75 protein-coding genes, 3 tRNA genes and 3 pseudogenes are annotated in these 86,236 nt (G+C 66.3%); 35 read left to right on the top strand and 46 right to left on the bottom strand.

The features are described from left to right. Nucleotides 1-147 precede the first annotated feature (147 nt). Nucleotides 148-600: an anthrone oxygenase family protein gene (locus AC4ELS_RS08765; protein WP_498885579.1), complete on the bottom strand. Its 453-nt coding sequence runs from the start codon at nucleotides 598-600 to the stop codon at nucleotides 148-150. A 75-nt stretch (nucleotides 601-675) separates the two neighbouring features. On the opposite strand from AC4ELS_RS08765, the gene AC4ELS_RS08760 reads away from it, so the two are divergent. Then, entirely contained in the window at nucleotides 676-1,110 is a 435-nt protein-coding gene (locus AC4ELS_RS08760) for a winged helix-turn-helix transcriptional regulator (protein ID WP_082963505.1), read from the top strand. On the opposite strand, the gene AC4ELS_RS08755 is transcribed toward AC4ELS_RS08760, so the two are convergent. From AC4ELS_RS08755 to AC4ELS_RS08740, 4 genes are read right to left on the bottom strand one after another with little or no spacing between them, the layout of a single operon-like run. Beyond that, entirely contained in the window at nucleotides 1,011-1,907 is an 897-nt protein-coding gene (locus AC4ELS_RS08755) for an ROK family protein (protein ID WP_498885582.1), read from the bottom strand. The two genes, AC4ELS_RS08760 and AC4ELS_RS08755, sit on opposite strands and share 100 nt — an antisense overlap. Nucleotides 1,908-1,916: 9 nt before the next feature. Further along, nucleotides 1,917-2,534, bottom strand: coding sequence for a DUF7158 domain-containing protein (locus AC4ELS_RS08750; protein ID WP_498885584.1), 618 nt, complete (start codon nucleotides 2,532-2,534; stop codon nucleotides 1,917-1,919). Continuing rightward, nucleotides 2,531-6,700: a glycoside hydrolase family 38 N-terminal domain-containing protein gene (locus tag AC4ELS_RS08745; protein ID WP_499046803.1), complete on the bottom strand. Its 4,170-nt coding sequence runs from the start codon at nucleotides 6,698-6,700 to the stop codon at nucleotides 2,531-2,533. Before AC4ELS_RS08745 ends, AC4ELS_RS08750 begins: the two co-directional genes overlap by 4 nt. Before the next feature lie 18 nt (nucleotides 6,701-6,718). Continuing rightward, on the bottom strand, nucleotides 6,719-7,471 hold the full coding sequence (locus AC4ELS_RS08740) for an endonuclease/exonuclease/phosphatase family protein (protein ID WP_064886334.1): 753 nt from the start codon (nucleotides 7,469-7,471) through the stop codon (nucleotides 6,719-6,721). 65 nt (nucleotides 7,472-7,536) lie between these two features. Here AC4ELS_RS08740 and AC4ELS_RS08735 point away from each other — a divergent pair, with 65 nt between their 5' ends. After that, a complete protein-coding gene (locus tag AC4ELS_RS08735) occupies nucleotides 7,537-8,085 on the top strand; it encodes a nucleotidyltransferase family protein (RefSeq protein WP_064886335.1) in 549 nt (182 codons plus the stop codon). On the opposite strand, the gene AC4ELS_RS08730 is transcribed toward AC4ELS_RS08735, so the two are convergent. Next, on the bottom strand, nucleotides 8,078-9,052 hold the full coding sequence (locus AC4ELS_RS08730) for a helix-turn-helix transcriptional regulator (RefSeq protein ID WP_448448201.1): 975 nt from the start codon (nucleotides 9,050-9,052) through the stop codon (nucleotides 8,078-8,080). The genes AC4ELS_RS08735 and AC4ELS_RS08730 overlap by 8 nt on opposite strands. A gap of 61 nt (nucleotides 9,053-9,113) precedes the next feature. Here AC4ELS_RS08730 and AC4ELS_RS08725 point away from each other — a divergent pair, with 61 nt between their 5' ends. Both AC4ELS_RS08725 and AC4ELS_RS08720 read left to right on the top strand, forming a co-directional pair. Further along, entirely contained in the window at nucleotides 9,114-9,635 is a 522-nt protein-coding gene (locus tag AC4ELS_RS08725; RefSeq protein ID WP_064886337.1) for a DinB family protein, read from the top strand. A gap of 3 nt (nucleotides 9,636-9,638) precedes the next feature. Further along, nucleotides 9,639-10,241 (top strand): DinB family protein, encoded by a 603-nt coding sequence (locus AC4ELS_RS08720; protein ID WP_055110070.1) that lies wholly within the window; start codon nucleotides 9,639-9,641, stop codon nucleotides 10,239-10,241. A 45-nt stretch (nucleotides 10,242-10,286) separates the two neighbouring features. On the opposite strand, the gene AC4ELS_RS08715 is transcribed toward AC4ELS_RS08720, so the two are convergent. Next, nucleotides 10,287-10,913, bottom strand: coding sequence for a TetR/AcrR family transcriptional regulator (locus AC4ELS_RS08715; RefSeq protein ID WP_499046797.1), 627 nt, complete (start codon nucleotides 10,911-10,913; stop codon nucleotides 10,287-10,289). A 77-nt stretch (nucleotides 10,914-10,990) separates the two neighbouring features. On the opposite strand from AC4ELS_RS08715, the gene AC4ELS_RS08710 reads away from it, so the two are divergent. The 7 genes from AC4ELS_RS08710 to AC4ELS_RS08680 all read left to right on the top strand — a co-directional run bounded on the left by AC4ELS_RS08710 (nucleotide 10,991) and on the right by AC4ELS_RS08680 (nucleotide 18,476). After that, complete coding sequence (locus tag AC4ELS_RS08710; protein ID WP_463805148.1) at nucleotides 10,991-11,986, top strand: oxygenase MpaB family protein; 996 nt, start codon at nucleotides 10,991-10,993, stop codon at nucleotides 11,984-11,986. Nucleotides 11,987-12,038: 52 nt separating this feature from the next. Then, entirely contained in the window at nucleotides 12,039-13,412 is a 1,374-nt protein-coding gene (locus AC4ELS_RS08705) for an ABC1 kinase family protein (protein WP_448448199.1), read from the top strand. Between the two features lie 9 nt (nucleotides 13,413-13,421). Further along, complete coding sequence (locus AC4ELS_RS08700) at nucleotides 13,422-14,339, top strand: alpha/beta fold hydrolase (RefSeq protein ID WP_064886399.1); 918 nt, start codon at nucleotides 13,422-13,424, stop codon at nucleotides 14,337-14,339. A 158-nt stretch (nucleotides 14,340-14,497) separates the two neighbouring features. Then, nucleotides 14,498-15,376, top strand: coding sequence for a cyclopropane mycolic acid synthase family methyltransferase (locus tag AC4ELS_RS08695; protein WP_135359472.1), 879 nt, complete (start codon nucleotides 14,498-14,500; stop codon nucleotides 15,374-15,376). Between the two features lie 184 nt (nucleotides 15,377-15,560). Further along, on the top strand, nucleotides 15,561-16,421 hold the full coding sequence (locus tag AC4ELS_RS08690) for a cyclopropane mycolic acid synthase family methyltransferase (RefSeq protein ID WP_064886342.1): 861 nt from the start codon (nucleotides 15,561-15,563) through the stop codon (nucleotides 16,419-16,421). Between the two features lie 105 nt (nucleotides 16,422-16,526). Then, nucleotides 16,527-17,222, top strand: coding sequence for a YciI family protein (locus AC4ELS_RS08685; RefSeq protein ID WP_448448198.1), 696 nt, complete (start codon nucleotides 16,527-16,529; stop codon nucleotides 17,220-17,222). A 6-nt stretch (nucleotides 17,223-17,228) separates the two neighbouring features. Continuing rightward, nucleotides 17,229-18,476, top strand: coding sequence for an RNA polymerase sigma factor (locus AC4ELS_RS08680; RefSeq protein WP_499046794.1), 1,248 nt, complete (start codon nucleotides 17,229-17,231; stop codon nucleotides 18,474-18,476). A gap of 83 nt (nucleotides 18,477-18,559) precedes the next feature. Here AC4ELS_RS08680 and rplA read toward each other — a convergent pair whose 3' ends face one another. The 13 genes from rplA to AC4ELS_RS08615 all read right to left on the bottom strand — a co-directional run bounded on the left by rplA (nucleotide 18,560) and on the right by AC4ELS_RS08615 (nucleotide 25,138). Next, on the bottom strand, nucleotides 18,560-19,267 hold the full coding sequence (gene rplA, locus AC4ELS_RS08675) for a 50S ribosomal protein L1 (protein WP_064886344.1): 708 nt from the start codon (nucleotides 19,265-19,267) through the stop codon (nucleotides 18,560-18,562). A gap of 81 nt (nucleotides 19,268-19,348) precedes the next feature. After that, nucleotides 19,349-19,777, bottom strand: a complete 429-nt coding sequence (rplK, locus tag AC4ELS_RS08670) for a 50S ribosomal protein L11 (protein WP_003881829.1) — start codon at nucleotides 19,775-19,777, stop codon at nucleotides 19,349-19,351. A gap of 70 nt (nucleotides 19,778-19,847) precedes the next feature. Next, nucleotides 19,848-20,678 carry a transcription termination/antitermination protein NusG gene (nusG, locus tag AC4ELS_RS08665; protein WP_463790930.1) on the bottom strand — a complete coding sequence of 277 codons (831 nt, stop codon included), beginning with the start codon at nucleotides 20,676-20,678 and terminating at the stop codon, nucleotides 19,848-19,850. A 27-nt stretch (nucleotides 20,679-20,705) separates the two neighbouring features. After that, the gene (gene secE / locus AC4ELS_RS08660; RefSeq protein ID WP_064886346.1) at nucleotides 20,706-21,173 is read right to left on the bottom strand and encodes a preprotein translocase subunit SecE; all 468 of its coding nucleotides are present in this window, start codon (nucleotides 21,171-21,173) and stop codon (nucleotides 20,706-20,708) included. Between the two features lie 70 nt (nucleotides 21,174-21,243). Continuing rightward, a tRNA-Trp gene (locus AC4ELS_RS08655) sits at nucleotides 21,244-21,316 on the bottom strand. 172 nt (nucleotides 21,317-21,488) lie between these two features. After that, complete coding sequence (hadC, locus tag AC4ELS_RS08650; RefSeq protein ID WP_064886347.1) at nucleotides 21,489-21,998, bottom strand: (3R)-hydroxyacyl-ACP dehydratase subunit HadC; 510 nt, start codon at nucleotides 21,996-21,998, stop codon at nucleotides 21,489-21,491. A 13-nt stretch (nucleotides 21,999-22,011) separates the two neighbouring features. Next, complete coding sequence (hadB, locus tag AC4ELS_RS08645; RefSeq protein ID WP_055110091.1) at nucleotides 22,012-22,440, bottom strand: (3R)-hydroxyacyl-ACP dehydratase subunit HadB; 429 nt, start codon at nucleotides 22,438-22,440, stop codon at nucleotides 22,012-22,014. Further along, on the bottom strand, nucleotides 22,440-22,904 hold the full coding sequence (gene hadA / locus AC4ELS_RS08640; protein ID WP_064886348.1) for a (3R)-hydroxyacyl-ACP dehydratase subunit HadA: 465 nt from the start codon (nucleotides 22,902-22,904) through the stop codon (nucleotides 22,440-22,442). The genes hadB and hadA overlap by 1 nt, the downstream gene beginning before the upstream one ends. A gap of 9 nt (nucleotides 22,905-22,913) precedes the next feature. Further along, nucleotides 22,914-23,081 (bottom strand): 50S ribosomal protein L33, encoded by a 168-nt coding sequence (gene rpmG, locus AC4ELS_RS08635; RefSeq protein WP_003881823.1) that lies wholly within the window; start codon nucleotides 23,079-23,081, stop codon nucleotides 22,914-22,916. 46 nt (nucleotides 23,082-23,127) lie between these two features. Further along, nucleotides 23,128-23,201 (bottom strand) — tRNA-Met (locus AC4ELS_RS08630). Nucleotides 23,202-23,270: 69 nt separating this feature from the next. After that, nucleotides 23,271-23,343 (bottom strand) — tRNA-Thr (locus AC4ELS_RS08625). A 110-nt stretch (nucleotides 23,344-23,453) separates the two neighbouring features. After that, entirely contained in the window at nucleotides 23,454-24,689 is a 1,236-nt protein-coding gene (locus tag AC4ELS_RS08620) for a globin domain-containing protein (protein ID WP_448448195.1), read from the bottom strand. Further along, nucleotides 24,686-25,138, bottom strand: a complete 453-nt coding sequence (locus AC4ELS_RS08615; RefSeq protein ID WP_064886350.1) for an RrF2 family transcriptional regulator — start codon at nucleotides 25,136-25,138, stop codon at nucleotides 24,686-24,688. The genes AC4ELS_RS08620 and AC4ELS_RS08615 overlap by 4 nt, the downstream gene beginning before the upstream one ends. Before the next feature lie 134 nt (nucleotides 25,139-25,272). On the opposite strand from AC4ELS_RS08615, the gene AC4ELS_RS08610 reads away from it, so the two are divergent. The 4 genes from AC4ELS_RS08610 (at nucleotide 25,273) to AC4ELS_RS08595 (ending at nucleotide 28,883) form a co-directional block, all read left to right on the top strand. Continuing rightward, entirely contained in the window at nucleotides 25,273-25,998 is a 726-nt protein-coding gene (locus tag AC4ELS_RS08610; protein WP_499046791.1) for an MBL fold metallo-hydrolase, read from the top strand. A gap of 240 nt (nucleotides 25,999-26,238) precedes the next feature. Further along, complete coding sequence (locus AC4ELS_RS08605) at nucleotides 26,239-27,228, top strand: T6SS phospholipase effector Tle1-like catalytic domain-containing protein (RefSeq protein ID WP_498885607.1); 990 nt, start codon at nucleotides 26,239-26,241, stop codon at nucleotides 27,226-27,228. A gap of 72 nt (nucleotides 27,229-27,300) precedes the next feature. Next, nucleotides 27,301-28,149: a DUF8453 domain-containing protein gene (locus tag AC4ELS_RS08600; protein ID WP_064959265.1), complete on the top strand. Its 849-nt coding sequence runs from the start codon at nucleotides 27,301-27,303 to the stop codon at nucleotides 28,147-28,149. Between the two features lie 23 nt (nucleotides 28,150-28,172). Further along, nucleotides 28,173-28,883, top strand: coding sequence for a crotonase/enoyl-CoA hydratase family protein (locus tag AC4ELS_RS08595; protein ID WP_448448193.1), 711 nt, complete (start codon nucleotides 28,173-28,175; stop codon nucleotides 28,881-28,883). A 74-nt stretch (nucleotides 28,884-28,957) separates the two neighbouring features. On the opposite strand, the pseudogene AC4ELS_RS08590 reads toward AC4ELS_RS08595, so the two are convergent. Beyond that, nucleotides 28,958-29,797, bottom strand: a pseudogene (locus tag AC4ELS_RS08590) (hypothetical protein). A 163-nt stretch (nucleotides 29,798-29,960) separates the two neighbouring features. Between AC4ELS_RS08590 and AC4ELS_RS08585 the strand changes: the two are divergent. Genes AC4ELS_RS08585 through recD form a run of 5 tightly spaced genes read left to right on the top strand, consistent with a single transcriptional unit; the run spans nucleotide 29,961 to nucleotide 39,788 of the window. Beyond that, the gene (locus AC4ELS_RS08585; RefSeq protein ID WP_082941832.1) at nucleotides 29,961-30,419 is read left to right on the top strand and encodes a MarR family winged helix-turn-helix transcriptional regulator; all 459 of its coding nucleotides are present in this window, start codon (nucleotides 29,961-29,963) and stop codon (nucleotides 30,417-30,419) included. Then, nucleotides 30,416-31,666: an MFS transporter gene (locus AC4ELS_RS08580; protein WP_463790933.1), complete on the top strand. Its 1,251-nt coding sequence runs from the start codon at nucleotides 30,416-30,418 to the stop codon at nucleotides 31,664-31,666. Before AC4ELS_RS08585 ends, AC4ELS_RS08580 begins: the two co-directional genes overlap by 4 nt. Before the next feature lie 24 nt (nucleotides 31,667-31,690). Continuing rightward, complete coding sequence (gene recC / locus AC4ELS_RS08575; protein WP_499046787.1) at nucleotides 31,691-34,876, top strand: exodeoxyribonuclease V subunit gamma; 3,186 nt, start codon at nucleotides 31,691-31,693, stop codon at nucleotides 34,874-34,876. Next, nucleotides 34,873-38,127: an exodeoxyribonuclease V subunit beta gene (gene recB, locus AC4ELS_RS08570; protein ID WP_499046785.1), complete on the top strand. Its 3,255-nt coding sequence runs from the start codon at nucleotides 34,873-34,875 to the stop codon at nucleotides 38,125-38,127. The genes recC and recB overlap by 4 nt, the downstream gene beginning before the upstream one ends. Further along, complete coding sequence (gene recD, locus AC4ELS_RS08565; RefSeq protein WP_499046783.1) at nucleotides 38,127-39,788, top strand: exodeoxyribonuclease V subunit alpha; 1,662 nt, start codon at nucleotides 38,127-38,129, stop codon at nucleotides 39,786-39,788. Before recB ends, recD begins: the two co-directional genes overlap by 1 nt. A gap of 306 nt (nucleotides 39,789-40,094) precedes the next feature. On the opposite strand, the gene AC4ELS_RS08560 is transcribed toward recD, so the two are convergent. The 3 genes from AC4ELS_RS08560 to tnpB all read right to left on the bottom strand — a co-directional run bounded on the left by AC4ELS_RS08560 (nucleotide 40,095) and on the right by tnpB (nucleotide 43,920). Next, nucleotides 40,095-40,514 (bottom strand): hypothetical protein, encoded by a 420-nt coding sequence (locus AC4ELS_RS08560; protein WP_499046781.1) that lies wholly within the window; start codon nucleotides 40,512-40,514, stop codon nucleotides 40,095-40,097. 74 nt (nucleotides 40,515-40,588) lie between these two features. After that, complete coding sequence (locus tag AC4ELS_RS08555) at nucleotides 40,589-42,328, bottom strand: alpha/beta fold hydrolase (RefSeq protein WP_499046779.1); 1,740 nt, start codon at nucleotides 42,326-42,328, stop codon at nucleotides 40,589-40,591. Nucleotides 42,329-42,459: 131 nt separating this feature from the next. Next, the gene (tnpB, locus tag AC4ELS_RS08550) at nucleotides 42,460-43,920 is read right to left on the bottom strand and encodes an IS607 family element RNA-guided endonuclease TnpB (protein WP_499046777.1); all 1,461 of its coding nucleotides are present in this window, start codon (nucleotides 43,918-43,920) and stop codon (nucleotides 42,460-42,462) included. Between the two features lie 305 nt (nucleotides 43,921-44,225). On the opposite strand from tnpB, the gene AC4ELS_RS08545 reads away from it, so the two are divergent. After that, nucleotides 44,226-44,882 carry a TetR/AcrR family transcriptional regulator gene (locus AC4ELS_RS08545; RefSeq protein WP_499046775.1) on the top strand — a complete coding sequence of 219 codons (657 nt, stop codon included), beginning with the start codon at nucleotides 44,226-44,228 and terminating at the stop codon, nucleotides 44,880-44,882. A gap of 3 nt (nucleotides 44,883-44,885) precedes the next feature. On the opposite strand, the gene AC4ELS_RS08540 is transcribed toward AC4ELS_RS08545, so the two are convergent. The 4 genes from AC4ELS_RS08540 to AC4ELS_RS08525 all read right to left on the bottom strand — a co-directional run bounded on the left by AC4ELS_RS08540 (nucleotide 44,886) and on the right by AC4ELS_RS08525 (nucleotide 48,708). After that, nucleotides 44,886-46,250, bottom strand: coding sequence for a 9-bladed beta-propeller domain-containing protein (locus tag AC4ELS_RS08540; RefSeq protein WP_499046773.1), 1,365 nt, complete (start codon nucleotides 46,248-46,250; stop codon nucleotides 44,886-44,888). A gap of 2 nt (nucleotides 46,251-46,252) precedes the next feature. After that, on the bottom strand, nucleotides 46,253-46,747 hold the full coding sequence (locus tag AC4ELS_RS08535; protein ID WP_499046771.1) for a hypothetical protein: 495 nt from the start codon (nucleotides 46,745-46,747) through the stop codon (nucleotides 46,253-46,255). Between the two features lie 45 nt (nucleotides 46,748-46,792). After that, the gene (locus AC4ELS_RS08530; RefSeq protein ID WP_064886363.1) at nucleotides 46,793-48,049 is read right to left on the bottom strand and encodes a L,D-transpeptidase; all 1,257 of its coding nucleotides are present in this window, start codon (nucleotides 48,047-48,049) and stop codon (nucleotides 46,793-46,795) included. 125 nt (nucleotides 48,050-48,174) lie between these two features. Next, nucleotides 48,175-48,708 carry an LOG family protein gene (locus AC4ELS_RS08525; protein WP_498885629.1) on the bottom strand — a complete coding sequence of 178 codons (534 nt, stop codon included), beginning with the start codon at nucleotides 48,706-48,708 and terminating at the stop codon, nucleotides 48,175-48,177. Between the two features lie 84 nt (nucleotides 48,709-48,792). On the opposite strand from AC4ELS_RS08525, the gene AC4ELS_RS08520 reads away from it, so the two are divergent. The 4 genes and pseudogenes from AC4ELS_RS08520 to AC4ELS_RS08505 form a co-directional block, all read left to right on the top strand. Continuing rightward, on the top strand, nucleotides 48,793-49,746 hold the full coding sequence (locus AC4ELS_RS08520) for a nitrilase-related carbon-nitrogen hydrolase (RefSeq protein ID WP_498885631.1): 954 nt from the start codon (nucleotides 48,793-48,795) through the stop codon (nucleotides 49,744-49,746). Beyond that, nucleotides 49,739-50,245 carry a DUF302 domain-containing protein gene (locus AC4ELS_RS08515; protein WP_498885633.1) on the top strand — a complete coding sequence of 169 codons (507 nt, stop codon included), beginning with the start codon at nucleotides 49,739-49,741 and terminating at the stop codon, nucleotides 50,243-50,245. The genes AC4ELS_RS08520 and AC4ELS_RS08515 overlap by 8 nt, the downstream gene beginning before the upstream one ends. Before the next feature lie 95 nt (nucleotides 50,246-50,340). Then, nucleotides 50,341-51,975 (top strand): peptide chain release factor 3, encoded by a 1,635-nt coding sequence (locus tag AC4ELS_RS08510; RefSeq protein ID WP_491837774.1) that lies wholly within the window; start codon nucleotides 50,341-50,343, stop codon nucleotides 51,973-51,975. A gap of 56 nt (nucleotides 51,976-52,031) precedes the next feature. Beyond that, a pseudogene (locus AC4ELS_RS08505) lies at nucleotides 52,032-52,670 on the top strand (DUF2293 domain-containing protein); the annotation flags it as partial. A gap of 19 nt (nucleotides 52,671-52,689) precedes the next feature. Here the strand turns inward: AC4ELS_RS08505 and cax are convergent. From cax to AC4ELS_RS08465, 8 genes are all read right to left on the bottom strand, one after another. Next, a complete protein-coding gene (cax, locus tag AC4ELS_RS08500) occupies nucleotides 52,690-53,790 on the bottom strand; it encodes a calcium/proton exchanger (RefSeq protein WP_498885635.1) in 1,101 nt (366 codons plus the stop codon). 37 nt (nucleotides 53,791-53,827) lie between these two features. Then, nucleotides 53,828-56,146: an esterase-like activity of phytase family protein gene (locus AC4ELS_RS08495; RefSeq protein ID WP_499046769.1), complete on the bottom strand. Its 2,319-nt coding sequence runs from the start codon at nucleotides 56,144-56,146 to the stop codon at nucleotides 53,828-53,830. 96 nt (nucleotides 56,147-56,242) lie between these two features. Next, nucleotides 56,243-56,641 carry a hypothetical protein gene (locus AC4ELS_RS08490; RefSeq protein WP_498885639.1) on the bottom strand — a complete coding sequence of 133 codons (399 nt, stop codon included), beginning with the start codon at nucleotides 56,639-56,641 and terminating at the stop codon, nucleotides 56,243-56,245. Between the two features lie 30 nt (nucleotides 56,642-56,671). Continuing rightward, complete coding sequence (locus tag AC4ELS_RS08485) at nucleotides 56,672-57,022, bottom strand: hypothetical protein (protein ID WP_499046767.1); 351 nt, start codon at nucleotides 57,020-57,022, stop codon at nucleotides 56,672-56,674. Nucleotides 57,023-57,027: 5 nt separating this feature from the next. Beyond that, a complete protein-coding gene (locus AC4ELS_RS08480; protein WP_499046765.1) occupies nucleotides 57,028-59,436 on the bottom strand; it encodes an AAA family ATPase in 2,409 nt (802 codons plus the stop codon). Between the two features lie 58 nt (nucleotides 59,437-59,494). Continuing rightward, nucleotides 59,495-59,881 (bottom strand): type II toxin-antitoxin system death-on-curing family toxin, encoded by a 387-nt coding sequence (locus AC4ELS_RS08475; protein ID WP_499046763.1) that lies wholly within the window; start codon nucleotides 59,879-59,881, stop codon nucleotides 59,495-59,497. Then, nucleotides 59,878-60,075, bottom strand: coding sequence for an antitoxin Phd (locus tag AC4ELS_RS08470; protein WP_163664361.1), 198 nt, complete (start codon nucleotides 60,073-60,075; stop codon nucleotides 59,878-59,880). Before AC4ELS_RS08470 ends, AC4ELS_RS08475 begins: the two co-directional genes overlap by 4 nt. Before the next feature lie 82 nt (nucleotides 60,076-60,157). Then, entirely contained in the window at nucleotides 60,158-60,751 is a 594-nt protein-coding gene (locus AC4ELS_RS08465; RefSeq protein WP_498885650.1) for a DUF2510 domain-containing protein, read from the bottom strand. A gap of 253 nt (nucleotides 60,752-61,004) precedes the next feature. Between AC4ELS_RS08465 and AC4ELS_RS08460 the strand changes: the two genes are divergently transcribed. After that, the gene (locus tag AC4ELS_RS08460) at nucleotides 61,005-62,009 is read left to right on the top strand and encodes a metallophosphoesterase (protein ID WP_499046761.1); all 1,005 of its coding nucleotides are present in this window, start codon (nucleotides 61,005-61,007) and stop codon (nucleotides 62,007-62,009) included. Here AC4ELS_RS08460 and AC4ELS_RS08455 read toward each other — a convergent pair. Next, nucleotides 61,988-62,953: a mechanosensitive ion channel family protein gene (locus AC4ELS_RS08455; protein ID WP_499046758.1), complete on the bottom strand. Its 966-nt coding sequence runs from the start codon at nucleotides 62,951-62,953 to the stop codon at nucleotides 61,988-61,990. The two genes, AC4ELS_RS08460 and AC4ELS_RS08455, sit on opposite strands and share 22 nt — an antisense overlap. A gap of 99 nt (nucleotides 62,954-63,052) precedes the next feature. Then, nucleotides 63,053-63,712, bottom strand: coding sequence for an NUDIX hydrolase (locus AC4ELS_RS08450; protein ID WP_499046756.1), 660 nt, complete (start codon nucleotides 63,710-63,712; stop codon nucleotides 63,053-63,055). A gap of 68 nt (nucleotides 63,713-63,780) precedes the next feature. Here AC4ELS_RS08450 and AC4ELS_RS08445 point away from each other — a divergent pair, with 68 nt between their 5' ends. Continuing rightward, the gene (locus tag AC4ELS_RS08445) at nucleotides 63,781-65,190 is read left to right on the top strand and encodes an ADP-ribosylglycohydrolase family protein (protein WP_499046754.1); all 1,410 of its coding nucleotides are present in this window, start codon (nucleotides 63,781-63,783) and stop codon (nucleotides 65,188-65,190) included. A gap of 1,485 nt (nucleotides 65,191-66,675) precedes the next feature. Here AC4ELS_RS08445 and AC4ELS_RS08440 read toward each other — a convergent pair. Next, complete coding sequence (locus AC4ELS_RS08440) at nucleotides 66,676-67,530, bottom strand: hypothetical protein (protein WP_499046752.1); 855 nt, start codon at nucleotides 67,528-67,530, stop codon at nucleotides 66,676-66,678. 146 nt (nucleotides 67,531-67,676) lie between these two features. On the opposite strand from AC4ELS_RS08440, the gene AC4ELS_RS08435 reads away from it, so the two are divergent. Then, nucleotides 67,677-69,668 (top strand): OPT family oligopeptide transporter, encoded by a 1,992-nt coding sequence (locus tag AC4ELS_RS08435; RefSeq protein ID WP_499046750.1) that lies wholly within the window; start codon nucleotides 67,677-67,679, stop codon nucleotides 69,666-69,668. Nucleotides 69,669-69,699: 31 nt separating this feature from the next. On the opposite strand, the gene AC4ELS_RS08430 is transcribed toward AC4ELS_RS08435, so the two are convergent. Then, nucleotides 69,700-71,082: a sodium/glutamate symporter gene (locus tag AC4ELS_RS08430; RefSeq protein ID WP_499046748.1), complete on the bottom strand. Its 1,383-nt coding sequence runs from the start codon at nucleotides 71,080-71,082 to the stop codon at nucleotides 69,700-69,702. A gap of 241 nt (nucleotides 71,083-71,323) precedes the next feature. On the opposite strand from AC4ELS_RS08430, the gene AC4ELS_RS08425 reads away from it, so the two are divergent. Then, nucleotides 71,324-72,760 carry a neutral zinc metallopeptidase gene (locus AC4ELS_RS08425; protein ID WP_499046747.1) on the top strand — a complete coding sequence of 479 codons (1,437 nt, stop codon included), beginning with the start codon at nucleotides 71,324-71,326 and terminating at the stop codon, nucleotides 72,758-72,760. Between the two features lie 18 nt (nucleotides 72,761-72,778). On the opposite strand, the gene AC4ELS_RS08420 is transcribed toward AC4ELS_RS08425, so the two are convergent. Further along, nucleotides 72,779-73,741, bottom strand: coding sequence for a ribonuclease H family protein (locus AC4ELS_RS08420; RefSeq protein WP_499046744.1), 963 nt, complete (start codon nucleotides 73,739-73,741; stop codon nucleotides 72,779-72,781). A 150-nt stretch (nucleotides 73,742-73,891) separates the two neighbouring features. Here AC4ELS_RS08420 and AC4ELS_RS08415 point away from each other — a divergent pair, with 150 nt between their 5' ends. The 3 genes and pseudogenes from AC4ELS_RS08415 (at nucleotide 73,892) to AC4ELS_RS08405 (ending at nucleotide 76,077) form a co-directional block, all read left to right on the top strand. After that, nucleotides 73,892-74,590: an exodeoxyribonuclease III gene (locus AC4ELS_RS08415; protein ID WP_499046742.1), complete on the top strand. Its 699-nt coding sequence runs from the start codon at nucleotides 73,892-73,894 to the stop codon at nucleotides 74,588-74,590. A gap of 110 nt (nucleotides 74,591-74,700) precedes the next feature. After that, nucleotides 74,701-74,949, top strand: coding sequence for a hypothetical protein (locus tag AC4ELS_RS08410; RefSeq protein WP_499046741.1), 249 nt, complete (start codon nucleotides 74,701-74,703; stop codon nucleotides 74,947-74,949). Between the two features lie 56 nt (nucleotides 74,950-75,005). After that, nucleotides 75,006-76,077, top strand: a pseudogene (locus tag AC4ELS_RS08405) (HNH endonuclease signature motif containing protein). Between the two features lie 34 nt (nucleotides 76,078-76,111). Here AC4ELS_RS08405 and AC4ELS_RS08400 read toward each other — a convergent pair. The 4 genes from AC4ELS_RS08400 to AC4ELS_RS08385 all read right to left on the bottom strand — a co-directional run bounded on the left by AC4ELS_RS08400 (nucleotide 76,112) and on the right by AC4ELS_RS08385 (nucleotide 79,551). Beyond that, a complete protein-coding gene (locus AC4ELS_RS08400; protein WP_499046739.1) occupies nucleotides 76,112-76,912 on the bottom strand; it encodes a hypothetical protein in 801 nt (266 codons plus the stop codon). Nucleotides 76,913-77,136: 224 nt separating this feature from the next. Further along, complete coding sequence (locus tag AC4ELS_RS08395; RefSeq protein WP_499046736.1) at nucleotides 77,137-77,544, bottom strand: Ltp family lipoprotein; 408 nt, start codon at nucleotides 77,542-77,544, stop codon at nucleotides 77,137-77,139. Nucleotides 77,545-77,955: 411 nt separating this feature from the next. Beyond that, a complete protein-coding gene (locus tag AC4ELS_RS08390) occupies nucleotides 77,956-78,342 on the bottom strand; it encodes a hypothetical protein (protein WP_499046734.1) in 387 nt (128 codons plus the stop codon). 300 nt (nucleotides 78,343-78,642) lie between these two features. Then, the gene (locus tag AC4ELS_RS08385; protein ID WP_499046731.1) at nucleotides 78,643-79,551 is read right to left on the bottom strand and encodes a restriction endonuclease; all 909 of its coding nucleotides are present in this window, start codon (nucleotides 79,549-79,551) and stop codon (nucleotides 78,643-78,645) included. A 125-nt stretch (nucleotides 79,552-79,676) separates the two neighbouring features. On the opposite strand from AC4ELS_RS08385, the gene AC4ELS_RS08380 reads away from it, so the two are divergent. The 3 genes from AC4ELS_RS08380 (at nucleotide 79,677) to AC4ELS_RS08370 (ending at nucleotide 85,833) form a co-directional block, all read left to right on the top strand. Beyond that, nucleotides 79,677-80,873 (top strand): DUF6361 family protein, encoded by a 1,197-nt coding sequence (locus tag AC4ELS_RS08380; RefSeq protein WP_499046729.1) that lies wholly within the window; start codon nucleotides 79,677-79,679, stop codon nucleotides 80,871-80,873. After that, nucleotides 80,870-82,702, top strand: coding sequence for a phospholipase D family protein (locus tag AC4ELS_RS08375; protein WP_499046727.1), 1,833 nt, complete (start codon nucleotides 80,870-80,872; stop codon nucleotides 82,700-82,702). Before AC4ELS_RS08380 ends, AC4ELS_RS08375 begins: the two co-directional genes overlap by 4 nt. Before the next feature lie 128 nt (nucleotides 82,703-82,830). Beyond that, nucleotides 82,831-85,833: a DEAD/DEAH box helicase gene (locus AC4ELS_RS08370; protein WP_499046724.1), complete on the top strand. Its 3,003-nt coding sequence runs from the start codon at nucleotides 82,831-82,833 to the stop codon at nucleotides 85,831-85,833. A 221-nt stretch (nucleotides 85,834-86,054) separates the two neighbouring features. Here AC4ELS_RS08370 and AC4ELS_RS08365 read toward each other — a convergent pair. After that, on the bottom strand, nucleotides 86,055-86,236 hold a 182-nt coding region (locus tag AC4ELS_RS08365; protein WP_499046722.1), incomplete at its 5' end, for a hypothetical protein.

The following is an 86,236-nucleotide window of genomic DNA, read 5'->3' as shown; positions in this document are numbered from 1 at the left end:
ACAGAGGTGGCAGTGCGTGTCTGAGCCAAACACCAGGTGAAAAGAACCCAACCACCGCAACAGCGGCATCACCACATTCACACTGAGTGCGTGTCTGCCGGTCGACACACCGTCGAACACCGGCATTCCACGCACGCTCGCCGCGCCTCAGCGCGCGCCGGCCAGCACCAGGCAGACGAATGCGGCGGCCACCAGTCCCACCCTCACCCAGTGCAGGCGGTCCCAGCGGCTGACCAGTTCATGGAACTGCCCGGGGTCCTCGCCACCGCCCCCATCACCGCCGGATCCCGCGGCGACGCGGTTGTTGATCGGCACCAGCGTGGTGAGGGTCAGCAGGATGACCAGCGCCATCAGCACGACCGGCGTGATGAGCAGGGGCCCGGGGCGGAACACCGCGGCGGCGATCATCAGCGCCACCGCTGCCATGTACCAGAACGGCATCGCCGTCCCGAGAATCTTGGCGCCGGTGCCGCGGGCCTGACGGTAGGCGGCGTCAGGTAGGCGCTGAAGGATCGGGTTGGTGAAGGCGGCGACGCCGAACTCGACGCCCAGAAGCGGGCCGGTGATGATCACCGCAAGGATCTGCACGGTTTCTTCCATACCATCCAGGCTGGTCAGTATGCTGACAAAAAACAAGGTACTGACAAATTAGTCAGCTTAGGAAGGGCCGGAACCGTGGCGGTTTCCAAGAAAGAGATCGGAGAGTGCCCGATCGACGCGACGTTGTCGGTCATCGACGGGCGCTGGAAGGGCACCATCCTGTGGCGGCTGGCCGACGGGCCGATGCGCACCGCCGAACTGCGCCGCAGCATTCCTGACATCACCGAGCGGATGCTCATCCGGCATCTGCACGATCTGGTCGACGCCGGGATCATCGAGCGCCACGACGCGGGCACGGTGCCGCCGTGCGTGCACTATTCGATCTCCGAGTACGGCCAGACGCTGGCGCCGGTCCTCGGTGCGTTGTGCGACTGGGGCCGCACCCACATGGAGATCCAGAAGCAGAAGCGTCAGCCGCGTGCCAGCGCCGCCGCGCCGACCAGGCCGGCGTCACCGCCGAGTTCGGCCGGGACCACCCGTAGCCCCCGCAAGAATTCCAGCCCGGCGTAGTCGGCCAGTGCCGCGCGCACGGGGTCGAACAACAACGCCCCGGATTTGGCCACTCCCCCGCCGATCACCACCAGGTCCAGGTCACACACCGCGCCCACCGAGGCGATCATCGTCGCCACCGCCCGCGCACCTCGATGAAAGGCCTTGAGGGCCAGCTCATCTCCTTGATTCGCCGCGTCACCGAGCGCCTTCGCGTCAGTACCGTCCCAGCCGTGCCGCCGCGCCCACCGCACCATGCTGGGTCCGGACGCGATGGTCTCGACGCAGCCGTGCCCACCGCACGTGCACAGGTCGCCGCCGTCGGGGGCGACGACAACGTGGCCGACGTGCCCGGCGTTGCCGGTGCGGCCGTCATACGGGGCGCCGTCGAGCACCAGACCACCCCCGACCCCGGTCGAGACCACCATGCCGAGCAGGAACTGGGCGCCCCGCCCCGCGCCGCACCACTGCTCGCCGAGCGCCATGCACAGCCCGTCGCCACCGAGCCGGACCGGCAGCTGGGTGGCGGCGGCGACGCGCTCGACTATCGGAAAGTGTTGCCACTCGGAGATATTGATCGGGCTGACCGTGCCGCCCGACAGGTCGATCGGACCGGCAGAGGCGATACCGACGGCGGCTGCGGCGCCGTCCGCCGTCTGCAAGGTCTCGGCGAGCAGCTTCTCGACGACGGCCCACACCGACTCGGCATCACCGTCGGGGGTCGGCAGCTGCGCCCGATGCACCAGCTGTCCCTCGGCGTCGACCAGGGCGACGGCGATCTTGGTGCCGCCGATATCGAGCGCGAGGGTGAGGGTCACGTGGCGCTCCTAGTGCTTGTGCGTGTTGTCCGGCTGACGGGGATCGCCGGGGTGCTCGTACCCGGCCGCGAGTTCCACCAGGGCCGCGCAACGGGTGTCGAGCCACTGCCGGAACGCCTGCCTGCGCGCGGCCGCCCGCAGGTGAGCGGCGATCCGGTGGCGCGCCTGATCCAGCGACGGCGCCACGGGCCGGCCCCGCCACCCGTCGGACCCGGCCTGCGCCAACGCGAATCGCAGCGGATTGCGCGCGTGGTAGGCAGCCACCTCCGCCTCTGAAACCTCTATCGCAGCAGTCACCTCCGCGAACACGGCGCGTGCCGTGGCGCAATCCAGAGTGGCGGCGGCGACGCTGCCGATCTCCAACCGGGCCGCGGTGTCGGGCAGCAGCTCGTCCCGGCCGGGCGCGCCGAGGCCGGACAGTCCGCGCGCGCAGGCCTCGGCATCGACCACCCGCTCGGCAACCACCAGCTGGGTGAGCCAGCGGCGCAATTGCCGGCCCTCGCTGGTCCCGGGGCGTGGCAGCGCCGAGGCGCGGTTTCCCGCCCGCAACGTCGCCTCCCGATCGTCGATCTCCTTGACCGACACCGGTTCTCCGGCCACCCGTGCCACGCATTCCGCCGGGTTCACCGGACCGTCACCTTCACCGCCGGGGAGTAGACCAGCCGCCCGGCGCAGCCCACTCTGATCAACGCCCACCACTCCCCCGGTTCGACCCACGACGGCGGGGTGACGTCGAAAACCACCTCGGCGGTGCCCGCCGCTGGTACCTCGATGCCGGCCGCGGCCGGCCCCATCCACTCCCAGGTTCCCCACGGGCTGATCAGGTGAGCCTCGGCGTTCAGACCCGTGACCGCGTCGGTGCCGATCGTCATCGACAGTCGCGCGGTCTCACCCGCCTTGACGTCGACGGCCTGCGGCTCGGACACCAGTTTGAGCACGTACGCATCGGGTTCGCCGATCGTGACGATGCAGACGTCCTCGACCACCTGCCGCCACGACGGCGGCAAGGCCTCCGACCCGCTGCCGGTCACTGAGAGTTCGGCACGCACCGGGTACAGCCCGGGTGCGGCACCGGGCGGGATGCTCAGCACCACATCGGTTTCCAGATGTTCGCCAGGTGGCAGGACGTAGGGCAGCTCGGCGGGCTGCACGTCCCATCCCGGCGGCCCATGCAGTCTGACCCGGCCGTGCAGCGCGGCGTCGGTGCAGTCACTGGCCGCCGTCAGCCGCACGACCACCTCGGTATCGGGTTGTCCGGCAACGCTCTCCGGATGCAGGTATGCGACGGCAGGAAGGCCACCGAGCGGCGCCGGGCCGCGATTGTGCAGCCAGTACCTGGCGTACAACGGTTGGGCCGCCTCGGCTTCGGGTGCCAGCGGCTGGTGCTCGCCGCGCAACACCTTCGGCAGGTTGAACTGGGTGGACACCGTGGCGATCTGGTAGCCGTGCAGGCTCAGATGCGAGGGCTGTTGCGGCTCCGGTTCTTCCAGCAGGTTCAGGTTCGCAGCGGCCGAGACCGCGCGCAGCCCGGACCGGATGGTGACCTCGGCAGCGCTGCCGGTGATCTCGACCAGGCGCGCGGTGACGCCGTCGGCCGGGTCGGAATTGCGGACGCTGCCCGACGCGAGCGGGTTCCCCGTGGCCTTGAGCGCACCCAGCTGCACGGTGCCTGCCGGCTCGATCTCCAGCAGCGAACCCCACGCCGGCAGTCCGCCACCGGCATCCGTATCCACCACCACCGGCTGCAGCGGCCGGTTGAACTCCGCGGCGCTGGGGGCAACCCCCGCGGCCCGCCAGTCTCCGGCCCCGGTGACCAGCGCGTAGTCGAATGTGTGGGTCCAGTGCTGCAATTGGAAGTTGGAGCCGTCCGGTGCGGTACGGCGCGGCGGGTCGATCCAGGTGCCGGACGGCCAGCCGGTGCAGGACCGCATCAGCGACGTGTGCAGGGTGCCGTCCGGTTCGATGGCGAAGCTCGGCACGCCACGGTTCAGCAGTGCCACGGTGCGGGCCTCGAACGGCTCGGCCGCCGCGGCAGCCTGCTGGGTGACGACGATCTCGGCGTCACCCAGGTCCTCGACCACCGTGTCGAGGTCACCGGCCAGGATCAGCACCGGCAGGCTTCGCACTCCGCGCAGATCGGCACCGGGCACCCACTGTTCGGGCAGGGGCGCGACGGCAGGCACCCAGACGCGGGCCGATCCGGTGGCGTCGATCTGGCGTTTGAACTCGTCGGAGTAGGCGATCTCGGCTTCGGCGAGAACAGCTGCGGCGAAAGGGTTTTCATCGGGCCCACCGAGCGCGAACCGGGTGTCGGGCAGATTGGAGTCCACCGTGAGATCGCCGTAGCGGGGTTTGTCCGCGGCGCTGCAGGTGGCGGTCACCCCGGCCCGCACCAGGGCCACCATCAGATCCCGTGCGTCGGTGCCGTCGTCGGGAGCGACCACCTCGGCCACTGAAACCGCCCGGACGTCCGAGCCGATCCGCACCCGCGCGGCCGACGACAGCCCGAACCAACCGTAGGCCGGGTTGTCAAGGGTCCACGGGTGTTGTGCCGCGTCCACCGCGTGGTGGGCCGAATGTTCGTGCAGCAGCCCGAATCCGCGGCCGATCACGGCGTCACCGACCTCGCTCACCGGCAGCGCCCCGGGCACCGGGCAGGGCCAGCGCAGCCGCACCAGGCGGTCGGCCCCGACGAATTCGTCGATGACGGTGCGGCAATCGACCCGGTCCACACCGGACCAGAGCGTGATGGTCTGGGTGTAGCGCAACAACTCTCCGATGCGGCCCCGCACGACCACCCGCTGACCGAGCGCGCTCCGGTAGCACTGCACCTCCTCGGCCGGGGCTGCCGAGGAGCACACCACCGGACCGGTGGGCAGCAGGTGCCATGGCCCTTCCCCGGCCTCGGGGTGGGCCGAATACTCGTCGTAGACCGCCAGTTCGTTGCCCATGCCGCCGTCGGCGATGAGCTCTCGCCCGTCGTCGAGGAGCGAACACACCCCACCGCCGCGGGCCGCGTCGACGCGTAGGCGGTAGCGGTCATTGGCGATGGAATCCACGGCCACCGGTTCCCAGCCGTGCGCCGTCCCGGCCGTGAACCGGTAGGACCGCCAGCCCAACGAGGGCACGTCGCGGGCCAACCAGCTCACGGTCACCCCGTCGTGTTCGACCAGGACGGGAACCTCGTTGCCGTCGCAATCGAGCACCCTGCCCTGGAACGGTTCCTCCAGGTGCACGGTGACGATGTCGGTCCGGTTGTGCGCCACGGCGTTCCACACCACCACTGCGCCGATTCCCGGGTCGCCGCGCTCCTGCCCGCCGAACCCCGCCACCGCGTCCGACAACAGGCGCAGAGCATTGTCGCGGGCGGTGACACCCAGCTCCCAGGCATCGCGCCAGCTGGTCAGCAGGTCGAGATAGACCTGGTCGGACTCCGAGCCGGTGATGGCGTCGTGATGTGCGCCGTAGGCCAGCTGCACCCAGGCCTTGGCCATCGCGGCCTGCGGGTAGTCCGCCCCACCGAGCAGTCCGGCGAACACGGCGAACCGTTCGGCGTCGAGCACCGCGTCCTCGGCGGCCCGGTTGGCCTGCTTGGTGTCGATGTAGGAGACGTCCTTGCCGGTGTAGATCGGGTTCATGTCGCGGGTCTGCGGGGACGGTGTGATGCCGCGCTCGTCGACCTCGGCACGCACCGCGGTGAAGAATTCGGAGGGCAGGGCGCACACGAACTTCGGCCAGGCGTACCGCGCATTCCAGTCGCGGTGGATCTGCGTGACCCACTTGTTGGGCGGGGTGTAGTCAGTGCCCACGGGCAGGAGCACGTTGCGGGTCAACGCAACTCGTTTGAGTTTGGTGAACAGCGCGTAGGTGGATTCTTCCGCCTCTGCCAGTGAGGCCGAGGAGTCCATCCACCATCCGGCCGAATAGTGCGCGGGCATGTAGTGGGTGAGCAGCCCGCGGCCCGACGGTGCGATCCACTCGAACTCGCTCGCGAACTGCATGCGCTCGGGGTCGCCGTCGTTCTGCATCGGCCCCCACTGGTGGTGCGGCCCACGGGCCCACGAACTGGACGTCAGGCCGACGTCGGCCGCCATCCCGGGAAACTGCGGGTCGTGGCCGAACACGTCGAGCTGCCATGCCGTGGCCGGATTGGCGCCGAGCACGTCACGTTGAAAACCCATGCCCGACACGAAGTTTCGGATGGCAGTCTCCGGGCTGGTGAGATTGGTGTTGGGCTCGTTGTATGTGCCGCCCATGATCTCGACGCGTCCCTCGGCGATGAAACGACGCAGATCGTCCCGGTCTTCGGGCCGGGCATCCCAGTAGGGCTTGAGATAGTCCACCTCGGCCAGGACGAACTTGTACTCCGGTGCGCGCCGCGCCATTTCCAGGTGTGCGTGCACCAGATCGAAGCCGTTGGTCTGCCGGCACTGGCCGGGCGGATCCTCGGTCCACACACTGGTGTAGGCGGCCTGGGTGTTCCACCAGACGGGGTCGTAGTGGAAATGGCTGATCATGTACATCGTCCAGCCGGGTTCGGCGACGGTGAAGTCGAAGTCGATCGAGCCCACCCGAGCGCGCCGGACTTCCCCGGGTACGCCCCGCTCGACGTCCACCGGGACCTCGACGGTGCCGTCCCCGGCGGCCGCCATCGCCTCACCGGTCAGCCCGTCCCCGCTGACCCGCACCGGCGTCGGCGCGACGCAGGCCTCGTATCGCACCCGAACCAGCTGCCGGGCGGCATCCTCCGGCCCGGCGAACAGCTCCGTCGTCTCCACTGACAGGACGCGCATCTGAAAAACCCTACGACTTCAACGCTCCGAAATGTCGACGACCAACGCCCGATGATCCGAAATCGGTAGGTGCGGCGCCACGCAGGCAGTGGCGAACAGTGTCGGGTCGTCGGTGAGGATGTGGTCGAGCTGCGTCGTCGGCGTGTCGGCGGGAAACGTCGGAGCCTCCCCGAGTGGGCGCCAGTGTGCCGGCGCGCCTGAGTTCAGATCTCCCATCAGCAGCCTCGGCGCCGGGAAGCCGCTCAGATCCCGCACCAGATGCCGCAGTTGCAGGCGGTTCCATCCCGGTACGAACGACAGGTGGGTGTTGGCCACCGTGAGCGCGCCGAGTGGGGTGTCGATGCGCGCGACCATCGCGGCCCGGGGTTCTTCGTGGACGATCCGGAACCGGCGGATGCCCGAGACGTACATCGGAAACCGGACCGGTATCCGGGGAAGCCGCAACACCTGCCAGTTCTCGACCGGGTACCGGGTGAGCAGGGCGATGCCGTAGGCGGCGGTGCCGGGTTGTTCGCGGCCGGTCGCAGCCATCCAGGTGGCTCCCGGGGTCCCGGAGATCGCGGCGACGAAGCGATGGTGCACGGCGTTCATCGCCCGGGCCGCCACGGCGGTCAGGTCTGCCTTGCCCGAGCGGGGCTGATCCAGGTCGACTTCCTGCAGCGCGAGGATGTCGGCGTCGAGTTCGGCCACCGCGGCGGCAAGTCTGCCGAGGTCGACGTCGCCATCGTGGACACTGCGTCCGTGCAGGATGTTGAAAGTGGCCAGCCGCATGGGTACTCAGTACCCACTCTGCATCGGCTCCACCATCGCGATGCCCGACCGATCCGGGATGGCACATGCTCGACCGCAACGACGATCTGCGCGACGCGCTGAAGCGCGCCGCCGCGGCATTCAAGGCGCATGGGCCGCACTTCGCGCTCGGCGGCAGCTATGCGCTGTGGGTGTACGGCGCGCCCGAGCCGGTTCACGACGTCGATTTCGTGGTGGCCGAGACGGACGCCGAGGCGGCCGAGGTGGCGTTGCGCAAGGCCGGGTTCCAGATCGTGCATGTACCCGAGGACTGGTTGTTCAAGGCCTATCCCGACGACGACGTGCTGGTCGACGTGCTCTACCAGCTCAACGGGGTGTCGGTGGATGCGGCGACGCTGGCCTCCGCGGAGGTGTTGGACGTGCTCGCGGTCCGGATGCCGGTGTTGCCGCCGACGCTGGTGGTGTCGGAGAAGCTGCGGTCGCTCAACGAACACCATTGCGACTTCGCCCCGTTGCTACCCGCAGCCCGGGCGGTGCGCGAGCAGGTCGACTGGGATGAGGTGCGCGCCGCGACCGCAGACAATGACTTCGCTGCGGCGTTCCTGATGCTGCTCGACCGCCTCGGGATCACCTGACCGTGCCGCGCGCAGCCAGGTGCAGGCGGTCGGCCACGGCGCGCACGGCGGCGGCCACCTCGGGCGGCTCGAGCACCTCGAAGTCGTGGCCGACGGTGGCGAAATAAAGCACCATGCGTTCAGGGTCGTCGGCGCCGGTGGTGACGATGCAGGCGGCGGGGCCGTCCGCCTCGACGGTGGCCGACGCCGGTGGAAACTTCTGCGCCACAACCTCTTGCGGGGCGTGATAGCGCACCCGCGCTCGGTAGCGGTAGGGCGAGGAGCTGATCGACCGGCGCACATAGTCGGCTGCGTTCGGGGCTTCGCGCGGGGTGAAGGTGGTCCCCGTCGCGGCCACCGTGGACATCCGGTCCAACCGCAGGCTGCGCCAGTCCTCCCGGTCACGGTCGTAGGCCATCAGGTACCAGCGACGGCCGGTGGTCACCAGCTGGTAGGGCTCGAGCCGCCGCTCGGTGTGGTTGCCGCGAATGTCGGTGTAGTCGGTACTGACGTGTTCGCGGTCGCGGCAGGCGCGGGCCAGGGTCATCAACACCTCGGGCTCCACCGGGGAGTCCGACGCGTTGGGTGCAAGGGTGACGGTGGCGTCGTGCACCGCCGAGACCTGTGACCGCAACCGCGCGGGCATGACCTGGTCGAGTTTGGACAGTGCCCGCAGGGCGGATTCGCCGACGCCGGCGACGCTTCCGCCTGCGGCCAGCCGCAGGCAGACGGCCATCGCGACGGCCTCATCCGGGTCGAGCAGCAGCGGGGGCAGTGCCGCACCTGCGCCCAGTTGGTAGCCGCCGCCCTGCCCCTTGCTGGCGTGGACCGGGTAGCCGAGGTCGCGCAGCCGCTCGATGTCGCGACGGACGCTGCGGGTGGTGACCCCGAGCCGTTCGGCCAACTCTTCGCCCGTCCACGCCCGGCGCGCCTGCAACAGGCCGAGGAGTTGCAACACGCGGCCGGTGGTTTCACTGCTCACCGCCATGTCAGAAGTCTGCCGCATTTTTAGGACCGAAACTGTCCTATATGCGTGAAACAGTGGTCTCATGTGGACAAACCTTCTGGCCGATCAATTGGACTTCCACTGGACGAATCAACTGAGGCCGCGATTGGACGGCCTCACCGACCACGAGTACTTCTGGGCACCGGTCCCCGACTGCTGGACGGTTCACCCCGACGGCGCCATCGACTTCAGTTATCCACCGCCACAACCGGAACCGTTCACCACGATCGCCTGGCGACTGGCACACGTGATCGTCGGTGTGTTCGCGATGCGCAACCACTCGCACTTCGGCGGACCGCCGGCGGACTATGAGTCGTGGCCGTACGCCACCGATGCGGCCACGGCCCTGCACCAACTCGACGACGCGTACCGAAATTGGATCGACGGGGTCAGGTCGCTGAGCGAAGATGACCTGCAACGTCCGTGCGGTCCCGCCGAGGGGCCCTACGGCGATGAGCCGATGGCAGTGCTCGTACTGCACATCAATCGGGAAGCGATCCACCACGGCGCCGAAATCGCTTGTATCCGAGATCTTTACGCCCACTCAACCAACAAGGAGAACTGAACCATGCCAGGAATGCCGCCTCCCGCCGCCGATGAACGCCGGAACCTCGTCGAGTTTCTCGCCTTTCAGCAGAACGCCTTCTTCGCAGTGGCGCACGGCCTGACCGACGAGCAGGCGCGGTCCACGCCGTCGGTGAGCGCGCTGTCGGTCGGCGGTCTGATCAAGCACGTCACCGCCGTGCAGAAGAGCTGGGCCGACCGCGCCGAGCACGGACCGCAGTTCCCACCGGCCGATCCCCGCCCATTCGAGGAACAGGCCGCCGACTACGCCGACATGCACGTGATGCGCGAGGACGAAACCCTGGCCGGGCTACTCGACGCGTTCAAGGCCCAGAACGCCGAGACGCTGCGGGTGTTCACCGAGCGGGACCTCGACACCGCGGTTCCGGTGCCCCACGATGTGCCGTGGTTCCCACAGGACGTCGACAACTGGTCGGTGCGGTGGGTCGTCATGCATCTGATCGAGGAACTCAGCCGCCACGCCGGGCATGCCGACATCATCCGCGAATCGATCGATCGCGCAACGATGTACGAGTTGCTCGCGGCCGAAGAGGAGTGGCCCGAGACCGAGTGGATCAAGCGGTGGCGGCCGGTCGCTCAAGCCTGACGGCGCTGCGTGCTTACCGCCCGCGCCTAATTGCCGGCACCGGGCCTAATTGCCGGCACCGCCGCCGCTGCCGAGCACCAGCCGGAGCGCGTAATCCACCACGACGTCGAGGTAGTCGCCCAGGTTGCCGCTCAGCCACTGCTGGGCGAGCTCGGCCATCGCACCGGTGTACATGGCCGCGCCGATCTGGGCGGCCACCGGATCGGAACCCGGGCGCAGCCGACCGCCCTCGGACAGCACAGCCTCGCGTAACAGGTCCTGGGTCGCCGTGCGGCGGGCGGCCAGTACCGGGTTGGCCCTGGCGTCGGTGAACAGGATCCGTCCCCGCCGCGGGTCGGCCGAGCTGAATCCCAGCACCGCGGCGATCCCGGCGCGGGTCCTGGCCCGCAGCGAATCGGCGGCGCTGGCCGTCGCCGCTTCGACGTCGACCGCCAGGGCAGCGCTGACCTCGTCGTACACCGCACCGAGCAGGTCGTCGGTGTCGGCGAAGCTCTCGTAGAAGTAGCGGGTGTTGAGGCCGCATTCGCGGCAGACCGAGCGCACCGAGACCGCGGCCTCTCCCCCGTCGCCGAACAGCCGGAACGCCGCGTCCACCAGCAGGGCGCGGCGCTCGGCCCGGCGGTCGGTCAGCGGCACACCGGCCCAGCGGGTCGGGTTGGGCGCTCCGGTCATTCCTTCAGATTAGATCTGGTCACACCCGTACCCAAAATGTATTCTGGCTACAGACGTAACCAGAAAGGGGTCCCGCGGTGGACATGCCACACCAAATCCTTGAGCAGATGCTGCAGCGGAAGTTCGACACGGACATCCGTCAGCACTACTTCCGTGGCATGGAGTTCGCCGGACCGGCCGGCGATCCGGGATGGTTCGGTCCCGGCAGCGCCGTCTGGCACGTCCACTCCCACACCGAGGCGCTCATCTTCGGCCTGCAGTGCGCGGCGTACATGGAACGCCTCGATCCCTCCATCTACTGGATGGGCATGCACCATTCGCGTCTGGTCAAGCGCGACGAAGATGGCACCGCCATCCCCGTCATCGATCCGCAGGGCGCGGCCGTGCGCCTGGGGCACTCCATCGCGTTCTTCATCGGCACCGCCTACGGCAACACCGAGACCGCCGAGCGCGTGGCCAAGACCGTCCGCGCCATGCACCACACCATCAAGGGGACCCGCCCCGACGGCGCGGTCTACGACGCCGACGATCCGGACTGGCTGCGCTGGAACTACGCGACCGTGGTGTGGGGACTGGCCACCGCGCACGAGATCTACCATCCGAACCCGTTGCGCGGTAAGAAACTCGACCGCTACTACGGCGAGTTCATCCGCGTCGGGCACGCCCTGGGCGGCACCGACCTACCCGAAACCAAGGCCGAGACACTGGAGTGCCTGCACTCCTATCTGCCCAGGCTGGCGCTGACCCACGGCGCGGCCATGGCCACCGGCCCCAATCTGCCGATGCCGCAGAGCGCAGTGGACTGGGCAATCCGCGACACCATGCCGAAGTGGGCCAAGCAGCTGATCGGGCACACCGATCCGAATCCGATCGAGCGGGCCGCCCGCCGCGCCATGGTGTGGTCGGTCATCAACGGACTGCACACCGCGGCCGGCAACACCCTGGAGTTCCGGGCGGCCCAAAAGCGGGTCTCCGCCGGAACCACCGCGCCGCACACCGAGCCCACCTACGTGCCCGGAACCGACCCGATCCTGAGCCGTGACGAGGTCGAGGAAAGTTTCGCGTCGGTGTGACTCACGGCACAGATGTTTTTGGCCGCACCGTGGCCTTTGAGACACTGCAGCTATGAGCACTACGCCGCCGAAAACCAAGCACCGCGAGGTCGCCAGGTTGAGCCGGGTGCCGCTGCCCGTGGAAGCCGCCCGTATCGGCGCTACCGGTTGGCAGATCACCCGCACCGGGGTCCGCGTCGCGGCCAACATGTTCGGGCGCGGATCCCTGCAGCAGAAGATCGTCAAGCAGGTACCGCAGGCCTTCTCCGACCTCGGCCCCACGTACGTCAAGTTCGGCCAGATCATCGCGTCCAGCCCGGGCGCGTTCGGCGAGCCGCTGAGCCGCGAGTTCCGCAGCCTGCTCGACCGGGTACCGCCGGCCGACACCGATGAGGTGCACAAGCTCTTCGTCGAAGAACTCGGCGACGAGCCCACGAAACTGTTCAAGAGCTTCGACGAGAACCCGTTCGCCTCGGCCTCGATCGCCCAGGTGCACTACGCCACGCTGCACAGCGGCGAGGAGGTGGTGGTCAAGATCCAGCGCCCCGGGATCCGTCGTCGCGTCGCCGCCGATCTGCAGATCCTCAAGCGCGGGGCGCAGCTGGTGGAGCTCGCCAAGCTGGGCCGGCGGCTGTCGGCCCAGGATGTGGTCGCCGACTTCGCCGACAACCTGGCCGAAGAGCTCGACTTCCGGCTGGAAGCCCAGTCGATGGACGCCTGGGTCTCGCACATGCATGCCTCGCCGCTGGGCGAGAACATCCGGGTCCCCCAGGTGTACTGGGACCTGACCAGCCAGCGGGTGCTGACCATGGAGCGGGTCACCGGGGTACGTATCGACGACGTCGCTGCGATCCGCAAAAAGGGGTTCGACGGCACCGAGCTGGTCAAGGCTCTGCTGTTCAGTGTGTTCGAGGGCGGCCTCAAGCATGGCCTGTTCCACGGGGACCTGCACGCGGGCAACCTCTATGTCGACGACAACGGCAAGATCGCGTTCTTCGACTTCGGCATCATGGGCCGCATCGACCCGCGCACCCGCTGGTTGTTGCGCGAGCTCGTGTACGCCCTCCTGGTCAAGAAGGACCATGCCGCTGCGGGCAAGATCGTCGTGCTGATGGGGGCCGTGGGCACGGTGAAGCCCGAGGCGCAGGCCGCCAAGGACCTGGAGAAGTTCGCCACCCCGCTGACGATGAAGTCCCTCGGCGACATGTCCTACGCCGAGATCGGTAAGCAGCTCTCGGCGCTGGCCGATGCCTACGACGTCAAGCTGCCCCGCGAGCTGGTGTTGATCGGCAAGCAGTTCCTCTACGTCGAGCGGTACATGAAGCTGCTGGCGCCGAAGTGGCAGATGATGAACGATCCCCAGCTCACCGGGTATTTCGCCAACTTCATGGTGGATATCAGCCGGGAACACAAGCAGGGCGAAGACGGCGACGGGATCGAGGCCTGAATGGCCGGCATGAAGGTGCGATCAGGGTTCGCGAAGTCGTCGGCGGAATCCGGCGATGTCGACCTGTACTACGAGGACATGGGCGATCCGAACGATCCGGCCGTGCTGCTGATCATGGGCCTCGGTGCCCAGATGCTGTTGTGGCGCACCGGTTTCTGCGAGAAGCTGGTCAGTCAGGGGTTGCGGGTCATCCGCTATGACAACCGCGACGTGGGGCTGTCCACCAAGTTGTCCGGCAAGCGGGTCGATTCCCCGCTGCCGCTGCGGATGGCCCGGTCGTTTCTGGGGCTTCGGAGTCCGTCGGTCTACACGCTCGAAGATGTGGCCGATGACGCTGCCGCCCTGCTCGATCACCTCGACATCGACAATGCCCACATCGTCGGCGGTTCGATGGGCGGGATGATCGCCCAGGTGTTCGCCTCCCGTTATGCGCAGCGCACCAAGTCGCTGGCGGTGATCTTCTCCAGCAACAACCAGCCGCTGTTGCCGCCGCCGGGTATCAAGCAATTGCTGTCGGTGATCACGGGCCCGCCCGCCAATTCATCGCGAGATGCCATCATCGACAACGCCGTTCGGATCAGCCGGATCAACGGCAGCCCCGGCTACCCCACTCCCGAGGCGGAGATTCGGGCCCAGGCCGCCGAACTGTACGACCGCGCCTACTATCCGGCCGGGATCGCCCGGCACTTCGACGCCATTCTCGGCAGCGGCAGCCTGCGCCACCACGACAAGCGGATCAGTGTGCCCACTGTGGTGATCCATGGTCGCTCCGATCGGCTGATGCGCCCGTTCGGGGGCCGCGCGGTGGCGCGTGCGATCAGCGGCGCCCGCCTGGTGTTGATCGACGGAATGGGCCACGAGCTGCCCGAACCGGTGTGGGACGAGATCGTCGGCGAGCTGAAGACGAACTTCGCGAGTTCCGCCTGATACCTGCGTCTGCAACGTTAATTCGTTTGCCGGCGCCGGAAAGCTCGGTAGCTGGCCGTGCCCGCTCTACTGTTTTTTAGAGCAGTCTGGGGGGCGGCTAGGTCAAGACGTGGCTTAGTGCGGCTCTCGCCAGTCCGTCTTCGTTCGTTAGGCGCCGCATGGCAAAACAGCCGGCAAATCTCAAACCCCACTTCGACGACGTGCAGGCCCACTACGACCTGTCCGACGATTTCTTCGCCCTGTTCCTGGATCCGACCCGGACGTACAGCTGCGCGTACTTCGAACGCGACGACATGACGCTCGAAGAAGCCCAGCGCGCCAAGATCGACCTGGCGCTGGGCAAGCTCGGATTACAACCGGGAATGACCCTGCTCGACGTCGGATGCGGCTGGGGCGCGACGATGATGCGCGCAATCGAGCGCTACGACGTGAACGTCGTGGGCCTGACCCTGAGCCGCAACCAGGCCGCTCACGTGCAGACGCTGTTCGACGACTCCGACTCGCCTCGTTCCAAACGGGTGCTACTGGCCGGATGGGAGGAGTTCGACGAGCCGGTGGACCGGATCGTGTCGATCGGGGCGTTCGAGCATTTCGGCCCCGACCGGTATACAGACTTCTTCCGCTTCACCCATCATGTTCTGCCGGACGACGGGGTGATGCTGCTGCACACCATCACCGGGATGCACCCCCGAGACGCTCACGAGAGAGGCATCCCGCTCACCTTCGAGCTGGCCAAGTTCATCAAGTTCATTCTCACCGAGATCTTCCCGGGCGGGCGGTTACCCACGGTGGAGATGGTCGAGGAACATGCGCAGCGGGGATCGTTCACGCTGACGCGTCGGCAATCGTTGCAGAAGCACTACGCGCGAACCCTCGACCTGTGGGCAGCCAATCTGGAGGCCCACCACGATGAGGCCGTCCGGACCCAGTCCCAGGAGGTCTACGACCGCTACATGCGCTACCTCACGGGCTGCGCGAACCTGTTCCGCGTCGGCTACACCGACGTCAACCAGTTCACCCTGCATGTCGCCGGCTGATTTCCTTCGCCAACGAAGCACCGCGGATGCATTACCGCAGGCAACACCGGAAAAACGGCGGTGCAGCCCGAAAATTTTATTTGCCAAGGCAATTCATTGACGGCGACGGCAACAGGGCGTCGGGTCGAGCCTGCGGTACTCTGAGATTCGCGGGGAGAACTCTACAGCTTGGAGCATATCGAATATGTCCAAATTGACACCGAAATATGAAGAACTGCAGTCGATCTACGACATTTCCAACGAATTCTACGAACTCTTTCTAGGCCCGACCATGGGCTATACGTGCGGCTATTTCGAGCGCGAGGACATGACCGGCGACGAAGCCCAGATCGCCAAGTTCGATCTGGCACTCGGCAAACTGGGTCTGGAACCAGGGATGACGCTGCTCGACGTCGGCTGCGGCTGGGGTGCCGGCATGGCCCGCGCGATCGAGAAGTACGACGTCAACGTCATCGGCCTGACGTTGAGCGGTGAGCAACGCGAATACGCCATCGAGAAGCTCGCCAAGATTCCCACCGAGCGCAACGTCGAGGTCCGGCTCCAAGGTTGGGAAGAGTTCAACGACAAAGTTGACCGCATCGTATCGATCGGCGCATTCGAACATTTCGGATTCGAGCGGTATCCGGCGTTTTTCGAGACGGCCTATAACGCACTGCCCGACGACGGCATCATGTTGCTGCACAACATCACCGGATTCGACCTCCGGCAGGGCCAGAAACTCGGGCTTCACATGACGTTCGAAGATGCTCGGTTCGCGCGGTTCATCATGACCGAGATCTTCCCCGGCGGAAGGCTGCCCTCGGTGTCGATGGAGGAAGAGAAGGCCAAGGAAGCCGGCTTCACCGTGGCCAGGATTCATGAGATCGGTCCGCACTATGTCCGGACGCTCAAGATCTGGGCCGACGCGCTCGAGGCCCACAAGGACGAGGCCATCGCGATCCAGGGCCAAGAGGTTTACGACCGCTACGACAAGTACCTCAACGGCTGCCAGAAGTACTTCGCCTCCGGCCACATCAGCGTGCATCAGTTCACGCTGCAGAAGTAGTCACCGAAATTTCTTCGGTGGGCTGTCGGATCCCAGCACCCGCGTTCGTCGGATAGGTAGAGAGTGGAACAGAGGGTTCCCACTCGCTGACGCCGGGAGATGACGATGCACTACTTCGCTTTACTTATCAGCCAGGACGTGGAACTCGCCCCCGAACAGCGGGCCGAGGGCATGGCAGCCTTCCAGGCTTTTCACGCCAAGGCCGGGTCCGCGATCCGGGCGGGCGACGCACTGGATCGGGCGGCCACCGCCACCCGCATCACGGGCGGGCCGGACCACCCGACGGTCACCGACGGTCCGTACGCCGAGGGGGCCGAGGTGGCGTGCGGCTACTACGTGTTGGAGGCCGACAATCTCGACGAGGCCCTGGCGCTGGCCCGCGACATTCCGGTCGCACACTTCGGTGCGGTCGAAGTGTGGCCGATGGTCCACTGGCAGGCGCCCGAGCAGCCATTGGGCAACGATTGGCTGGCACTGCTGCTGGAGCGTCCCGAGGACGTCAACACGCCGGGCACCGAGGAGTGGAACCGGCAGGCCGGCCGGCATGTCGAACTCGCCAACACCATCGGCGACAAGACACTTGCCGGTGCGCCGCTGCAACCGCCGTCCACCGCGACGACCGTGCGCGTGCGTGACGGCGAGGTGACGCTCACCGACGGTCCGTACGCCGAGGGCGCCGAGGTCGCCAACGGCTTCTACGTGCTGCGTGCCTCCGATCGTGACGAGGCGGTCAAGCTGGCGTCGATGATTCCGGCGTCGGCCATCGAGGTGCGTCAGTTGTCGGCCGTCTCGGGCCTGTAGTCCTCGGTGACACCGCTGGACGGCGTCTTTCGGCGCGAGTGGGGCCCGGTGGTGGCCACCATCGCGCGTTGGTCGGGTGACCTCACCGTGGCCGAGGACGCCGTCCAGGAGGCCTGCGCACAGGCCGTGCAGACATGGCCTGCCGATGGTGTGCCCGCCAATCCCGGTGCATGGTTGACGACAGTGGCGCGCAATCGGGCCCTGGATCGTTTGCGACGTGAATCCGCCCGTGCCGGAAAGGAACTCGCAGCGGTGTACGAGCACGTGAGCGCGACCGACGGCGGGGGCGCCGAGCTGCAACCGGTGCGCGATGACGAGCTGCGGATGATGTTCACCTGCGCCCACCCCGCGCTGGACCGCAGCTCGCAGCTGGCCTTGACCCTGCGGCTGATCTCCGGTCTGACCGTCACTGAGATCGCCCGGGCCCTGCTGCAGTCCGAGGCCGCCGTGGGGCAACGAATCACCCGGGCCAAGAACAAGATTCGTCAAGCGAACATACCGTTGCGGGTGCCGCCGCCGGAGCTTCTGGGTGAGCGGACGCCGCACGTCCTCGGGTGTATCTATTCGGTGTTCACCGAGGGCTACTGGTCGACCGGCGGGCCCTCGGCCATCCGTGACGAGCTGTGCGATGAGGGTGTGCGGCTAGCGGGCGAACTCTGCTCGTTGATGCCGGGCAACCGCGACGCCCATGCGCTCGCCGCGCTTGTGCTGCTGCATGATTCACGCCGACGTACCCGAGTGGACGAGGACGGCGCGCTGATACCGCTGGATGAGCAGGACCGCAGCCACTGGGACTGTGGCCGCATCGCAAGGGGCCTGGAACAACTGCGTATGGCCGACGGTGCGGCCGGCACGTATCTTCCGCAGGCGGTGATCGCGGCACTGCATGCCACGGCGCCCACCTGGCAGCTCACCGACTGGGGCACCATCTGCCTGGCCTACGACCAATTGGCGGCGATGACCGACTCGCCAGTCGTGCGCGCCAATCGTGCAATGGCCGTGGGCTTTCGCGACGGGTTCGAAGCCGGACTGGCCGCACTCGACGAGGTCGCCGACGATCCACGACTGGCCCGGACGAATGCCGTGGCACCAATCCGGGCGGATCTACTGCGTCGTGCCGGCCACCTCGGCGAGGCTCAGCGCTGGTACCGCGTCGCACTTGACGGCGAAGGCGCGGCGTCCGAGCCGGCGCGGGCGTTCCTGCGTCGCCGCCTCGCCGAGTGCACCCCAGAAACGCCGAATGGCCAGTTATGACACGCGATTCAGAGAATCTTGTGCCGTAACTGGCCACTCGGACTTAAGGACTACGCCTCGGTGCCGATGGTCGGCTCCGCGAGCTACGCCTCGGTGAAGTTCCGGGTCACCGACGGGTCAACCGGGATACCCGGGCCCGTGGTGGTGGAGACGGTCACCTTCTTGAGGTAACGACCCTTCGAGGAGGACGGCTTGGCCCGCAGCACCTCGTCGAGGGCGGCGCCGTAGTTCTCGGCCAGCTTGGCCTCGTCGAAGGACGCCTTGCCGATCACGAAGTGCAGGTTGGCCTGCTTGTCGACGCGGAAGTTGATCTTGCCGCCCTTGATGTCGGCCACAGCCTTGGTGACATCGGGGGTGACGGTGCCGGTCTTGGGGTTCGGCATCAGACCGCGCGGGCCCAGCACGCGGGCGATCTTTCCGACCTTGGCCATCTGATCCGGGGTGGCGATCGCGGCGTCGAAGTCCAGGAAACCGCCCTGGATCTTCTCGATCAGGTCGTCGCTGCCGACGACGTCGGCGCCGGCGGCCAGTGCCTGCTCAGCCTTCTCGCCGACGGCGAACACGGCGACGCGGGCGGTCTTACCGGTGCCGTGCGGCAGGTTGACGGTGCCGCGGACCATCTGGTCAGCCTTGCGGGGGTCGACGCCGAGGCGGATGGCGACCTCGACGGTGGCGTCCTGCTTCTTGGAGGAGGTCTCCTTGGCCAGCTTCGCGGCCTCAAGCGGGCTGTAGAGCTTGTCCCGGTCGACCTTCTCCGCGGCTTCGCGATATGCCTTGCTGTTCTTGCTCATTGAAAATCCAATCGTGTTGCTGGAGTCGTGGTGCGGGCCGATGCCAGCCCTTCCACTCGGGTTGTGGAGCTAACCCGGTACTTACTCGACCGTGATGCCCATGGAGCGGGCGGTGCCGGCGATGATCTTCGACGCGGCGTCGATGTCGTTGGCGTTGAGATCGGCCTTCTTGGTCTCAGCGATCTCGCGCACCTGATCCCAGGTCACCTTGGCGACCTTGGTCTTGTGCGGCTCGCCCGAGCCCTTCTGCACACCGGCTGCCTTGAGCAGCAGCTTGGCGGCGGGCGGGGTCTTCAGTGCGAACGTGAAGCTGCGGTCCTCGTAGACGGTGATCTCCACGGGGATGACGTTTCCGCGCTGCGACTCGGTCGCGGCGTTGTACGCCTTGCAGAACTCCATGATGTTGACGCCGTGCTGGCCAAGCGCAGGACCGACCGGCGGGGCGGGGTTGGCCTGCCCGGCCTGGATCTGCAGCTTGATGAGCCCGGCGACCTTCTTCTTCGGGGCCATGCTTCTGGTGTTCCTTTACTTGCTCATCCAAGGGCGCGTAAACGCCCGTTGTTTCTAGCCGCTGTGGCGACTAAATCTTGGAGACCTGGTTGAAGGTCAGTTCGACCGGAGTCTCGCGGCCGAAGATGGAGACCAGCACCTTGAGCTTCTGCTGCTCGGCGTTGACCTCGCTGATGGAGGCGGGCAGCGTCGCGAACGGGCCGTCCATGACGGTGACGGACTCGCCGACCTCGAAATCGACCAGGATCTCGGGCCGTTCCAAGGTGGCCTCGGTGCTGGCACCGGGGGTGGCGGCGGCGCTGGACTTGGCGGGCTTCTTGGCTGCGCCCTGCGGCAGCAGGAACTTCACCACGTCGTTCAGCGACAGCGGGGACGGACGCGACGTGGCGCCGACGAAGCCGGTGACGCCGGGGGTGTTGCGCACCGCGCCCCACGACTCGTCGTTGAGCTCCATGCGGACCAGGATGTAGCCGGGCAGCACCTTGCGGTTGACCTGCTTGCGCTGGCCGTTCTTGATCTCGGTGACCTCTTCGGTGGGCACCTCGACCTGGAAGATGTAGTCGCCGACGTCCAGGTTCTGCACGCGGGTCTCGAGGTTGGCTTTCACCTTGTTCTCGTAACCGGCGTACGAGTGGATGACGTACCAGTCGCCGGGCTTGAGGCGCAGTTCCTTCTTGAGCGCGACTGCCGGGTCCTCGTCTTCGTCGACTTCGTCGACCGCGGGCGCCTCTTCGGCGGCTTCGTCGGCCGGAGCCTCTTCGGCCTCGTCGGCCGGGTCGGTCTCGTCGACCGAGTCGGCCGCTACAACCTCTTGGCCCTCAGCCGATTCATCGGTTTGCGACTCGACGCCGTCGACGTCAACGGTCTCGGCAACGGTCTCGTCGCCGTCGAACGTGGTCACGTTGTCAGTCCTCTCTCAAATTCCGGATCAGGTGCCGAACACGAGCGACACCAGCCGCGCCAGGCCCAGGTCGGCGCCGGAGATCAGCGCCACCATGAACACCAGGAAGACCAGCACCACCGAGGTGTAGCTGACCATCTGCTTGCGGTTCGGCCAGATCACCTTGCGGAGCTCGGCAACGACCTGCTTCAGGTAGTTGACGACGAACATGATCGGGTTGCGCGACGGCCCGGTCTTCTTGGCCTTCGCGTTCTTCTTGGCCTTCTTCGACTTACCGGAGTCGGCCTTGGCATCATCGCTCGACGCGTCGCCCTCGGCGGCGTCGTCACCGTCGGCCTCACCAGTTGCACCACGACGGCTCCGCTTGCCGGTCGGGCGCAGCGGCCGGGTCACCACCGCGGTCTGACCGTGCGAGGTGTCCGTTGCCCCGGTGTCGGTGCCGGTGTCGGTTCCAGTGTCGTCTGCGGAGCCGGCACCTTCGCGCTCGTCGCTCACCGCATGCCTTTCATCCTGGTTTGTATGTCCACCTTCCAGTGTCCACACGTTGTCGAGTATTCAGTTTGAGCAGGGGCGACAGGACTTGAACCTGCAACCTGCGGTTTTGGAGACCGCTGCTCTGCCAGTTGAGCTACGCCCCTCTGTTGGTGACTTTCTGGCGCTTTCGTCACCGTACTGCGCCGAGGCTTACACAATTCGCGCGCGGCCCGTTCGATGGTCAAGCCGACGGACAGCGCGCTGAAATGGGAAAAACCCCGAGTGCCGAGTGTACCCGGCAGGGGCCCGAGAAACTAATCGCGCCCCTGCTGACGACTACTCGCCGGCGGCCTTCCGCATGACCTTGCCGGTTTCCGGATCCCACTTGACCTGGATGGAGTCGTCGGCGTCGTGACCCATCATCGTGGTGATGGCTTCGAGGACCACCTCACCGTTGTCGTCGGTGCACACGTTGTGCGTGACGACGATGTCCGCGCCGAAGCGCTCCTCGACCGAGGCGACCTCCATGACGGCGTGCAGCTGATCGCCGGCCTTGAGCGGCTTGCGGTACAGGAATTTCTGGTCCACCTGGACGATCTGCTTGGTTTCCATGCCGATGTCGACGTTCTGGAAGAAGTGTTCCTGCACCAGCAGCGCCAGGGTGGAGGCGAAGGTCAGCGGTGCGACCAGGGTGTCGTGGCCGAGTTCGGCGGCGGCAGCCTCATCGTGGCTGGCCGGGTCCATGGCCTTGACGGCCTTGGCGTACTGGCGGATCTGCTCGCGGCCGATCAGGAAGGGATACGGATACTTCCAGACCATTCCCCGGATGTCAGCCTTGAGTGCCATGGCCCAGAACTCCTTACGCCAGTTTTGCGGTCGCTGTGGCCCGCCCGAAGATCTTCTTTCCGCCTGCGGTGGCCGAGATGGCGAGGGTGACCAGCTTCTGCTCGGGGTCGACGGACTTGACCCGTCCGTTGAAGACGATCTCGGCGCCCACACCGTCGTTGGGGACGGGCACCACCGCGGTGAAGCGGACGTTGTACTCGGTCACGGCAGCCGGGTCGCCGACCCAACCGGTGACGTAGCCGCCGCCGAGGCCCATGGTCAGCATGCCGTGGGCGATCGCGGTGTCGAGGCCGACCTGCTTGGCGATCTCGTCGTCCCAGTGGATCGGGTTGAGGTCACCGGACACACCGGCGTAGTTGACCAGGTCTCCACGGGTCAGCGGGATCACCCGCTCCGGAAGCGTGTCACCGACCTGAACTGAACTGAACTCGCGCAGCGCCATCAGTTAAAACCCTCTTCTCCGTCGCCCGCACGCCCGGCCAGGGTCGTGTAGGCCTCCTGGACCACGTCACCTTTGTCGTCGGTGATGATGTTCTTGGTCACGATGATGTCGGTGCCGTGCGCCTTGCGCACGGAATGCACGTACACGTCGCAGTACAGCTTGTCACCGGCCTTGACCGGCTTCAGGAACTTCAGCTCCTGATCGACCTGGACGATCTGGGCATCCTGGATGCCGATGTCGGCCCACTCGAAGAATGCCCACTGCGCCTGGTAACCGAAGATGCAGATGAAGGTCAGCGGCGCCGGCAGCGAGTCGTGGCCGATCTCTGCCGCGGCAGCCTCGTCGTGGAAGAACGCATCGTCGTTCTTGACCGCGATCGCATGCTCGCGGATCTTCTCGCGTCCGACTTCGTAATGCTCAGGATGCCGATAATGCATCCCGACGATGCTGGTCGAAAGAGCCACAGCGAATGGCTATCGCGACTCTTTGTGCGGCTGGTGGGTGCCGCAATTGGGGCAGAACTTCTTGATCTCGAGCCGGTCGGGATCGTTGCGGCGGTTCTTCTTGGTGATGTAGTTGCGGTGCTTGCACACCTCGCACGCCAAAGTGATCTTCGGCCGTACGTCGGTACTCGACGCCACGTCAGTTCTCCCTGCTCAAAATCACGCTCTGCTTTTGATGTTCCTGTAGCGGTGGGGAGGCTCGATCTCCCGACCTCACGATTATGAGTCGTGCGCTCTAACCAGCTGAGCTACACCGCCCCGGATGGTCCCAGGTGGGGCTCCACGTCCGGATACTCCCGCGTCGCTTCGCTCGCCTGGCGTCCACCGAGCCCCCTAACGGAATCGAACCGTTGACCTTTTCCTTACCATGGAAACGCTCTGCCGACTGAGCTAAGGGGGCTTGTCCCGCAGCGTTGCGGCTGCGGGGCCTTAAAGAGGGTACAACCTCCCCGGCAGCCAAACCAAACCGCAGGTCAGCGCGGCCGCCGGGGAGCTGTTTTGCCTGGTCGGTTAATCCAGAAGCCAATCGTTGGGCGCGAACAGCTCGCAGTGCACCCGCTCGTGGGCGATTCCCCGGTCGCTCAGCTGGGTGCGGACCGCCTCGACGAATCCGGCCCCGCCACACAGGTAGTACGCGGCGTCGGCGGGCAGATCGATCCCGTCGAGCTTGAGCAGTCCGGCGTGCACGCCGGCCGCCCCTCCGGTGACACCGTCCTCGTACCAGAGGTCGAGGCCGGCGTTGGGCAGTGCGCCGATCAGCTCGTGCTGGCGTTCGCGCATCGGTTGGCCGCTGTCGCTGCGGTCGGCGTGCAGGACCCGCACCTGGGTGTCGGGCGCCTCGGCTGCCAGGAACTCCAGGATGCCGACCATCGGGGTGATCCCGATACCCGCCGAGACCAGCACCAGAGGTCCGTCAGGTTTGCCGCCGGTGTACAGGTCGCCGAACGGCAGCGTGACGTCCAGCAGGTCGCCGATGCACAGGTTGGCCCGGATCCAGGACGACACCTCGCCGGCGGGCTGGTCTGCGACGGCGTCAACGGGCTTGACCGCAAACGTCAGATCGGTGGATCCCGGCGCGCCGACGAGGCTGTACTGGCGTAGCTGGCGGGCGCCGTCGGGCAGCGTGACGCCGACCGAAACGTATTGCCCGGCAATGAAGTTGACGGGTTCTGCGGCGCGGACCGTGACCAGCACGGCTCCGGACGGGTCGTCGACGCGGGAGACGACGCGCAACCGCCGGAAGACGTCACCGGGTTCCACGCCGGCACCGGCGTAGAGGTCACGCTCCAGGGCGATCAGAGTGTCGGCCATGATCCAGTAGACGCGGTCCCAGGCCTCGGCCACCTCGGGCGTCACGGTGTCGGCGCCCAGTACCTCGACGATCGCGGCGAAGAGGTTGTCGTGCACGATCGGGTACTGGTCGGCGGTGATGCCCAGCGAGGCGTGCTTGTGGCCGATCCGGGCCAGCAGTGCCGACGGGTGTGGCAGGTCGGGGTTCACCAGGTGGGTGGCGAACGTGGCGATGGACGCTGCCAACGCGCGCTGCTGGGCGCCCTGGGCCTGGTTGCCGCGGTTGAACAGGTTGCGCAGCAGCTCGGGGTGGTTGGCGAACAGCCGGCGGTAGAACTCCGAGGTGATCTCGTCGATGTGCGCGCCGATGAGAGGCAGTGTCGCGGAGACGATCTCGGCGTGCTTGGGCTCCAGTTCGTCGCGTACCGCAGACGGCTCGGGGCTGGTGACGGTCATCGGGGATTCCTTTCAGGGGTGGTGAGTTGCAGAACAATCGGTAGGCGGCTGTCAGCCGTCAGGTCTGTGACGGTGTATCGGTCGAGTTCGCGATAGAACGCCTCCTTTGCGTCGGCCAGCACCCGGCGTAGCCGGCAGGCTGCGATGAGCGGGCATGGGGAGTCCCCGCCGCATTCGATGACCTCGCGGTCCCCTTCGAGTTCGCGCACCAGCCAGCCGATCGAGGCATTGCGCCCGGCCTCGGTGAGCACCAGTCCCCCGACCCGGCCGCGCCGCGCGTGCACCATGCCGAGCTCGGACAACTTGGAGACGGCCTTGGCGACGTGATGCTCGGAGGCGTTGGCGCCCGAGGCGATGGTGCGGGTGGTGATGCGCCGGTCCTCGGTCTCTCCCGAGGACAGCAGCATCAGCGTGCGCAGTCCTAGGTCGGTGAACCGGGTGAGGTGCATACCGATGACGCTAGTAATTCCGCATTTTTGATGCGAGTTTTATCGGTGTGGGTTCAAACACGTCATGACGTGCGGTTTTTGGACCTGCGGGGATGCGCGAAGAAGGCGTTGCGGGGCACTAATACGCTGGACGCATGTCCGAGCCCAACACCCAAGACCGCTTGTACTTCCGGCAGTTGCTGTCGGGCCGCGACTACGCGGCCGGCGACCCGATCGCACAGCAGATGCGCAACTTCTCGTATCTGATCGGGGACCGCGAGACGGGCGACGCGGTCGTGGTCGACCCGGCCTACGCGGCCAACGATCTCGTCGACGCGCTCGAGGCCGACGACATGCGCCTCTCCGGCGTGCTCGTCACCCATCACCACCCGGACCACGTCGGCGGCACGATGGCGGGCTTCACCCTCAAGGGCCTCGCCGAACTGCTGGAACGCCAGAGTGTGCCGGTCCACGTCAACTCCCACGAGGCTGACTGGGTCTCCCAGGTCACCGGGATCGCACCGAGTGAGCTGACCTCGCACGTCCACGGCGACAAGGTTTCGGTCGGCGCGGTGGAGATCGAGCTACTCCATACTCCCGGCCATACGCCGGGCAGCCAGTGCTTCCTGGTGGACGGCCGACTGGTCGCCGGGGACACGTTGTTCCTCGACGGATGCGGTCGCACCGACTTTCCCGGCGGCAATGTCGACGACATGTTCCGCAGCCTGCAGGCGCTGGCCCAGCTGTCCGGAGACCCGACCGTCTTCCCGGGGCACTGGTACTCGGAAGAGCCGAGCGCCCCGCTCGATGAGGTCAAACGCAGCAACTACGTGTATCGCGCGTCGAACCTCGACCAATGGCGCATGTTGATGGGCGGCTGATGAATCGTTTCAGTGCGGCCAAGTACGGAATCCACTGAATTAACGATCACGAAACGGGGCAAACCCGCCCTCCGACGGTCCTCCTGCCACGGATTTCGTTGCACAAGCTGTTGCAACGGGAACTACGTACCGTTCTGCGCGATTCGAGTAGTGCAATACTCAGGACATCAGTCCGCAGACCCGGCAAAGTACTAGTCAGCATCAGTTGAGCAATAGTTGACAGTCCCGCCGGGGGTCGCCGTGAAGAACATCGTGCTGTGCTTCGACCACACAGATGAACATTCCGGGTTCCGTGACGCGTCGAATACCGAGATGCTGTTTCGGTTGCTGGACGGCACCGATCAGTTGACCTGGTATCACAGCGGCACAGCCACACGACAAGCCAGACGGATCGCGCCGGGCCGCCGGGGCGACCCGGCCAGCGAAGCCCGGGCCGCCATCGCCGAGGCCTATCACTTCCTCGGCGATGCGTGGGATCCCGGAGACCAGATCTTCGTGTTCGGCGGCGGCGAGGGCGGGCATCGCGCCGGTGAACTCGCCACCCTGCTCGGCACGGTCGGCTTGTTGCCGGCTCATTCCGATGACGTACTCGACTACGCGCTCGCCACCTATGTGCTGCCGCGCACGGCGCGCACGCCCCAGGACTGGCGACAGATCAGGGTGTTGGCGGCGCAGTTGTTCGGTGATCGCGATCCGGCCGTGCCCGTGCGGTTCGTCGGGCTGTGGAATGCCACGGCCACGCCCGGAACCAAGCGCCACATGGGCCCGCTGCCGACAGTGGAGTCCGGTCGGCACGCGGTGGCGGTCGACGGTGGTCGCCGGACGATGCGGTACTGCGAGAGCCTTGACGAGGTCTGGTTCCGGGGAACCCGCGACGACCTCATCGGCGGCACCGGAGCGTGCTGGCCGCTGGCGGACATCGCCCTGGACTGGATGTTGGACGGAGCCATCGGGGCGGGGCTGCGAGTTCATGACCACAGCGCCTGCCCCACCGATCTCGACGCGCTAGCCGGGACCGCGCCGGCGATCGGCCGGTGCCGGACGCCACTGGACGCCAAGGTGCACGCCAGTGTCGAGGTGTATCTGCGCTCGCACCCGCACTATTGGCGGCGATTGCCCGCGCGCATCGAATGGGCCGATATCGAGTGGCTGGCGCGTGGCGAGCGGTTGGTCCACACGCCGGTGACCGTGCCGGTGCAGCGCGACATCCTCACTGCCGTCGCCTCGTGAGGACGCTGGTTTGACCGAAGTTTGCTGAGCCGGACCGCTGCCCAGGGTGAATGTCCGTGATATACCCACTTGGTGGGGATCATCGATTCAGTCACGGACCGGGGGCGTGAGTTGGCTAGTTTCGAACCGGGTGCATGGACTGCGCTCGCAGCATGGGTGGCGATCGTCGTCATCGTCGTCGCGTTGATCTATGCGTGGCGGCAGTATCTGAAGGCCAGGGATCGGCGCGCCGAGCTGACCCAGCCGAACGTATCGATGTTCATGGAGCCGAGCAGTGCCGATTGGCACCTGGTGGAGCTGGTCGTCCGCAACTACGGCCAGCGCCCGGCGTACGGGTTGCGGTTCGAGTTCGCGAACCCTCCCACGGTCGGCAAGTACGAGAGCTCGTATGACGACAACTTCGTCGACATCGTGCCGTTGAACCTGCCCGCCGAGATCCCGTATCTGGCGCCGTCGCAGGAGTGGCGCATCGTGTGGGATTCGGCGCTGGACCGCAAGCAACTCGGTGAGGCGATTGCCTCACGCTTCGACGGGGCGGTCACCTATTACGACGAGCCGGGCTCAGCCGGCAAGCCCAGTGGCCGCAAGCTGCGCAACACCGCGGTGCTGGATTGGGCGACATTGCCGCCGGTGGACCGCATGGAACTGCTGACCACCCACGATCAGGCCCGGCGGGAGAAGCAGAAGCTGGAGTTGTTGCGCGGCGTGCTGACGTATTTCCAGTACGCAGCCAAGGAGACGGACGAGCAGAAGCTGCGTTCGGAGATCAACCGCATCAACGCCATGGGCGCCGAGATGCGCTCCCGCTGGCGCGATCGCTACGAGGCCGGCGACGACGATGACGATGATTACGACGATGACGATCCCGAGACCGATCTGATCAAGCCGGCGACGACCTCCGGCAGGCGTCACCGGGCCTGAACCCACTCGCTAGCATCAGTGCGATGAGCAGCCTGGTGAGCTACGAGCTCAACGATGCCGTGGCCACGATCACGATGGACGACGGCAAGGTCAACGCACTGTCACCTGCGATGCAGGCCGAGATCAACGCGGCGCTGGATCAGGCCGCCGCCGGTGCGGCTGCCGGCGAGGTGAAAGCCGTGGTGCTGGCGGGCAATTCGAAGGTGTTCAGCGGCGGGTTCGACCTGAGCGTGTTCTCGTCGGGCGACGTGGCGGCGACGCTGGGCATGCTCGCCGGTGGTTTCGAGTTGTCGGTGCGGTGCCTGAGTTTCCCGGTGCCGGTGATCATGGCCGCCACCGGTCACGCCATCGCGATGGGCTCGTTCCTGCTGCTGTCCGGTGATCATCGGGTCGGCGCCGTGACATCGCGGTGCCAGGCCAACGAGGTGAAGATCGGGATGACGCTGCCGATCGCGGCCATCGAGATCATGCGCATGCGCTTGACCCGCGCGGCCTTTCAGCGCGGGATCGCCATGGCGGCGGTGTTCACCGGTGACGCGGCGATCGCGGGCGGCTGGCTCGACGAGATCGTCGAGGCCGACGCGGTGCTGTCCCGCGCCCAGCAGGTGGCGGCCGAGGCCGCGGCGACCCTGCACACCGGCGCGCACGTGGCCAGCAAGCTCAAGGCCCGCGCCGAGGCCCTGACCGCGATTCGAGCGGGAATCGACGGCCTGGCGCAGGAATTCGCGGGGTAGCACGCTGGCGCCAGGGCCATCCGCTCACGTATGAAGCGCTGTGGCGATTCCGCGGCCGTTTTGCCGCCACAGCGCTACGCACGCGAGGCCCAAGCTTTGGCGATCCGGCCCAGAACGCTGGCCTCGCCCTCACGGGACGTGACCCGGATGACGGTCCACCCCATCTCGACCATCGCGTCGACCCGCATGATGTCTTTACGAATCTGCTCGGGATCGGAGTGATGAACGCCTTTCTATTCCAGGGCAATCCTCACCTCCGGCCAGGCCAGATCAACCTCACCGATCAGCGCGCCGTACTCGTTGCAGATCGGGTATTGCGTTTGCGGCCGTGGCCAGCCCGCGCGAATCACCAGTAGCCGCAACCATGTTTCCTGCGGCGACTCCGCCCCAGGGTCTACCAGCGCGACGATCGCGCGAGCTTGCTTGATACCTTTCCGGCCAGCGTGGCGTTCGATTGCCAGTTCGATGTCGGCCACGTTCAAGCGGGTGGCCCTCGCCAGTGCGTCGATCGCAGCGACAGCCGTGTCTTCGGGGAACTTGCAGGCCAGATCAACCGCGGTGCGGACCGGCGTGGTGAGGCGGATATCGCCGATCGAACAGATCTCGTCGTCATCGATCGTGTCTGCCCAGGTGACAATTCCTCGGGTCGGCCTGCGATTGTTGTTGTCGATGACGTAGGCCGGCAGGCTCGCGTCGATCCAACGAGCTCCATGAAACGCCGACGCGGAGTATCCGGCCAGGACTCCGTGGCCCCGTGACCGCAACCAGCAGGCCCGTGCGCGTAGTAGCGCGGTCGGTCTGGCGTCCCTAGCGACGTAGATGTCGCGATGGATGGCTCTGAATCGGGTTCGCAGTTCATGCCGCGTCAATGCTCCCGAGGCCAGCGCTTGGCTTCCGACGAATGGATCCCCCATGGGCGGAGTCTGCCGAGCCCTACCGACAGCTCACGTATGAAGCGCTGCGGCGATTTTCCGGCCCACTTCCCACCACAGCGCTACACACGCGGAGCCGCTCGCCACCTGCGCCGACCGCTCATCGACATTCGCTCCAAATATATCTATGTGCTATGCACATATAATGCCCCGCTACAACCAACTCGATGAGCTTCTGGTGCGCATCCACATCGTCCGGCAGCGCCCCGGTTGGCGGCGCCGGCTGATCGACGCGTCGGGCAGCGTGCCGTCCTTGTCGACACTGCGGGTGCTCCGTGCCGTCGAACAGCGGGAGAAGGCCGGGCAGAGCGCCTCGGTCGGCGAGGTCGCCGAATACATGGCCGTCGAGCACTCCACCGCCAGCCGCACCGTCGCCAATGTCGTCACCGCGGGCCTGCTCACCAAGACCCAAGACGCCGACGATCAGCGCCGCTGCGTCCTCACGCTCACCGAAGACGGCCGCAAGGCCCTGGCCGATGTCACCGAACGGCGCCGCGAGATGGTCGCCGAAACCGTGGCCGAATGGTCCGAGTCCGACGTCGACAAACTCGTCGACCTGTTGGAGCAGCTGGTCACCGATTTCGAGCGGGGAGTGAGCTCGTGACAGCCCAGACCACTGCCCGCCCGCAGCCGCGCGGCGCCCTGCGGCTGATGTTCGACCCGGTGTTCGGTGCCCTGTTCTGGGGCAAGATGTTCTCGGTCGTCGCGGTGTGGACGCACGGCATCGTCGCGGCCATCGTGATCTTCGACGCCACCGGCTCGGCGGTGATGGTGGGCATGGTCGGCGTCGCACAGTTCCTGCCGCAACTCATCCTGAGCCCGACCAGCGGCAAGTGGGCCGACATCGGCGACCCGGCCCGTCAGATCCTGTGGGGCCGGGTGTTGTGCATCATCGGCTCGGGCTCGACCGCACTCTGGCTGGCGCTGGACCCCGACCTGCAGGGCACCGCCGCGGCGATACCGGTGCTTGTGGGCTCCACCATGGTCGGCTTCGGGTTCGTCATCGGCGGCCCGGCCATGCAGTCGGTGGTGCCGAGCCTGATCCGCGACGGCGAGCTTGCGACGGCCATGGCGCTCAACAGCATTCCGATGACCATCGGCCGGATCTTGGGCCCGGCCATCGGTGCCTTCCTGGCCGCGCGGCTCGGTGCGGCGCCCGGCTTCGCGATCAGCGCGGGGCTGCACCTGGTGTTCGCCATCTTCCTGCTGCTGGTCACCTTCCCGGCCCGGCCGGAACGCAGCCCGCACGGCGACTATCGGGTGCGCGCGGCACTGGCGTACGTGTGGCGGGACCGCCCGCTGCTGCTGGCACTGCTGGCCGTGACGACGGTCGGGTTCGCCTCGGATCCCTCGATCACGCTCACCCCGTCGATGGCCGAGGATCTCGGCGGCAGCGCCCACCTGGTGGGTGCGCTCTCGGCGGCGTTCGGCGTCGGCGCGGCGCTCGGCATGGTGGTGCTGGCGTCGATGCGCGGACGGCTGGCCGCAGCCCGGGTTTCGGCAATCGGGCTGTGGCTGCTGGTGGCCGGCTGTGGGCTGCTCGCCGCGGGCACGGTCACGGCCTTGGCGCTGGCCGGTTTCGCGGTCGCGGGGCTGGGCTTCGGTTGGGCGATGACGGGCCTGAGCACCGTCGTGCAGGAGCGGGCCCCCGAGCAACTGCGGGGCCGCATCATGGCGCTGTGGCTCGTCGGCTTCCTCGGGTCGCGCCCGTTCGCGGCGGCGTTGTTGGGTGGCGCGGCCGACGTGTTCAGCGTGCGGGTGGCATTCGTCATCGCAGGTGCCATCACACTGGTCGTCGCGCTCGCGGCCCGTCCCGCCGCGCTGTCGGCACCAAACGCGGCAACACTCTGACCGGGTCTCCTATCGTGTCTTTCGATGGGACTGCATCTGCACCGGGCCGAGCGCACCGATCTGCTCGCCGACGGGCTGGCAGATCTGCTGTCGCACCCCCCGACTGACCCGTTCGCCCAGGAGCTGGTGCTGGTCCCGGCGAAGGGCGTGGAGCGCTGGCTGAGTCAGCGGCTGTCGAACCGGCTGGGGATATGCGCGGCGGTCGAGTTCCGCAACCCGCGTTCGCTGATCGCCGAGCTGACGGGAACGGCCGAGGACGATCCGTGGTCGGCCGACGCGATGGCCTGGCCGCTGCTGGCGGTCATCGACGACAATCTGGATCAGCCGTGGTGTGAGCCGGTGGCCACGCACCTCGGTCACTTCGAGACCGGCGACGAGTACGAGCTGCGTCAGGGCCGACGCTATGCGGTGGCCCGACGGTTGGCCGGGCTGTTCGCCTCGTATGCGCGGCAACGTCCGCAACTGCTGGTCGATTGGGCGGAATTGCCCGACGACCTGTCGTGGCAGAAACCGTTGTGGGAGGCGCTCGTCGAGCGGATCGACGCCGACCCGCCGCACATCCGGCACGCGAAAACCCTTGCCCAGCTCACCGAATCGCCCAGTGAACTGCCCGAGCGACTGTCCCTGTTCGGGCACACCCGGCTACCGGTCACCGAGATCGAGTTGCTCACCGCGCTGGCCACCCATCATGACCTGCACCTGTGGCTGCCGCATCCCAGCGATGACCTGTGGCGGTCACTGGCCGCACACACCGGCCCGCTCCCCCGCCGCGAGGACACCAGCCACCGCGATGTGGGCCACCCGCTGCTGGCCACCCTCGGCCGCGACCTGCGGGAACTGCAGCGTGGGCTGCCGATCCCGGACACCGACGAATATCTCAGGGGCACAGGGTATCCCGATACCGTGTTGGGTTGGCTGCAATCCGATATCGCCGCCAACGCGGTCCGGCCGGCCGGGCGGATGCCGCGGCTGAAGGACCACTCGATTCAGGTGCACAGCTGTCACGGCCCCGCCCGGCAGATCGAAGTGCTGCGTGAGGTGCTGCTAGGTCTGCTCGCCGACGACCCGACGCTGGAGCCGCGCGACATCCTGGTGATGTGCCCCGACATCGAGACCTATGCACCGTTGATCACGGCCGGGTTCGGGCTGGGCGATGTGGTGCGCGGCGCGCATCCGGCACACAAGCTGCGGGTGCGGTTGGCCGATCGCGCTCTGGTGCAGACGAATCCGCTGCTGTCGGTGGCGGCCTCCGTGCTGACCCTGGCCGGTGGGCGGGCCACCGCGAGCGAGGTGCTGAACCTGGCCGAGTCACCGCCGGTGCGCGCCCGGTTCGGATTCACCGACGACGATCTGGAGGCCATCACCGCCTGGGTGCGTGAGGCCAACATCCGGTGGGGTTTCGATCAGGAGCACCGCAGCCCCTACGGTGTCGAGTTCCTGCACAACACCTGGCGTTTCGGAATCGACCGGGTGCTGGCCGGGGTGGCGATGTCCGACGATTCGCGCGCCTGGCTGGGCACCACGCTGCCGCTCGACGACGTCAGCAGCAACCGGGTCGAGCTGGCGGGCCGGTTCGCCGATTTTGTCGACAAACTCAGTAAAGCTGTCCGTGATCTCAGCGGGGTCCGCCCCCTCGACGAGTGGTTGTCGGCGCTGGGAACCGGGATCGAGGAGCTGGCGTACTCCGACGAGGAGTGGCCCGCGGCCCAGGTGCAGCGTGAGTTCGCCGAGATCGGCGAGGCCGCCGGTGCGGGCGAGACACCGATGCGGCTCAGTGATGTTCGTGCGCTGCTGGATCGCCATCTGGCCGGACGGCCGACGCGGGCCAACTTCCGCACCGGCACCCTGACCGTGTGCACCATGGTGCCGATGCGCTCGGTGCCACACCGCGTGGTGTGCCTGGTCGGATTGGACGACGGGGTGTTTCCGCGCCTGGGTGCGGTCGACGGGGACGACGTGCTGGCCCGCGACCCGCGCACGGGTGAGCGCGACATCCGCTCGGAGGACCGCCAGCTACTGCTCGACGCGATCGGGGCGGCCACGGAGACGCTCGTGGTCACCTATACCGGCGCCAACGAATACTCCGGTCAGGCCCGGCCTCCTGCGGTGCCGCTGGCCGAGTTGCTCGACACGCTCAGGGTGACCGCCGAGCAGCCCGTGGAGGTGGTGACCACTCATCCGTTGCAGCCCTTCGACATTCGCAATGTCACCCCCGGCGCACTGCTGCCCGACGGGCCGTTCACCTTCGACCCCACCGCGCTCACCGCCGCGCAGGCCAGCGCGGGACAGCGGGCCGACCGGCCGGCATTCTTCGCCCACCAACTGCCCCCGCGGCCCACCGAGGATGTCGCGCTGGAAGATCTCGTCACGTTCTTCAAGGATCCGGTGAAGGGCTTCTTCCGGGCCCTGGAGTACACCCTGCCCTGGGATGTGGACGGGGTGTCGGATGTGATGCCGGTGGACATCGACGCCCTGGAGGAATGGACCGTCGGCGATCGCATGCTCGGCGACATCATGGGTGGCATGACCCCGGCCGATGCCCAGCAGGCCGAGTGGCGGCGCGGCACCCTGCCGCCCGGTCAGCTGGGCTGGCGCCGCGCGATCGCACTGCGTGATCGGTGTGCTCTGCTGGCCACCGATGCCCTGCGGTACCGCGACGCCGACCCGCAGGCCTATGACGTCGACATCGACCTGGGCACCGGGCGCCGGATCACCGGTACGGTCTCGCCGGTGTTCGGCGAGAGGCTGGTGTCGGTGACGTATTCCAAGCTCGACGGCAAGCATCTGCTGCAGTCCTGGATTCCGTTGCTGGCGTTGGCCGCCGGGCATCCCGACCGGGACTGGTCGGCCGTGTGCATCGGGCGGCCGCGGCGCGGCGACACCCCGCGCATCGAAGGGTTGGGCCGTCCGGACAATCCGGTCGAGCTGCTGGCCGATCTGGTTGCCATCTATGACGCGGGCCGCCGGGAGCCCCTACCCCTGCCCATCAAGACTTCCTATGCGTGGGCGGCCGCACGCCACGCCGGGGACGACCCGGAGCGTGAGGCCGGGTTCCGCTGGCGCAGCGGCAAATTCCCCGGTGAGGATGAGGCACCCGCTCATGTGCGCGCCTGGGGCCGGAGTGCGCCGTTGAGCCGCCTGGTGGGGCTGGGCGAGTACTCCGAGCGGTTGTGGCTGCCGCTCCTGCAGGCCGAGAGGTCCACCCGGTGAACGTCTTCGATCTGCTCGGCCCGCTGCCGCAAACCAACAGCACCACGGTGCTGGAGGCCAGCGCGGGAACCGGAAAGACCTTCGCGCTGGCCGGGCTGGTGACCCGCCTGGTAGCCGAGGGTGCGGCCACGCTGGATCAGATGCTGCTCATCACCTTCGGCCGGGCGGCCAGTCAGGAGTTGCGGGAGCGGGTGCGGGCCCAGATCGTCGACGCCCTGGCAGCGTTGGAGGATCCGTCACGCGCCGACAACGATCTGCTGCAGTATCTGGTCGCCGAGGACCAACAGGCCCGCGGGCAGCGGCTGCGCGACGCGCTGGCGGGTTTCGATGCCGCCACCATCGCGACCACGCACCAGTTCTGCCAGATCGTCCTGAAATCCCTCGGTGTGGCCGGGGACAGCGATTCGGGCGTGACCCTGGTCGAGAGTCTTGACGAGCTGGTGTGCGAGATCACCGACGATCTGTATCTCGCCCACTTCGGCGCTCAGCGGGATACCCCGGAACTCGGGTATGCCGAGGCGCTGCGGCTGGCCCGGGTGGTGGTGGCCAATCCGGCGACCGAACTGCGCCCGCTGGATCCCGAACCGGAGTCCCCGGCGGGCATTCGGGTGGCGTTCGCGCGGGCGGTGCTGGCGGAGTTGGAGATTCGTAAGCGCCGGCGCGGCGTGCTGGGTTACGACGATCTGCTGACCCGGTTGGCCGGGGCGTTGACCGCAGAGAACTCCGCAGCCAGGGTGCGGATGGCCCAGCGCTGGCCGATCGTGATGGTCGACGAGTTCCAGGACACCGACCCGGTGCAGTGGCAGGTGATCGAGCGGGCGTTCTCCGGGCGGTCCACCCTGATCTTGATCGGTGACCCCAAGCAGGCGATCTACGCGTTCCGCGGCGGCGACATCGACACCTATCTGCGGGCCGCGGCGACTGCGGGCGACAAGCAGACGCTGGGCACCAACTGGCGCAGCGACAGCGTGCTGGTCGACCGGCTACAGGCAGTGCTGCGCGGTGCCGAACTCGGCGGGCCGGACATCGTGGTGCATGACGTACAGGCACACCATCAGGGGCACCGGCTGGCCGGGGCGCCGTACAACGATCCCTTCCGGCTTCGGGTGGTGACGCGGAACCGCACGGGTACCAAGGTGATTCCGATCGCCGACCTGCGCCGCCACATCGGTAGGGATCTGGCCGCCGACATCGGCACGTTGCTGAACAGCGATGCCACCTTCTGCGACAGGCCGCTGCAGGCGGGCGACATCGCGGTGATCGTCGAGACCCACAAGGACGCCCGCGCCTGCCACACCGCACTGCTCGACGCCGGTATCCCCGCGGTCTACACCGGCGATTCGGACGTGTTCAACTCCGAGGCAGCCGAGGACTGGCTGTATCTGCTGGAGGCATTCGATCAGCCGCACCGACCCGGGCTGGTGCGGGCCGCGGCCGCCACGATGTTCTTCGGAGAGACCGCGGAAACCCTTGCCGCGGGCGGTGATGCGTTGACCGACCGGGTCGCCGACACGCTGCGCACCTGGGCCGGCCATGCCCGCGAGCGGGGCGTCGCGGCGATCTTCGAGGCCGCGCAGCTGGCGGGCATGGGCAGGCGGGTGCTGTCCTGGCAGGGCGGGGAACGGCTGATGACCGACCTGGCCCACATGACCCAGTTGCTCGGCGACACCGCCCACCGCGAGGGCTTCGGGCTGGCCGCGCTGCGGGACTGGCTGCGGACCCAACGCGGCGAGGGCGGCGGCGCCTCCGAGCGCAACCGCCGCCTGGACAGTGACGCGGCCGCGGTGCAGATCATGACGGTGTGGGTGAGCAAGGGCCTGCAGTTCCCGATCGTGTACCTGCCGTTCGCATTCAATCGGTATGTACCGGAACCGGATCTGATCCTGTTCCATGACGAGGGGGTGCGTTGTCTGCAGATCGGCGGTCCCGACCCGGCGGTGACCCGCGCGGGCCGGGCCGAGGCCGCTGCTGACGACAGCCGGCTGACCTATGTGGCGATGACGCGGGCCCAGTCGCAGGTGGTGGCCTGGTGGGCACCGTCGAATGACGAGCCGAACGGTGGCCTGTCGCGGCTGCTGCGCGGGCGCGCCCCCGGGCAGGCCGCGGTGCCCGACCGGTGCGCACCGGCCAGGGTCTCCGATGACGATGCACTGGCCCGGCTGCGGGCCTGGGAGGCCGCGGGTGGTCCGGTGTTGGAGGAGTCGGTGATCGGCGCGATCATTCCGGTACCGGTCCATGCGATACCAGATGATCTGGCGGCGCGGCATTTTCACCGCTCCATCGACACGGCGTGGCGGCGGACGTCGTATTCGGGGTTGCTGCGGGCGGCCGAGGATGGCGAACACGCCGGGGTGTCCAGTGAGCCCGAGGTTGTCGAGCTCGACGACGAGTCGACCGATATCACCGTCGTGGCCCCCGCCCAGGGCGCCGACGTGCCCTCGCCCATGGCCGCACTGCCGACGGGAGCCGCGTTCGGCTCGCTCGTGCACGCGGTGTTGGAGACCGCCGACCCGCTGGCGGTGGATCTGACAGGCGAGCTGCACACCGAGGTGCGACGGCACGCGGCCCGCTGGCCGGTCGAGGTGGACGCCGACGAGCTGGCCGCCGCCCTGCTGCCGATGCATGACACCCCGCTGGGACCGTTGGCGCCGGGGATGACGCTGCGCCAGATCGGGTTGGCGGACCGGTTGTGCGAGTTGGACTTCGAGTTCCCGATGGCCGGTGGCGATCTGCGCGGCGGCGAGTTCGCGCGGTTGGCCGAAATCGGGGCCCTGCTCGACGAGCATCTGCCTGCCGACGATCCCCTGGCCGTCTATGCCGAGCGGTTGTCGACCGGGCTGCTGGGCCGTCAGCCGTTGCGCGGCTACCTGTCCGGTTCGGTGGATGTGGTGCTGCGGATCGGTCAGCGTTTCGTGATCGTCGACTACAAGACCAACTGGCTGGGCACCGGTGACGCGCCACTCACTGCCGCCGATTACGGGCGGGATCGGATGGTCGAGGCCATGCTGCACTCGGACTATCCGTTGCAGGCGTTGCTGTACAGCGTTGTGCTGCACCGGTTCCTGAGGTGGCGACTACCCGGCTACGACCCGGCCACACATCTGGGTGGGGTGCTGTATCTGTTCGTGCGCGGGATGTGCGGGGCGCAGACGCCCGTGGTCGACGGGCACCCGGCCGGGGTGTTCAGCTGGGAACCGCCCGCCAAGTTGGTCATCGCGATGTCGGAGCTACTGGACGAGGGAGCCCGGTGATGTTGGACGCGTTCGCCGAGATCCTGGAACCCGCCGATGTGCAGGTGGCCCGACGGTTGAGCACGCTGGCGGAGGAAACCGATCCGCGGGTCGAACTCGCTCTGGCCCTGGCGGTCCGGGCGCTGCGCGGCGGCTCGGTGTGCGTGGACCTGCGTTCGGTGGCCGAGCAGACCCAGCTGCCCGATCTACCGTGGCCACCGGTCGACGAGTGGCTTGCGGCCGTGACGGACAGCCCGCTGCTGGGTGCTCCCCCGGTGCTGCGATTGTTCGGGGATCTGCTGTATCTCGACCGGTACTGGTTGGAGGAGCAGCAGGTGTGCGACGACGTGCTGGGCCTGGTCGCCACCAAGCCGGGTGGCCTGGCGCCCGACGTGGCGCGGTTGTTCCCACCGGGTTTCGAGGAGCAGCGGGCCGCGGCGAAAGTAGCGTTGTCGCAGGGACTGACGGTGCTCACAGGCGGGCCGGGTACCGGCAAGACGACCACGGTGGCGCGGTTGTTGGCGCTGTTGGCCGAACAGGCCGCGCTGGCCGGCCGGCCGTCGCTGCGGATCGCGCTGGCCGCGCCCACCGGTAAGGCCGCGGCCCGGTTGCAGGAGGCGGTCCAGCTCGAGGTGAACCGGCTCGATGCAGTGGACCGCGAGCGGATTTCGGGCCTGCAGGCCACCACGCTGCACCGGCTGTTGGGGTCGCGCCCGGACACGTCGTCACGGTTCCGCCATCACCGGGCAAATCGGTTGCCGCACGACGTGATCGTCGTCGACGAGACGTCGATGGTGTCGCTGACCATGATGGCCCGGTTGTTGGAGGCGGTCCGGCCGCAAACCCGGCTGCTGCTGGTCGGTGACCCCGATCAGCTCGCCTCGGTGGAAGCCGGGGCGGTGTTGGCCGATCTGGTCGACGGGCTGGGATCGCGTGGGGTCGCGGCGCTGCAAACCTCGCACCGGTTCGGTGAGTCGATCGGTGCGCTGGCCACAGCAATCCGGGCCGGTGACGCCTCCGGCGCCGTCGAGGTGCTGGCGGCCGGCGGCGAGCACGTCGAGTGGGTGTCCGCGGACACGCGTGAACGGCTGCGGGAAGTGCTTGTGCCACATGCACTTGCCCTGCGCCAGGCGGCGATCCTCGGGGACGACGGTGCGGCACTGGAGATTCTCGACGAGCATCGGCTGTTGTGCGCGCACCGGCACGGCCCGTTCGGTGTCACGCATTGGAACCGCCAGGTGCAGCGGTGGCTGGCCGAGGCGACCGGAGAACCCACCTGGGCGTCGTGGTACGTGGGGCGCCCAATCCTGGTGACGGCCAACGATTATGGGCTCAAGCTCTACAACGGCGACACCGGTGTCACCGTGGCCACCCCGGACGGGCTGCGCGCCGTGGTCGGTGGGACCGTCGGCGGGTCAGCCTCATTCGCCACCGGCCGGCTCACCGAGGTGGAGACCATGCACGCCATGACGATCCACAAGTCCCAGGGCAGCCAGGCCGACGAGGTGACCGTGCTGCTACCGCCGGAGGACTCCCGGCTGTTGACCAGGGAGTTGTTCTATACCGCCGTAACCCGGGCCAAGACGCGAGTGCGGGTGGTGGGTTCCGAAGCGGAGATCCGCGCGGCTATCGCCCGGCAGGCAGTCCGTGCGACCGGCCTGCGAAAGCGGCTGAAGCTCTAAACGGCACGCCCGGCGAAAAATGCGCCGGAAATGAGACCGATCACGAGTGCCAGGGTGGGAAGACCCATGGCCACTGCCACTACGACGCCGGCGACGCAACCGATGCCGAGCACCAGCAGAAGTACACCAACAAATGCTCCAAACATGGAACGCCCTTTCCTATGACAGCGATCACAATGTACATCGCCCGTGGGCTGAATCACATACAGATGATGCACCAATTTGGTTAACGATTTCGCGGCAAAATGTATAGCTGAGCTTGGTATATGCCTTGTTCAGCGCACCTCAGCGAATTCGGTGGCGACGCTACCCCGCACCCGACACGCTCAGCGCCCAGAACGCCAGCAGGTTGAGGGCCACCAGGCCTAGCAACGAGATTGCGAACGCGCGTCCCCACCAGCGTCTGGGTGCCGCGAACGGCAAAACCAGTGCCCAGAAGAGGCTCACGGGCACCGCAAGCAGAACGCCGAAAACGATGCCGTAGCCGTGCGGATCAGTGGCCGGGTTCGTGTCGAAGGCCGAACTCAGCACTCCGTAGACGACCAACGCCCAGAACGCGACGGCGCAACCGCCGATGACCGCTGCGAAGCACCGGACGGTCAGCACGACTTGGGATTGCTGACCCCCGGGCGGGGGCGGCGGAAGGTAGGTCTGGGGCGCGTACATCTGGGGTCCGTACCGGTCGACCCACTCGTGCGGGTATTCCTCTGGCGGTGTCTCCTCCACAGCAACCCCCCGGGTTTGGCGTCCTCACCAGGATAAAGGCGCAACGGTGGGGCGGCAGGCAGCGATTTGTGCCGTCAGACTGCCACCGGCACCGACTGTCCGGCCAACGGTTGGTACACCGCGTATTGGAACAGGACGTCGAGGATCACCTTGGCCACGCCGTCCCACGGCGTCGCCTGCACCGGTTCGGTCGAGGGGAAGGGCAGCACCACCGCGGTGGCGGTGCCCGACGGGGTGGGGATCTCGATGCTTTCCTGCGGCGCACCGTGAACGCCGTTGTCGGTGCCGTCGTACATGTCGTTGATCCAGCCGGCCGAAATCACCTTGACCGCATCCACATTCTGCGGCTGCGAGAAGCCGGCGATCAGGTACTCGGCGAATTGCAGGATCGGGTTGGCGCCCTGCAGTCCGTCGATGTGGCGCCCGCCGACCAGCATCACGCCGTTGAACTTTCCGGGCCGGGCGGTCTGCAGTTCGTCACCCACGGTGCCGTCGAGATTCCATACGTAACGCTCGGATGAAATGAGCAGCATCGGACGGTAATTGGTGCCCTTCAGCCGATCCAGGGCCTCGGGCATGTCGCCGTGGGTGTCCACGGCGTCGAGCAGGACCACCCCGGCCAGGTCGTCGACCGCGCCGTTGTCGACCATGCGTCCGGCGGCACCGGTGACCAGCATTCCGCCCAGGGAGTGGCCGACCAGGACGAACTCGGACGGCAGCGTGACAGGGTGGCCGGCCGCGGCGCTGGCGCTCGCGGTCAGTTCGGGCCGGTCATCGGCGAACAGGTCTGCCACGGACTGCTGCATCGGTTCGCCGCCGATCCATTCTGCGTTCGGGTCGAACAGGTTTGACGAGAGCGTGGGCACGACGACGATGCTGTTGGTTTCCTCCGCCAGGTAGGCCGCGGTGTAGCTGTACATCGGGCCGGTGGCCATGAATCCGTGCTGTAGGTAGATGACGCCGGTGGCGGATTCCGGGTCTTCGGGGAAGTACCAGTCAGCGCAGACGGTCTGGTTGGTGCCCGGCATGTCCAACGTCGAGGAGCGGACGGTGACATTGCTGCCCGGCGGGAGTACCGGCGGGCCCGAGAACACCTGCAGCGCAGCGCCGACCACGTTGAACACCAGCGAGCCGACGATGTTGACCAGCGGCGGCGCGGGCCGCGACGCGGTGACCGGGGTGGCCATGGCGGCGACGGGCTTGACGATCTGGCGGTCTTGGGCCGCAACCGGGTTCGTGACCCGATCGGCGATATCCGCGAGCAGGGCACGGCTCTGGGTCGTGACGCGGTCGACGACTGTGCCGACGGCTTCGACGGGCGGCGCCTTCGCATCGGCCGGTCGGGTGATGGCTTCGACCGCGTCGGCGATGTCGGGCACCTTGCCGGCCATGACGGTGCCGACGGCAACGGACTCGGCGCGCTTCGCCACCTCACGCTGAGTCGTCGCTTTGGGGCGTGGAAGCGATTGTGTAGTCCGCAGGTTCGGCTTCCGGTCGGCAAGATCGCTCAGCGCGGTGCGCGCGCGATCGGTGAGGTCATCGATCAGGCCGCGCGCCTCGGGACGTGTCGTCGCAACCCTCGGCGCGGAGAGTTTCGGGCGCTTCTCCGTGCGCGGACCGCGCGGGGAATCCGGGCCGCGCTGCTTCTTCGCCGGTCCAGAGTCATTGGCGGACTGCGTGGTTGACTTCTCCCGGCCGGGATCGGCGTGGGCCGTCACGGTCGTTCCCGCGATAAGCCCCATCCACAGGGCGACCAGCAGCACGCCCCATCCGATCACCGCGACTGTATGAAGTGTCCGCCCCCGTGTGGTCACGCAGGCACGCTAACCGCCGTCGTCGACCCTTCGCAGGAAAATACACAAATCAGTGCAATCGTTCCTTTAATGGCCGCGTCCGGCATACTGAAACCGTTGCCTTTTGGTGAGTGAATGTGAGTGCTCGTACATCAGGCAGCCTCGCCTTGTGGCGAGGCGGTCCCCGTCTGATCCACCGGTTGGTGGTGCGGGGTTGACGCTTCATCGCCTGCTGCCTGACCCGCTGGCGCGGGTTCGGACTCACGCATGGCTCCACGTCCGGCCACCGGGCCACTCCCGGCAGAACCCTGTTCACCCGCATGAGCGGGTTCGCCGAGTCGGGCGAGGTTGATCGCGGCATTGAGATCACGATCGATGCTCACACCGCACCCGTCACACTCGAAAACCCGGTCGGCCAGGGTGAGGTTTGACTTTCGCCTCCCACACGCCGAACACGTCTTCGACGACGGATAAAACCGATCGGCAGCCACCAACTCACTGCCATACCACCGACACTTGTAATCCAACATGCGCCGAACGTGCGCTAGGGCGGCATCAGCCAACGCCCGATTCAGGCCCCGTTTGCGGGTCCCACCTTTGGCGCGCATGCCGGCAGTATTCAATGTCTCGACAACGACCACTTGATGTTGTTGAGCCAGGGTGGTGGTGGCCTTGTGCAGCACATCGCGGCGCACCGCAGCCGCGTGTGCATGCGCCGCACCGATCCGGGCCTGGGTGGCCCGCCACCGCTTCGACGGCTGCCTCATCGACCGGCTCGTCGGGTCGTATGGACCGATCTGGCGGGCGGCGCGGCGCTGCAGCCTCCGCAACCGACGCTGCGCCGCGGTCAGGGATTTGGGTGCCGCGACCCGGGCGACCTCAACACCATCGGGGGTGGCCACCACCAACAAACCGTCGGCTCTCACCCCGACATCCACACCCACCACCGGATGCCGTGAACGCCGCGCATGGGCGGGCCGGGCCTTAGCCGTCACCACCGTCTGAAATGAGCAGTACCACCGCCCGCAACTGTCCTGATTGACGGTGGCCGACAAGATCCGCGCCGTACCGGCCTCGATCCTGCGGGCCAGTTTGCGGGTCGATTCGTGGGTGCCGATCGTGCCGACCCGAGGCAGGGTCACGTGGTGGCGATCGGGTTCGACCCGGATCGTGCCGGTGGTGAACCGTACCGAGCGTCGCGCCCGTGCCGTTTTGAAGCGGACAAACCCAATTGGTTTCCCGGCGCGTAGTCCGCGGCGGGATGTCGACCAGGCGTCCAAGCCGCGGGCCAGGCTGTCGAGACCGGTGTTGTAGGCCTCCTTGGAGTTCTCGGCCCACCACGGAGCACACCAGGTCTTGCGCTGGTTCCATATCTTGCGCAGCGCCGGCAGCGTCCAACCCAATGCCGGGGTCAACTCCTGCTCGGCGATGCCGTAACTGCGTTCGGCGGCACGCTGATCCATCACCGCCTTGACCAACGCCAGCATGTGATTGTGGGCGAACCGGGCCGCCCCGGCATGCGACGCCAGCCTGCGTGCTTGCCCCGGTGTGGGAGCCAACGCAAACCGATACGCCTGCACGGTCGAACCATCCGGAACGTCGAACCTCGCCACGACTGTCAACCCACTTCGCCGCAGTGAGCGCTCATCTCGTGCGCAAGCACATCCCGGCCAACGAGGTGGGGCCTAAGATCATGATGGTGCACCACCACACCGTCGCATACGGCTCCGACATCGAACATCGACAACGTTCCGCATCGGCGATTGCCATGCCACCCCGCCGGTAGGCTACCTGCGGATCGAAACATGCCCGCCTACTTGGGCAAGCGCACCCATCAACAGAAGTAGGGTCCGCTCACATTCGCCCACAGAAATGCCAACCGTCCCCAACCCCAAACGCCGCCGACCAGGACAGTCGATTGTCAGCACCAGAACGCCGCCCCCGGGGCCGACCTGTAGGCGGCGGCAATACCGCCGAGCAGGCGCGCGAGGTGTTGATGGACGCCGCCGAACACCTTTTCGTCACCCGCGGATACCGGGCATCGACGATGGAGGTCATCGCCCACGAGGCCGGATACTCACGCACGGCGATCTACCGCCAGTTCACCAACCGCGACGAGCTGATCGCCGCCATGGTGCAGCGCACCACCCAGCGGCACATGGCGTCGATCATTCCCCGGATACCCGAGGATGCCGGGCCCATCTATCTGTTGGTCGAGAGTCTGGTTATCGTTGCGACCGAGTTGGTGTCGGACCCCCTGCTCAACACGATCGCCGACCAGACCCCCGAGGGCACGATCGCCTCGTTGATCGCCACCGATTCCGAACTGACCGATCTGGTGACGACCACCATCAAGGCCATGATCGCCGAGGACGCCGATCAGTTCCGCGCCGGTCTGGACCCACACGACCTGGCACAGTTCATCATCGCGACCGCCCTCGGCTTCCTGGTGAAGACCGTGCCCGACATCACCGATCCCGACACGGCGCGACGCTACATCGAGACCTTCGTCCTGCCGGCGATCGTGAAGAAACCACCGCCGCCACAGCAGGTGTTCCCCGCCGGATCGGGATAACCGTCACTTCGCCCGCAGTTCGATAAGTTCGGCCGGGGTTCTTGCGATGAGCGCGGTCCCGACCTGTTCCACGACGCCGCGCCCGCCGGGTACCGGCATCCGCCACATATGTTGGCAGGTGGACAAATCGGTGGCGACAATGTCATCGCCCGACCCGAAATAGAGCGTACTGAGGACGATCCGGCCATCGGACCCGACAAAGTGGGTGAAATCGACCTGGCAGCGGCTGCCGGGTCTACCGGAATCCAAACTCCACTGCTGCCAGGTCTCGTCCTCCCCGCCGTCCTCGCCCTGCCGCACATACAGGTCGCCGTCGATCACCCGGAACCTGGCATTGCGGTAATCGACTGCGGCGCCGGGAAACTCGATGACCTGTCGCCCGTCGCGGGAGTACACCCGGACCACCGACCGGTCGAGAACGATCGGGACGGTGGTGGCGTCCAGCAGGTTGTACCCCGTGAGCTCCTGCTGGGCCAGCAGTTCGCCGGACGCGTTGTAGAACAGCACCCCGGCCACGTCTTGCGCTTCGTATTGATAGGCGAATCCACCGGGGTAGACGGCCGCCCGTCGCAGCGTCGTGCCCGGCGGGGGTGTCGGGGTTCGCTCGGTGCCGTCGATCACCGAGAACACCCGGTAGGTCGGATCTTCCGGCGTCGGGATCTGCGTCGCGAGGGTCAGCGGCGCGTCGTCGGCCGCGGAGAGCTCGGGTACAGCGAGCTGTCCGCTGCCCGGGACGAACCACGTGCGCTCACCCGTGGCACCGATTCCGTAGACACCCGTGCCCTGCACGGTGGCCACCAGCCGGGTCTGCCCCAGCGGGTTTCCGATCGCTTCGGCGACCGGTTCGGTGCCGTAGCCCTGGATGTGCAGGTCGGTTTCGCCGGTGTGGGTGACCTGCCCCCGCGCCAGGTCGAGTACCCATACCCGGCGCGGTTGGCCGTGGGTGGTGTCCGCGTCGGTCAGGCACACCGCGGTGTGCTCGCCGTTCAGATGACAGTTTCCGTCGAACCGTACGTGCAGGCCCTCCAACAGGATGGGGTCGAACAGCCTTGTGCCGGTGCGCAGATCGATGCCGTAGACCCAGCCGCGGTACCCGTCCCCGCAGGACAGATCGCAGTCGGCAAGGAAGTAGGCCCGATCGCCGGAGCTGCCGAACGGCTTGCCGACCGGAATCTCGTCGGGCAGCCCGATGTCCGCCGCACTCACCCGCCAGCCCTTCGCCGGCTGGTTCTGCAGCGAGAAACCGATCAGCTGCGGCGTGGGCGCGGGTTCCTCAGGCCCTGCCCGTCGCACCCACCACACCGCCGCGGTCACCGCCACCACGACCACGACGGCGGCAGCCAGCGCAACGACCCAGCCCCGGCGCATCGCTAGAAGACCCAACTGCCCGACGGCTGCACGACGAAGCCGTGGTTGACGATCGGGTCGATGCAGGCGACCCCGTCATCGGTCACCGCGCAGGTGGTGTTGACGGCGGTGAGCTTGTGGCCGGGGGCCAGCCTCGGATATCCGGACGGCGGCGGACAGGCCCCGCGGCCGCGGCCGAAGGACGAACCGATGCCGTCGCACGACCCTTCCATCTCGCTCTGCGGCGCCTCGGCGGGCAGGCCGTCGATGGTGCCGCTGCACCCCGGGACTACGTGGTCGTTGTGGTCTGGGCGGTAGTCCCACGTGCACGTCAGGGTCGGCGTGGTGAAACCGATCCTGGAGGCCTTGAGTCCGTGCTGGACATAGGGCGCCGGATCGACCGCGGTGAACGCGCCGAGATCAGGGAAGCCGGGCGGGAGGGCGGCGGCGGTCGGTGCCGTCGCACCCGCCAGGACGATGGCTGCCCAGAAGGCCGGCACCACGAATGCACGACGCACGGTCCAATGCTAAGGGCCGTCCGCGGGCCTGTTTCGCGGCAAAAGTCAGTGCAGCGCGCTGCCCTTGACCCACTCGGCCCACGGCACCGTCCAGTCGCCGTTGTTGGTCGCCTTGAGCGGGTCGCCACCGGTGTTGCGGATCTCGACGATGTCGCCGGGCACCGAGAAGTTGTAGAACCACTCGGCGTTCTCGCCGTTGAGGTTGAGGCAGCCGTGGCTGGTGTTTTCTTTCCCCTGCGCCCATACCGTCGCGTTGAGCTGGTGCAGATAGATGCCGTCGATGCTGATGCGGGTGGCCCACGGGATCGTCGTCTTGTAGCCGAGCCGCGAATTGACGGGCAGGCCGTAGGTCGAGGAGTCCATGATCACCGGGTTGGCCTTGTCCATGACGGTGTAGATGCCGCGCGGGGTCCAGAAGCTCATCGTCGTGCCACCGATGGTCTCGGTGCCACCCATGCCCATCGAGGTCGGCATGGTGCGCACCAGCTTGCCGTTGTCATAGACCCGAACCTGCTTGTCGGTGTCGTCGGCGACGGTGACGTGCGAGGCGCCGATGGTGAAGGAGACCTTCTCGTCCTGCGCGCCGTAGAGGTCGTCGCCGAGCTTGGCGCCGTAGATGCCGGCGTCGACGGTGACCTTGGTGCCCGGGGCGTAGTACTTCTCCGGACGCCAGTGTGCGGTCTGGTCGTCGATCCAGTTCCACGAGCCGACGGCCTTGGGCTCGGTGATGACCTTCATCCGGTTCTCGGCGGTGGCCTTGTCGGTGACCGGTTCGTCGAAGCGCGCGACGATCACCATGCCGACGCCGTAGGTGGCACCGTCTTGCAATGGGGCGTAGTTGGTGCCGTTGAGGTAGACGCGGGCCTGGTAGCCGGGGGTCACGGTGGAGAACGTGGTGGTTTTACGGGTCGGCATGCCGCCGGGGCCGCGCGCGTCGACCTTGAGGGTGTAGGTGCGGCCGTAGCCGAGCGTGGTGGTGGGCTTCCACGTCCTGGCGTCGGGGGTGAGGACGCCGGGGATCTCCTTGCCGGCGTCGTTGAGCATCGTCACGCGCGCCACGGTGCCGGTGTCGGCGGTGACCATGACCCGGGCCAGCGGGTCGACCTCGGCGTCGGGCTTGGGGACGATGGTCAACCGGGCCGGCTCGGTGGGTGAGGGCTGCGGCGCACCTTGGGGTGCGGCCGCCAACGTCTGGCAGTGCTCGGCGCAGTCCGGCAGGGCCGAAACAACGACACCACCCGACACGGCCAACACAGCAAGTGCGACCGCCAGGTAGGCACGACGAACAGACGTCAACTTCACTCCAATGTGGTTCGGCGAGGGCCTGATTGATCAGGGCGTGATCAGTGTCTCAATGGTAGCCGGGCCCGCTTCAGCGCGAGCACAAGGCCCAGGGGACGTGGGCGAGTCGTGACGGTGTCGTTGCGTCAGCCGACGCCACGCTCGAGGTACTCCATCGCCGCGGCGGGTTCCTCGGCGACGAACACCAGCTCGTCCAGCGGCACGGGCAGGAACCCGTCCTGCTCCATCCGGCGCAACTGGATCATCAGGCCGTCGTAGAAGCCGGCGGTGTTCAGCAGCACCACGGGCTTGTCGTGGCGGCGGTGCTTGCGCAGTTCCAGGATCTCGGTGGCCTCGTCGAGGGTGCCGAGCCCACCGGCCATCACCACCAGCGCGTCGGAGCGCTCCAGCAGCATTGCCTTGCGTTCGGAGAGATCCGCGGTGATCACCATCTCGTCGGCGCCCGGCCTGGCCTGCTGGCGCAGGAACTCGACCGAGATTCCGACCAACCGGCCGCCGCCGTCCTGCACTCCGTCGGCCACGACCTTCATCAAACCCTTGTCGGACCCGCCCCACACCAGCGTGTGGCCGCCCTTGCCGAGCAGTTCGGCGAAGGTGCGCGCCGGTTCGGTGTAGCGCTCATCGAGGTCGGCGGCGGACAGAAATACACAAATGTTCACGTCGTGGATGACTTTCGATCTCGATCCTGGGTCTAGTTGACAATACTCAGGAATAAGCGGGTGGCGTCGTGTGCTGCCTTTGGTATGACCATCGTGACAGCCGCAGCCGTGCAGATCAGTCCCGTGCTCTACAGCCGGGAGGGCACGGTGCAGAAGGTGGTCGACAAGATCGCTGACCTCGGGCGCCGAGGGGTGCAGTTCGCCACGTTCCCCGAGACGATCTTGCCGTACTACCCGTACTTCTCGTTCCTGCAACGACCGTTCGAAATGGGTGCCGAGCAGCTGCGGCTGCTCGACCAGGCGGTGACGATCCCGTCGGCGGCGACCCATGCCATCGCCGATGCGGCCGCGGAAGCGTCCGTGGTGGTGTCGATCGGCGTCAACGAGCGCGACGGTGGCACGCTGTACAACACGCAGTTGCTCTTCGATGCCGACGGCACGCTGCTGCAGCGCCGGCGCAAGATCGCGCCCACCTATCACGAGCGAATGGTCTGGGGCCGTGGTGACGGTTCAGGCCTGCGGGCCGTCGACAGCGCCGTCGGACGCATCGGGCAGTTGGCCTGTTGGGAGCATTACAACCCGCTGGCTCGCTATGCGTTGATCGCTGACGGTGAGCAGATTCATTCGGCCATGTACCCCGGCTCGTTCGGTGGTCCGCTGTTCGCCGAGCAGACCGAAATCAGCATCCGCAACCACGCGCTCGAATCGGGCAGCTTCGTGGTCAACGCCACCGGGTGGCTCGATGCCGATCAGCAGGCGCAGATCATGGCCGATACCGGCGCGCCGATCGGCCCGATCTCCGGCGGATCATTCACCGCGATCGTGTCGCCGCTCGGCGAATTGCTCGGTGAGCCTCTGCGTTCCGGCGAGGGTGACGTGATCGCCGACCTCGACTTCAGTCTGATCGACCAACGCAAAGCGAAGATGGACGCCCGCGGGCACTACAGCCGCCCGGAACTGCTCAGTCTTGTCATCGACCGCAGCCCGACCGCGCATCTGCACGAACGGGTCGAGACGGCTGGTGATCAGCATGTCTGACCGGCAGGAGATCCCCTTTCACGGTGTGCGGTTGCGCTACGAGAGCGCCAAGAGTTTCGACGCGCTCGTCGCCGCTCTCCTCGCCGACGTCGGCAGCACCCCGGTGCCGATCGATGACGTCGCAGCGCGGCACGAAAGCTGGGAAACCTACGAACGGGCCGTGCAGTCGCTCGTCGGCCCGAGCGGGTTCATGTTGTTCGCGACGTGGAATCACGGGGGCTGGATCAGCAAGGCGGGGATCGACCGGCAGGTGCTGCGGGTGGTGATCGGCAATCCTCGGATCGCGATCACAATGCTGCGCCACGATCTGACCGCCGGCCTGTTCGCCCCGGTGGAGCTGCTGCTCACGTCGGAAGCAAACGGACGCAGCGCTCTGACCTATGTGGCGCCATCCTCACTGATGGTGATCGACGACAGTCCGGACCTGCTGGCCGCCGCGACGGTGCTCGACGACAAGCTGGCCGCCCTCGCGAGAACGGTGACGGCCGACAGCCTGTAGCGCCCAGACCCCCGGGGAACGGCCCAGAACGGTGCAGCCATCAACGCGCCCGATTACGGGTTTGCCCCCAAACCCCCATACCATCGCTAGTCGAGATGACCGAAAAAGCCCTCGAAGACGCCCCGGCGACCCCGCCCTCCAACACCGCCCAAGCTGCCAAGATCGCGGCCGAGGCCGCCCGTCGCCGCACCTTCGCGGTCATCAGCCACCCCGACGCCGGTAAGTCCACGCTCACCGAGGCGCTGGCGCTGCACGCCCGGGTGATCACCGAGGCCGGCGCGATCCACGGCAAGGCGGGCCGACGCTCCACGGTGTCCGACTGGATGGACATGGAGAAAGCCCGCGGCATCTCGATCACCTCGACGGCGCTGCAGTTCCCGTACCGCGACTGCGTCATCAACCTGCTCGACACCCCCGGGCACGCCGACTTCTCCGAGGACACCTACCGCGTGCTCACGGCCGTGGACTGTGCGGTGATGCTCATCGACGCCGCGAAGGGCCTCGAGCCGCAGACGCTGAAGCTGTTCCAGGTGTGTAAGCACCGGGGCATCCCGATCATCACGGTGATCAACAAGTGGGACCGCCCGGGCCGCCATGCGCTGGAGTTGATGGACGAGATCCACGAGCGGATCGGGCTGCGCACCACTCCCCTGACCTGGCCGGTGGGCATCGCCGGTGATTTCAAGGGTGTGATGGACCGTCGGGCGGAGAAGTTCATCCGGTTCACCCGCACCGCGGGTGGCGCCACCGCCGCCCCCGAGGAGCACATCGCCGCCGCCGACGCCCACGCCGCGGCCGGCGATGACTGGGACACCGCGGTCGAAGAGTCCGAGCTGTTGTCGATGGACGGCTCCGACTACGACCGGGAGACGTTCCTTTCCGGCGAGTCCTCCCCGGTGCTGTTCACCTCGGCCGCGTTGAACTTCGGCGTGAACCAGTTGCTCGACGTGCTGGTGGAGTTGGCCCCGGCGCCCAGCGGGTCGGTCGATGTCGACGGTGTGCGGCGGGCGGTCGATTCGCCGTTCAGCGCGTTCGTGTTCAAGGTGCAGGCCGGCATGGACAGCTCGCACCGCGATCGCATCGCATATGCGCGGGTGGTCTCGGGGACGTTCGAACGCGGCGACGTGCTCACCCATGCCGCCACCGGCAAGCCGTTCGTCACCAAGTACGCGCAGTCGGTGTTCGGCCAGCAGCGCTCGACGCTCGACGACGCCTGGCCCGGCGATGTGATCGGGTTGGCCAACGCCGCGGCGCTGCGCCCCGGCGACACCCTGTACCGCGACATCCCGGTGGTCTACCCGCCGATCCCGAGCTTCTCCCCCGAGCACTTCGCGGTCGCTCGCGGCACCGACCCGAGCAAGCACAAGCAGTTCCGCAAGGGCATCGAGCAGCTCGAGCAGGAAGGCGTCGTGCAGATCCTGCGTTCGGACAAGCGCGGCGACCAGGCGCCGGTGTTCGCCGCAGTCGGACCGATGCAGTTCGAGGTGGCCGCCCACCGGATGGCCACCGAACTCAGCGCGCCGATCGCACTGGAGAACCTGCCCTATCAGGTCGCGCGAGTTGTCTCCCCCGAAGACGCCGACTTCGTGAACCGTCAGGTGTCAGCCGAGGTGTTGACCCGCAGCGACGGGGTCATGCTCGTGCTGTTCTCGACGCCCTGGCGGCTGGAGGGTTTCCAGCGCGACAACCCCGACATCAAGCTGGGGTCGTTGGTCGCCGCTGAGGGGTAGTGCGAGACCGGCCGTCAGGTTTACCCTCGCCTGATATGGCTGGGGCGAAGACTCGGGATCTCGTTGTCGTCATCGCGCTCAAAGACTGGACCTGCACCTCATGCGGCGGAACTGGCGACATTCTGTCCATGGAGGACGCGGGCCCGGTTTGCCTGGTGTGCGCCGACCTCGGGCATCTTGAGTTCCTTCCCGCCGGTGATGCCGCGCTGACGCGGCGAGCAACGAAGGCAAGCGACCTGCACGCGGTGGTAGTGCGTTGGAGCAGATCGCGCAAACACTATGAGCGGCAAGGGATCTTAGCCGAACCCGAGGCGATCGAACTCGCTGAACAAGAGTGCCTGTCCGACGCCGAGGTCCGCGCCCGCCGACGGGAACGTGACCGGGTGCGGCGCAGCGACGAAGACTTGCGATTCCAGGCTGATTTCGCCGCGGCGATTCTCGACCAGTTTCCGCGCTGTCCAGCCCGCCGCGCCGACATCGTCGCCCGCCACGCGGCTGTCCGTGGCAGTGGGCGGGTCGGGCGCAGCGCTGCCGGGCGTGCGCTCGACCCCGATGCCGTACGCCTCGCAGTCACGGCGTCCGTACGTCATGAGGACACCGACTACGACGAACTGCTCATGTCCGGTGTTGACCGGCGTACAGCTCGGGATCGGGTGTACGACGCCGTGGACGCGGTGCTCGACAGTTGGCGGTGACAGCCGGCGGTACTAAACGTCAGCCCCACCAGAACGAGGCGGCGATGATGCAGTACAACGCGATCAGCGCCGCGCCTTCCAGCCACGTCGACTCCCCGTCGAAGGCGATGATCGCCGCCAGCACGACGGCGACCAGCAGCGCGACGATCAGCATCGGACCGAACACCAGGGTCAGTGAGGCGAGCCCGAAGATCTGGCTCACCAACACGAGCACCGGCGCCAACACGAGGGCGATCTGAATCGGGCTGTTGAGGATGATCGAGAAGGCGTACTCGGACTGGTTTTTGGCGGCGAGTTGCACACCGACGACGTTCTCCACCGCATTGCCTGCGATCGCCACGATCACCAGACCGGCGAATGCCTGCGAGATGTGGAGCGAGTCCATCGCAGGTTCCAGCGCGGCGACAAACCAATCGGAGACGAACGCGGCCAACCCGCCCGCGATGGCGAGCATGCCGATCGCCAACCCGACCGGCCAGCGCGGCTGTTCTTTGTGCGGCTGGGGCACCGGCTCGCTGGTCTTGTCCGCGCTGGTCTTGTTCTTGTCGCGGCTCAGCGAATACGGCAGCGACAATCCGAACAGCACCAGCAGGACGACCGACACGATCATCGAGAAAGACACTTCGTGCTCGGAGGCCGGCGCGTGTACCTCGTGGGCGATCGACGGAATCGCCATGGCCGTCACCGACAGCACCATCAGCACGAGGATGGTCCGGACCTGGGCGGAGCCGAGCTTCTGCGGCCCGTGTTTCAGTCCACCGACCAGGAACGCCAGGCCCAATACCAGCAGCAGGTTGGCGAGGATGGAACCGACGAGCGCGGCCCGCACCACATCGACCAGTCCGGCCTTGAGCGCGAAGATGCAGATGAACAACTCCGGCAGATTGCCGAGCGCGGACTGCAGCACCCCGGTCGCCCCGGGGCCGAACCGGTCACCGAGTTGGTCGACGGCCAGCCCGACCAGCGAGGCCAATACCGTGACGGCCAGTGCACTGACGACAAAACCGACCAGGTGCGGCCAGCCACCGTAATGGGACAGCCCGGCCACCACACAGATGGCCAGGCCACCGAAGATCAACAGCTTGTCGGATCGGATGAAGACCGCCGTCATGCGCGTCATCTTGTCACCTCGACCCGCTCACCGGCGGGAACCGGAACTATCCTGTCAACGCCTCCGCCGCCGGGCCGAGATCGAGGAACACCGTCTCGCCGTTGGCGTCGTCGAGCCCGTCGTTGTCGGTGACCACGTACAGGTTCTGGTTGCCGGCGATCGCGAAACCCTCGACCTTCTCCTGCACATAACCGTTGGTGGCCTGCAGATCCGGCACCAGATTGCGGGCCAACGTCTTCGGCAGAACATCCGGCTTGTCGGCAGCGGAGGTCACGCCCGGGCCGTCGGGAATCGTCACGCGGTACAGCACTTTGAGCCGTGCGTCGGGTCCGTTGAGTTTGTCGCGCTCAAGGATCAGCAATTCACCGTTGTGGACGGCGATTTCGGAGACCCCGATCCAGTCGTCCTTGGTGTCGGTGGACTCCAACTGGTAGCCGAACCATTCCCACTTGTCCCCTGCCGGCGTGTAGCGGCCGATGCGGGCCACGCCCGACGGGTCGGACTTGAGCTCACGTTGCAGCGCCACCCAGACGGCGTCTCCATCGACAGCGACTCCTTCGAAGCCCTGACTACCCAGCTGGGCGGCAATGTCTTTGGGCAGCGGCACCCGCTTCTCGATCCGGCCGTCGGCGGCGACGTAGACCAGCTGGTTACCGGGGCCGTCTTCGCCTTCGACCGCCAGCACGAAACCGCCGTCCGGGCGGGCGGATACGCCCTCGGTGTCGAGGGTGACCGGCTTGCCGTCCTCGGTGATGGGCAGTTGGGTGTCGATCAGCGCGGGCTTCTGTGCTACGTCCAGGCCGAGGATGCGGGCCGGGCCGTAGGCGCTGTCGGTGGCGGTGTAGAGCCGGTTGCCGTCTTGCGGGTCGGCCGACAGTGCTCCGAGAGCACCCCAGCCGATCGGCTTGCCGTCGATGTCGCCGGACACAATGGAGGGAAAGTCCGGTTTGCCTGCGGCTTTGAAAGCGTCGCCGTAGCCGTAGAGGTTGACCGAGGCTCGCACGTGGGCCTCGGCATCGTCGGCCTCTGAGGAGATGGCCAGCAGGTTCCGCGACGGGATCGGCAGCACCCCTTCGGGGCCGGGCGTGGTCGGCAGGATCTGCCGGAACCTCGGAGCGGCCGGTTCACTGACGTCGTAGACGGCGACGAAGTTGCTGCGCTCCGATGCGATCAGCGCGGTGCGGCGACCACCGATGGTGGTGATGGCCAGGCCTTCCGGCTCGGGGCCTTTGGCCTCGGCGCGCCCTTCGATGTGCAGGCCGGTGCGCACCGCGAGTTGTTCGAAGGAGTTGCCGGCGTCCCACACCACCTTGCCGGTGTTGGCGTCGAAGATCGTCCAGCCGCGGGTGCCGCCCTTCCAGTCGCCTTCGTTGGCGGTGGCGAAGTAGTCGTCGCCGATCCAGCCGATGGCGTCGGGCTCCCGCGGGGTGTCTTTGATCGAACCGGTCTGATCGATCGTGTCGTCTTCTTTGGTGTCGATGCCGTCGACGGATTGGCTTCCGGCGCTGAAGATCTTGGTGACCGTGCCGGTGTGGCCGTCGAGGACGGCGATGCCGTTGTTCTCCTGCAGCGTCACCGCGACCTGGCCGCGGGTGTTGATGCTGACGTATTCGGGTTCGAGGTCTTCGGGGGTGTCCAGACCGGCTTTCCGCGCCGCGTCGACATCGAAATCCACCTTGCGGGGCGTCCAGCTGTTCGGCGGGCCCGTGAGGTCGATCAATTGCACGAATCCGGTCGGCGGCTGGGGCAGGTCGCCTTCCTCCTTGCCCGGCGGGGTGAACTCCTCGTTGCGCTGGTTCTCCATGGCGATCGCGGCGAACGTGCCGTCGGGGCTGATGGCGATCGAGTCGGGCTGACCGCCCAGGTCGATGCTGTGCACGCGGGTGCGGTCGGCGGTCCGGACGATGTCGACGCGGCCGGAGGGGTGCGCGAAGTCGCCACCGGTGGTGTCGACGACGACGAGGACGCGATCTTTCACGGCCGCCACCGACGTCGGCTGGTCATCATTATGGCCCAGCTCGGTGAGGGAAAGTGTGCCTTTACCAACGGGTTTGGCGGGATCTGTGATGTCGAGGAAGCCGATGCGCTTGCCGGCCGCGTCGGTGTAGATGACCGTGTTGCCGTCGGGGGTGACGGTGGAGATCTCGGCGACGGTCTCCTTCTCGGCCGGATCCTCAGCAGGTTTGTTGAGGTACACCGGATACGTGGCGGTGCGGTGGTAGCGGTCCGAGTCGGGCAGGTTCCAGTCGATCGGCGAGGTCGCCTTCGTGGTGCTCGATTCTGGCTTGCGGTCCTCGGTGGTGCAGCCCGCCAGGATCAGCGCTGCCGCCGTCGTCATTGCTGCGGCCCGTCTCGCCGTTGTCATTCGTCACCCTCTTCAGTTGTGCCGGTGCGTCGCACGAGCCTGCCTCGCACAGGTGACTGACAGGGATTGCACAGATGAACGGAGAGCGACGCGTGGCTACAGCGGCGCCGAGAGCGGGCCGAGCACCTGGCACTGCGGTGCGATCTCCGCGATGCCCATCCACCCGCCGCATGCCCGGCCGGTGGACACGTAGGTCGCTCCGGGCCGGTAGGGCGTGCGCACGTGCGCCGGTTGAGCTCCCCTGCCCTGGTTGCATTGGATGGGTGAAGCGTTGTCCTGACGTTGCACGCAGGCGACGCTGAAGCGCGGATCAGCCGGCGCTCCGCACGCGTCCGGCGATACGGTCACGCTGACCATGTCGGCGCCGTCGACATGAACGACAGCGGGCGGCGACAGCGTGAAGGAGCATGGCGGCGCCGGATCGGCGTGGGCGGGTGTCGCGATAGCGCCCGCGATCACGATTCCTGACAACAACACCAAACTGGCCCGAGCCATGTGCCGATCATAGTTCCGCTGTCGGGTCTTTCAGAAGGACTCGGCGGGAATCAACGATGCGACCACGCCGCACAGGTACTCAACCTCGGCGCTGGACGGTTGCATCTCGAAGGCATGCACGTGGCAGGCGACGCTGAGGCGGTTCCACGCGAGCGCCGCCCGGTCGGCGGCCTCGGCGGTGTCCAGGGACTTGAGCACGACGAGCTTGCTGCGCGAATTCGCCCAGGGCGCGTCCGCCTTGAGGGCTGCGCATCGCTGATCGATGATCGTTTCCAGGGCCTGACGGGCCAGGAACGCCGCCACCCGGGACGACAGCCCCTCTGCCGAGCCCGGAGCCTGCAGAACACGTTGCGCCTGGCCGAGCAGGTCCATGGCACTCATCGGACTCATCGCAGCGCCAGCACGTCGAGCACCGTTTTCTCGAGATCCCGGGCATCGTGGATGGAGACCGGTTTCGCGTCGCCGTGCGCGCCGGCGTTGCAGATCCGCAGTGCCCGTTTGCGTTCCGGCTTGAGCCATTGCGTCAGATCGACCTGCGGGTCGCCGTGGATCGCCAGCGCCAGCCGGTTCGAGGTCTTCTTGGCCGACGCCCATTTGTCCTCGGATTCGGTGAGTGCGCGGCCGGCCAGTGCCTGCTTGGCATAGAAGGTCTGCTTGGCAGCGGATTCCAACGCCATCCGGAACAGTGCCGGCGCGGCCCGGCCTTTGATGTCCTCGGGCATCTTGGCGTCTTTGATCAGCGCGAAGATGTCGTCGACCTGACGCAGCGCTGGATTCACGTTGTCACGCACGGTGACTCGCGATCCCGTCTCACGGACCACTTCGACGAGCCGGGCGTCGACCCCGGTTTCCCGGATAACCGAGGCCAGCCGGTCGTCGTGGGAGAAGACGATGACCTGATGGGTCTTGGCGATCTCGCAGAGCACCTGGACGAATCCGTCGATCTTCGACGGGTCCATAGCCTGGATGGGGTCATCGAGGACCACGAAGCGGAACGGACTCTTCGCTGAGGTCGCGCGCGGCAGGAACAACGCCAGTGCCAGCGCGTGCAGTTCGCCCTGGCTCATCACCGAGAGCGCCTTGGTGGGCTTGCCGTCCACGGCGCCTTCGAGCACCACCTTGCGTCGGGTGGACGTCCCTTCCAGGGAGATCTCGACGAGGTCGACGTTGCTTTCCTGGCGGAGCTGGTGCCAGATGTCGCGGGCTTGGGCCGCAATGGGTTTGAGCCGCAGATTGCGGAAGGCAGCAGCATGCTCGTTGACCCACTTCTTGGCCTTGGAAACGGCGTTGAGCTCGTCGTCCACCGCCCGGGCCTGCTCTTCTAGCCCAACCCAGCCACCCAGCTGGGCCGCCAGTGGCGCCCATGCGGTCTCGCGTCGCGCGAGTTCGTCGGCTGCTTCGGCGCGCAGCGATTCGGCGGTGGCGATCACCTCGGTCAGCGTCGACTCGGCGTGTGCCGCGAGCGCGTCGTCCCCGACCGGGATCTTCCGTGCCGCGGCCACCGCATCGTTGTAGCCCGCGAGGGCTGCGAGTTCGACGCCGGGCACTGCGGCCGCCGAGGTCAGTCCCTGGATCAGGTTGGTGAGATTCGCCCGAGCGATTTTGAGTTGTTGTGCCGTGGCACGGTATTCGTCCAGCAGTTCTTCGCTCTGCGCGATGCTGTGCTGCGCAGCCGTGGCCCACTCCGCGTCGAGGCGCCCCTGCGCGCACACCGGGCAGTCGGCGTCACCGCCCTGTTCGTGAAAACGCAGCGCGGTGCGCAACAGGTCGACACGCTGACTGGTGAGGTCGATCGCGGCGGTCGCGGAGTCGGCCGCAGCCTTGGCGGCGGTGCGTAGTTGCCGCGTCACCTCCTCGATGCTCTCGATGGTCGGCGTCTCCAGCTGGGCCACGGCCCGCAGGGCAGGCATCACGTCGGTGTGGGCCTCGCCCCCTCCGGTGGCCAGAGCGCGGACATCATCAAGGGGCACACGGTGTTTGCGCAGGAGTTTGGCGGCGCGCTCGGCGCGTTCATCGGACTGCCCGGCCAACGCAGCCTGCACGCGCCTACGTTCGGCGTCGGCGGTGTCACTGGCGGTCCTGATCGCCTTGAGGTGTGCGGCCAGCAGCTTCTCGGTGTCGGCGAGCGCGTCGAGCCCCAGCAGTTTGGCCAGCGCGTCGTACAACGCCGACGGCCCGCCGTCGAACAGTCGACCGAGTTCCTCGTAGGACAGCAGCGGTCGGTGCAGTTCGAGGGCCCGCGTCCAGCCCAGGGCTGCGGTGCCGTCGACCCGCTTACTCCCGCCGGCCTGTGTCCAGGTGGTGCAGTTGTCCAGCTTCGCGCCCTGGCCCCAGTCGACCCCGACGGTGAACGGACCGGCCGCCTCGCGGGTGAACCCGACCTGGATCTGGCACGGGTCGGGGTGGTGGAGGTTCTGCCAGGCCTCGGCCCACAGGCTCTCCTTCTTGTTCCAGCGGTAGCTCGTGCCGGTGAGCGTGAGTTCCAGCGCCTCGGCGAAGCTGGATTTTCCGGAACCGTTGCGGCCACTGACCACCATCAGACCCGGAGCCGGGAACAGGTCCAGCCGCGCCGACGGGCCGACACCGCGGAATCCGGAGACCGCGATCGAGCTGAGAAATGTTGGCGCCGGGCTGGTTTCCGCGGCGTCGTCGGTGCCGCCGGACACCTCCGCCAGGGCGCTCAGCACGACGTCCTTAGCCCCGTCGGACAGCGCGTCGTCGGCTCCGAGGAGTTCCAAGATGACGTCGTGGACGGACTGTTCGGCACCTGCGGCGGGCCCACCCTCTTGCGGCATGCAACGATTTAACAGCCTTCATCCGACAAATTTGTCGGGATCGTCAGTTGGGGTCGTATCACGTGCCGGCGACGCTAAAACTCAACAGTGCAGCGACGATCTCACCCAGCTCACCATCCTGGGTCGCCACCTCGTTCATCAGAATCTCTGCCCTATCGATGTCGAAATCGGGTGCGAGTTCAATCCCGTTGATGTGCAAGAACGTCCACGCCGACGCCCAGGCCGTGCGCTCGTTCTCCTCCACCAGAGCATGATTGCGGGTCAAGGACTGCAACACCGCCGCAGCCTTCTCCCACACCTGCGGATACGCGTCCACTCCGTACAGAGTCGCCCGCGGCCGCGCGACGGCCGCGTCGAGCAGGCCATAGTCACGCACCTGCAGTTCACCGCCGAACGCGATTGACCCAGCGGTCAGTACGTCATCGCGGTCGAGATACTCGATCACGCCAAACGTCGGTTGAGTTCGGCCGAACGCTGGGCCACGACCCGCGCCGCCTCAGCCACTCTGCGCTTGTGCATGCTGGCGCGCTCAATGACGGCCGCGTGCGCGAACTTCTTCAACGACAGGTCGTCGGCTCGGGCCGCGGCCCGAATCTGCTCCATTTCGGCGTCGTCGAAGTCCAGGTTCAATGAAGGCATGAGATGAGGGTAATCCTGTTGGTACCAAATCAGGTACCAATTTGGCGAAACCCTCACCCAACAGCGAGGATGCCGCAGATCCTTACTCCGGCGGCGGCGGGTAGCGACCGTGCACTCCGCGCGGGTCGCCCTCCTGGTACAGCTGGTCCTCGTAGTCGGCGCGGTCGGCGAGCATGTCGCGTCGGAACTGCTCGGTGCGCTGCTGCCCCTCGCGTTGCTGGGCGGACTTGAGTGCCCAGACGCCGACGCCGGCCACCACCCCGACCACTGCCAAAACTCCGATCAGCCAAGGGTGTTCGGCGATCACGCCGAGTACGAACAGCCCGCCCAGCACGGATACCACCACCAGCGCGGGCCGACGGTTGGCGCTCTGGACCGAGGCGCCGGGGCCGGCCACTGCCACCGAGGACGACGAACCTCCGCTGAACAGGGCGACGAGGATCCAGATCGGCAACCACGCCCCGCAGCTCAGCAGCGTCAGCACGAGGTGCAGACCGTGGTTGGCCCCGCCGCCGTTCGCGACGGCCACGGCAACGGCCGGCGCGGCGGGTACCGGCGCCGGGACCGGCGGAGGGGTGGGCACAAAGTGCTGGGTCCAACGACGGCCGTCGTGGTAGCGCTGACCGGGTTGCCCCTCGGGATCCGGATACCAACCGGGGTTTGTGTGGGTTGCCATTGGTCATTCCTCTCGTCAGCGGTGGTACCGCGCTCATCCGAGCCGCACAGAATGACACTTGCCGCCGACAAGTCCCGATCTCTCGATGTGCGGTACTTGTCGGTGCACGCGGCTATCGTCGAGATAGGTCAAGAGATGCGCCGCGCTCCGAACCAGGGCAGCGAATGTGATGCGCACCGATGTTTGCGATCTCTCCCGCCGCCGGCACACGACCCGGCAACAAGACCATCGCTTGGAAGATTTGGAGTCCCACATGACCGATTCCGCCCAGGGTTACGACATCATCGGCGACGTCCACGGATGCGCCACCCAGCTGGAGGCGTTGCTGACCGAGCTCGGCTACCGGAAGCGCAGCAGCACAAGCGAATACCGGCATCCCGAGCGTCAGGCGATCTTCGTCGGTGATCTGATCGACCGCGGCGACGAACAGCTGCAGGTGCTGCAGACCGCCAAGGACATGGTCGATGCGGGCAGCGCACGGATCGTGATGGGCAATCACGAATTCAACGCGCTCGCCTATGACACCGAGTGGCCGCTCGGGAGCGGGAAGTTTCTGCGGGCTCACGATGACCCGGACAGCCCGTGGTCGGCGAAGAACACCAAGCAGCATGCGGCGTTTCTGGCCCAGGTCACGGGTGCCGACCGGCGTCGGTATCTGGACTGGTTCGCCACGATTCCGCTGTGGCTGGACTTGGGGGACCTGCGCGTCGTGCATGCGTGCTGGCACCCGGACTCGATGGCGGTGGTCGACCGGCAATGCGGTTCGACCACCCCGTTCACCGAACAGGACCATCTTGTGGCGGCCACCGCCGAAGGTGATCCGCTGTATGAGGCGGTCGAGACGCTGCTGAAGGGGCCCGAGATCAGTCTGCTCGACCACGGTCAGAGCAAGTACCTCGACAAGGACGGGATCCCGCGCGGCAACGCGCGCATGCGGTGGTGGAACAGCGATGCCGTCACTCTGCGCGACTTCGCCGAGATGGGCGGAAACTTCACCACCGAGGCCGGAGAGCCCTACCCGCCGCTGCCCGAATTGGACCTGTCGGGAAGTGACCTGTCCTACGTGTACCCGCCGGGGGTACCGGTGTTCTACGGGCATTACTGGCGGCAAGGCTCCCCGGAGCATTTGCACGACTGGACGGAGTACACCGCGTGCGTGGACTTCAGCGCGGTGAGAGGCGGGGCGCTGACCGCGTATCGATGGTCATCGGGCGAGACGCGGATCAACCCAGCCAATTACGTGCCGTTGGTCTCCTGACCGCCGACGAGCGCGTGAATCCGGCCCTGCGGGTAGGGCAGATCGATGCCGTTCTCGTCGTAGGCGCGCAGGATTTCCCGACGGAGCTTGCGCTGCACCGACCATTGCGCATTCGGCCGGGTCTTCAGGGTCATCCGCAACGTGAGCTGGTCGGCCGCCAGTGATTGCACACCGAGCATCTCCGGTTCGCCGATGACCTTGCCGGCCATCGACGGATCGGCGATGACCTCGTGGGCGGCTTCGACGGCGACCTGTTCGGCGCGGTCCACGTCTGCGGTCAGCGCGACGGGTACCTCGACGCGGGCCACGGCGTAGTCCTGGCTCATGTTCCCGACGCGCGCGATCTCACCGTTGCGGACGTACCAGAGCGTGCCGTCGATGTCGCGGACCGTGGTGATCCGCAGCCCGACAGACTGCACCTCCCCGGAAACCTCGCCGAGGTCCACGTTGTCGCCGACGCCGTACTGGTCCTCCAGCAGCATGAACACGCCGCTGACGAAATCGCGGACCAGGTTCTGGGCGCCGAAGCCGATCGCGAGCCCGACCACGCCGGCCGAGGCGATGAATGGTGCGATGTTCACCCCGAGCACGCTGAGCAGCGCCAGCACGACCCAGACCAGCAGCACAATCGACACCGTCGATTTGAGCACCGAGCCGATGGTCTGCGCGCGCTGCTGACGGCGCTCGGCCGCCCGTATACCGTTGGTCGTCGCCGAGGCTCGATCACGCAAGTAGCGCAGCAGTGGAGGCTTTTTCGCTTGCCCTTCCAGTTCCGTGCTACTGGATTTCTTGGTCCTGCCGGTGGTCGCGCGGTCGATCATGCGATGCAGCAAATACCGAATGATTAACGCAACGACGATGTACGCCGCGACTCGAACCGGAACCTCGATCAGCCAATGTCGATTCGTCTCTGTCCATTCGAAAGCCTGGTTGTACACAGCCATATTTTCGACCGTACGGCAGAACTGACGCCCACGTCGAACGAGGACAGCAGCTTACGTCGGCAACACAGCAAACCGCTTATACACCAGTCGGATTCGACGTCACGTCGACGCAGCGCGCCGGAACAGCTCGGCGGGGCGCCCGCGGCCACCGGCGGTGAAGTCGCCGGTCGCTTCGAGTTGATCAACCATCGCGCGCCGGAAGTTGTCGCGCTGCAGCAGATGTCCCGCAACCGCTTCGTGGGTCAGCCGCAGGTCACGCAGGCTGAACGTGTCCCCCAGCAGGTGGTCGGGGTCCGGAGACTTTTCGTAGCGGGCCCGCACGTCCGCGACTGCCAGCTCGATGATGTCGTCGTGGTCGAAGACCAGCCCACCGCGGATATCGGTCGTCACCAGGCGGGTCGTCTCCGCTGCGCGCGTCGCCAGGCGTTCTGCCGGGACAACGGCGAGGTGCGCGACGGACAACACCCGACCCCGGTCGTCGCGCTTCAGCGCGTCGAACACGTGGAGTTGCCGCGGGTTAAGCCCGTGGACGTCGGCCTTGTCCGCCAGCGATCGCCGGACCGCATCGGCGAGGAGCTCCCCCTCGTGCAGGAATGTGCCCGGCAAAGCCCAGCCACGCCCCCGTGTGCGACGGACCTGCAGCACCACCAGGCCGGCGGCGGGGTCGACGGTCAGCACGGCGGTATCGACCGCGACCGAGGGTCGCGGGTAGTCCTCCAGCCCCTTGCCGCTGGTGTCCCCATACTCGTGCTTGTCCATGTCAGTACCTCAGCGTACAGTTCTTCACTAATTAGCGCGTATTTGCGCAATATCGAGGAGGGGCCATCATGGCATCACTGAACGACCGCGTTGAGGGCGTACTGCTGGGCACCGCAGCGGGCGACGCACTGGGGGCACCGTACGAGTTCCAGCCGGCGCGCGGACCGGAACTGCCGGTCGAGATGGTCGGCGGCGGCCCCTGGGAGCCCGGGGAATGGACCGACGACACCTCGATGGCGATCGCGATCGCGGAAGTCGCCGCCACCGGTGCCGATTTGCGGGATCTCGAGGCGCAGGACGCGATCGTGAAGCGCTGGTACGAATGGTCGCTGGTTGCAAAGGATGTCGGGATCCAGACCCGGTCGGTGCTCCGCGCCGCGGGCCGTGGCGGCACCATCACCGCCGACGCTGCGCGGGCGGCAGCGGCGGATGTGCACGCACGCGAGGGTCGCAGCGGCGGCAACGGATCGCTGATGCGGACCGCGCCGGTGGCCATCGCCTACCTCGATGACGAGGACGCCATGGTCGAGGCGGCTCGTGCGATCAGCGGACTCACTCATTTCGAGGCCGATGCCGCCGACGCCACGGTGTTGTGGTGCAGCGCAATTCGTCATGCCGTGCTGACCACCGAGCTCGATGTCCGAATCGGCCTGCACCACCTCGACCCCGATCGTCGCGCCCTGTGGATCCAGCGACTCGACGAGGCCGAGGCTTCCCGTCCCGCGGATTTCCCGAAGAACGGGTGGGTGGTGGGGGCGCTGCAGGCGGCATGGTCGGCGATCGTCACGACCGCCGCCGACGGTCGCGGTCCCGAGCACCTGCGTCGCGGGATCGATGCGGCCGTGCGCTCCGGAAATGACACCGACACGGTGGCCGCAATTGCCGGCGGACTGCTCGGCGCCGCGTACGGGGCGTCCGCGGTCCCGTTGCAGTGGCGAACCCTGCTGCACGGTTGGCCCGGGATGCGGGCACGTGGGCTGGTGACGTTGACGACGGCGATCGAACAGAAGAAGCCGAGCACCGACCCGGATTACTCGTGGTCGCGCGCCGACATCCTCGTCTCTCACCCGCACGACCCGGGGGTTCTGCTGGGCAGCGTGGGCGCGTTGCGGAAACTTCCGGCCGAGGTGAGTGCGGTGGTGTCGCTGTGCCGGATCGCGGAAAGCGATGTGCCCGAGGGCATGCCGCATGTCGAGGCGCGACTGATCGACAAGACCGACTTCGACGAGAATCCCCATCTGGATTTCGTGCTGCTCGACACGGTGGGTGCCATCGAAGAGCTGCGCGCGCAGGGTCACACGGTGCTGGTGCACTGCGTCGAGTCCTACAGCCGCACGCCCACAGTGGCGGCGATCTACGGTGCTGAGCGCTCGGGCGTCGGAGCTGAGCAGGCATTGGCCGACGTCCTTGAGGCGTTGCCCGACGCCAATCCGAACCCGGTGTTCCGGGAGGCCTTGCGGCGGTTGGGTAATCGTTGATCCTCGCCCGAGGACTGGCCGGAAAGGTTGTTCGCGGCCTCTGCCGTCGCGTGCCGCTCGAAGTAGGTGTTGACTCGGCGTACGAACAACACGGTACCCACCATTACGGGCACCGTCCCCAACGCGGTGACCATCGCCGGCACGATCAACACCAGGCCGACGGCGGTGTTGTCCGTGGCAGCAGGAGTACCGGCGCAGACGACAATGGCGGTCACGGACAAGAGCCAAACCCCGAGCAGCCATCGTGAGAACCCACGCAGAGGAACCTCCATGCCGGCACGGGCCAGGCTCGTGTAGCGGCCAAAACACTCGTATGCCTTGAACACCCAACTCGCCGAGAAAATCAGGCAACCCAACACGAAAAACGAGATCGCTACGGTTCGCAGCAAGGATGCGACCGCGCCAGCGAAAACGACGCCGACGGCAAGGAGGCTGCTCGCGAGCAGGACAGCACTCAGTGCGACGGCTGCGATTCGCTCACTGGTGAGCAAGCGCCGGTTGAGTACGCTCCGCGCCGCCACGATCGTCATCCACAGCAAGGTCATCGAAGCGATCGCAGCGCCAATCCGGATGTTGTTGTGCGAGTGGTCATCCGCGTAGGACCACAAGCTCCAATTTTGATCCGCGACCAATGAGCTGACCAGTTGGGCTCCGGCACCCGCAGCAATGCAGACGAACGCTGTGAGCGACGCGCCGACGACCTTTCGGCGCGGCCAGGTCCGCGGGGACCCGGCATGAGCGACGAGAATCCGGCACAGCAGGACACCGATCGCCCACAGGACGAGGCCCGGCAAGACCAATTTCGTCAAGAGCCCGATGAGGTCTGGCGCCGCCAACGCGCCAGCGTGATCCCGGGTAAGCAGCCAGTACGGTGAGCTGACAAAGACCGCAATCACGCCGAGCTTGGTCGAGTACTCCTTGACGATCGCGGTGACCTCGTTCACTGACCGACGCCCCAACCACACGATTCCTTTCACTGCTACTTCTGTTCGGCTCAGCCGCTTTTGAACAACCCAGACGTGCACAGCCCAGCGCACTGTCGTGAACCGACGTGCCTGCGCGGCCTGGCGTTCCAGCGCCCGGCCGAGCAGCTCCCTACGGCGGTCCGCAACGAGCATCGCCAACTCCCGAGGGTCGCTGTACCCAGCCAAGACGGTGAATGCGCGTAGTCCGAGCCCGTGGAATGGAGCCGCGAGATTGTCGGGATGCGGGGACTTTCGCCCCTTCATCGTGTCGACGGCGTCGTGCTCGTTGCGCGACAACTTTCTGTCGCTGAGTCCGCGGCGTTCCTCTTCCTGGCTCGCGGCCTTCGCGAATTCCTGTTCCCAGCGCCGGCTGTGAAAGGCCGTCGCGCCGAGCAGCGAGATCCCGAACACGGACCACGTCATCAGCGTGGTAGCGGCTACCCAAATCCAAGTCATCTGGCCCCCTCCTCATGTGAGCCGACCAGAATGGCACGGCACCCCGACAATTCGTCTCTGGCGCTCACCACCACGCGTGGTCACACACGGTGCACCACCACTTCTCATCCCTGGGGCAGCAGCCGCCGATGTGCAGCCACGGTCCCCACGACTGGGGATCGGCGGGATCGCCGTACTGGATCGTCTGGGTCCGTAGCCCTCCACACTGTGGACATTCGGGGTTCTGGGCGAACTTGAAGTCGATGAACGACCGGAAGTTGCCGTCACGCATCCGGTCACGGCAGCGTCGACAGATGACGGCCGGCCAGTCCGTGGCAACTGCCCGCACCGCCGCACGGAACGGCCCCCGCACGCGTGGACTGTCCGCGGATCGGATCGGTGAATCCGGATGCCACCGCGGCAACGGGTCGACGGTATGGATGTGCACCAGGTCGCGGGCGTCGGCCTCACTCAGGTCGATCGGCGCGCCACAGCCGTGGCAGTCACCGTCGAACTTCAGCAGATTGCGTGCGGCCGCCACCGAGGAATGCCCCCAGCGATTCTCCGGTCCCCCGTACACCGGACTCTCGTGGATCGCCAGGATCACCCGCTCGGCGTCGTCGTCATCGAGGCGCCAGCTGACGAACGCATCGCTGAGGTCGAGCACCATCGCCAGCGTCGCCTGGTCCACCAGATCGACGCCGTACGGATTCAGCACCGCACCGCCGAAGCCGCCCTCGTGGTCGATGCGGGCCAGCCGAGTCACCACCGAGACCGGATCGGTGCCCAACACGACGAGCGCGTAGTCGCCAGGACGCGACTCCCCGAACGCGTAACGCCACGGCCGGTACGGCGAGCGCGGCTCCAACAGGGTGATGATGCCGTCCCTCCAATCTGCGGCTTCGAGGATGTGGAGGCGGTGATGAACCGTTTGCGACATACGTCAATTATCCCATCGAGGTATGACAATTCGAGGTTGAGAAAGTTAGCTGTCGAGCACACGATCACGCCAACTCAGCCGATCACCCAGCGTTGCGGCTGCCGAGTGCCTACCGTGTACTCACCAGCAACCGAGAGGGAGCCGAGTTGGCCGTCGAAAGCTCCGCACACCCCACCACACCGACCCTGCGTGAACTAACCATCCGCGGCATCCTGCTCGGCGGCGCGATCACGCTGGTGTTCACCGCCGCCAACGTCTACCTCGGTCTCAAAGTCGGCCTGACGTTCGCCACCGCCATCCCGGCCGCGGTGATCTCGATGGCCATCCTGCGAAACTTCGCCAATCACTCCATCGTCGAGAACAACATCGTGCAGACCGTCGCCTCGGCAGCCGGCACGCTGTCGGCAATCATCTTCGTGCTGCCCGGGCTGGTCATGATCGGCTGGTGGACCGGGTTCCCGTACTGGATGACGGTGGCGGTGTGTGCGGTCGGCGGCATCCTCGGCGTCATGTACTCCATCCCGCTGCGCCGGGCCCTGGTGACCGGCTCGGATCTGCCCTATCCGGAAGGGGTGGCCGCCGCCGAGGTCCTCAAGGTTGGGGACAGCACGCGGGGCCACGAGGAGAACCGCGTCGGAATCCGGGTCATCGCGTTCGGCGCCCTGGTCTCAGCCGGATTCGGACTGCTGGCCAATCTGAAGGTACTGGCCAACTATGTCGCGGCGTTCTTCCGCGTCGGTGCCGGCGGATCGATGTTCGGCGCCAGCCTGTCGCTGGCACTGATCGGGGTGGGGCACCTGATCGGAATGACCGTCGGCATCGCCATGCTCGTCGGCTTGGTCATCTCCTTCGGGGTGCTGCTGCCGATCCGCACCATCGGCACGTTCGGCACCGGCGAGCCGGTGGCCGACGTGATCGACGGCGTGTTCGTGCACGAGGTGCGGTTCATCGGCGCCGGCGCCATCGCGGTGGCCGCGGTGTGGACGCTGCTGAAGATCCTGCGCCCCATCGTCAAAGGCATCACCGAGGCGATGGCCTCGGCACGGGAGCGGCGTGGCGGCCAGCTGGTCGACATCACCCAACGCGACATCCCGTTCCCCCTCGTCGTGGGGGTCATCGTGGCGATGCTGATCCCGATCGCGGCGCTGCTGTGGGACTTTTCGCGCGGCACCGTGCTGCAGGGCAGTTCGGTCGGGATCATCGTGGCGAGCCTGGTGTTCATCTTCGTCATCGGCCTGATCATCGCCGCGGTGTGCGGCTACATGGCCGGCCTGATCGGCTCCTCGAACAGCCCCATATCCGGGGTCGGCATCCTAACCGTGCTGATCGCCGCGCTCGTGATCAAGGTGGCCTTCGGTCGCGCCGACAACGACCAGTCCACCGCACTGGTGGCCTTCACACTGTTCGTCGCGGCCGTCACCTTCGGCGTCGCCACCATCTCCAACGACAACCTGCAGGATCTCAAGACCGGCCAACTCGTCGGTGCTACCCCGTGGAAACAGCAGGTGGCCTTGGTGATTGGAGTGCTGTTCGGGTCGGCGATCATCCCGCCAGTGCTCGACCTGATGCAGCAGGCCTTCGGCTTCCTCGGTGCGCCCGGGGCCACCGACCACGCCCTGGCCGCCCCGCAGGCCGCGCTCATCTCGTCACTAGCCAAGGGTGTGTTCGGCGGGTCGCTGGACTGGTCGCTGATCGGACTGGGTGCCGCGATCGGGGTGGCAATCGTGATCGTCGACGAAATCCTCACCCGCACATCACGGTTCAGCCTGCCGCCGCTGGCCGTCGGGATGGGCATGTACCTACCCATGAGCCTGACACTGATCATCCCGCTCGGCTCGCTGCTGGGCTGGTTCTACAACAAGTGTGCCGACCGGACCGGTGGCGATGTCGACCGCAAGAAACGCCTGGGCGTGCTGCTGGCCACCGGCATGATCGTCGGCGAGAGCCTCTACGGCGTCGTCTTCGCCGGGTTCGTCGCCGGCACCGGGAGCGACGACCCGTTCGCGATCTTCCCCGGTAATGACGGGACTTTCGCCGAAGTTGTGGGGATCGCGGGGTTCGCGGCGGTGCTGCTCTGGCTGTACATGCGAACGCGAAAGGTCTCTGCGCGCGAGCCAGCCCCGGTCCAGTCGACATAGGCGATGTCACAACCCGTCACGCACCGCTTCGCTACGCCACCTTGTTTGTGCTCCGGCGACGCATCCCCCACACTCCCACCAGAGCGAGCAAGACGAAGCTGGCAATCGTGAAGGCGGGCAATCCAATTCCGGTGATCAGAGGTACGGACATCGCGGTGAGCAATCCGCCGCCGAGGATCGGCTCATAGGGCAGCTGCTTGTACCCGTAGTCGTCAGCAGTGCTCGTGCGCCGCTCCGGGTCGACCATATCGGCCAGGACGAACCCGGTGGCGACATTGCCCTGTGACTGTCCGAAATCGGCGATCGCGTGCTCGAACCAGTGGGTCGGATGAAATCGGCGTCCTAACCACAGGAGGGCCACCGTGCTCCACAGCACGCCGATCACGGTGAAGACGAGTATTGCGGGCACATTCGAGCCGAGTACCGACAAGGACATCGTGCCGATCGCGCACACCAGCAGCGCGTCCAGTGCGACCGAAGAAATGCCGGCGACCGACCGTTTGTCGATCTTGTGCGCCTGCCCCGTCCTGGTGGCCACCCACTGAACGACGAAGCCGCCGATCACCGCCAAGGGGAACAGCGGAAAGGTGTCGAAGATGTACGAGCTGAACAGGTGCGCCGCTGCCCGCAACAACCACAGCAGCCCGACTGCCACCAGGATCGCCGCGGCGATCAACGCGAAAGCGAACGTGGCGGGATGGATGCCTGCATCGGAAACGGGCCGCTGATCGGCCGGTGAGACGTGGACGCGGTCGACGTCGTAATCCTCGGTGGCCTCGGGAACCGAGTTGCGCATCACTGTCACTTTGGGGCTGCGCACCGCCCACCGCACCAGGGCCGTTCCCACGACGACACCGGTGATCATGCTGATCGTGGCGAGCGCGAGACCCACGTCGATGAGTTCGGGAGCTCCCGCGTCGGTCAGCAGTTCGCCCATGCCGGCGATCGTGCCGTGGCCGCCGGCGAACGACATCTCCAGCAGGGAACCGGATTCGGGCGGAAGATCGAAGACGGGCTCGAGCAACAGCAGCACCGCGGCGCCTCCCAAGGCGAACTGCCCCAGCGAGAGGAACGTACCGAACAGGGCGTGGGGCGCAGCGGCCTGCCACAGTTGCCTGGGCCTGGGCAGCGTTTTGCCGATCATGATCGCGCCGAACACGACGTTGATCATCAGGCCAGGCATCACCCGCCAGACGTCCACGACGGCACTGGGGAACAGACCGTTCGTCCCGGTGATCCGGCCGAGGACCTGGGGGCCGAGCGCCAATACAAGGAATCCGGCGACGACGCTGGCCGGGATGTACAACGCCCGCAGAACACGGATGCGACGCAGCAGCCATCCGGCGATGAACATGACGCCCAGGATCGCCATCGCCAGGCCGACTGTTTGAGCGTCGGTCAGCCGCTCGATCATCGGGCGTTCCCCCATCTGCCGCGGGCGTCATCAGGACGAAGCCGCAGCGGGCGCCCGATCACCAGCGCACCGCGGGCTCGTCCGGAGTCTTCCACACCGATGATGGTCAGTCGTGCTGAGCCGGAACCAGTTCAGGTCGGATTGACGGGGCGCACACCGTGGATCGCCGCCGACCGCGGACGGTACGCGTTATTGTTTGCAGGTTGGGGCGTGGCCGCTGACGCCCGAAGGTGGTGACCGGATGACCCCGTGGATCCAACGGCAGCTTCGCTGGGCTGCAATGACGTTCGTCGTCGTGTTGATGGTGTCGGGTTGCGGCTCGCGCCTTGGCGGCAAGACCGATTCCTTTGATCCCGCCGTCGTGGCGGGCATGCGCGTCACCGAAGGGCCGTCGGGGCTACGGGCAGGGGCGCCGAAGCCGGCACGCACGGCGAAAGGCACGGATGGGGGTTCTGTCGACGTCCTTGCCGCGCAAGCGGTCAGCGACGTCGAAGACTATTGGAAGGGAGCCTGGGGCGATGCCTTCCCAGGCACGTTCTCCCCTGTGCAGCAGCTTATTTCGTGGGATTCCGAAGCCCGGGGCGGATCCTTCTGCGGATCGGGCACCGCCGGCCTGGTCAACGCCGCCTTCTGCTCAGCGGACAGTTCCATCGGGTGGGACCGCGGGGTTCTGCTGCCCGGCCTGCGCACGGCGTACGGCGATATGGCCGTCACCATGGTGCTGGCACACGAGTATGGCCACGCCGTGCAGCACCAAGCCCGACTCAACTCCCCGAACACGTCGGTACTCGTCGCCGAGCAGCAGGCCGACTGCTTTGCCGGCGCCTATATGCGCTGGGTCGCCGAAGGAAAATCGCGTCGCTTCACCTTGTCCACCGGTTCCGGACTCAACAACCAACTGGCGGGCATGCTGTCCTTCCGCGATCCCTTGCTCACCGGGAAGAGAACGCCGGCGGGCGGCGGTGGCGAACACGGCTCGGCGTTCGAGCGCATTTCGGCATTCCAGTTCGGGTTCGCCGACGGCCCGTCGGAATGCAAACGCATTGACGCCGCCGAGGTCAAGGGGCGCCGCGGCGATCTGCCGGTCGCCCTGCAGCGGGGACAATCCGGCGAATGGCCGGTGTCGGGCGAGTCGGTGAAGTCCGTCGTCGCGGCGCTGACCATCCTGTTCAAACCGGCCGATCCGCCTGCGCTGTCATTCAATGTGGCGTCCGCCGCCAAATGCCCGGACGCGCGGCCAACGCCTCCAGCGTCCTTTTGTCCGGCGTCCAACACCATCGCCGTCGATCTGCCTGGGCTGAAGAAATTGGGCGCTCCACGCGGCGGGAACGGGCTCTCCGGTGACAACACCGCCTACTCGGTGCTGATCTCGCGCTACATGCTGGCGCTGCAGCATGCCCAGGGTCTGCCGCTGGATTCACCTGAGGCAGGGCTGCGTACCGCCTGCCTGACGGGCGTGGCGACGGCACAGCTGGCTCGCCAGGTCAGTACTCCAGACGGCAACACGGTGGCGCTCACCGCGGGTGATCTCGATGAGGCCGTGGCCGGTCTGCTCACCAATGGGTTGGCTGCCTCCGACGTGAACGGGAAGTCGGTGCCGGCAGGCTTTGCCCGCATCGACGCTTTCCGGGCTGGAGTGTTGGGCGACGTCCAACACTGCCTTGCGCTGCACGTGTGATTGGGTGGGCACGCGACACTAAGCCGGCACGGGAGCGACCCGACGGAACTCCGCGGCGAACGCCTGCGCGATGCCCGCGGCGCGGCGGCGGTACTCGTCGTCATCGAGATCGGCGTCTCCGCGTCGGTACCGTGAGCCCAACCGCGCCAGCGCGTCGGCGCCCTCGTTCAGGGGATCACCAGAATGACCTGGAACCCAACGTAATTCGATTCGGTTGCGTTCGCCGTAGATGCGGCGTCGGGCGGCGTGCAGGCAGTGGTCGCGGTCAGGCAGCTCCGCGGGGTAGTCGGCGGGCATGGACGGCTCGCCGCGCTTCCAGCGGTTCACCGTGGCGATGGCGAGCTGGCTGTCGGACAACACCGTCAGGTGGTGGCGGGGCAACGCGGACACCGCGGCGCCGATCGCGCGCAGCTCGGCAACGAGCACCGGTTCGGTACCGACTCGTCTAGGCGACGACCGGTACCCGGCCAGACCGTGGTCCCCGGACGAGGCGAGCCAACCGAACCCGGCGTGCCGTTGCCGCACCGAGCCGTCGGTCGCCACGGTGACGGGCCCGCCGTCGATGGGTCGCGACGACGGGTGCGGCACCGGCTGCGCCGGGCAGTCGTTCTGCAGGCACGCGACGGCAGCCGCCAGCAGTGATCGATCAGCGTGGTCAGGGCGTTCGATCCACCAGTCCCTCGCCGCCTCGGAGAGCTGCCCGGCGTAGCGCCACAGCGGACTCCCACAGGACAGGTTCACGACGAATCGGAACCGCTCCGGCTCCGGGTGTCCGGCGCGGACCGCGTCGATGGCATCCAGCACCGCCACCTCCGGATTGGGCGCCGCCACCGCTCCTGCGCACGACCAGGACTCCCCCACCGCGGCATACCGGTAGCCGAACGCCGCCTCGGCAACCGCGATCGCGATGGTCTCGGCAGGGCGCGGCCGCGCGAACACCAGGTCGACGCGCCTGGGTCGTGCCTGAGGTACCTGAACCATCGCTCACCTCCCGCGAGTTTCGATGCGCAGACAGTAGAGGCGGGCACCGACAATGCCCCGGTGCGCCGGTGAGGCTCGACCGGTTGTCGGTACCCCCGTTCATACTGTGCGGCTCGCTGGAGATTCCACGTCGAGCGAGAGGAACTCCAGATGACGTTGCGAATCGCCACACTGAACATCCGCCACGGTGGTAGCAAGTTCGGTGATGCGCTTGCCGCACGCCTGCTCGGCTATGACGCCGATCTGCTCGTGGTGACCGAGTTCCGGGCCAACGACGCGGGTACCGAGCTCGTCGCCCAACTCGAACGCGCCGGCTACACGACCACGCATCCCGCGGCCGAGCCCAAGCAGAACGGCGTCTTGATCGCCTCCCGTGCGCCGATCGAGCGGGCGGCGCCCTTCACCCGGAATCTGCCCGCCCGGCACCTGTGGTGCGCCGAGTTCGAAGGCGTGATCGTGTGCGGTGTCTACCTGCCGCAGGCGCACGCCAAACTCCCCTATTGGGAAGCACTGATCGACCGGGCTCGCAACAGTGGCGTCGATCTGCTCATCGGTGACTTCAACACGGGCAACAACGATCTCGACAAAGACCCCAAGGGCACGAAGTTCGTCGGACCGGAAATGCCCGGTCGCCTGATCGCGACCGGCTACACCGACGTGTGGCGGTCCCAGCACCCGACCGCCCGCGAGTACTCGTGGTTCAGCCGCCCCGGCGACAACGGGTTTCGCCTGGACTACATCCTCGCTGCGCCGGAGTTCGCGCAACGCATTCGGTCCTGCGAATTCGACCACGCGCCACGGCTTGCCGGCGAGACCGACCACTCGGCACTTGTCGCTGAGTTCGGCTAGCGGCCAACCAATGGAAGGAGACCATGAACGATCAGAGGTGTGCATCGCGTACCCGATGGCCGCTGAGCATCATCCGCGGTTCGAAAATGTCTGAACCGCACCGTGTTCGCGTGACCGTGACGTTCTACATGAGCTCCGATGTGGGGACCGTTGACCTCGCGGTGCACGGGTATGCGATCGGGGCAACACCGCACGAAGCCGTCGACCGCACCAAGGAATACGTTCTCGTACAGCTGCATCGGGTGATCACGCAGCGCGGTGGAACGTTCGAGCGGTGGTGGGCCGAAGACGAAGACGGCAACGTCCTCGAATCACACGACGACTATCAACGGCCCCGCCGGCCGCAGATGTGGAGCTAGGGTCAATCTCGATCCGACCACACCCGAATGCCCGCAGGCCGTGGTAACAAGGTTTCGTGTCCGACGCCATCGATCCCCTGCTACTCGGTCAGCGCGTGGTGGCGATCCTCGAGACCGGCGCCCGGGTGGCGACGTACAAGCTGGCCACTCTGATGGCGCTCATCGACCAGTGCATTGAGAATCTGCCGGAGCATCCGTCGGATCCGTTGACGGTGCCCATTCCCGACCTCGCGCACCGGGTGCTGGAGCTGTACTGGCGCCAGGTGCGCCCGTTCGAGGGTCACGACCTTCGGCAGTCCACTGGTGAACGCGAACGAATTCCTCGTGCAGTCAGGGCGTTACGTTCCGCCGGGGACGGCGCGTCACTGAGTGTTGCGATGACGACCGCACCGGACGTCTATCAGGCGTCCATCGATGAGATCTGCCTGTGCCTGGCGCAACAGCCGTTGTACCGGCTACAGCGTCTACCGGGCGCAGACACCAACGACCCGTTTCTCTACGACGACAGCTTTCTGCACTCCAACGTCTCCCGCCGGACGCTGCGCGCCCACGGTGACGCGATCGAGTTGATGCCCGGGGTGGCGACCGGTCTTGCCCGGCTCGCCGGCCTGCTCAAGCCTGCGCTGGAGATCATGTGGATCGACGATGTGCGACGGATGAACAAGTTCCTCACCGCCGAGGTGCCCGATATTGCCGGCCACCTGTTCGGCCGGGATCGCACCGCGTTGGCCGCCGTGCGCGCGCCCTTCAAAGAGGCGTTCACGCCGCACTGCTTCTACTGCAAGGCCCACCTGCCGGCGGACAACCCGATCGATCATGTGCTGCCGTGGTCACTGGTCGGTATCGACGGGCTGGCCAACCTGGTGCTGGCCTGCTCGCGGTGCAACACCGACAAGCGGCACGCACTGCCCGCAGTCGAGATCGTCACTGAGGTACTGGGGCGGGATCGGGTGGTGCTGGAGCAGATCGCGTCCGAAATCCGTTGGCCCACCGAGTACAACCGGGTGGTGGCCGCGGCCCGCGGGGTCTACGGCAAGCCAGCCGCCGGGGATCGCAACGTGGTCGAGATACAAGTCCAGTGCGCGGTTGGATATCGCGTTCGCACCGGGGTGGTTCCGGGGGCTGTGACTGTGGTGCAGGCCGGCACCGATGCGGTGCGCGCCTACGCGGCTCCCCCGTCACGGGCCAGCTGAATCTGGTTTTTGATCTCCCGATACGCCTGCACGCGTGCCATCACCGCGTCCACCGTCGAATCCTGCTGTGCGGTTTCCGGGGTGGCTTCGATGCCGTAGAGCATCGCACTCAACTTCGCGTGCAGCTCGGCGCGCTGCTCAGCGACCCGGGCATCCTCGCGTTCGGTCCGTAGCGACTTGTCGATGAGTTCCGCTTCCTTGTCGCACTTTCCGACGAGCTCCACCCGTTCGATCGCTGCGACTTCCAGGTTGGCGGCGGTGGTCTTGGCCTCGGCGAGGATCTTGCGGTCCTCGACGCTGGGCTTGTCCAGTGCCGAGAACTTTCCGATGACGCCACGTAGCGCGTGCGCTTTCTCAAAGTTGTCGGTGATGGTCTTGATGTCAGCGCTGAAGTCGACGTCGCCGAGCCATCCTGCGCGCGCGGCTTCGGACGCGGCGATCTGCTTCACCGCGGTCAGTGCGGATTCGACGAGCGCAGCATTCTGCTTGCCGAGCGTGTCGATGCGCCGTTGCTTCTCCATGCGGATGCGTTCCTCGCGTTGTTGTTTGGCGTTCGCAGCCGTCGCGGCTTGCTGCGCACGGTCCCGCTGTTGCTTCTCGTATCCATACTTCTCCAGCGCAACTACGCCTTTGTACGCAAGCCAGCACGCCACTCCAGCCACAATGGCGATGCCGAGGGCGATCCATACCGGCTTCGGCGCCATAGCGATGAGCACGATGACGAAGAAGATGGCGCCGCCCGCGCCCGAGGAGCCCTTGTTCCTGCTCACTTGAAGCCTCCAAATATGTGTTCAGCAATGCCTTTTTCGGTGATTCTGTTGGGACAGAACAGCTCTCCCGGGCGGGTCAGCTGACGTTGGCCGGAGCGCCCGGTAACCCGCCGGCCGACAAGGCGTTGGACGGGCCGGCAAGGCGCGGGCCATCGCGTAGCGATCCGTGGGCTACTACTTTCGCCGAAGGACAACCACGCGATGACCGACGCCCAGCGGCACCACTACAGCCCAGCTGCAGTGGCTCCGTAGGCGGCCTGCGCGGGGGTGTACCCCTCGTACTCGAGTTGGTCGATGAGTCCACTGCGGGAGAACCCTGAATAATCCAGGTAGGCCTTGGCGGCTTTCGCGGCTTGCACATTCCAGTCCACCGCGATGCTGTCGACGGCGACGATCGCATCTGCCGTCGAGAACCCCTCGTAGTCCAATTGCTCGATCAGCCCCTGACGCGAGAACGCGCTGTAGTCCAGATAGCCCTTGGCGCTACGCACCGCATTGCGCTGGCTTGCCGTCGAGACCGGTTCCAGCGGAACCGTGGGCCCAGAGAAAGCACGGATGCGCGGCTCGCCGCGCTCTTCGACGTTGGTGACGGCACTGGCCAGCTGCACCGACGGTGCCGTGGGTCCCGTCACCCCAATGGCATTGAGAGACAGGAGGATACTGCAGGTGAGTGCCACTAGGATGCCGGCGGCAAGGACGCTGAGATTCTTCTTTCGGTGCGGTTCGAGATCCGGCAGTCCGTGGCGCCGCATCCGCAGAGGCGCGACCGGCGGGGTTGGTCTCGGCGGTACGCACCAGGTAGGTAGTCATCGTGTGTGCTCCATTCGTCGTTCATGCCGCTCGCACACGCGAGCCGAACAGAATGACAGAGCCCACCGACAAACTTGCGAAACTGCAATGCGGGAGGGCAGTTGGTACGACCATCTGGCGCTCCACCGCTGGCACTTCTCTCGTATCCGTGCCGACAGAAAGGGCCGCAAGGGGCCGACACCGGTTAGGCACACCGCCTGCAGCCGGTGTCTACTGCGTGCGGCCGACTTGACCTAACCGTTCGGGGTCAAGCGATAGCCGCCCCAGTCACACCAGTCCGCGCGATTGAATTCGGACGGATTCTCAACGACCCGACAAACACGCCTACCCCACGTCGCGATCCACGGATCCGAACCTGTCTGCGCTGCCTCGGCGGCACTCAGCAGTCGTGGGTCGGTGCGGTCCGAATGGCCAAACAGGCAATACAAGCTGCCAAGGAGGTAGTCCCGAGCAGGGCACGCTTGGTCGCCAATAAGTTCCAGGAGCAGCTGCAGGTTATCCACATCGGCGATGACGAGGTCCCAGTCCTGCATCGGCTCGAACGCTCCGCTATATGCCCAGGCACGGATCTCGTCCGGCGTCGGGTTGACCACATCGACAAAACGCGGTTCGTCGGACATCGCCCCATCCTTGCAGGATTCCGCGGGCCTCCGATCACGCGGGCTGTCTCGGCGATCGGACGTCGGTCGGTCAGTGAGCTCGTCCTGCTCGCCAATCCATAGCGCGGTGGCACACGGCATCTCACTTCACCTACTCGACAGGCGCACCCATCCCTCTGAGAGTCTGCGCGATCCGCTACCATCTCGGACTTGTCTTGGCCGAAGTGCACGAGCAGAGTTCGTCGGAGCTGGCGGCGATCGAGTCGGTGGTGACAGCTGGGTATTGTCACCCCGCAGACCTTGTTGGCGTGGGTACTCACATCACTCGAAGTAGTCCTCGTCGACCTCCACGACCGTGAACACCTGGCGCTTCTGAACGCCGACGCCGTACTTGATCATCAGTTCGCTGAGCCGCTGTCCGTCGATAAGCACCACTCTCGTGCCGATACCCTTTGCGTATTCGCGCGCTCCCGAGGAGAAGCGACTTGTCGTGATGAAGATGCCGCGATTCGCTCCCATCCCGTGCAGCGCACCGACGAATCCCTGGATATCGGGGCGTTGCACCCTGTTCTCCTCGCGATACCGTTTGGCCTGAATGTATACGCGTTCCAGCCCCAGCGGGTCTTGGTCGATTACTCCGTCGACGCCGCTATCTCCCGATCCCCCTAAGACGGTGGCCCGCTGTTCGGTGCCTCCGTACCCCATGGCGACAAGCACGTCGAGGACTGACTGCTCGAGGAAGCTCGGGTCTTGTTCGCGGAGGCGCTTGAGCAACTCGGCCGCCACTTCGGCGTGTACCGCTGTGACGCCGTTCTCGATCATTTCCAGTGGGTCAGCTGCGTCGTCCGTCGTCGGCCCGACCACGGCGCTCTTGGACTCGGGTTGCCCAGCCCTGATCGATGACAAATAGGTTTGATAGGCGGGCAGCGTCTTGAGCGTCTTCTCAGATATGTCGATCGGGTGTTGTGTCAGGAAGTCCCGACCAGCGTTGTTCAGTTGGTACGTAGCCCGTTGCGGTTTCTCGATCAGTTCGGCCTTATACAGCGCGCTCACCGCCCAGCCCACCCGGTTCTCGGCCCGGGATTCGCCGGACGACAAGGTTTCCAAACGCTGTTCACTGGTGAGTCCGACGTGGTCGCAGACCGCCCTCAGCAGGGCGCGACGATTCCACAGTTTCCCGTTCTCCATTACTTCGAGTACAGACCTGAGGAACCCAGTCCAGACGGGCATAGGCACCGGTTCAGTCGACGACATCCCGCCACTATCGCACTTCGAGCAACGACTGAGCAGCGGCTTCGCGCGCTTGTAGTCCCATTACCCACATAGTGTCGGGATGCTGAGCCACAATCGGTTCCGTGGTTTCTTCGTTCGGGTGGCTTGACACGGACAACGAGCAGCGGCGCAAAATGCTCGAGGTTGTGGACCTCTTCAAGGAAGAAGGGACGGTCGACGAGCTTGGCATCGGGTCTATCAGGGATGCCTTCGCAGACGCGCTATTCCCAGGCACCTCGGTTCTTCAGACCCGACTCCGGTACATCCTGTTCATTCCGTGGTTGATGCAAGAGGCGGCGCGCGGCAATCGATCAGCTACTGAGATGAGAGCGCGGTTTCGGGAGTCCGAGTTGCAACTGATCTACGCGCTCGGTCAGGGTGAAGAGAAGCTCGGTGTGATCGGCAACACTGCCCGGGCAAAGCTGAAACGAATGCCCAGCAGCATGTACTGGGCTGCGATGGGCACATGGAACATCCGCAATGGCGACCTTTCGCCGGAGGCGTACTTTCGCCGGCAGTACGACTACCGTCGCCTCGCGAACCGAACCGCACGCGCAGACGACCCCGAGGTACGAGATCTGCTGGTGGATAACGATCTTGATCCGCACCTTCCATCTGCCCCGGCAGGCTGGCTGGGAAGGACGACCTTCGAACTCCGACCGGAAGAAGAGCAATATTTGTCGGACGTCATCGCGGCGTCGAGAACGGACTCTATGTTGGCATGGCTCATCCGCAACGAAGCTGATGACTTGCCGGACTACGTCTGGCAGGTGGATAACATCGGCGCGGCTCCAGAACAGTTGCAAGACTTAATCGACCACGCCCGCCGCTTCCACACGGTGATCTACGGCGCGGCAGTGCTGTACAACCTGCTGCTAGCACGCAAGAGCGACCGCGACGAACTCGTCGCCGAATACGAGGCTCAACTCCCGCTCTGGCGCGACGAGATGTACGCGACCCAAGCGCTCGATGACTGGAGTCGCTCGGAATGGTGGGCCGCCGTGCACAGATGCAATCCGCGTCTACGGCAGGCCACCAAAAACTTCGTGAACTCCTGGGTAGACCTCGCCGCGTCCGACGGCGACCTGACAACGGACTCCGCCGCGGCCAAACTGATCAGCAGCCGCGAACGGCAGATCAAAGGTGGACGAGCACGGTTGATGAACCAGGCCGCCCTGGACCGCTGGTCCGGTCGGAGCGGGCTCAGCAGGCTTGATTACCGCTGGTCGGTCGCCCGACGCCACCTTCGCGATCTGTACGACGCGAGGGCAGCTGCGTGACGCTCACCCCCGAAACGCGCGTGCTGCTGACCGATGCATTGCGCCCGCCGGCCGGCTACCGCATCGAAGTCGCTGTCGGGACGACCTATTCGCTCAATCTCACTGCGCTGCTCCTCGCGCCGCTATCGTTCGCGCTGTTCGAGCGCGACGATGCCGAGGACATCAAGTCGCTGGATTCAATACGACTTCTCGAAGCGGTGCGCCGTTATGCCGACCACACCACGGTGTTCTGCCAGGCAGGCGGAATTCACGTACCTTCGCAGTACCGCAGCATCCTCACCTTCGTCGAAGACAGCGTGCGGGAGGCCGCACCTTCGCAAGATGGTTCGCTGTTCCATCCGAAGATGTGGGCGCTGCGCTTCGTCACAGAGGATCAGAAGCATCTCCACCGTGTCATCGTGCTGAGCCGCAATCTGACGTTCGACCGGTCCTGGGACACCGCGCTTATCCTCGATGAGCAGGACGATGGAGCCATCGAGGCTGCACCCGCCGCGAAGTTCATCCGCCAGCTCCCGAACCTTGCGCTACGGCCGCTGGAGAAGAGCCGGTCCGACGAGCTCCAGGACCTTGCGCGCACGCTCGAGCAGGTAACGCTCGCACCACCTACACCGTTCACGGGCGGCGAATTGGTCTCGATAGCGGCCGACGGCCAGCGCACCTGGCCTTTTCCGGATCGCGGTCGTCGCCTGCTTGCGATCAGCCCGTTCCTGTCGAAAGGCGCTGTGCAGCAATTGGCCAGCGTCGCGGAAGAACGCACAGTCGTTTCTCGAGTCGAGTCACTGGAACAAGTGGGCTCCGACGCTCTGTGCGGATGGCAGGTCAACGTACTGCAGCGGTTGGCCGAGGTCGATCCCAGCGAGGACGTCGACACCGTCACCGAAGCCGTTCCCGATGGATTCTTCGAATCGCACGACGGCCTTCACGCGAAGGCCTTCGTCATTGACGTCGAACAGAATCAGTCGATGGTCCTCACTGGGAGTGCCAACCTGACCACCGCATCATGGACGCGGAACGTCGAGTTCGATGCCATCCTGACGGGACCGACCTCCTCATGTGGCGTACTCGCAGTTCTCAACGGGTCGGCTGAAGCGCCGGGGCTCACGCAGATCCTCGAAGAGTACTCGGTAACCGCCGAAGAGGGCATCGCCGACGAAGCGGCGACAACAGCGTTCATGCTCGAGTCGTTTCACCGACGTCTCGCCACGGGCCGGCCAGTCCTCCACGTCGAGACAATGGACGACGAGCGCGTCGCGGCGACCTTGACGCTCGACGTCCCTGTCGATCCGCCCGGAGCGACGACCTTGAGGTTGGCGTCGCTTGGAGAAGGGCAGGCGAAACCACTTGCTGCACAGCTTGTGTGGACAGTGTCGCCGATCAACGTCACGCCGTTCGTCGTCGTGGAGACGACCGATGGCAGCGGAACCGCGAAGGTAACGCGCCGCTGCGTTCTCAAAGCCGAGTTGACCGGCGCTGTCGACAACCGGCGACAGGACGCGGTGTTCTCGATTCTTCGCAGTAAGGAAGACGTGCTGCGCTACCTGGTCTTCCTCCTGGGCGACCCCAGTTACGACGCGCTTTTCGCCGAAGTAGCGGGGATGGGAGCAGAACGATTCGCCGACTCCGATCGACCCGCTCAGTCGAACGCCGACGTAGCGCTCTTCGAACCGCTGGTGCGGGCGGCGGGTAGAGACCAGGATGCACTGGCGCGCGTCGCGAGTCTCGTCGAGGAGTTGCGAGATTTGCCGAACGGTACCGAGTTGGTGCCGGACGGGTTCGAAGAGTTATGGGATGTCGTGTGGCAGGTCCATCAGGAGCAGCATCGCGCATGAAGCCAGACGCCGAGCAGATACTGTCCAGCCTCAAGGACTTTCAGCGAAACACCGTCGAGTATGCCTTCGAACGGCTTTGGGGTACGGACGATCCGGTGAAACGATTCCTCGTTGCCGACGAGGTGGGTTTGGGCAAGACGATGGTGGCCAAAGGTCTCGTCGCCAAGACCGTGGAACACCTGTGGGACACGGACAAGCGCATCGACGTTGTCTACATCTGCTCGAATAGCCAGATCGCTCGACAGAATCTGAGCCGACTCAAGGTGGTCGACGGCAACACGGTGAGGCATGCCGACCGACTGACGTTGCTGCCGAACGTGATCCGCAATCTACGCGACAACAAAGTCAACTTCGTGTCGTTCACACCCGGAACATCCTTCAAGGTCGGCACGTCCGGAGGCGCTGCACCGGAGCGTGTGCTGCTGTATTGGATGCTCGCGGAGTGCTGGGGCAAGAATGCCGTAGCAGCGACCCGCTGGAAACGCTTCTTCGAAGGCGGCGTCGAACGTTCACGGTTCGAAGGGCAGCTGAAGTGGTTCGACAGGTCGTCTCTCGACAAGGAGCTCTGTCAGTCGTTTGGCGAGTCGATCGAGACTGCTAAAGGTCCCGGCGGCGGTCGGCTGCGCGATGAGCTCGAAGCCTGCGTCGACGAGTTCAACTACCTGCGCGACAAGCCGACCTACCAACTGAGCAGCCGGCGAAACCGCTTGGTGGGCAAGCTGCGTCAACTCGTCTCTCGAGCCGCGGTCCACCATCTCGAACCTGACCTGGTGATCCTCGACGAGTTTCAAAGGTTCAAAGACCTGCTCGACGCCAACGATGAGGGCGCAGAGCTCGCTCACGCGATCTTCGACCATCCTGACGCGAAAGTACTGCTCCTCTCGGCAACCCCGTACAAGATGTACACGTTGCCGGACGAACCCGAGGGTGACGATCACTACCGCGATTTTAGCCGCACAGTGAGGTTCCTCGCCGACGACGAACGTGCCCACATCGTTGAGCGCGAACTTCGCACGATGCGTGAAAGCCTGTTCTCCGGTGGAGATCACACGGGAGCGGCTGCGGCGAAGGCAGTGGTCGAGCGCGAACTCCGTCGCGTCATGTGCCGAACAGAACGCCTGTCTGCGACTCAGAACCGAGACGGCATGCTTGAGCATCGCGAGATGAGCGGCGCCCGCCTCGCGGCCGAAGACCTTCGCTCTTGGCAGACGTTCGACGCTGTCGCGCGCCACGTGGATCGACACGACGTCTTCGAGTACTGGCGCTCGACTCCATATCCACTGAATCTCATGGACCGAAACTCGTATCAGGTGAGGACGAAGTTCCAGGAGGCGGCCGAGCAGCACGACGCGACGCTTGCGAAGATTCTTCAACACGGTCGCGGGCTCATGAACTGGGAGGAGGTCCACCGCTACCAACGAATTGATCCCGGCAACGCCAAACTGCGCGGGCTGATGGATGACGTTGTAGATCGCGGCGCATGGCAATTGGCGTGGTTGCCGCCGTCCCTGCCCTACTACGAGATGGCCGGCGCCTACGCCGACCCAGAGCTCGCGACCTTCACGAAACGACTCATCTTCTCGGCGTGGTCGGTGGTCCCGAAGGCGATCGCGGTGATCGTGAGCTACGAGGCGGAGCGCCGTGCTATCGAGGCGGCGAAACTGACTGACCGCAAATACGACGATCGGCCGGTTACTCCCCCGCTTCAGTTCCGTATGAGCGCGGGTCGCCACGCCAGCATGCCCGCGCTGGCACTGTTGTACCCCAGTCCGGTCCTGGCTCGTCTCGGCGATCCACTAGAGATCGCTCGACAACAAGACACCACCTTGCCCCTGTCCCACGAATCGATGATCGAGGCCGTGCGCACTAAAGTGGCCGAGTCGCTGGCTCAGCTCCCGGCGGGAACAGCCGAGTCGGGGCCAGCCGATCAAAGTTGGTACTGGGCTGCACCTTTCCTGCTCGATCGGCATCTGGCAGATGCCGATCCGTTCGTACCGCGCATGCGGACATGGGACGGTGAGGAGGACACCGAGTCGAGCCTCGCCGCACACGTACAGCGCGCCGAAGCACTTGATGTATCAACGCTCGGCCCGCGACCGACCGACCTCGTCGAGGTGGTCACCCGAATCGCCATTGCCGGCGCCGGCGTGTGCGCGTTGCGAGCATTATCACGAGTCACCGGCGGCGATGATTCGTTGGAGGACGACGAGATCCGCGATGCAGCTTACCGAGTCGCGCACGGACTTCGGTCGCTGTTCAACAAGCCCGAGATAGTCGCACTCGTTCGGTCCGGCGATGACGAGTCGTACTGGCGCGCTGTTCTGGATCACTCGTTGAACGGTTGCCTGCAAGCCGTTCTGGACGAGTACGCCCATGTGCTCATCGAATCCGAGGGCTTGCAAGATGCGAACGACTACGTCCGCGCTCAGACCCTGAGCGCGGTCATGGTTGAAGCGCTGTCTATTCGTACCGTCACGAACTCCGTGGAGCAGGTGACGGTCACCGGCTCGGAGATCAACCTCGAAGAACACCGCATCGGCAGCCACCTGGCCGCGAGGTACGGGCGGATGCAGTCCAATGAACAAGCAGCACAGCGTGAATCCACCATTCGCGCTGGGTTCAACTCGCCGTTTCGGCCGTTCGTGCTCGCATCAACCTCAGTTGGCCAAGAGGGTCTCGACTTCCATACATATAGTCACGCGATCGTGCACTGGAATCTGCCGAGCAACCCCGTCGACCTAGAGCAACGCGAAGGTCGAGTCCATCGGTACAAGGGACACGCGGTGAGGAAGAACGTCGCTGCTGCGTTCGGCGCATCGGCGATCTGCGACGAGACCGCGGATCCGTGGAGCGCGATGTTCGACGCTGCGGTGGCAGCGCGCGTTCAGGGTGACTCGGATATCAAGCCGTTCTGGATCTTCACTCGACCAGACGGCGCAGTGATCGAACGGTACGTGCCTGCGCTTCCACTCAGCCGCGAGGCGCAGCAGTATCGACGCCTACTCCGTACAGTCGGCGCCTACCGTTCGGTCATCGGACAGCCGCGGCAGGACGACTTGATCCGGTATGTGGGTGAGGATGTGGAGTGGCTTCGAATCGATCTCACACCAGCGGCGGTGGACCCTCATTGAGCGGGGCGACTGGTCAGCAACTGGTTACCGCTATCGATCAGCCTGACATCGGCATATCGGACTTGCATCGTTCTGCATGCTTCCGACTTCTCGTCGATTCATACTCGTCGGCGCGGTTCGATGCGAGGTGGTACCCCTCGCAGTTGCTACACGCATACGCCCGACGCTCGAGCTTGCCGGGATAACCGCCCGCGCACGCGACCTGACTGGTCACCGTGCCGTCATCCGACAGATATGCCCACCTGCCGCGTCGCATGCTCGACGAAGGCATTGAGTGTGGCGAGTAGCCGCATATCGGCGACCGTGAGGGGGACCCGTTTGGTGGTCCAGTCGCTATGCGACTTGGGGTTGGTGGGTCGTGGCCCACTGTAGGGCAAACTCGGCTGGGGTGAGTTCGTCGTGG

The organism is Mycobacterium shunyiense (assembly GCF_058270035.1).
This window is presented reverse-complemented; position numbering and strand designations above follow the sequence as displayed.

Coding starts and splice junctions, on each gene's coding strand:
- AC4ELS_RS08765 (WP_498885579.1), bottom strand. CDS start 600: ATGGAAGAAACCGTGCAGATCCTTGCGGTGATCATCACCGGCCCGCTT.
- AC4ELS_RS08745 (WP_499046803.1), bottom strand. CDS start 6,700: ATGCGCGTCCTGTCAGTGGAGACGACGGAGCTGTTCGCCGGGCCGGAG.
- AC4ELS_RS08740 (WP_064886334.1), bottom strand. CDS start 7,471: ATGCGGCTGGCCACTTTCAACATCCTGCACGGACGCAGTGTCCACGAT.
- AC4ELS_RS08735 (WP_064886335.1), top strand. CDS start 7,537: ATGCTCGACCGCAACGACGATCTGCGCGACGCGCTGAAGCGCGCCGCC.
- AC4ELS_RS08730 (WP_448448201.1), bottom strand. CDS start 9,052: ATGGCGGTGAGCAGTGAAACCACCGGCCGCGTGTTGCAACTCCTCGGC.
- AC4ELS_RS08725 (WP_064886337.1), top strand. CDS start 9,114: ATGTGGACAAACCTTCTGGCCGATCAATTGGACTTCCACTGGACGAAT.
- AC4ELS_RS08720 (WP_055110070.1), top strand. CDS start 9,639: ATGCCAGGAATGCCGCCTCCCGCCGCCGATGAACGCCGGAACCTCGTC.
- AC4ELS_RS08715 (WP_499046797.1), bottom strand. CDS start 10,913: ATGACCGGAGCGCCCAACCCGACCCGCTGGGCCGGTGTGCCGCTGACC.
- AC4ELS_RS08705 (WP_448448199.1), top strand. CDS start 12,039: ATGAGCACTACGCCGCCGAAAACCAAGCACCGCGAGGTCGCCAGGTTG.
- AC4ELS_RS08700 (WP_064886399.1), top strand. CDS start 13,422: ATGAAGGTGCGATCAGGGTTCGCGAAGTCGTCGGCGGAATCCGGCGAT.
- AC4ELS_RS08695 (WP_135359472.1), top strand. CDS start 14,498: ATGGCAAAACAGCCGGCAAATCTCAAACCCCACTTCGACGACGTGCAG.
- AC4ELS_RS08690 (WP_064886342.1), top strand. CDS start 15,561: ATGTCCAAATTGACACCGAAATATGAAGAACTGCAGTCGATCTACGAC.
- AC4ELS_RS08685 (WP_448448198.1), top strand. CDS start 16,527: ATGCACTACTTCGCTTTACTTATCAGCCAGGACGTGGAACTCGCCCCC.
- rplA (WP_064886344.1), bottom strand. CDS start 19,267: ATGAGCAAGAACAGCAAGGCATATCGCGAAGCCGCGGAGAAGGTCGAC.
- rplK (WP_003881829.1), bottom strand. CDS start 19,777: ATGGCCCCGAAGAAGAAGGTCGCCGGGCTCATCAAGCTGCAGATCCAG.
- hadC (WP_064886347.1), bottom strand. CDS start 21,998: ATGGCACTCAAGGCTGACATCCGGGGAATGGTCTGGAAGTATCCGTAT.
- hadB (WP_055110091.1), bottom strand. CDS start 22,440: ATGGCGCTGCGCGAGTTCAGTTCAGTTCAGGTCGGTGACACGCTTCCG.
- AC4ELS_RS08620 (WP_448448195.1), bottom strand. CDS start 24,689: ATGACCGTCACCAGCCCCGAGCCGTCTGCGGTACGCGACGAACTGGAG.
- AC4ELS_RS08615 (WP_064886350.1), bottom strand. CDS start 25,138: ATGCACCTCACCCGGTTCACCGACCTAGGACTGCGCACGCTGATGCTG.
- AC4ELS_RS08610 (WP_499046791.1), top strand. CDS start 25,273: ATGTCCGAGCCCAACACCCAAGACCGCTTGTACTTCCGGCAGTTGCTG.
- AC4ELS_RS08595 (WP_448448193.1), top strand. CDS start 28,173: ATGAGCAGCCTGGTGAGCTACGAGCTCAACGATGCCGTGGCCACGATC.
- AC4ELS_RS08585 (WP_082941832.1), top strand. CDS start 29,961: ATGCCCCGCTACAACCAACTCGATGAGCTTCTGGTGCGCATCCACATC.
- recC (WP_499046787.1), top strand. CDS start 31,691: ATGGGACTGCATCTGCACCGGGCCGAGCGCACCGATCTGCTCGCCGAC.
- recD (WP_499046783.1), top strand. CDS start 38,127: ATGTTGGACGCGTTCGCCGAGATCCTGGAACCCGCCGATGTGCAGGTG.
- AC4ELS_RS08540 (WP_499046773.1), bottom strand. CDS start 46,250: ATGCGCCGGGGCTGGGTCGTTGCGCTGGCTGCCGCCGTCGTGGTCGTG.
- AC4ELS_RS08520 (WP_498885631.1), top strand. CDS start 48,793: ATGACCATCGTGACAGCCGCAGCCGTGCAGATCAGTCCCGTGCTCTAC.
- AC4ELS_RS08515 (WP_498885633.1), top strand. CDS start 49,739: ATGTCTGACCGGCAGGAGATCCCCTTTCACGGTGTGCGGTTGCGCTAC.
- AC4ELS_RS08510 (WP_491837774.1), top strand. CDS start 50,341: ATGACCGAAAAAGCCCTCGAAGACGCCCCGGCGACCCCGCCCTCCAAC.
- cax (WP_498885635.1), bottom strand. CDS start 53,790: ATGACGCGCATGACGGCGGTCTTCATCCGATCCGACAAGCTGTTGATC.
- AC4ELS_RS08495 (WP_499046769.1), bottom strand. CDS start 56,146: ATGACAACGGCGAGACGGGCCGCAGCAATGACGACGGCGGCAGCGCTG.
- AC4ELS_RS08490 (WP_498885639.1), bottom strand. CDS start 56,641: ATGGCTCGGGCCAGTTTGGTGTTGTTGTCAGGAATCGTGATCGCGGGC.
- AC4ELS_RS08485 (WP_499046767.1), bottom strand. CDS start 57,022: ATGAGTGCCATGGACCTGCTCGGCCAGGCGCAACGTGTTCTGCAGGCT.
- AC4ELS_RS08480 (WP_499046765.1), bottom strand. CDS start 59,436: ATGCCGCAAGAGGGTGGGCCCGCCGCAGGTGCCGAACAGTCCGTCCAC.
- AC4ELS_RS08470 (WP_163664361.1), bottom strand. CDS start 60,075: ATGCCTTCATTGAACCTGGACTTCGACGACGCCGAAATGGAGCAGATT.
- AC4ELS_RS08465 (WP_498885650.1), bottom strand. CDS start 60,751: ATGGCAACCCACACAAACCCCGGTTGGTATCCGGATCCCGAGGGGCAA.
- AC4ELS_RS08460 (WP_499046761.1), top strand. CDS start 61,005: ATGACCGATTCCGCCCAGGGTTACGACATCATCGGCGACGTCCACGGA.
- AC4ELS_RS08455 (WP_499046758.1), bottom strand. CDS start 62,953: ATGGCTGTGTACAACCAGGCTTTCGAATGGACAGAGACGAATCGACAT.
- AC4ELS_RS08450 (WP_499046756.1), bottom strand. CDS start 63,712: ATGGACAAGCACGAGTATGGGGACACCAGCGGCAAGGGGCTGGAGGAC.
- AC4ELS_RS08445 (WP_499046754.1), top strand. CDS start 63,781: ATGGCATCACTGAACGACCGCGTTGAGGGCGTACTGCTGGGCACCGCA.
- AC4ELS_RS08440 (WP_499046752.1), bottom strand. CDS start 67,530: ATGTCGCAAACGGTTCATCACCGCCTCCACATCCTCGAAGCCGCAGAT.
- AC4ELS_RS08430 (WP_499046748.1), bottom strand. CDS start 71,082: ATGATCGAGCGGCTGACCGACGCTCAAACAGTCGGCCTGGCGATGGCG.
- AC4ELS_RS08425 (WP_499046747.1), top strand. CDS start 71,324: ATGACCCCGTGGATCCAACGGCAGCTTCGCTGGGCTGCAATGACGTTC.
- AC4ELS_RS08420 (WP_499046744.1), bottom strand. CDS start 73,741: ATGGTTCAGGTACCTCAGGCACGACCCAGGCGCGTCGACCTGGTGTTC.
- AC4ELS_RS08415 (WP_499046742.1), top strand. CDS start 73,892: ATGACGTTGCGAATCGCCACACTGAACATCCGCCACGGTGGTAGCAAG.
- AC4ELS_RS08390 (WP_499046734.1), bottom strand. CDS start 78,342: ATGTCCGACGAACCGCGTTTTGTCGATGTGGTCAACCCGACGCCGGAC.
- AC4ELS_RS08385 (WP_499046731.1), bottom strand. CDS start 79,551: ATGCCCGTCTGGACTGGGTTCCTCAGGTCTGTACTCGAAGTAATGGAG.